The sequence below is a fragment of the Solihabitans fulvus genome, assembly GCF_008386585.1.
Taxonomy (GTDB): Bacteria; Actinomycetota; Actinomycetes; order Mycobacteriales; family Pseudonocardiaceae; genus Solihabitans; species Solihabitans fulvus.
On sequence record NZ_VUOB01000003.1, the window covers coordinates 1 to 112,791 of the forward strand.

A 112,791-nucleotide genomic window follows, 5' to 3' on the forward strand; every position below is an offset into this window, starting at 1 on the left:
CTCGGGTGTTTGTGGATGGGTTCGCGCATTCGGATGGGTTGGCGCGGTTGGTCGCGGTGGATCACCGGGGCCCGGTCGAGTCTCCGGACGCAGAGTTTCCGTTGTATGCCACGACGGGTCGGGTATTGGCGCACTACCAGTCGGGTGCGCAGACGCGGTTGGTCGGTGAACTGATGGCGGCGGCTCCGGAGGCGTATGTGGAGATTCATCCGGACACTGCGGCGCGGGCCAGTCTGGTCGATGGTGGGTTGGCGTGGGTGGTGTCGCGGCGTGGGCGGGTGCGGGCGCGGGTGCGGTGTGTTGGTTCGATGCGGCTGGATGTGGTGTTCGTGCCGTTTCACTTTCCTGGTGAGGGGCGGGCGAATCTGTTGACCAATCCGGCGTTGGATCCGACGAGTCGGATGCCGGAGTTCAAGGTGTGCGCGGTGCGGGTCGAGCCAGATCAGTCGGGTGAGCCGAGCGCGGGGAGGACGTCGTGACGCCGAGGCGGGTGGTGGTCGTCGGGTATGGCATGGCCGGTGCGCGGCTGGCCGACGAGGTTCGTCGCCGCGACCCTGATGGCGCGCGGGTGGCGTTGACGGTGGTGGGTGCGGAGCCGCATGCTGCGTACAACCGGGTGCTGCTGTCCAGCATGGTCGCAGGCAGCCTCACCGCCGACGCGGTGCGGCTGCACGGCCCCGGCTGGGCCGACCGGAACCGGGTCGACCTGAGCCTCGGCGTCACCGTGGTCGGCATCGACCGCGAGACGCGCAAGGCCCTGCTGTCCGACAGGTCCACTGTGGACTATGACGTGCTGGTGCTGGCCACCGGCGCGGAAGCGTGGCTGCCGCCGATCGAGGGACTGACCGACGGGAACGGCGATCTCGCTCGCGGCGTCGTGGCGTTCCGGAGCCTGGACGACTGCCGGCAGATCCTCGCGCTCGCTCGCCCTGGTGCGCCTGCGGCGATCCTCGGTGGCGGCCTGCTCGGCCTCGAGACGGCCAGGGGCCTGGCCGGTCGTGGTTGCCGGGTCACGGTCGTGCACCCGGCCGGCCACCTGATGGAGCGCCAGCTCGACCCCGGCGCCGGCCGAGTGCTGGCCGCATCCCTTGCCGCACACGGCATCGAGTTCCGGCTCGGCGTCCTGGCCACCGGCTACCGCGCAGGCGACGGGCTGGTGCTCGACGACGGCAGCCGCGTGCCGGCCGACCTGGTCGTCGTCTCGGCCGGGGTCCGCGCCGACACCGGGCTGGCCACGGTCGCCGGGCTGCGCGTCGACCACGGCATCCTCGTCGACGACTCGTTGCGCACCAACGATCCGCGCATCCACGCGATCGGCGACTGCGCCCAGCACACCGGCACGACCGCCGGCCTCGTCCAGCCCGCCTGGGAGCAGGCCGCCGTGCTCGCCGACCTGCTCACCGGGGCCGACCTCGGCTCCCGCTACCTCGGCACGCCAGCTGTCACCAAGCTGAAGATCCGCGATATCGAGCTGGCCGCGCTCGGCGAGGTGCACGCCGAGCTGGACAGCCCCGGCGCCGAGGTGCTGCGGCTGGAGGACCCGACACGAGGGCACTACGCCAAGCTCGTGCTGCGGGACGACCGGGTGGTCGGCGCGATCCTGCTCGGCGCGCCCGACGCGGCCGCGACCATCACCCAGCTCTACGACCGTGGCATCCCCGCCCCGACCGACCGGCTGGCCCTGTTGCTCGGCAGGGCGATGCCCTCGGGCACGCCGTCGAGCACACCGGCCGAACTGCCGGCCTCGGCCGTCGTGTGCCGCTGCAACACCGTCAGCAAGCGCCAACTGGTGGACGCCTGGCAGACAGGCGCGCAGAGCGTGCCTGAGCTGGTCAGCGACACCAGGGCGACCACGGGTTGCGGCAGCTGCCACGAGGTCGTCTGCGACCTGGCCGAGTGGCTCGCCGACCAGGACACCGCGACGGAACCGATCGCGTCGAAACCCGCCGCGTTCAGCACGACACCCAGGAGTTGATCAGATGAGCGACAGTTCCCGTCAACCCGACGACACGGCGGTGTCCGAGGGCGGGCAGGCACGCGGTGGTCGGCGCTGGATCCAGCGCTGGGAGCCGGAGAACCCGGAGTTCTGGGCCGGCACGGGTCGACGCATCGCCACCAGGAACCTGGTCTTCTCGATTCTGGCCGAGCACATCGGGTTCTCGATCTGGAGCCTGTGGTCGGTGATGGTGTTGTTCATGGGCCCCAAGTACGGCCTGTCCGCAGCGGACAAGTTCCTGCTGGTGTCCACCCCGACGCTGTTCGGCGCGCTCGCCCGCCTGCCCTACACCCTCGCGGTGACCAGGTTCGGCGGCCGCAACTGGACCATCATCAGCGCCGCACTGCTCCTAGTGCCCACCGCGCTCGCCGCGCTCGTCATGCACCCCGGCACCTCGCTGAACACCTTCCTCGTCGTCGCGGCGGTGGCCGGCGTCGGCGGCGGGAACTTCGCGTCCTCCATGACCAACATCAACTCCTTCTACCCCGAACACCGCAAGGGCTGGGCGCTGGGCCTCAACGCGGGCGGCGGCAACCTCGGCGTGGCCGTCGTACAACTGGTCGGACTGCTGGTACTCGGCACCGCCGGCGCCACCGAACCCCGCGTGGTCCTGTGGATCTACCTGCCGCTGATCGTGCTGGCCACGCTCGGCGCCGCGCTGTTCATGGACAACCTCGCCCCCGTCCGTGGCGACACCAGGGCCATGCGCGAGGTCGTCAAGGACGCCCAGACCTGGGTGATGTCGTTCCTGTACGTCGGCACGTTCGGGTCATTCATCGGCTACGGCTTCGCGTTCGGGCTCGTGCTCCAGAACCAGTTCGGCCGCACCCCCTTGCAGGCCGCCGCCCTCACCTTCCTCGGACCGCTGCTCGGCTCGCTGAGCCGACCGCTGGGCGGCAGGCTCTCCGACCGGATCGGCGGCGCGAAGGTCACCTTCGCCACCTTCGCGCTGATGGCCCTCGGCACGATCGCGACCATCATCGCCTCCAACCTCAAGTCCCTGCCGATGTTCGTCACGGCCTTCATCGCCCTGTTCGTGTTCTCCGGCATAGGCAACGGCTCCACCTACAAGATGATCCCCGCGATCTTCCGCGCCAAGGCCCGCGTCGCCATCGCCGAGGGCGAGCCTGAGGACACCGCGTACGCCCGCGCCCGACGCCTTTCCGGCGCCCTGATCGGCATCGCTGGGGCCGTCGGCGCGCTCGGCGGGCTGTTCATCAACCTCACGTTCCGCGCCTCCTTCGCCAACGCGCACAGCGGCGTCCCCGCATTCGCCGGCTTCCTCGCCTTCTACGCCGTCTGCTTCGTCGTCACCTGGGTCGTCTACCTGCGGCCAGGCTTCGCCACGACCCCGGTGTCCGCGCCGGCCACGGCCGACATCTAGAACACATCGCGTGGTGGTCCCATAACGCCGATCTCGGCCACGGCACTATTGGGACCACCACACGAACCCAGGGAGAGCCGTGATCACGATCGACGACGTTCGGGCCGCAGCCGACAGGTTGGCCGGCGTTGCGCACCGCACCCCGGTAGTCACCTCGCGGACCCTCGACGAACGGGTCGGCGCGCAGGTCTTCCTCAAGTGCGAGAACTTCCAACGCGTCGGCGCGTTCAAGTTCCGCGGCGCCTACAACGCCATCTCGCAGCTCCCGCAGGAGCAGTTGGCGCGCGGGGTCGTCGCCTATTCCTCCGGCAACCACGCGCAAGCGGTTGCGCACGCCGCCGCGCTGCTCGGCACCACTTCGGTGATCGTCATGCCGGAGGACGCCCCCGCGTCGAAGATCGCCGCCACCAAGGAGTACGGCGCCGAGGTCGTCACCTACGACCGCTACACCGGCGACCGCGTCGCCATCGGCGAATCCCTTGCCGAGGAACGGAGTCTCGCGCTCATCCCGCCCTTCGAGCACCCGCACGTGATGGCGGGCCAGGGCACCGCGGCGCTGGAACTCATCGAGGAGACCGGGCCGCTCGACGCGCTGGTGGTGCCGATCAGCGGCGGCGGCCTCATCGCGGGCAGCTCCGTCGCGGCGACCGCGCTGAGCCCCGGCATCCGCATCGTCGGGGTGGAGCCGGAGTCCGGCGACGACACCGCGCGGTCGCTCGCGGCCGGACACCGAGTGAGCGTCGACGTGCCGCACACGGTGGCGGACGGGCTCGCCGTCGACACACCCGGCGAGCTGACCTTCGAGGTCAACCGCCGCCTGGTGAACGAGATTCCGGTGGTGGCGGACGAGGACATCATCGCCGCGATGGCGTTCCTGTTCGAGCGGCTGAAGCTCGTGGTCGAGCCGAGCGGTGCGATCGGCGTCGCCGCGTTGCTGACCGGCCGCGTTCGCCTGCCTGGGCAACGCGTCGGCGTCATCCTGTCCGGCGGCAACATCAGCGTCGAGCGGTTCGCCGAACTGGTCACACGCCAGGAACGCTGAGGTGTCAGCGGGGACTCGGGTCAGCCCGGAAGTAGCTTGGCGGCTGCTGGCGCAGGGTAGTGGCCGCCCTGGCCAGGTCGCGTTCCGGGATTGCCGCTGACCCCGTGCTGATCTGGATGAGCCGGTCGCCTCTGCGGACGAGGTAGAGCGGCGCCCGCCCGTTGGGGGGTTTGTCGACCCGCCAGACGTCGGGGGCGACCGTGACGCACGGCAAGGCGGCCCCGCCGTTGCTCAAGTCTGGGGTCGCGCAGTCGGCCGGGGGGTTGAACCGCGCGGGCGCGGGCGTCTGGAACACCCCGATGTTCAGCGACTCGTCGGCCTGCTGGCGCGCCGACTTGGGCCGAAGCCAGAAGGCGAAGGAAGACCCGCTGTCGGCGTTGTACTCGATGATCGTGTAATCGGGCAGGTCCGGGGCGAACAGCGGATACTGGAAGGCCGCCAGTTGGGCGGCTTGCCGTGCGGCCTCGCGGGTGGCCTGGTCGGCCTCGCGGGCGGTCTGCTGCATCGGGCCCACCACCATCTGCGCCGGGATCAGCGCCACCACCCCCACCGCCACGATGATCCGCCAGCGCGGCCGGGCGCCGGGCCCGCCGACGAACGCGGCCGCCGCGTAGCCGCCGGCCGCCACCACGGTCACCGCGATCACCGTGGCCGCCTGCTGCCACTGGTCAAGGACTGAGGTATAGGGGGCGAGCATGGACATCCCCTGCGCCAGTGCCACCAGCGCCACTGGGGCCAGCAGGGCTGTCAGCCAGGGCTGCCTCACCCGCGCCACCAGCAGCAGCGGCCAGGACAGTGCCCAGGCTGCCAGCACAGCGACCGCTACCTCGCCCAGCGCCCCCAGCTCCTCGTTGCCGGGGATGGTGCTGGCGAACACGGTCACCGCCAGGCCGAGCACACCGCCGACAGCCGCGGCCCGAGCGCAATGCCCCGCCAGCCCACGCGCGGGCCGGGCCTGTTCGGCCGAACCGGCCGGTCGCTTGTCCACAGCGGGAATCCTCGCGCTTGCCCTCCGGGCCCAGCATCCGTGCAACTGCTCAATTCCCAGCCACGCCCAGCCCCGCCCGCATGGCCGGGCAACGCGCCGCCGAAGTACCGACAACTCCAGCCGGACGGGACATCAAGCCCTGCGGAGGTTGTCAGCGGCCTTGCGCTCGCACTGCGACCACAGTGGCGGCGGGCGCCCTGGGGAGACACCCGCCGCCTGCTCTGGTCGATCCTCAGTTCCGGCCCTCAGCGTCAGCCCTCAGCCGAGGCACTTCCCCCCGTGCAGCCTCGGCGGGGGCAGCGTGGGATCTTCGTTCGGCGTGCAGGCAGGACCGGTGTGGTGCGGCTGTCCCTCGCCCGGGTCGGGGATGGGAATGGTCGGCGGCGGGTTCTCCAACCCGGTCCCCGGCGCGGCTGGGTCGCTCGGCTGCGTTCCGGGAATCGGGTCCAGGTCGGGGTAGCCGGTGATCGGCGTGCCGGTGCCGGGACTGCCGGTGCCCGGGTTTCCGGTGGCCGGTGGGTTCGACGGGTCGGAGTACCAGGTCGGCGGCGGCTCGTTCGGGCTCGCGCCGCCGCCCCCACCGCCACCCGGGGTGGGCTGGGGCGGGGTCGGCGGCTTGTATACGAGCTTCAGCGACGTCGCGATGGTCTCGGCGTAGTACCTGGACAGCAGCGCGGTGCCGGAGGCGTTGGAGTGGAAGGACTCCTGCAAGGCGTTGGACAGGTTCGGCGCGCCGAACCGCAGTGTCAACCCGTTCACGTACGGGTCCGGGGTGCCGAGTTCGTGCCCCTGGTAGGCGCCCTGGATGTCGAGCAGGTCGGACTGGATACCGTGCGCCTGCATGATCTGCTGCGCCCGTCGCATCGATCCGGCGAGCTGCCCGGCGAGCGGCGCGAGCAGGTCGACCTCGCTGGAGTTGATGAAGGTCCCGGTGATGCCGGTCGGCACCTTGCCAGACACGAGGCCCGACGGGTAGCTGACCATCATGACCCGCGTGCCGTCCCCGGAGAACCGGTGGATATCCCGAACGATCTGGATGTAGCGGGACACCAACGTGCTCGGCACGCCGGGCCCGGTGTTGATGGCGTCCAACCACTCCGTGTCGTCCGACCTCGGCGCCAGCATCGGCGCGTACTGCTGGTCGAGAGCGCGCAACGGCCTCGTGTCGCTCAGCTTCACGGCGAGCTTGAGCCGGTCGGCGAAGCCGATGTCGTTGCCGCCAAGGCCGACAATCACCAGATCGGCGTGGTGGTCGGCACGGTCGGGCAGCAGGACGTCGCCCTGCGCCGGGTTGACTCGCCCCGCGTCGTTCTGCGGCACCCAGTAGTTCTTCGTCTCCGCACCGGACGACGCCTCGAACCGCACGTCGAACACGACGTCGGGGTTCTGCCTGCGCAGCTCCGCGATGGCGAGCAGCGCGGCGGAGTTCGCCGAGCGGTGCCGCCAGTCCTCGTCGTAGTCGCTCAGCTGGTAACCGGGCGCCGGCACCATCATCAGGGCTCCGCCGGGACCAACCTGGTACGACGGCGGCGGTGGCAGCACGCCGTGCGCGTTGTAGTAGGCGCCAGCGCCCTCGCCGGACATGTAGGAGTCGCCGATGATGACGATCCGGACGACGCGCTGGCCCGGTGTCGGTTGGGCGACACCGGTACCGAGCGCGGGACCGACACCGGGCCAGGTCGGCTGCGTCTGTGGCACCCCCGCGTTCACCAGGGTGCTGAGCGTGTCCTGGTCGCTCGGGATCACCGGTGGTGGCAACGGTTGCGGCCTCGGCGGCTGTGTGGGCGGCGGGTCGTCCCTGCCGGCGGGGGCCGTTGGGCACTTCCTGTCGACGGTGCACTGGGTCGGCGCCGGTGTGGCCAGTGCCGGCTGCGCCAGGGTCAGCGTCGCGCCGATGGCCAGCGCCGCGGCCAGCAGGCTCGGCGCTCGTCGTCTCCGTCTGTGCTCGTGCTGCATTTCCGCGTCTCCTGTGACCGATCGGGTCGCGTCGACGTGCCTTGTGGTCCCTGTGGGTGGCGTGCGCCGACGCCCGTCCGGACAATGATCTGGAGCGGGGATTGCGGGCGGATTGGGGTCGAATAGGAAGACCCTCGGGGGGACAGGTCGCATGGCTGGGTCCATGTCGTGGGCGGTGCTTGGGCCGATCGAGGTGCGGATCGACGACGACGTGCTCGATCTCGGCGGCGCGAAGCAGCGCGCGGTGCTGGCCGCGCTGCTGATCGGGGCGGGCGCCTCGGTCTCGGTGCACCGGCTCGTCGCGGACGTGTGGGGCGAGCGTCCGCCTGCCACGGCGGTCGGCACGCTGCGCGCCTACGTAGCGAACCTGCGGCGCGCGTTGGAACCTGACCGTCCCGCCCGCGCGCCCGGCACGATCCTGGTCAGCTCGCCGGCCGGATACCGCCTTTGCCTGCGACCGAACCAACTGGACGCGGCGCGGTTCGGCGCGCTCGTCGAGTCGGGCAGGACCGCGCTGGCCGACGGCCGCGCCGTCGACGCGCTCGGCGACCTGGACCGCGCGCTCGGCCTGTGGCGTGGGGCGGCCTACGCCGAGTTCGCCGGCGAGCCGTTCGCCGCCCCGGAGGCCGCTCGGCTCGAGGAGATTCGCCTTGCGGCACAGGAGGAACGGGCCGAGGCCGAGCTGTCCGCCGGCCGGGTCGAGGCGGCCGCGGCCGGGCTGCGGCTGTTGGTCGCCGGCGATCCCCTGCGCGAGCGACGCTGGGAGCTGCTCGCCCTCGCGCTGTACCGGGGCGGCCGGCAGGCTGAAGCGTTGGCCGCGCTGCGCGAGGCCCGCCGCGTCTTCGACGAGGAAATCGGCGTCGCCCCGGGTCCCCGGCTCGACCGGCTGGCGCACTCGATCCTGAACCAGGATCCGGAACTGCACGGCGCGCAGCGCCAACGGCCGTCGATTGTGACGACCGACGGCCTGGCCGGGCGTGCCGAGGTGACCGAGGGGATCGCCGAGGCGTTGGCGCGCGCGGCGGACGGCAGGGGCGGCCTGCTGCTGGTGACCGGAGAACCGGGCATCGGCAAGACCCGGGTCGCCGAGGCGGCGACCCGGCAGGCCGACGCGCTCGGCTTTGCCGTCGCCGTCGGACGCTGCCCCGACGACGAGGGCACACCGGCCCTGTGGCCGTGGATCTCGGTGCTGCGCAAGGTGATCGAGACCGGCGGCGCGCCGCTTGCCGAGCAGTCCGAGCGGTCCGGTGCGGCCGTCCTGCTCGGCACGGGCCAGCCGGCCAGGGCGGACGGGCGCGAACACGCCGCTGGCGCGAGGTCCCGGCTGCACGCGGCGGTCGTCGAGGTGCTGGCCGAGGCGGCCCGCCGCCGCCCCCTGCTGGTCGTGCTGGACGACCTGCACTGGGCCGACCAGGACTCGCTGCACGTGTTGCGGGTGTTGACCACGGTGCTGCCCGAGCTGCCGCTGCTGGTGCTGGTCACGTGCCGGGACGGCGCGGACCTGACCGGCCCCGCCGCCGAGCTGGTCGCCGCGTGCACCGGTCCGTCGACGAGCAGGTGGCCGCTGCGCCGGCTCACCGAACGGGACGTGGAACTGGTGCTGCGGCAGCGTTTCGGCGCCGACGTCGATCCGAGGGCCGCGCGGGTTATCCACCAACGCTGCGGCGGCAACCCGTTTCACGTGGTCGAGCTGGCGCGCCTGTTACCGACCGAGGACCTCGAGTCCCTGGCAGACGCGCTGCCACAGGGCACCAACGACTTGATCCGGCACCGGCTGCGGCGCCTGCCGCAGGGCGCCGAGCGGCTGCTGGCGACCGCGGCCGTGCTCGGCGAGGAGTTCGACTTCGCGGTGCTGGCGGAGGCCGGCGACCTGGATCCCGAGGCGCTGCTGGAAATCCTCGACACCTGCGTGTCCTGGGGGCTGGTCGTCGAGGTCGCCTCGGTCGGCCGCTACCGGTTCAGCCACGCCCTGGTGCGCGACACGCTGCGGCAGTCGATGCCGGGGCTGCGGCTGGCCCGCCTGCACGCGCGGGTCGCCGCTGCGCTGGCGCGCCGCGTGCCGCACGCCGCCCGCGAGTCCGGGGAACTGCTCGACGCGGTCGCGTTCCACTGGCTGGCCGCCGCGCCCGTCGGGCACGCCGAGGAGGCGATCGCGGCCGCGACAGCGGCGGTCGAACGGGCCGAACTCGTGCACGCCTACCAACACGCGGCCGGCCTGCTCGCCTCGGCCGTCGCGGTGATCGACCGGCACGCCGTCCCCCGCGACCCCGTCGGCACGCGACGGCTGTTCGAGCTGCTGGTGTGGCTGGGCCGGGTGTGCTGCCGGGGCGCGATGCAGCGGGAGGCGAAGAGCGCGCTGCACCGCGCGATCGGCCTGGCCAGGGACCTGGACGACCCGACGGCCCTCGCGGTGGCCGCGACCACGCACAGCGCCGAGTCGTTCGGATCCACCAGGGAGTACCGGTCCTGCGACCCGACGGTCGTCGCGGCGCTGCGCGACGCGCTGAGGCTGTTGCCGCCCAACGACTCCAGGCTGCGGTGCCTGTCCATGGCGGCCCTCGCGGTCGAACGCTACTTCGATGTGCGCCCCGACCTTCGCGAGCAGTCCGGTCACGCGGCCAAGGCCGTCGACATGGCGCGGCGGCTCGGCGACGACGACCTCCTGCTGCGCGCGCTTCACTTGCACGCCAACGCGATTCGCCATCCGGACACGCTCGCCAGGCGGCAGCGGATCGCCACGGAACTGGTGGCGCTGGCGACCGGGCCAGGAGTCGGCGGCGACTGGGTCCCCTCGGTGTTGCTGCGCCGCGCGCTGGTCACCATGGAGGCCGGCGACATGACCTCGGCGCAGGCCGACATCGACGCGTGCGCCGAGGCGAACCGGCGGGTCAGGCTGCCCGAGGTCGAGGTGCACCTGCGCTGGTGGGCGGCGCTGCGGGCCGGTCTCGCCGGGCGTGCCGAGGAGGCGGAAAGCCTGTCGCGGCAGGCATACGAGCTGCATCGGCACACGGTGTGGGGCGCGGGCCCCGCGTTGACCGCGCAGCTGGTGTCCTGGCGGTTGGACCAGGGTCGCTATGCGGAGGTCGCGGAGGCGCTGGTGGCGCACGAGGGTTCCGGCGACCCGATCACGAACGAACACCTCGGGCTGGCGCTGGCGCTACAGGGCAGGCTGGCGGAGGCGCGCCGGCACTGCCCGCCCGCCGCGCGGGCGCCGGAACCGCCGCACGACTGGCTGTGGCTGCTTCAGATGGTGGTCCGCGCCTACACGTGGGCGCTGTGCGGGGACGTCGCGTCGAGTCGGTGGGCGCTCGCGCGGCTGCTGCCCTACTCGGGCCGGACGGTCACCTGCGGGTCGGGGACGATCTGCTGGGGTTCCATCGACCACGTGCTCGGCGAACTCGCCGCGACGGCGGGCGACACCGCGCTGGCCACCAGGCTGCTGCGGCGGTCGGTGCGGCACAACGACGAACTAGGCTGCGTTCGCTGGCAGGAGCGATCCGTGGCGAGGTTGGCCGAACTGACCGCGGAGCCGCTGGGCGCTTAGACGGGTTTTTGGTCGCGTAACGTAGCTGCGCCATGCCGCGATCAGCAGAGGGTCGGGCCCCAGCCGGCATGGAGGCAGCAACATGCGCACGCCATCGACCGCCAGCAACCTTCGTCGCTTATGTGGCGCTTTTCTCCTTGCCTGCCTGGCACTTTCGGGCTGCAACGACGGCACTCCCGCGTCGACACCGACACCGAGCGCGGTCAACGGCGCGGCCGTCACCACGTCGACGTCGACGACCACTCCGATCTCGCCGGCGTCCACGCCGCAACAGAGCGCGACCACCACCACCGCCGCTCCCCCGCCGACCACCCAGGCACCGACCGCGGCGGCCAACCCACCGCCGACGACGCACGCCGCCCCGCCCGCTCCGACGACCAACGTCGGCGTCGGCGAGTGCGCGGCGAACGAATACCGCAACAGCAGCGGAAACTGCGTGCCCCGTCCGGTGCAGGCACCCGGCCCGCCTGCCGGCGCGACCGCCAGGTGCAGGGACGGCGAGTACAGCTTCAGCCAGCACCGTTCCGGCACCTGCTCGGGACACGGCGGCGTCGCGCAGTGGCTGTAGTCCCAACAGTCCCGGTAAGTCCTGATAGTCCTGACGAGACCGGAACCGGTGTCGGGGCGGGGCGAACTCGTTGCCCCGCCCCGACACCGCGCCCCGGTCATCAGGGTGCGACGAGCTGAATCTCCTGGTGCAGGCCACTCCAGTCGACGCTCGGGTAGAGGCTGACCTCGCCGTCGACCCAGCGGATGAGGATGTCGTTCGGCCTGCCGTTGCTGGCGAACGCGCCGGCCGCCACGACCGTGGCGTTGTTCCAGGACGTGTTCGGCGCGGCCACCGAGTACTCGCCATTGAACCCGGCGGTGTTCACGTCGGGGAACACCGAGAACGTCCCGTTGCCCCACCGCACCGCGAGATCCGCGGTGTTGTTGCCGGTGAACTCACCAGCCGTGAGCTGCACCGCGCCCTTCCACCGGTCATTCGGCGCGGCGAGCTGGGTCTCCGCGCCGAGGCCGTTCGCCCCGATGTTGCCGTACAACGACACCTCGCCGTCGCTCCACACGACGACCAGGTCGCCGCGCTGCGTGCTCGAGGTGTACTTGCCCGCGGTGAGCAGCTTCGAGTGGTTCTTCCAGAGGTCGTTCGGCGCGGCCAGCTGGACCTCGTCGTGGAAGCCGTTCTGGTCGACGTGCTTGTAGAGGGTCAGTTCACCGTCGGACCACCGCACCACGAGTCCGTCGCCGCCGTCGGCGAAGTGGCCGCCGGTCATCAGGATCGCGTGCGTCCACAGGCCGCCCGGCGCGGACAGCTGCATCTCGGACTCGAAGGGGTGCCGGCCGTCGTTGCTGGTGGAACCCCGGTAGAGGGTGACCTCGCCGTCGCTCCACCGGACGATCATGTCCATGTGCCGGCTGCCGCCCGCGGAGCCGCCGGTGTAGTAGCCCGAGGTGATCAGGTCCGCGTGCTTCCAGGTCGCGCCGGTGCCCATCGAGTACGGCGGCGGCGGGCCGTTGGTGGCCGCGACCGCCCTGTCGTACGCGACCTGCACGCCGTTGCCGAAGTTGATGCTGTAGTTGTTCGGGTCGCTGTCGGGCAGGCTCTGCCCGTAGCCGCCGATCACGCCGATGACGTCCATGGTGCCGCGCACGATCCAGGGGCCGCCGCTGAAGCCGCCCGGGATCTTGAGGCACTGGAGGGTGATCCACGACTGCTTGTAGGCGCTCGCGGTGGCGTCACACTTGTACGGCTTCTTCTGGTAGTCCGTGTGCGTGGCGCCGGGATAGCCGACCACGGTCACCGGCTGCGGCAGCGTCGTGTTGACCCGCAGGTGCAGCGCGGAACCCGCGGTCTGCTGCACGCTCTGGCCGGCGTGCGACTCGACCATGGCGAACGCGACGTCGTAGGGCGAACCGCCGCCACTGGGGTCGCCGCCCGGCCAGCCGTCCGGCACGAACGACGTGCCGATCGTCTTCCACACCCCGTATGGCGCGACGCCGTCGTGATAGCCGGGCGCGAAGGTCATGCCGGACTTGCCGGCCATGCAGTGCGCGGCACCCATGATCAGGTTGCCGTGCGGGCTGTCCACGATGCTCGCGGAGCAGTTGTGGTCGGAGATCGGGCCGCCGCCGGTGGTCAGCGCGCCCACTGCTGGCATGCCGCCGAACGGGCTGGTCGTCGGCGTTCCCGCGGCCTCGGCCGCGCCGCTCGCCGAGACCAGGCCCACCACCATCAGCAACGCGGCGCCCCAGCGCGCAGCGGTGATTCGAGACATCGGCAAGGTCCTCCAATCATTGATCAACTGGAATTTGACCCTACAAGCGCCTCATCCTCCGCACCCCTGGTTCCGGTAAATATCCAACCAGGGCAAGCAGTTCGAACATCCGTCACGACTGCCGCTTTCGCGAGATTAGTCCGATCAGTGCTGTCCTCGGGCGTCACCCGGCAACCGGGAGGTCAGTCCCGCGAACCGCCAAGAAACGCCAGGGCGTCCCGCCACGCCTCGGCGGCCTCGCCCGGCGCGTGCCGAGGGTCGGTGGCGTCGAGGGCGAACCCGTGTTCGAGGCCGTCGAACACGACGACCTTCCCGCGTTCGTGCCCGCCATCGAGCGCGTCGCGCAGCCGCCGGAGGGCGTCGGGCGGGGTGAGCGAGTCACTCGCGCCGTAGAAGCCGAGCCACGGCACGGACAATCGCCGCGCCAGCACGACCCCGGCCGGCATGTCGGGCCAGTACGGGTCGACCAGGCCGCCGCCGTAGAAGGTGACGGCCGCGTCGATGTCGAGGGTCGCGGCGGCCCACAGGGCGATCGCCCCGCCCATCGAGTACCCGAGCACGCCGACCCCGGGGACGCCCTCGGCACGCAGCCAACCGATCGCGTCGTCGAGCACCCGCCGAATGCCGGCGATGTCGAGACCGTCGCGCCACCGGCTCGCCCGCGCGTAGTCGGCGGTCGGCGATCCGTCCCTCACGGCGTAGAAGTCAGGCACCGCAACGAGAAACCCCGCCGAGGCGAGCCGCCGAGCGGCGACGAGCAGCGGTTCGGTGACGCCCCAGATCTCGTGGCAGACCACCACGCCACCGACGACCCGACCGGCCGGCCGGAACGTGACACACCCGACGCCGGCAGGATCCCCCGACGGCATCGACCTATCCGTCGACATCGTCCGCCGCGAGGTAGACCCAGGCCTCGATGCCGGAGTCGAGCCGGACGAGCACCCGGCGGTAGTCGTCCACCTCGTAGTCGTCCGCGGCGGCGAGTTCCGTTGCCGTGATCACGAAAACCGTGCCGGCGACGAGATCACCGATGTCGCCGGTCGACACGACGATGGGGTGCCGGTCGGAGCCGCTCGCGGCGATGACGTCGGGGTCGGTGATGGTGACCCAGTCCGTGCGATACCCCGGAAGCGCGTCGGGGCCGCCGTTGAGAAGCCTGCCGAAGTTCGACAGCTGCACCTCAGGCTGTTGCAGGGTGCCGTAGGAGAACAGCCGTATCGCCCCGGACGGATCGTCCTCGATCAACTCGGTCACCGCAGAAACGCTATCAGGGCACGATTCCGGCAGCGGATGCCCCGAATTCACCGCAACCCTGAACACTCTGCACACAAAATACCCCCAAAGCACACAATATGCATAGCTACACACACTGTGCACGTACTCCGCGAACCAGACAATCAGACCGGTCATGAATCGAGAAGCGAGGTCCCCGGGCCGCAGCTAGCGTGACAGCCACGGACATCGCCAGTCACGCGGACTTCGTCTCGCGCGATGACCAGGACCCACGACCCGAGGAGTGATCATGACCGACTCGTCCACCCAGGGAATCAAGACCGTGCTGCACCCCGTGTCCGACCTGGCGAAGGCCACGCCGGTGTACGCCGCACTGCTCGGCGTGCCGCCGCTGAACGAGGGGTCCTACTACGTCGGCTTCGAGGCGGCGGGCCAGCACATCGGGCTGGTGCCGAACGGTGGCCCGCAGGGCATGACCGGTCCGGTGACCTACTGGCACGTGCCGGACATCGAGGCGAGACTGGCCGAGGTGATCGCCGCGGGCGCCACCGTGAAGGAGCCCGCGCACGACGTCGGCGGCGGCCGCCTGGTGGCCACCGTCACCGACCCCGACGGCAACGTCCTCGGGCTGCTTCAGGACAGCTAGCCTCCGCCGCACGGACCGACGCCGACGAGAACCAGACTCACCGCTCGAGACCGATCAGATCGGGCCAGGCGACGCCGACGAAGACAGCGCAAGGCGGTCAGCCCAACAAGCAGGCAGCCCAACAAGATGGAGACACAATGAGCACGGCCACCAGGAAGAACACGAAGAACACGCAGTCGCCTGCGCTGCACGGTGCCGACAGCCACGATCTGATCCGCGTGCACGGCGCGCGCGTGAACAACCTCAAGGACGTCAGCGTCGAGATCCCGAAGCGCAGGCTGACGGTGTTCACCGGCGTCTCCGGCTCCGGCAAGAGTTCTCTGGTGTTCGGCACGATCGCCGCGGAGTCGCAGCGGCTGATCAACGAGACCTACAGCGCGTTCGTGCAGGGCTTCATGCCGACGCTGGCGCGGCCCGAGGTCGACGTGCTGGAGGGGCTGACGACCGCGATCATCGTGGACCAGCAGCGGATGGGTGTCGACACTCGCTCCACGGTCGGCACCGCCACCGACGCCAACGCGATGCTGCGCATCCTGTTCAGCCGGCTCGGGCGGCCGCACATCGGCTCGCCCAAGGCGTTCTCCTTCAACGTCGCCTCGATCAGCGGGGCCGGCGCGGTCACGCTCGAACGCGGCGGGAAGACCGTGAAGGAGCGGCGCACCTTCAGCATCACCGGCGGCATGTGTCCGCGCTGCGAGGGCAGGGGCTCGATCACCGACTTCGACCTGTCCCAGCTCTACGACGACAGCAAGTCGATCAACGAGGGCGCGCTCACGATCCCCGGCTACAGCGTCGACGGCTGGTTCGGTCGCATCTTCGGCGGCTCCGGCTTCATCGACCCGGACAAGCCGATCCGCAAGTACACCAAGGCCGAACTGCACAACCTGCTGCACAAGGAACCGACCAAGATCAAGGTCGACAACATCAACCTGACCTACGAAGGTCTCATCCCGAAGATCCAGAAGTCGTTCCTGTCCAAGGACGTCGACGCGCTCCAGCCGCACATCCGCGCCTTCGTCGAGCGGGCGATCACGTTCACGGTCTGCCCTGACTGCGAGGGCACCAGGCTCAGCGACGCGGCCCGATCGTCGAAGATCAACGGGGTCAGCATCGCCGACGTCTGCGCGATGCAGATCAGCGACCTCGCCGAGTGGGTGCGGGAGCTGGACGAACCGTCGGTCGCGCCGTTGTTGGCGACGCTGCAACACACCCTCGACTCGTTCGTCAACATCGGGCTCGGCTACCTCGGCCTCGACCGCTCGTCCGGCACGCTCTCGGGCGGCGAGGCGCAGCGCACCAAGATGATCCGCCACCTCGGGTCCTCGCTCACCGACGTCACCTACGTCTTCGACGAGCCGACGATCGGGCTGCACCCGCACGACATCCAGCGGATGAACGAGCTGCTGCTTCAGTTGCGGGACAAGGGCAACACCGTGCTGGTCGTCGAGCACAAGCCGGAGGCGATCGCGATCGCCGACCACGTCGTCGATCTCGGTCCCGGCGCGGGATCGGCCGGCGGCACGGTGGTGTTCGAGGGCACCGTCGAGGGGCTGCGGGCCGGCGGCACGCTGACCGGCCGACACCTGGACGACCGGGCCGGCCTGAAGCCGTCGGTGCGGACGCCGTCCGGCGCGCTGGAGGTGCGCGGCGCCAACACCCACAACCTCAGGGACGTCGACGTCGACATCCCGCTCGGCGTGCTGACGGTGGTGACCGGCGTGGCCGGCTCCGGCAAGAGCTCCCTGATCCGCGGCTCGGTTTCGAGCCGGGACGGGGTGGTGTCGGTCGACCAGGCGGCGATCAAGGGCTCGCGGCGCAGCAACCCGGCCACCTACACGGGCCTGCTCGACCCGATCCGCAAGGCCTTCGCGAAGGCCAACGGCGTGAAGCCGGCGCTGTTCAGCGCGAACTCCGAGGGCGCCTGCCCGAACTGCAACGGCGCCGGCGTCATCTACACGGACCTGGCGATGATGGCCGGCGTCGCCACCATCTGCGAGGAGTGCGAGGGGAAGCGGTTCCAGGCTGCGGTGCTGGACTACCACCTCGGCGGCCGCGACATCAGCGAGGTGCTCGCGATGTCGGTGTCCGACGCCGAGGAGTTCTTCGGCGAAGGAGAGGCGCGCACGCCGGCCGCGCACGCCATCCTCGGCAGGCTCGCCGACGTCGGGCTCGGCTACCTCGTCCTCGGCCAGCCGCTCACCACGCTGTCCGGCGGCGAGCGGCAGCGGCTCAAGCTGGCCACGCGCATGGCCGAGAAGGGCGGCGTCTACGTCCTCGACGAGCCGACCACCGGCCTCCACCTCGCCGACGTCGAGCAGCTGCTCGCCCTGCTCGACCGGCTCGTCGATGCCGGCAAGTCGGTCATCGTCATCGAGCACCACCAGGCGGTGATGGCGCACGCCGACTGGATCATCGACCTCGGTCCCGGCGCAGGTCACGACGGCGGCCGGATCGTCTTCGAGGGCACCCCGGCGGACCTCGTCGCCACCCGCTCCACCCTCACCGGCGAACACCTCGCGGCGTACGTCGGCGGCTGACCGAGGCGCTGGCGCACACCGCGTGACGGTCGGCCAACGCGTGCCGGGCCAACCTCCCCATGGCCCGGCACGCGTTGGCCGCCCTCGCCCACCCGACGCCGTTCGGTTCCGGCGGCGGCACCGTGTTCGCGTCCGCCGATGTCCCGAAAGGCAGACTGGCGGAGTGATCACCACGGGGTTTCGGCAGCAGGTCCGGCTGGCCCGTCGAGCGACCGGCACGTTGCTCGCCGGGCTGCTGGTCGGGCTGTTCGCTCTGCTTCTGTTGGTGGCCTGGGTGTTGGCGGCCGCGTTGAGCGTGCTTGGCGTCGGGCTGCCCCTGCTGCTCGCGGTGTCCACCGCGACCAGGCGGCTCACCGGGTGGGAACGGCGGCGGCTGGGGCGGGTGCTCGATCGGTTGGTGCCGCAGCGGTATCGCGAGTCTCCTGACGCGACCGTGCTGGCCCGCGTGCGGACGCGGCTCGGTGACTCGGCGACCTGGCGGGACGTCGGTTGGCTGCTGGTCGCCGCGACCGTGGGACTCCTCCTCGGGGCGGCCGTGGCCTATCTCGCGCTCAGCGCGGTGAATGCGATCTCCACGCCGCTGTGGTGGTGGCTGCTGGCGCCGGGGGATCCGGTCACGCCGTTGCCCGGGGTGGCCGTGACGAGTTGGCCGCGTGCGGTGGCGACGCCGGCGATCGGGTTGGCGTACCTGGCAATACTGCTGTTCAGCCCCCGGGTCGGCGAGTTGTACGCGGCGTGGGGCGCGCGGGTGTTGGCTCCGGCGCGGTCGGCGTCGTTGGCGGAACGGGTGGACTACCTGTCGCGCACCCGCGCCGAGGTGCTCGAGGCGCACGGCACGGAGTTGCGCAGGATCGAACGCGATCTGCACGACGGGCTTCAGGCCAAGCTGGTCAACGTGAGTGTCTACTTGGGACTGTTGGACCAGGCGTTGGAAGCAGAGCATCCGGTGCGGAAGTTCGCCGAACCCGCGAGGAACCAGATCCAGGCCGCGCTCGTCGAGCTTCGGGCCGTGGTCCGCAGCATCTACCCACCGATCCTGTCCGACCGGGGGCTGGTCGGGGCGTTGCGGTCGCTGGCAGACGACTGCGCGGTGCCGTGCGAACTGGTCGCCGACGACGTCGGTGACCTGCCGGCGGCGGTGGAGTCCTCGGCCTACTTCGGCGCCAGCGAAGCAGTGACCAACGCGGTACGACACGCGCGTCCGACACTGGTCCGGATCATCGTGCGGCGGTCACCGGACACGCTGGTGATTCGCGTGGTGGACAACGGTTCCGGCGGGTTGACGGACGTGCTGCGGGACGGCGCGACGGGCACCGGGATCGCGGGCATCCGGACCAGGATGCGCGCGTTCGACGGTACATTCACCGTCGTCAGTCCGGTCGGCGGTCCGACCGAGGTGCGGATGGAGTTGCCATGCGGGTGGTGATCGCCGAGGACGAGCCGCTGTTCCGGGAGGGCGTGTCCATGGTGTTGGGCGGCCACGGCTTCGACGTGGTCGCGGCCGTCGCGGACGCCGAGGCGCTCACCACGGTCCTCGCGGTGGACCGGCCGGACGTGGTGATCACCGATGTTCGGCTGCCCCCGGGGTACCGCGACGAGGGCCTGCGGGCGGCGATCGCGGCACGCAGGCGGCATCCCGGGCTCCCCGTGTTGGTGCTGTCGTCCTATGTGGAGAAGGAGTACGCCCGCGAACTGCTCTCCGACGGCCACGGCGGGGTCGGGTACCTGTTGAAGGACCGGGTCGCCGACGTCGCGGGGTTCGCCAGGTCGGTGCGGCGGGTGGCCGAGGGCGGCACGGCGATCGACGCTGAGGTGGTGGCCCAGCTCGTGACGAGGACCCTGCCGGACCCCATGGCCGCGCTCACCGCGAGGGAACGCGAGGTGCTCGCGTTGATGGCGGAGGGGCTGGACAACGCGGACATCGCCGAACGGCTCGTGGTGACCGAGCGGGCGGTGCTCAAGCACGTGGGGAACGTCTTCGCCAAGCTGGATCTCGCGCCGGCCGGCGCGGGGCACCGACGGGTCCGGGCGGTGCTCGCCTACCTCCGCCAACGCGACTGACCGGTGCCTCGTGGTGTCGTCCGCTACACCATGAACCGGCGTGCGCGCACCGCTGTGTCGCGCGGTCACCGTTCGTAGTGTCGGTACCGATCTCGTGGTCACGGGATCGGTACCGACACGGAGGACGACGGTGAGCGACCAGAGCGACAGGAACGGATCGTCCAGCCCATCCGGCTGGACACCGCCGAAGGAACGCCCGGTGTGGCCGTGGGTGCTGCTGACGGTGGTCGTGATCGGGATCGTGATCAACGTGGCACTGACGGTATGACCGGCGGCTCGACGGCGCTGCGGCTCAGCGGAGTGTCCAAACAGCACGGTCGTGGTCCCCAGGCGGTCCGCGCGCTCGACGGGATCGACTTCCAGGTGGCACAAGGAAGTTTCGTCGCGGTGATGGGCCCGTCCGGTTCGGGCAAGAGCACGCTGTTGCAGTGCGCAGCCGGCCTGGACCGGGTCAGCACCGGGACCGTGCGGATCGGCGAGGTCGCCGTCTCCGAGCTGGACGAGAGCCAGCGGGCCATGCTGCGCCGGGATCGCGTGGGATTCGTGTTCCAGCACTACAACCTGTTGCCGGGACTGACCGCGGCACAGAACATCGAGGTGCCGGCCAGGCTCGCCGGCCGCAGGGCCAACCCGGCGGTGATCGACGATCTCGCGGCCAGGGTCGGGATCGTCGACCTGTTGAGGCGGCGGCCGGCCCAGCTGTCCGGTGGCCAACAGCAGCGCGTCGCCATCGCCAGGGCGCTGGTGACCGGCCCCGAGATCGTGTTCGGCGACGAGCCGACCGGCGCCCTCGACACCGCCGCAGCCCGCCAGGTGCTGACGCTCATGCGGGATCTCGTGCACCGCGAACGGCAGACCATCGTGATGGTGACCCACGACCCGGTCGCCGCCGCACACGCGGACCGGGTCGTGTTCCTCGCCGACGGGCGCATCGTGGACGAGGACGAGAACCCCTCCGTCGACGGGGTGCTGCGCCGGATGTCCCGGCTGGAGAAGCCCCGATGCTGACCCTCGTGCTCGCGCTACGCCGGCTCGGCGGCAACGGCGCAACGCTGCTCGCGCTGGTGGCGACGAGCGTCCTGCTCGCGGTGTCCGGATCGCTGCTGGCCACCGGTGTCACCGAACAGACCCCCGCGCAGCGGTACGCCGGGGCGGCCGTCGTGGTCGGCGGCGGCAGTTCGGCGGTCGTGCACCGGTCCGGCAAGGACAAGGAGGTCGACCTGCCGGGCCCCCGGCCCGTGTCCCCCGAGGTCGTTGACGCGGTTCGCCGCCAGGTCCCCGGTGTGCCGGTGGCGACCGACGTGTCCGCCAGGGTGGCGGTCGGCTCGGCGGGGAACTGGACCGCGGTGACGGCACACGGCTGGTCCGCGACGCGGTTGGGTCCGATCCGGCTCGTCGCGGGCGCCGAACCCGTTGGCGCGGACCAGATCGCGGTGGACGACTCGTTCGGCTGGGCGCCGGGCACGGTCGTGCAGGTGCTCACCGACACCGGTCCACGCGACACCACGGTGGTCGGCAGGGTCGCGCTGGCGAACGGGACGAGCCCGCGCGAGCAGGCGATCTACCTCGCCGACGACGCGGCTGCGGCGCTGACCCGACGCGAGTCGATCACGGCCGTCGGAATCATCCCCGACCGAAACGACTTCGACGCCGACGCGACCGCCGAAGCCCTGCGCGGCACCCTCGCCAACGCGAACGTGGTGGTCGAGACCGCGGACCAGCGCGGCAGCGTCGAGTTCGCGGACCTGTCCCACGCGCGCGGCGAACTGCGCACGCTGTCCGGGTCGCTGGTGGCGATCGTGGTCCTGGTGACCCTGGTCGTCGTCGGCAGCACCTACGCGCTCGTCCTGTCCCGCCGCCGCAGAGACATCGCCACGCTCCGCGCGATCGGTGCCACGCCAAGGCAGATCCGCCACCTCGCGGTGGCCGAACTCGGGGTCGTCGGGCTCATCGCGGGCGTGCTCGGCCTGCTTCCGGCGGGGCTGGTGACCGCCGCGCTCGACGGGCTGTTGCGGGCGGTCGGGCTGCTTCCCGCCGACCTGCGGCTCGTGTCGGGACCCGTGCCGTCAGCGGTAGCGGTCGTCCTCACCACGGTCATCGCCGTGCTGACCGGGTGGGCCGCGGGCGGTCGAGCTGCCGCAGTCCCGGCAGCGGCCGGGATGGCCGCCGCCGGGAGCGAGGACCGGCGACCGCGCCGTTGGCTGTTGGTGTCGGGAGGTTTGCTCATCGCGCTTGGCGCCGCCGCTTCCCTGTTGCCGCTGCTGGTCGACGGCATCGTCGGGATGGCCGTGGCCGGTGGCGGCGGGCTGCTGCTCGTGGCCGGCGCCACGTTGGTGGCCAGACCGTTGGCGGGCCTGCTGTTCCGGTTCATGTCGAACCGCCTGCTGTCGTCCAGGACGCCGCATCGCTGGCTGGCCGGCGCGGGCATGTCCGGCCAGTCGGCCAGGCTCGCCGCCACGGTCGCACCGATCCTGCTGATGATCGGGATCTCGTTGGTACAGGTGCTGATTCCGTCCTCGCTGACCAGTGCGGCCCAGCAACAGGCCGCCGAGGGGCTTGGCGCGGACCGCGCCGTGGTCGGGTCGGGCTACGGCCTGCCCGCGACCGGCCACGGCCTCGGATCCAAGGCCCTGCCCGTCGCCCGACAACAGGTGGTCGGCGTCACCACGGTCCTTGGTGGACCTGAGGTCTTCAAGTACACCGCGACCGGGTTGCGCGGGGCCGCGACACCGACCCTGGACCTGGCGCTGCGGCCCGGCGGCACCTGGGATCCCGCGACACTGCTCGGCCCCGACCGCGTGGTGCTTGGCGGGATGACCGCGGCGACTCTCGGTGCCGAGGTCGGTGGTCGGGCCGAGTTCGTGCTCGCCGACGGCACCACGGTGACCCCGACTGTGGCAGGCGTGTTCGATCGCGGCCTCGGCCTGGGAGACGTGCTGCTCGACTACGCCACGCTCACCGCACACCGGCCAACCACCGGCCCGGCTGGCGATGCCGCCGACCTGGTGCTGTTGCCGCAGCGACCAGACCGATTGCCCTTCGGCCGGGAGGTGGCGGCGCCCGAGGCTTTCGACGCCGGCCAGAACGCGATGGTCAACGGCATCGCGGCGAGCACCATCCCGCTGCTGGCATTGTTCGGCTATATCGCGATATCCGTGGCCAACAGCCTCACGCTCTCGGTGACCAGCAAGGCCGACATGGTCACCATGCTGCGCAGGATCGGCGCCGACCGCGACCAACTGGCCCGATCCCTGACCATAGAGGGAATCGCCGTCGTGATCGCGGCCGTCACCCTCGGCACCGCGTCCGCCCTGCTCCCCATGACCACGGTCGCCGCCGCACTCACCGCGACGCCGTGGCCCACGGTTCCCCTGTGGTTCTACCTGACCGTGGTCACCGCGACGTCGGCGCTCGCCATGGCCTTCGTGGTCATCCCCGGACGCCTCATGCTGAACCAACACTTCCAGCGTGCTCGGCGGCCAGCTTGGCGACGACCTCGTCGGCATGCTCGACACCAGCCTCGATCAAACCACTCACGATCTCCGACGACGGCACCAGACAGTGCAGATCGAGAGCGGCCAGAATGACCGTCACCTGAAGCCTGTGCGCCGCATCGGCAGGCAGGACCCTGCTGGCAGCCACCGACATCTCAACCGAATCCCTGGACATAGCTGGAGACTAACCACGCCGCAAGCGAAACAAGCGTCCCCAACGAGTGAGAATCGTGTGACAGCAACAGAATCGCGCCATCCGAACTGAATCAACCGAGGCGCACCCCACCTTGCCGCCATGGACAACGCCCTACGGAACGGATTCCGGTGACGCCTCGACCAAGGTCCGCAGCGTCAGCGGCCGGGCCAGAATCCGGTCCAGGACCCGCTGCGCGTGACGCAGGTGCGGGGTGGTGAGGTGCTCGTCGAAGGCCTGCCGGTTCTCCCACCGCTCCACGACCACCATGCTGGCCGGGTCGTTGGGGTCGGCATAGGCCCGAAACGAGAGGCAGCCGGGTTCGTCCAGCGTTGGCTCGATCAGTGCCTCCAGCGCCGTGCGGAGCCGATCATGCTGGCCCGGTGCGGCGAGGAACTCGGCGATGACGAAGAAGGTCATGACCCGGCCCCCTTCACGCGTGGCGGGCGGGGCCGCTGCCCGCGCCCGAGACCGTGATCGCGGTGGCGATCTCCTCGATGTCGGCAGGGGTCAGCTCCAGCGAGCCAGCGCCGATCCAGCCGTCCACCTGGGCGGCCTTGCGGGCGCCCACGATCGCCCCGGTGATGCCGGGCCAGGCGAGCGCCCAGGCGATGGCCACCTCGGCCACGGTGCGCCCGTGGCGTTCAGCGATCGGCCGCAGCGCCTTGGCCAGCTCGAGGTTGGCGGTCAGGCCGGTCGTGAAGTCGTGGTGGGCGGTCCGCCAGTCCTCGGCGGGCAGGCCGGCCACCCGCTCGGCGGAGAAGGCGCCGGTGAGCAGGCCGGACTGTAGCGGCGAGTAGACGATGACGCCGGTCTCGTGTGCGCGTGCCCAGGCGATCTCAGCGGCGGAGGACCGGTTGATCGCCGAGAACGGCGGCTGGATGACGTCGACATGAGCGACCCGCTCGGCGGCCTCGAGCAAATCGGGCGTGTGGTTGGACAATCCGATGGCCCGGACCTTGCCTTCGGCCTTCAGGTCGGCCATCACCTGCCAGTACTCCTCAAGCGGGGTGGCGTTGGGCGAGACGGCGCCGAAGCCGCCGCCGGCGTACTCCAGCGACTCGCCGGTGTCGGGGTAGTGCACCTGGTACAGGTCGATGTGGTCGACCCCCAGTCGCCGCAGGGAGTCCTCGACCTCGCGGCGCACGCTGGCGGGCTTCATGATCCGCCGAGGCGCGGCCGACGGGTTCTCCGGATCCCAGACCAGGCCGACCTTGGTGAAGATGTACGGGCGATCGGCCTGCGGCAGGTCGGCGATGGCCTTGCCGACCAGTTCCTCCGAATGGCCGAGGCCGTAGACTGCGGCGGTGTCGATCCAGTTGACGCCCGCGTCGATCGCGTGGCGGATCGCGGCGACCGACTCGGCGTCGTCCGTGGCGCCCCAACTGAAGGTCCAGCCCGAGCCCGACACGGCCCACGAACCGAAGCCCAGTCGGGTGATCTCCATGCCGGTGCGGCCAAGTGTGACAGTCATGAGTGATGCGCTCCCGTGAATCGGAAACCCGGAACCGTTCCGGTGGAGACAACTTTCGGCGACTCACGCCAGGCCAGGCAGTACCAGGCTCTGCCTAGGCACACCATGACCAGGCAGCCACCTAGATCAGGAAAAATGGGGCACATGACCTTCGACCGACGAGCCGAACTTGGCGAGTTCCTCCGATCGCGTCGCGCCCGGCTCCGACCAGAGGAGTTCGGCCTGACCTCCTACGGGCGGCAGCGCCGGGTTCCCGGGCTGCGCCGCGAGGAACTGGCGCAGCTGGCCGGGGTCAGCGTCGATCACTATGTGCGGCTGGAACAGGGACGCAGCCTCCAGTTCTCCTCGGAGGTCCTGGACGCGGTGGCCAAGGCCCTGCGCCTGGATCCGGCGGAACGTGAGCACCTGCACCGGCTGGCCCGTCCCGCTGCCTCGTCCGAAGAGCCGGCGGACAGCCCGCCGCTGCGCCCCGGCATCCGCAGCCTGCTCTCCGCGATCAGCGGTGCCCCCGCCTACGTGGTTGACCGCACGACCGAAGTGCGGGCATGGAACCGGCTGGCCGCGGCGTTCATCACCGACTTCGGCGAGCTGCCCGCAGCGGAGCGCAACATGGCCAGACTGGTGTTCCTCGACGACGGCGTGCGCGACCTGTACGTCGACTGGTGGGCACGGGCCCGCGACGTGGTCGCCTTCCTCCGGTTGGACGTGGCGCGCCCGCCCGCTCCTCCTGCCGCCCAGGCCCTGATCGAGGAACTGTCGGCCGCCAGCCCCGAGTTCCGCCAGATCTGGGCCGAGCACGACATCAAGGCCCCGGAGCACGGCAGCCACCGATACAGGCATCCGCTGGTCGGCGAGCTCGAGTTGACCTACGAGACGCTCCGGTTGCCCGGCCACCCCGACCTCGCCCTGGTTGTTCACACCGCGGAGGAGGGCTCCCCCGCCCAGGACGCACTCCGCATCCTGCTGCTCGACGGCGACCGGAGCGACACCTCAGGGGAAAACCATCGCTCAAGGGCCTGAGTGACTTCACCAACGTCGGGTTCGCCATCACAGGCCCAAGCCACAACGCCATCAGGCCGGACAAGAACCGCGTTCAGCCCCAGCCCGTCCTTCGCCTCGCTCTCTGAATACTTGAGCTCGCCCCCCAGGTGATCACCGATCGACCGGAGCGCTGCGTGACAACTAAAATTGAGGAGGACACCAACCCCATCCCTCAGCAGAACGCCGAGCCTCGTCCCGTCGGCCAGCTCAAAGTCGGGGGCGCTGCGACCGATCAGCGGATGGCTGCCGCCGAGATCGTAGCGGAGAGAAACACCCCAGACGAGTTCAGCAAAGTATGACGCGCCGTCTCGCGTGCCGATGAGATCACGGACAATGGCTTCCAGCGCACGCGAACTCCGACTTGGCCGCATGAGCGCGACCTGAGCGCGCGACCGGTCGAGGACCTCCGCTCCCACCGGATGCCGTTCACGTGAATAGCTGTCGAGCAGACCTGCCGGCGCGTCGCCACGAATGGTCGCGGCAAGCTTCCAGCCAAGGTTCATCGCGTCGCCGAGCCCGAGGTTGAGTCCCTGGCCACCCAACGGAGAATGGATATGTGCGGCGTCGCCCGCGACCAAGACCCGCCCGTTGCGGTAAGTCGTCGCCTGATAGGCGCGATCCGTCCAGGTCGTGGCAAGCCGGAGAGCCGTCACGGTGACGTCGGTGCCCGAAATATGACGCAACACCGCCTGCACGTGATCGAGCGTGATCGGCTCAGTTCGATGGAAGGCACCTCCATCGAATGCGACCATCGCGATGGCCCCAGGCTGCGACTGAAAGTACATGCCCGTCGGCGTGTAGTTGCGGCCAAGGCTGAGCTTGTCCGGATCGGCCATCTCGACCTGCACGGAATAGCCGGTGAACTCGGGATCGGTGCCGGCGAACTCGAAGCCACCCGCCTTTCGCACGACGCTGCGGCCGCCATCACAACCGACGAGCCAGCGTCCACGGAAAGTCTCACCACCAGCGCGAATAGTCACGTCATCGTCCGACTGGTCGAGCTCTTCGACGGCGAGGCCGCGCCTGATCTCGACCCCCATCGAGTTCGCGCGAGCGGCCAAGGCGGTTTCGATGTGCTCCATGTCGGCCGCCATGATGGTGTCGGCCGGACCTGGCAGGCGATACTGCCACATCGAGGTGTCAATATTGGCGTAGTCGAACGGAATACCGGCGAAGTGGCCGGCCTGGCGACGCGGCTTGTCCGCCTCGTGCCCACCAGTCGCGGCATTGCGGCCGCCCTCTTTCGCATGCCCCAAGCCCACGATGTCGTTCAGCAACCCGCGACGATCGAAGGATTCAATGGTGGGCACAGAAAGGCCGCGCATCCCGAAAGGGAGCCGCTTCAGGGGTGAGTGCGGATCGTCGGCGCGCTCCAGAACCAACACCGAAAGACGGGCGAGACGCAGTTCACAGGCGAGGAACAATCCGACCGGCCCGGCACCGGCGATCACGACATCATAGATCACGAAATTACCCTCAATCACTTCGGCCACCACCGACCGAGGATCGGTATCCGGCAATGCACTGACACCCAGCGACGTAACCGGGCAGGCCGCACGTCCTCGCGGCCCGACCGCCCCAAGGACTGTAACGCTTGATCAACGATCACTCCAATGGTATGCATGCAGCATGTCGATGCACCAAATCGATCTGACGCGGGTGGACCTGAATCTCCTCGTCGTATTCGAAGCACTGATGCGCGAGCGGCACGTCGGGCGCGCCGCGACTCGGCTGTCGCTGTCCCAATCTGCGACCAGCCATGCATTGAGGCGACTCCGCACCTTGCTCGACGACCCTCTGTTCGTTCGAAATCCGCGCGGAATCGAGCCAACGCCGCGCGGGCGCGATCTGGCGCAACCCGTTTCGGATGCCCTGTCGCAGCTACGGCAGCTCTTGAGCCCACAGCCCGCGTTCGACCCGGCCACGCTTCGCCGGACGTTCACGATTGCCGCGCACGACTACGCCATCGCCGCCCTGATGCCATCACTGATGGCCGATTTGCGGGTGCAGGCACCTGGGGTCGACCTGCGCTGCGTCAGCATCCATCCGTCCGACGTGATCGCCGGTCTGGATCGAGGCGAGTTGGATTTCGCCTTGGGTGGCTTCATCGACATCAAGGCTGAGCGGGTCACGCGGACAGTGCTGTTTTCCGATCGGTTCGTCGGCGTTGCCCGTCGAGGCCATCCGCAACTGAAGGCCGGCCGCATGTCGCTCGAAGATTTTGTGAACCTGCCGCACGTGCTGATGTCGCCGAACGGCCAGTCTCGCGGTGACGTGGATCAGGCCCTGTCGTCACTAGGAGTCGAGCGGCGCGTCGCGATAACCGTGCCCAACTTTCTCGCGATACCTTACGTGATCGAGAATGCCGACATCATCGGTGTTCTCCCCGAACGCCTGGCGTTGCGCACCGCCGCGACCTCCTCTCTCGCCCTGTTCGATCTGCCGATGGAAGTCGATTGCGTCACGTGCAGCATGCTCGTTCTCACACCGCTTATCGAGCAGGCCGAAATCAAGTGGCTCACCACCCTCCTGAAAAGCGCCGCCAAGGCGATCGCTTAATGTGGTCGGGCGGGCTGGCGGACCTGGTCGTGGGTGGCGGCGTCGTTCAGTACTAAGTGAGCCTTCTGTCAGCGACCCGATGTCGCCACAACTCGTCGTCGGAATCCGACGGCCCCGTCCCGGGTTCAATTTCGAGTCGCGCCGTGGTGCCGTCGGCGAGCTGCGGCCGCTGGGTGATGGCCTGGCCGAGCTGCTTGGCCAACACCGGGATGGTGGTTGACATCAGATAAGTCTCCGCACCGGCCTCCAGCATGCGCCGGACCGGACCACGGTAGCTGACCCCGAACTCGCGGTCCTCGATCTCGGCGATGACGACACGGGCCTTCGGGTACAGCGACCGGAGACCGCCGATCAACTGCGGGCTGGCCGGTGGCACCAGCAGCACATCCGCCGTTGTCGGCGCCGCGTGCATGTCGAGCACGATGTAGTCCGGGCCGAGTTCGGCGGACAAGGACGCTCGGGCCGATGCGGACAGCTTCATCGCCGTGGCGACGACCGTCACGTCGCCGTAGTCCATGGGCGGTTGCCCGAAGGTCTCGCCCGCGGCGGGACCGGGCACGGCACCATCATCGACCGCGCCACCCGTGCTTGAGATCGTCGCGATCGCGTCGCCGTTCCGAGTGATGACCAGGTCTTCCCCGGGCCCGAGGCGGTCGATCAGCACCACGAGATCCTCGGGAAGGCGCGTCACGTCGATCCACGCGGCATGGTCGTCGGTCATCGGGCCCGCTGCGCACGGCGGTTGGCTTCCCTTGGCGGTTTCCTCATCGCAACGTCATTTTTCCACAGTCATGACTGGGCTGCGGCTGATCGAACGGACGATGCTCCAGGTTCCTAACTCCATGCCTCCTGACCAGCCACGCCCACTTCCCTCGGGCCCGGCACACCACCCGCACCTTGGTCGGCAGGCGCGGTCACGACTCAGGCGGCCGGAACCTTGTCGAGGAACCCGTAGACCTTGGTGAAGCGGTCGTTCTCGATCACGGCGACATCGAACCCGATCACCAGGGGCTCCTCGCCGGGAACGCCCAGGTGCCACGAGAAACGCGCCGTGTTGTGGTGCGCGTCGACCGAACCACCCGAGCTGAACACCAGGCCGCCGAACTGAGCCTGAGCGCCCGCGATGACCTGGTCGATGACGTCGCGACCCTCGGCGTCCACCAGCGGGTCGGTGTAGCAGGCGTCCTCAGTGAACACCTCGGCCAACACCGCGGCACGCTCCACAGAGTCGGTGGTGTTCCAGGCCTGGAGGTAACGGGCGACAAGGTTCTCGGTGCTGCTCATGGGTTTCGCTCCCTGCTCGGTGCTGATCTCCTGTTGTGCACCAAGCTTCACCCAGCAGAGGTCATCGCGTCGATTACCTCAGAAGTAAGGGCGAGAGTGATCGCTGCCACGGTTCGAGCGCACCCGGCCCCGCAACCAATGGTCACGATCAGCCGTCGACGCCCCCGCGGCGTGAGGACGCCAGCGCGAACCACGTCACGCCGCGCACCACCAGGAACGCCATGCCGGCCAGGACGACGACGGTGAAGTCCGGCAGCGTCTGGAACGCCACGTCCAGTGGCAGCCAGCCGCCGTAGCTGAGCATGCCGACCCCGACGAACACCGCCGCGTACAGTGCTGCGGCCGCCACCACGTGGCCCACCAGCGGCCGCACCGCGACGCGGCCGAAACCCTTGTCGCGCAGGAGATCCGGCAGCCGCCGTGCGCGACGAACCTGCCGGCGGGTGGCGAGCGCCATCGCGACGAGAACCAGCAGCGCGACCCCGTCGATGATGCCGTAGGTCACCAGGAAGCCGTTGCCGATCTCGGGAGCCGGCGCGCCCGCGAGGACCTCGAGGGTGTGGTGGAAGGGCGCGCCATTGTCCAACAGCACCGGGTTGCGCGAGGTGAGCACCACCAGACCCACGCGACTGTCGGGCAGGTAGCCCATGTTGGTGTGGTAGCGGGTCAGGTCGCCGTCGTGCTGCACGACCGGCTGGCCGTTGAGGGTCCCCGTGCCCCAACCGAACCCGTAGTGGTCGATGCCGTCGATCGCCTTGTCCGAGCCGACCGAGACGGTCGGGCTGTGCATCAGCCGCAGGCTCTCCTGGGACAGCGGCCTGGCGCCCCGGTAGTCGCCGGTCATCTGGAACGTCAGGTAGTGGCCCAGGTCCTCGGCCGTGGAGACCAAGTAGCCGTCGGGCAGCGCGCCACGGAACTCCGGCGTCTCCATCGGCACGTTCAGCCCGAACAGCACCGAGGAACCCTCGACCAGGCCGGCGCGGCGCGCGTCGACGAGGCTGGTGAAGCTCCTGGTCATCCCGAGCGGGGCGAACACGTGCTCCCTGACGTAGTCGGCGTAACCCTGACCGGAGACCCGCTCGACCATCAACCCCAGCGTCGCGTAGTTCTTGTTGCAGTAGTGGAAAGTCTCGCCGGGACGCGACACCGGGACCACGTCGGCCAGCGCACGGACGCGCTGCTCCAGTGCGGTCTCCGGCTGGTAGAGGTCCACGGTGCCCGCCTCGGTCGGCAGGCCACTGGTCTGGTTCAGCAACTGCCGCACCGTGATCGGACTGTTGGATCCTGAGGTGTGGAACCACGGGATGTAGGTGGTGATCGGCATGTCCAGGCCGACCTTGCCCGCGTCGACGAGCTGCATCACCGCCATCGCGGTGAACGACTTGCTCAGTGAGCCCAGCAGGAACGGCGACTGCGGCGTCACGTCGGAGCCGACCGCGCCGGTCGTCACGGTGCCGTCCCCGGACACCACGGCGTAGGAGGCCGACGGCAGGTGGGCGGCCTCCAACTCGCCTCGCAGGTGGGCCACCGCGGTGTCGGCCGACCCGGGCTTCGGCTGCGCCGAGGCCGGGGCGGCGAACACCGCGAGAGCCACTGTCATGGCCGCGATCGCCTTCGCTGCCAACCGAATCCGCCGAGTCATCCTGCACTCCTCCGTGCGTTGAGTTGATCAACACAGAGCCTCGCGGAGCGGCCGGCCTCGCACCATGACGTTGACCGGTGGACGGAGGTAGGGCTAGCCCCAGGACCGCGCGGTCACGGGTGTGACATCTGGTCAGCCGGAACAGGACGACCCATCGTGCCGACTTGATCAGTTGACGGGGTGGTCGGTCCGCGCACTGGGGAGGCACTGCAACCGGCAGCACGTCCGGACCACCATTCGGGCCGGCGCCAGCGGTTACCTGCTCAAGAACGACGACGGCGAGAAGCTCGCCGACGCGATCCGGGCCGTGCACGCCGGCCGCCGCGCGGTCACCACCGAACTCATGACGCTGATCAACGACGAGCCGCCGGAACTGTCACCGCAGGAACTCCAGGTCCTCTACCTGTACGGCACGGGCAGCACGCTCGCCGCCACCGTCCGGCGACTGAGCATCGCGATCCCCACGGTCCGCTCGTACCTGGACCGCATCCGCGCCAAATGGGCCGCGGCCGACGAGCCCGTACAGGACGTCCGCACCCTGATCCACGAGTACGACACACCGGCCGACAGGTGGCCTCCGGACAGCGGCCATCCCCAGTAGCGGCCGGAGAACGTCCACCCCGCGCTGCGCCCCTGGCTCGCGGACTTGCTCTGATCCGCAAGCGATCCCGGTCGCCGACGGCCTGCGCAGGCCGTCGGCGACCGGGACCGGTCCTCAGCGTCAGGCCACGTACCGGTGCAGCTTGATGCCCCCGGCCACGTCACCGGCCGACAGCCAGATCAGCTGCCGGCTCGCGCTGGCCGGGTCGGCGATCGCGAACTCGCCGCCGCCGGCCCGGTAGCCGACGATCGTGGCGTAGTGGCCACCGGGGAAGTGCGCCGAGCCGATGCGCACCACGTTGATCACCACGGCGTGTCCTCGGTCCACGTTGTACTGGACGTCGGCGGTGAGCTTCTGGCGCAGCTCGGCGTCGCTGCCCCACTGCTTGACTTGGTAGTAGCGGCTGCCCGTGTAGTGGTTGAGCGCGTCGGCGAGGTTGTTGATGTTGGGCAGCCCGTTGCCGTCCACATGCATGTACCGCGCCAGCTCGCCCTGGCTGACCGACTTGCCCCGGACGCTCAGCGCGATATGGGCGGCCGCCGCCGAGCACCAGTAACCGGTCTGCTGGACCTGATAGTCGTGCGGCAGCACCTTCTCACCGGCGTACTGGACGGCCGAGGCGTCAACACCGGGCTCCGTGACGGCGTTGGCGGTTCCCGCCGCGCCCATCAGCGTCCCCATGGTCAGCGCGGTTCCCACCAGCAGTCCCAATGCCTTCGTCGTGCGTCGCATGTTCGCTCCTTGTCAGTTGTCGCGGCCGAGCAACAGACCGCGCCATTGCAGTTCGCAACTGGGCTGATCCCCCCTGCGCTGGGACACCGCCCGACCGAAGGATGACCCGACGCGCTGAACCCATGGTGAGAACGCGCTGAATTCCCTTACTCCGCAGCATTTCCCCCGTCTCGACCGGCCGATTCTCCAGCCCCAACACCACAAACAGGCGGTTGATCTGCGATTTCATCGTCCTCTCAACGGTTTCTCAGCACCTCGGATTATTCTGCTTCCGGCGAGCGGGTCCCTCGGTCGAGCAGTCCCTCGGCCGGGTCATGCGCGCACCCTCGGTGGCGGTGGCTGGACTGATCGGGTGAACCACCGTCCCAGGTGGACCGGCAGCAGAGGGACATCGCTTGGAACCCGCCGCCGGACAGGCTTGACTGTCCACATGGGGCCGACCGGCCACCGGCCAGCATCAGCTACCGCACCGCCGTCACCGCGCGCGTCCGACGACCAGGTGGAGTTCACGCTCCTTGGCGGCGTGCACGCCAGGCACGGCCAACACACGGTGACCGTCGCCGGCGCGCAACTGCGCGCGGTCCTCGCGATGTTCCTGCTCGAACCCAACCAGGTCGTGCCGCTGGAACGCCTGCAACGCGCGGTCTGGGACGAGACCCCGCCCGCCCGCGCCCGCAACGCGATACAGGGACTGATCAAACGCCTGCGGCAGTGGCTGCCCGACCCCACCGCGCGTCTGGAGACCGCCGGTGCGGGATACCTCCTGCGGATCGACCCCAACCGCATCGACCTGTACCGGTTCCGGGAGCTGACCCGCTCCGGACGCGAACACGCCACGCGCGACGACGACGCAGCCGCCGCGCTCTTCGGGCAGGCTCTCGCGCTGTGGCGCGGCCCGGCGCTCGCCGACACCGGTTCGCCGTGGCTGCTGGAGTCCGTCGCGCCGGGACTCGACGCCGAACGGCTGGCAACCCTGCACGACCGCATCGCGGCCGATCTGCGACTGAACCGCCACCGCGAACTCGTCGCGGAGCTGACCCGGCTCATCGGCGAGCACCCCACCTACGAACCGTTCGTCAGCCAACTGATGATCGCGCACTACCGCAGTGGCGACCCGGCACACGCCCTGGAGGTCTACCGCCGCGCCGCCCACCACCTGGCCGAGGACACCGGGCTGGACCCAAGTCCGGACCTGCGCGCCCTACAACAGACCATTCTGCGCCACGACCCCGTCGAGCACCTGGCCCCGACCATCCCAGCCCCAACGACCGCCACCCCAGCGCGGCCCGTCGCCGGCTTCGTCCCGCAACCGCGCCCACCGGCCGCGATACCTCCGGACGAACGGGCTGCGGTCTCGGGCGCACCGCAGCAGTTGCCGCCAGCGCCGGCCTGTTTCGTCGGCCGCGCCGACCAACTCGCCGTCGTCACCGCCGCCCTCGACACCGCGGGCGAGGCCGCCGGCGTGCCGATCTGCGTGCTGTACGGCACCGGAGGCATCGGCAAGACCTGGTTGGCGCTGCACTGGGCCCACCAGCACACCGACGACTACCCCGACGGCCAGCTCTTCGTTGACCTGCAAGGCTTCGCGCCCGCCACCGCGCCCATGCCCCAGGAGACGGCGCTGCGCGGGTTCCTCGACGCGCTTGGCGTGGACTCCCGGCAGGTTCCGCCGGATCTCGACGCCCGCGCCGGCCGGTTCCGCAGCCTGGTCGCCGGCCGGCGCATGCTCATCGTGCTGGACAACGCCCGCGACGCCGCGCAGGTCGAGCGCCTGTTGCCCGGCAGCCCGAGCTGCGCAGTCATCGTCACCAGCCGCGACCGCCTCACCGGCCTGATCACCACGCGGGGCGCCCGCCCGCTGCCCGTCGCGGCCCTGGATCCGCCCGAGTCCCGCGCCCTGCTGTCCATCCGGCTGGGCCGGCGGCGGCTGGCCGCCGAACCCGAGGCCGTCAGCGACCTGGTGGCCTGCTGCGGCGGATTTCCCCTGGCGTTGAGCATCGTGGCGGGGCGCGCCCAAGCCCACCAGGACTTCCCACTCACGAGCCTGGTCGGGGACCTGCGCGACCGCGAGGCTCTGATGGGTGTGCTCGACGACGACGAGCCCGCCGGCAGCCTGCCCGCCGTCCTGTCCTGGTCCGTGACGGCACTGGCCGAGGACCACGTGCGCCTGTTCGACCTGCTCGGATCGGCACCGGGGCCCGACATCGGCCTGGAGGCCGCCGCCGCACTGTCCGGGCTGCCATTGAACGAGGCCGCCAAGGCGTTGCGCTCGCTGGAGCGCGTGTCCCTGCTCGACCGCGGATCCGCCGGCCGGTACCACTTGCAGGACCTCGTTCGCCTGTACGCGGCCGGCCACGCCGCGAACGCCGTGCCAGAGCACCAACTCCAGGCCGGGCTCCGGCGGCTGGCCGACTTCTACACGCACACCGCCCTCGCCGGCGACCGGCTCCTGTCGCCAACACGCCCCACGATCCCAACAAGCGCGCCCACGCCCGGCCTGCTGCTGCCGACGCTGGCCGACAAGGACGCGGCCAACTCGTGGTTCCGCGCCGAACACCGGTGCCTACTGGCCACCCAGCAACTGGCCGCCAAACTCGGCTGGGCCACCACGGCTTGGGAGCTGACCTGGGCCCTGAACACCTTCCACTTCCTCGGTGGGCACCTGCACGACGACCTGGTCGCCTGCGAGACCGGGCTGGCGGCCGCCGACCAAGGCACCGACCCGAGCGTGCGGGCGCTCGCGCGATGCCTGCTCGGCAACGCGCACGCCCGCCTCGGCCGCTACCCGGAGGCGAAGGACTACTTCACGCAGGCCCTCGCGGTGGCCGAGGCGGCAGGAGATCGGTCCAGCCAGGCCTACACCCACCACCTGATCTCGTGGATGTATGGCCAGCAGGACCGCGACCGCGATGCGTTGGACCACGCCACGAGCGCGATGCGACTGTTCGACGACCTCGGCGAGGAGGCCGGGTTGGCGACCGCCCTCAACCAGGTCGGCTGGTACCTGGCCAAGCTCGGCAACTATGGCCTCGCGCGCGAGCGCTGCGAGCGGGCGCTGGCCCTGCACCGCCACCACCGCAACCCTGGCGGTATCGGGGTCACGTTGGACAGCCTGGGATTCATCGCCCACCACACCAGCGACCTCACCACCGCGCAGGCCCGCTACCGCGAGGCCCTCGACCAGTACGAGGGGCTTGGCCACAGCTACTACCAGGCCGACACGCTCGACCGCCTCGGCAGGACATGCCTGGCCGCCGGCCGGACCGCCGAGGCACACTCAGCGTGGGAGCAGGCCCTGCGGCTGTACCGCAGCCAGGGGCGCGTCGCCGACGCGGAGCGGGTGAGCCGACAGATCGCGGACCAGCGCTGAGTCGCTGCTCCGGCGGGTATGCCAATCGGGTTGATCAGTTCGTTGGGCGAGCCCCTTTGACCGTCACCGAGCCGCGGGCTGATGAGCCGCGGACTCGACGCCTCCGAACCGTTCGACCCATCGCAACACGGGGGTCACGCGCCGTTCGGGCCGGATCTTGGCGGGAGATCCCTCGTCACCACACCTACTGAGCCACCCGACGCGACAGCTTGTCCAGGTCGCGCACGCAGAAACCGTGATGTGCCCATTCCTCGTTGAGCACAGTGCCGAGGCATTGCCGCACGCGCCGGCCCTTGGCATACGGGGGCCAATTATCGTCGTCCGGCACCGGCGCGGGCTTTGCGAGCTCCTCGGGTGTGACCTCGGCCAGCCAAGCCTCAATCTCCGACGCCTGCCGATCGCGCACGGTCAGCACTTCGTCGAGACTCGGCCGGGCGGACCTGTCCAGCCCCAGTCCCTCCTGACCCGGCACGAACGGAGATGCCAGTCCCATCGCCGTGAACGGCTCGGTCAGCCCGAGTACGCAGCGCCGAAACCACGAGTCGTGCACGAAGACGAGATGACGCAGAGTCTCGACCATCGACCACTCGCCGTCGACGCCGAGATGCTCGCTGCCCTCGGCCATCGACCCGGCCCGCTCGGTAGTCGTCGCCCACGCCTTCCGCAGCTGTCGCCAGGCCTCGCGCAGGTCGGCCGGTTCATCGGAACGGATCAGCAGCCGCACCGGGTGCCGGCGGTCGAGCTCCGCCTCGACGTACGACATCACCTCCACGCCGTTGACCACCAGGTTGGTGACCAAACCGTCGATCTCAACGTCCTGCATGACCACACCGACCAGCCGCGCCCTACTCAGGTCGCACTCGCGGAACTCCGCGCCCGTGAGGTCTTCGTCGTTGAAGCGTCGCATGCGGACAGACTAAGCCGCACCGCACGCACACACAGACGAACTGGAAGACCCGCGCCCTCGTCGACTGAGCCACGGGACCCCCCTTCACCTGGGTCGACGACGAGATCACCGACGCCGACTACACCGCCCTGGCCGAGTGGCTGCGGTGGGCATAGGAGACACCGCGACGAGGCTTGGACTGCTGCCCGAAGGGCCAGGCCGGCGACACGCCGAGGAGCAGAAAAAGAGCCTTTCCCTTAGTCACCTCAGTTTTGGCACTGGCGGTGAACGCCTATGCCGACGAGGAGTTGCGGGATGCCTACCAGAGATGATCGGCGGAGACCGGGTTCGACGAAATGGCTGCTCATCGATGGATCAGCCTGGAAAGCTCGGCTGATGGGCCAGACAGGGACTCCGAGAAACAACACGACACATGACTGGGCAAGCCAGGTGGACGTCGACCACATCGAGCGCATCCGCCAAGCCCCAGCGCTGTTCGCCCCGGGCGGGGTGGGACATCTGATCCTCGAGGTCGTCGCTTACGCCGAAGAGGAGGCCGCGGCCAACAACGGCGGACGGTGTCGGATCACGCTGCACGCCGACGGGTCGGTAACGGTGTCGGACGGCGGGAGGGGGACCGCCACCGTGGTCGACCGACAGGGACGGGTCGTCAAGAAGCCGGTCATGGTGTCGAGGGATCTCCGATTCTTCGACGCGCCCGACGCGCCGTGTCTGCCGGACGGCCACCCGCGCCGCGGCATGTCGGTGGTGACCGCGCTGAGCGAGTGGTTGGTGCACACCAACAGGCGAGACAACGGTTCCTGGACCCAGCGCTACGAGCACGCACTACCGGTGACCGATCTCGTCGCGATCACTGCGGACGGATCTACGGGAACGGCTGTCCATTTCCGTCCGGCTGAGGCTGTTCGCGTGATGGGTGCCGTGAAGGTCGACGAGGTGCAGCGCTGGACAGCGTCGTCGCCACATTTGTCTGTCGAGGTCAACGACCTGCGCTGAGGCCGACCGCAGTGGCATAGCAGACTTCAGAAGCAGCGTTGTCGCCGTGATCAGAAGGCACTGACATGCCGCCGACAGCGCGTTCTCGGCATACCCGACATCCGGTCCACCGTTGGATGGTCGAGCACTGGCTGATCATTTCAGCGGTGTGTTGGAGCTTGGAGGTTCGGTGCCGCTGAGGTGTTTGTTTCGGCCCATGGCAGGCTCGGGCTCATGATCGATGATTTCGCAAAAGAGTACCTGCACAGTGACCTGCGAGAGATCCGCGAGGTGCTGGCCTGGAAGCTCGACGGGCTCGGCGAGCACGACATCCGCCGTCCTCTCACCTCGACCGGAACCAACCTTCTCGGCCTGGTCAAGCACCTGACGATTTCGGAGTCCCGGTACTTCGGCGAGGTCTTCGACCGACCGTTCCCTGAGCCCCTGCCCCGATGGGACGACGCCGAGGCGCGCGGCACCGATATGTGGGCGACCGAACACGAGACGCGGCAGGAGATCATCAGCCGCTACCGGCGCGTCTGGGAACACTCCGACGTGACGATCGACGCCCTCGCCATCGACTCGCCCGGCCACGTGCCCTGGTGGCCACGTCCCCACGCGATGCTGTTCAACGTTCTGGTCCACGTGCTCACCGAAACCAGCCGGCACGCCGGACACGCCGACATCCTGCGCGAACAGTTGGACGGCTCGACAGGCACGGCCGCCGGCTACCCGAACCAGCAGCGCGACGCGGCCTTCTGGGAAACCCGGCGCGCCACGATCGAGCGGGCCGCCACCGCAGCCGTCGCCAAGCCCGATCACGACCTCCGGCCATAGACGACGGAAGCGTTCATCATCTTCGGCATGGCGCGGCGACGTCGGCGTTGATCGCGGGAGCCGACATGAAAGTGGTCCAGGAGATGTTGGGACACCACCTACGCCTTCACCGCCGACACGTACACGAGCGTGCCGCCGCAGCTGGCGATGGAGGCCGCCGAGAACACCGTGCTGGCCGTTCCGCGATCTTCCTCCAGAACTCTCGGGCACACCTCGGGCACACCGGAGATCAACAAAGAGGCTCTGGGTGCCACTGATGACGAGAAACCGCAGGTGGAGAGTGGGCCGGGTGGGGTTCGAACCCACGACCTGACGGATTATGAGTCCGCTGCTCTGACCAGCTGAGCTACCGGCCCGTGCGTAGGTGTCTCCGTGTGGTGCTTCGGAGGCAGTGACGCGGTCGGAGATTACCGAGGGGACGAGTGCGGCCGGGCACAGGCCCCCGGACTGCGGGCGGGGCCTAGTTTCTTGCCCTGAGCCACTTGTCCTCCAGGTCGGTGCTCGGCGCGGGCGCGCCGAGATCACCTGGACGGTACCCGTCCGGGTAACCGGGGTAGGTCCGATTGCGTGAATCCCTTGCCAGTCGGGACCATCGACGCGGCGGGAGCTGGCGCACCACGGCGGCTCGGCCGCGTAGGGCCGCCCGTTCTGCCTGCTTGAGCCACGTCGGCGCCTCGGCGAAGCCGAACGCGTTCAGCATCCGCTCGTCAAGGAGGCCGCGGGCCGCGCTGGCCACCAGGGGACGCAGGACCGCCGGGTACCAGGAGCAGAAGAGAGCCATGGTGTAGCCGCCTATGCGCTGGTTGGTCGGCGAGTAGCGGAACGTGGTCCGCTCGTACTCCCGCTTCAGCTCGGCGAACTCCGCGTACCCCAGCGGGATGCCCTTGATGCCCATCCTGTTGCCGACCTCGCGGTAGAAGTGCAGCGCCGCCACCTTTTCGTGCTCCGACAGCCGACGCCAACCGAACTGATCAATCCACTCGATCGGGTCGAACACGAACGTCGACAGCACGTACCGCATGTCCTCGTTGCTGATCGCGTACCGCCCGTGCATCCGGTTGACCACGCGCAGCGCCTCCCTGCCCCGCGCCGAGTCGTAGCCGTGCGCGGCGAGTTCGGCCATCAGCAGCGCCGTGTCGTCGTACCGCTTCTGCGCCCGCCGCTCGAACTCGCCCGTCGCGGCCAGCAGCGCGGAGATCGTCGGCACGCAGTAGGTGCGGAACAGCGCGAACTCCAGGGACCGCTGGTAGTCCCAGGGAAACTCGAAGCCTGCCGAGATGCGGTAGATCTCCTGGTGGTCTCGGATGGGGTCGAGGCTTTCTATGCGCCTCAGGTTCGCGTGCCGGCTGCCGCTACCGCCGAACGCACGGAGGCCCTGCCGCAGCTCGGATGTGATGGTCATCACTGCCTGCCTTCCGGCCCCGGGACGGAACACCTACCTCAGGGTAGGGATGGCCGGACCGGTGGAGAAGGCCCAGCTCACGAACCGGGAGGGGGAGGGAAGGAGGGGGGAAGCGCGAGGGGTGCGGAGGGAGGCGTGTGGGGAGGAGGGCGGGGGTGCGGAGGGGGCAATGTGTTGCGTTGGTGATGGTTGGAGGGTGTGGGTCTGGGTAGACAAAAACCCCAGGTCGTGTGACCTGGGGTTTGGCTCCTCCTGCTGGACTCGAACCAGCAACCCTTCGATTAACAGTCGAATGCTCTGCCAATTGAGCTAAGGAGGATCGTTTTCGGTTGTCCGCCGGGGCTCAACCCGACGGGAAGTAACTCTAGCGCATCCGGAGGAGTGCTCGTGACACACCCCCCGGCACACCGGCACGCTCTGCGGGAGGATGGCGGTGAGCATGGGCGACACGAGGGGAGATCGACATATGAAGGGCATCCTGGCCGGGGCCGCGATCGGGTACGTGCTCGGCGCGCGCGCCGGTCGACGACGGTATGACCAGATCGTTCGCGCCTACCGCAGGATCGCCGACCACCCCGCCGTGCAGGCCGCGGCGGGCTTCGTCCGTGCCAAGGCGAGCGACGCCGTCGGGCTCGGTGACCGGCGCCGGCGCCGTTCGGGCACCCCCAGGGTCTAGCCGCGCTCAGACCAGGGCTACCTGGTCCCCTACGGACACCAGGCCGGGCCGCAGGACCCGGGCGTAGACGCCGAAGGTGAGCGCCATTCCGGCCAGCGACTTGAGCAGGCCGGGAACGGCGGGCAGCGCTCCCTGACCGTGGCCGATCATCACGCATCGCTCGGTCGTCTCGTCGACCTCGAGGACGGCGTCGCCGACGGCCAGCATCCGGCCGACCCAGCGGTCCTCCAGTCGGTCCTCGCCGGGCAGGTCCACGACGAAGTTGGGCCGACATCGCCGCCAGGACACCGGTTCGCCGACGACCTCCGACCACCACCGCAGCGACGCCGTGGTGACCAGGTGCACCGCCCCGCCGTCCATGTGCCAGACGTCGCTCTCCCGCGCGACCGCCACGGGTTGGCCGACGACCTCGGACAGCGGCGGGCTCAGCTCCGGGTCGGCCACGTCGAACTCCCGGCCGTCCGGCAGCCGCAGCACCGCACCGCCGTTGGACAGCCTGGACGACATCTCCAGCAGCTTCGGCAGGCGCACGAACCGCCGGGTGCTCTTGCCCGAGCCGAACCGCCCCTCCGGCGTGCGCAGCGCCCACCACCGGTCGGCGACGACGCCCCGCTGGTCCACCTCGACCCGGTCCACCTCCTCACCGAGCAGCGACTTCACCGGATATCTGACGCACGTCCGCACCGTGCCCTGGTCCATCAGGCCGTCCTCGCCACCGCGAACACCCGCCGGAACGGGAACCACGTCGTGCCGTCCTGGCGCGCCGGGTAGGCCTCCCGCAGCCTCGGCGCGAGCTCCCCGGCGAACTCGGCCCACGCCTCGTCGTCGAGGGCGGCTCTGATCGGCCGCAGCGCCGTCCCGGAGATCCACTCCAGCACGGGGTCCTGCCCCTCAAGGCGCTGGAGGTAGGTGGTCTCCCATGCGTCCACGGCGCAGCCGGCGTCGGCGAACACCGCCGCGTACCCGGCCGCGGTGAGCACCGCGTCGGGGTCGCGGGGCGCGGCGCCGCCGAGCCGGTCCCGCCAGCGCGACAGCCCGGTCAGTTCGCGGACGAGTGCGTGCGACGGCTGATCGAAGTTGCCCGGCACCTGCATGGCCAGCCACGCGCCCGACGGCATCGCCTCGACCCACTGCCGGAGCAGTGCGGCGTGGTCGGGCACCCACTGGAGCACGGCGTTGGTGACCAGGACGTCGGTGTCCCCGGCGGGCGTCCAGTCCCGCACGTCGGCTACGACGGCGTCGAGCCCGCGTTCCCTGGCTGCGGCGACCATGTCCGGCGAGGAGTCGAGCGCATCGAGCGCCGCGTCCGGCCAGCGCTTGGCCAACAGGACGGTCAGGTTGCCCGGCCCGCAGCCGAGGTCGACCACGCGGCGGGGCACGGTCGCGTCGATCCTGGCGACCAGCTCATGGAAGGGCCTGTCCCGATGGTCGGCGAAGGCCAGGTACTTGGTGGGGTCCCACATCGCGCACCTCCAAACAGTACAAGCGTACTGCATGGCGCAAGCGGTGACTCAGGGCTGTTTGGGTCTGGCGACGCTGATCCGCTCGGCGACCTCGGCGGCCACCCTGCGCACGGCCTCCAGGTCCGTCCCCCGGTCCGCGCGCACCTGGAGGACCACCCAGTCCCTGCCGACGATCTTGCGCTGCACGAACCACGCGCCGCCGCCGGGAAAATCCCTGCGGTGACTGGACTTGATCGAGCCGGTCACCCGCGCGTGCACGACCTGCGGCACCTTGCCGGGCTCGTCCAGCACGAACCGCCTGGTCGGCTGGTCGGTCAGCAGCACGGCCTCCCCCGCCGTCCCGGTCTGCTCCGCCTCGACCACCGCGAGCGCGCCGCTGCCCCAGGTCGCCTTGCTGACCAGGTGCCACCCGACGTGCCTGGTCGTCGAACCCTCCGGCAGCCACAGCCCGTGCGAGGTGGCGACGAGGTGCCCGCCGCCGCGCACCGCCGCGACGGCCAGCACGTTCTCCTCGGCGGCCAGCTTCCCCGCGAAGCCCTCCGGCAGTCCGCCGCTGGCCAACCTGGTGATCAACCCGCGCAGCCGACCCGCCATCACATCGCCCCCGAAGCCTGTTCGCCCAACGCCTTGCGGTACTGCTCCAGCGCGACCAGGTCGCCGAACTGGGCGTGGTACTCCTCGGTGTCGTTGATCGGCGAAAGCCGTTGCAGCCTGGACTTCACGTCCGCGATCTGCCGCGCGACGAGCTCGGCCTGCACCGCAGCCAGCACCGCGGACACGTACCGGGAGTCGGCCTCTCCCTTGGCGCGCAACCGTTCCACCGCCAACTCGCTGACCAGCGAGCGGGTTGTCTGATGTGGACAGTGCTGCACGACGGCCTCGACCAGCGCTGGCCCGGACAGCCCGGAACTCGTGCCGCCTGCCGCGAGCACGGCCTGGTGCACCGCCGCGTAGGCGGGGTCGGTGAACGCCTCCGCGGACAGCGAGTCGTACATCGGGCCGGCCAGCGCGGGCTCCTGGAGCGCGGCCTTGAGCAGCTCGCGCTGGCTGAGCAGCCGGGGATCGCGTCGGTCCGGCCTGGCCGGGCCGCTCGTGTCCACCTCGAGCGCCGCCTGGTTCGGGTCGGCGCGGCGGGCGCGGCGCTCCGGCGCAGCGGCCGGGGCGCCGACCTGCTCGCGGACCCGCCGGACCACGGCGCCGGTGTCCTCCCAGCCGACCCAGCCGGCGAGCTGCCGCGCGTACTCGTCGCGCAGCGAGGTGTCCTTGATCCTGGCCACCAGCGGCACGGTGCGTTGCAGCGCGCCGACGCGGCCCTCCGCGGTGTCCAGGTCGTGCTCGGCCAACAACGCCTTGATGGCGAAGGTGAACAGCGGCTGCCGCCTGGCGACCAGGTCCCGCACCGCGACGTCGCCCTTGGCCTGGCGCAGCTCGCACGGGTCCATGCCGTCGGGGGCCACCGCGATGAACGTCTGCGCGGCGAACCGCTGCTCGTCGTCGAACGCCTTGAGCGCGGCCTTCTGCCCGGCCTGGTCCCCGTCGAAGGTGAAGATCACCTCGCCGCGGAAGGTGTCGTCGTCCATCAACAGCCTGCGCAGCACCGAGATGTGCTCGCTGCCGAACGCCGTGCCGCAGGAGGCGACCGCGGTGGTCACGCCCGCCAAGTGCATCGCCATCACGTCGGTGTAGCCCTCGACGACGACGACCTGGTGCCGGCGGGAGATCTCCCGCTTGGCCAGGTCGAGGCCGAACAGCACCTGAGACTTCTTGTAGATCGGGCTCTCGCTCGTGTTCAGGTACTTCGCCTGGATCTGGTCGTCCTCGAAGATCCGGCGCGCGCCGAAGCCCACGACGTCGCTGCCAAGGTCCCTGATCGGCCACAGCAGCCTGCGGTGGAACCGGTCGATCGGCCCCTGCCGACCCTCTTTGGCCAGCTGCGCCTTGTACAGCTCCTCAAGCTCGAACCCCCGGCCGAGGAGGTGCTTGGTGAGCTTGTCCCAGCCCGCCGGGGCGAACCCGCAGCCGAACGCGCTCGCGGCGGCCTCGTCGAAGCCGCGCTCGGCGAGGAACTCCCGCGCCTTGAGGGCGTCCGAGGTGCGCAGCTGCTCGGTGTAGAACTCGGCGGCCGCGCGGTGCGCCTCCAGCAGCCGCGACCTGGTGCCCCGGTCGCGCTGGACGCTCGCGCCGCCGCCCTCGTAGGTCAGGTGGATGCCGACCCGGTCGGCCAGCCGCTCGACGGACTCGACGAAGCTCAGGTGGTCGATCTTCATCACGAAGGCGATCACGTCGCCGCCCTCGCCGCAGCCGAAGCAGTGGAAGGTGCCGTGCGATGGCCGCACGTTGAACGACGGCGACTTCTCGTCGTGGAAGGGGCACAGCGCCTTCATCGCGCCCCCGCCGGCCCTGCGCAGCGCGACGTACTCGCCGACAACGTCGTCGATCCGGTTGCGCTCCCGCACCTCGGCAATATCGCTGTCCCGGATACGTCCTGCCACGTCGAGCGAGTGTAGACACCTTTGCCGGACTGCCGAGACCGGACACCGAGCCCGGGTAACCCTGGGGCAGACTGCATTCGTGACAGTCGGGGACGAGGAACTGGCGAGGATCTTCACGCGGGAGCGCGCGCACCTGCTCGGCGTCGGCTACCGGCTCACCAGCAGCCGCGCCGACGCCGAGGACGCCGTGCAGGAGGCGTGGCTGCGGTTGACGAACCTCACCGCGCACTCCAGGGCGGAGATCCGCGACCTGCGCGGCTGGCTGACGACCGTGGTCGGCCGGATCTGCCTCGACCGGCTGCGTTCGGCCACCGCCCGGCGGGAGCGGTACGTCGGCCCGTGGCTGCCGGAGCCCGTGGTGACGTCCCTCTCCGGCTCCCCGGCCGAGGACCCGCTCGACGTCGTGGTGCGCGAGGACGGCGTGCGCCTCGCCGCGCTGACCGTGCTCGACCGGCTCACCCCGGAACAGCGGGTGGCCTTCGTGCTGCACGACGCGCTCGCCATGCCGTTCGCCGAGATCGCGGACGCGCTCGGCTGCTCAGTGGAGACCGCGCGGCAGCACGCCTCGCGGGGCCGCAAGGCCGCCGCGCAGGCCGACCCGCCGCCGAGGGTCGCCCTCGACGAGCAGCGCGAGGTGCTGGAGAAGTTCCTCGCGGCGCTGGCCATGGGCGACGTCGACGGCGTGCTGAGCCTGCTGCACCCCGACGTCGTGCTGGTCGGGGACAGCGACGGCAAGGCGAAGACCGCGGCGCGGATCATCACCGGGGCGGACAAGGTCGCCAGGTTCATGCTCGGCCTGCTGCGCCGGTACGGCGCCGATGCGGCGACGGCCGGCCGGCCCGCCCTGGTCAACGGCGACCTCGGCGTGCTGCTCTACGCGACGGCCGGCGACGAGGAGCACCCGCCGATGTCCCGCAGGGTCGCCGCGTTCGCGATCAGGGACGGCCGGATCGTCGCCCTCTACGACATCGTCAACCCGGACAAGCTCACGCGCGTCCAGTTCTGACCTCGGCGTCGGGGGGCACCGGGACGCGGCAGGCGTCGCCCGAGGTGAAGCCCTGATCGGTGATTCCCAGGGCGTGGTTCATCCTGGCGCGCATGTTCTCCAGGGCGATCAGGTAGGTGAGTTCGAGGACGCCCCGGTGACCGAGGCGGCGGTCCAGCTCGGCGAACTGCTCGTCGGTGACCGAGGTCGGCGTGTCGGTCATCGCGTCGGCGTAGGCGAGGGCGAGCCGCTCCAGCTCGGTGTAGCTGGGCGAGGTGGCGTAGTCGTGGATCTCCTTGAGCCGCTCGATGTCCAGCCCCTGGTGCTTCTGGAGCATGGTGCCGAAGTCAATGCACCACGAGCAGCCGAGCCGGACGGCCGTCCGGTAGACGACGAGGTCGCCGAGGCCGGTCGGCAGCACGGTGGTCGCCTTCTCGACGGCGAGTTCGTGGCGGGCGCTGGCCATCATCAGCTTCGGGTGGTGCGCGACGATGGTGACCGGCTCGGGCACCGCGCCGAAGCGGCGGCGGGCGAACCAGTAGGCGATCCTGGTCAACCAGGTCGCGTCGGCGGTCGGTACGCCTGCGATACGCGGCATGACACTCTCCCCTGCCTGGGCAGACCCGCCTCGCGCGGGCCGTTCACCGGACAGACGAGGGCGGGCTGGAAAGCGTGACAGCCCAGGGGGAAACTCGCGATCAGGGCTGGGTGATCCTGGTCAGGAAGTAGATCGCGCCGGTGGCCGCGTGCCGGACCAGCAGCAGGAACGGGCGGTCCACCCGGACCACCGGCGGGTCGGGGCGCGGGCCCATCATCGCCAGCGTCCGCATCAGCACGGCGGTGGCCGCCGCGCCCTCAAGGCCCTCCTCGTCGATCCGCAGCACCGACCGGTGCAGCACGTCCGAGACGCACAGGCGCGGGTCGGGGCTCAGCGCGGTGAGGTCGGCCGCCCCCGTGAACAGCCGCTCGACGCCGAACTGCCGCAGCGGTCCGGTCAGCGCCACGCCGACCTCCACGTCCACCTTCGGCAGGAACAGCTCGATCCTGGTGGACGTCGGCGCGGCCAGCAGCGCGGCGAGCCGGTCCGCGTCCAGGGCGGCCTCCGCCTCGGCCAGGTCGCCGTCGGGCAGCAGCACCACCGCGTCGACGCCGCCGGCCGCCGGCACCGTGACGACCTGCCAGCCCGAGGCCGCCGCGTAGCCGGCCAGGCCGGTGCGGCACATCGTCGCGACCGGCCGGGTGCCGGCGGGCCCGTGGAACGGCCGGGACTCGGTCCGCGCCTTGGCGAACGTCTCCCGCCAGGCCGCGCGCAGGTAGAGCGCGTTGACCAGGGACGCGACCGTGTCCTCGTCGACGGCGCCCGACGGGATCAGCTCGGGGATCAGGCCCATGGTGGTGTCGGCGACGTCGGCGTTGATCATCCGGCGCGCGCCGTCGGGGTCGGCCCGGAACGGCGCGGTGCGGACCCTGCCGCCCGGCCAGCCGGCCAGGTCGACCACGAAGTCCTCGTTGATCGGCAGCTCGGACCACGCCCACAGCGTGTTGGCGACCGACAGGGTCGGTGACTCCCCGTACGGCACCTCGTCGAGCTGCGCTGCGGCGACCAGCAGTTCGGCCTGCTTGCGCACGTCGCCTGCCGGGTCGCCGACCAGCAGGGCGAGCAGTTCCGCCTTCGTCTCGCCGCGCGCGGCCTGGGCGGCCATGCCGAGCGCGCTGGCCACCGAGTACGGCGACCAGCACGCGTTGCGCTCCGCGTCGGGGGCGACGAGGCGGTGCAGGGCGAGCGCGAACGCCAGGTGTGTTCGATCGGTCACCACTGCACTCTCCTCGGTGCGGACCGCACGCGCACTCCCGGCGGGCGGGCGGACTGCCGGCTACTGGCGCGCCGGCTACTGGCGCGCGTCGGGCAGTTGGACGACGAGGTCGGGTTCGGGCGGTGGGCGCTCCCCCGCGTCGGTCATCGGCCCGGACGGCTTGGGGTGTCTCGGCTCGCGGACGCCGGCGGAGCCGTCGTCCCCGTCGTCGGGGTCGTCCCGGAACAGACCGCTCGGGTCGGCTGGCACTGGTTCACGACTCGGTCGACGCCACGGCCACGCTCGGCCCGGTGGACGCCGTAACTCATCCTCGGCCATGTACTCGAGTGTGCCACCGCTCACAGCCGGGCCGCCGTCGTTCGCTCTGGGCACAACTCCGCCGTCAACTCCGGGCCTACCCGCGACTACCGCGCGGGGTTCACCCCGACCGGCCGGAGTGGGCTTTCCGCGGTACCGAAGGACGCAACCACGGCGCGATTCCATCGGGCCGGGAAGTACGTAGGTTTCCCGCGACAGGCCGCCGGCGCGGAACGGCCGCGCCGCGCATTCAAGGAGCCGAACCAATGCGAAATCGAATCCGCAGGTCCTGGCTGGCCCCGCTGGCCGTGGTCGGCGCGGTGCTCGCCCTCGCCTGCTCCGCGCCGGCCGCCGGCGCGGCGACGCAGTCCTCGCCAGCGCAGTCCTCGCCCGCGCAGTCCTCGCCAGCCACCCCCGGCCACGGCACGGCCGCGAGCCCGCACCGGGCGGCGTCCGTGTCCCCCACGTTCGGGCCCTACGACTCCGAGTTCTACTTCTACGTGCACGGAAACGCCCGGTGCATCGACGACCCCGGCTGGTCCAAGAGCCAGGGCACCGCGATCGACCTGTGGGACTGCACCTTTCCGTGGCAGGCCAACGAGGTGTGGTATCCCGAGGGCCCGTACGAACGCTACGGCCGCACCGTGTTCACCTTCCGCAGCCGCAACAGCGGACTGTGCCTGAACGTGCCCGGGTACTCGAAGACCTGGGGCACCCAGCTCATTCAGTGGCCCTGCGACAGCTACGCCCAGAACGAACTGTGGCTCCAGGACAATCTGGACGGCAGCACGGCGTTCGTGATGCAGAACCTGTACAGCGGACTGTGCCTCAACGTCAACGGCGACTCCGCCGCCAACGGCGCGGCCCTCATCCAGTGGCAGTGCGACAAGAAGGCGGAGAACGAGGTCATCTATCACTGAGAACTTCGTGCGGTGACCCGAATCCCGGCCGTCCCGCGGGCTCAGCAGCCCGTGGGACGGCCGGTGGGCTCAGCCGGCGACGAGCGCGCCGTGCCAGGCGACCGCCTGCGCGTCGGTCAGCGAGGCGACCTGGTCCACCACGACCCGCAGTCGCCCGGTGTCGTGCTTGGCAGCCAGCCAGGCCGGCCGGAACTCGGGGGCCAGCGCCGAGGGCGCGCGGTCACACAGCGCGGCGAACAGTTCCGCGAGCAGCTCCCGCTGCCGCCGCTGCATGGCCAGCCGGTCAGGGTCGCTCATCACGTACCGCACCGCCATCGCCTTGAGCAGCGCGACTTCCGCAGCGACCAGCGGCGGCACCACGAGGTCAGCCGCGTACCTGCGCAGCCGCCCGTCGCCGTGCACCCGCCGCGTGCCGGTGATCGCGGCCGAGGCGAACCGGCCGACCAGCTCGCTGGTCAGCTGCTTCAGCGCGACCTGCGCGCCGAGCGACCCGTCGTACTCCGCGCCGGCCAGCGCGGCGATCACCGGCAGCGTCAACAGCTCCTTCGCCGCCTCCTCGAGCGCCGAGGTCGGTTCGGCGGAGAAGTGCTTCGCGGCGAGTTCGGCGATCGCGGCCCGCTCGCCGGGATCGTGCAGCGCGGCCAGCGAGATCCGGTGCGCGAGCACCGCGTCCTCCACGTCGTGCACCGAGTACGCGACGTCGTCGGCCCAGTCCATCACCTGGGCCTCCAGGCACCGTTTCCGGTTCGGCGCGCCGAGCCGGACCCAGTCGAACACGTCGAGGTCGTCCTCGTAGGCGCCGAACTTCACCACACCCGGCGTGCGCGGCCACGGGTACTTGGTGGCCGCGTCCAGGCACGCCCTGGTCAGGTTCAGCCCGTATCCACGGCCGTCGCCCGGCACGCCGAGCACCTTGGGTTCCAGCCGGCTCAGGATGCGCAGCGTCTGCGCGTTGCCCTCGAACCCGCCGCACGGCTGCGCCACCTCGTCCAGCGCCCGCTCGCCGTTGTGGCCGAAGGGCGGATGGCCGATGTCGTGCGCGAGGCCCGCGGTGTCCACCAGGTCGGGGTCGCAGCCGAGTTCCTCGCCGATGCCCCTGCCGATCTGGGCGACCTCGAGGGAGTGCGTGAGCCGGGTCCTGGGCACGCCGCTGACCTCGGCGCCCTCGCCGGGCCCGACCACCTGGGTCTTGCCGGCCAGCCTGCGCAGCGCGGCCGAGTGCAGCACCCTGGCGCGGTCCCTGGCGAACGGCGTGCGCCGCTCTCCCTTGGTGCCGGGCAGCGCGCCGAGCTTGGGCGGTTCGGCCAGCAGCCGCTCTGTGTCGTATTCGGAGTACTCGGAGCGCTCGGAGTACTCGGCGGGGTTCGGGTCGTCGCGCACCTCGCCCAACTCAACCGACCTCGGTGCCGAAGTCGTCCGCGGGCGCGTGGAACAGCCGGTAGTACAGCAGCGCGCCGGTCTCGCGCAAGATGTAGCGGCTCTGGGTGTCCCTGGTCTGCACGATCGGCCCGCTGTGCGTCGGCGAGGTCCACGCCCTGAGGCCGGCGTCCTGCGCCATCGTGCGCGCCCGCAACGAGTGCCACGGGTCGCTGACGATCATCGCGGTGGACAGGCCGCGCTCCTTGGCGACCGTCGCGACGGCCTGCATGCTGCCGAGGGTGTCGCGCCCCTCCCCGACCACGACGATCCGGTCCTCCGGCACGCCGTGCGCGGCCAACCACATCTGGCCGGCCTGCCCCTCGGTGTACTTGTCGCCGGGCTGCCGGCCGCCGGTGGTCAGCAGGTACCGCACCACGCCCTCGTCGAACAGGCTCTTGGCGTGTTCGAGCCGGGCCTGAAGCACCGGCGACGGGCGCCCGTTGTACTGGGCCGCGCCGAGCACCACCGCGATGTCGGCCGGGCTGCGGTCGTCGACTCTCGCGACCTGCCACACCCGGAACGCCGTGCCGCCGACCACCAGCCCACCGATCAAGCAGGCGCCGAGCACCACCCGCAGCACCAACCGGCGGACTCCTGAGTGTGGGGACACGCCACGCATCGTTCCAGAATTCGCCCGGCCGTGCCGCGAGCCCCGCTCCGGCTCACCTGCGCCTCACAGCCAGCCGCGCTCCTCGGCGAGCCGGATGGCCTCCGCCCTGGTGCGCGCGCCGGTCTTGCCGATCGCCGAGGACAGGTGGTTGCGGACCGTTCCCTCGGACAGGTGCAGCGCCTTGGCCACGTCCGACACCGTGCCGCCGTCGCGCGCGGCGAGCAGCACGTCCCGCTCCCGGTCGGTCAGCGGGCTGCTGCCGCTGGCCAACGACTCCGCCGCCAGCACCGGGTCGACCACGCGCAGCCCGGAGTGCACCCGGCGGACCGCGTCGACCAGCTGCTCCGGCGGCGCGTCCTTGACCACGAACCCGGCCGCGCCCGCCGACATGGCGCGGGCGAGGTAGCCGGGCCTGCCGAACGTGGTGCAGATGACCACCCGGCAGCTCGGCAGCGCGTCGCGCAGCTCGGCGGCGGCGGTCAGGCCGTCCTTGCCGGGCATCTGCACGTCCAACAACGCCACGTCGGGGTTGGTCTCCCGCGCGGCCGCGACCACCTGGTCGCCGGAACTGACCTGGGCGACCACCTCGATGTCCGCCTCGAGGCCGAGCATGGAGGCCAGCGCGCCGCGCACGAGGGCCTGGTCGTCGGCCAACAGCACACGGATCACGCGAGCCCCACCGAGGGCCGCACCTGGCTGGTCCTGCGCTGCACCACTGAGTCCGTCCTGTCTTCCGGTTGGTCCCCTGTCGCGATCTCCCCGACGCGGACGCGCAGGGAGAAACCACCCTCGGGCAGCGGACCGGCCTCGATCGTGCCGCCGACCTCGGCCACCCGGTCGGCGAGACCGGACAGGCCGTTGCCGCCGCCGCTGTCCCGTGAACTCGTCACCTTGGCACAGCTGGACCGGCCGTTGTCGCGCACCTCCAGCCAGTTCTCGCCGAGCCGCACCTCGCAGCGGGTCGCCTGGCTGTGCCGGAGCACGTTCGTCACGCCCTCGCGCAGCACGTAGCCGAAGGCCTGTTGCAGCTCGGGCCGGACGTTGTCGACCGCGTGCGGCAGGTCGGCGGCGACCTCGGCCGCCCGCAGCGCGGCGCGCGCCCCGACCAGCTCCCCGGACAGCGACACCTCGCGGTAGCCGGACACGGTGGCCCGCACGTCGCCGAGGGCCTGCCTGGACAGCTCCTCGACCTCGCGGATCTCGCCCATCGCGCGATCCCGGTCGTCGGAGGTCTCCAGCACGCGCCTGGCCAGGCCCGCCTTGAGGGTGATCGTGGTGAGGCTGTGCCCGAGGATGTCGTGCAGGTCGCGGGCGAGCCGTGCGCGCTCCCCCGACACCGCCAGCGCGGCGATCTCGGCCTGGGCCTCCTGCAACCGCCGGTTCACGTGGAGCATCCGCCCCATCGCGGACAGGCACCCCGTGATCGAGATCAGGGTGACCCACGAGCTCCACGGGCCGTGCACCGGACTGGTCACCAGGATGATCACCGCGAAGCCCGCCAGCGTGCCGCCGTTGATCATCAGCATCGGCCGCGTCGGCAGCGCGAAGCTGGCCATGGCCAGCGCGTAGATGAGCAGGGGCATCGAGTCGAGCCCGAGGCCGATCACCAGCGCGATCCCGACCCCAAGGTGGGCGAAGATCGCGAACAGCCGGTTCCGGACCGGCCGGCCCCACAACAGGAACGGCAGGACGAGGTAGCCGACGGCGTAGAGGGTGAGCAGGGCCAGCAGTGTCCACATGCGCCAGGTGGGCAGGTCGCTGTGCACCACACCCCAGCCGATGGCCGGCATCCAGGCCAGCACGAAGAACAGGCCCATCACCGGCCAGCCCTTGCCGACCTTCGGCCCGAACGGACCCTGCGACTCCTTCGACATCTCCACGTCGCTCACGCTACGGCCCCCGTCCTCGTCCTGTCGCCCGGCCAGATTCCCCGGTCAGACCCTGCGGTCAGACCCTCTGCTCAGACCCTGGCGGTGTCGGCCCGGAACCGGCGGGCGGCCAGGGCAGCCAGCCCGACCGTCCACGCGCCGAGCACCAGCACCGTGGTCCCCACGTTCAGGTCGTGGAAGACCACGCCGCGGCCGATGCCGCCGTACCAGAAGCTGGGCACCACGTGCGCGATGTTGGCCAGCCAGGACGGCATGGCGGCCGGCGGGAACCACAGCCCGCCGAACATGCTCAGCAGCAGGAACACGCCGCTGCCGATGGCCTGCACGCTGTCCGGCGTGGCCAGCTGGCCGACCAGCACGCCGAGGATGGCCAGCGGCAGCAGGCCGATCCAGGTGCCCGCGGTGACCTGGAGCCACTCCGCCGCGGTCAGGTGCACCCCGGTGAGGCCGCCGATCAGGCAGACCAACAGCAGCGGGCCGAGCCCGACGATCATGCCGACCAGCGCCTTGGTGACCAGGTAGGCGCCGCCGGACATCGGAGTGAGCCGCAGCTGGCGTTGCCAGCCTGCGCCCCGCTCGACGGCGATCCTGGTGCCGCTGGAGACCGCCGCGGTCAGGCCGCCGAAGGCCGCCATGCCGACCATGACGACCACGCGCACGCGGTCGGCGTCGTTGCCCTGGGCATTGATCGAGGAGAACAGGAAGTAGAAGACCACCGGGAGGCCGACGGTGAAGATCAGAAAGCGCGGGTTGCGGACGACGCGCTTGATCTCCAGTGCGAGGTACTTGACGTTCACGACTGTGCTCCTTCGGAGGTCAGCGCGAGGAAGGCGTCTTCCAGGCCGACGGCGTTGATCTCGATGTCACGGGCCTGCGGGAAGGTGTGCAGCAGGGCTCGCACGGCCAGGTCGGAGTCGTCGCAGGTGAGCACGGCCTGCTCGCCGCGCAGCTCGACGGCGCGCACGCCGGCCAGGTTCGCCAGCGTCCCCTCGGTCGCGCCGGACACGATCGCGCGCAGCGTGCGCCCGGACACCATCGCGCGGACCTCGGCGACGGAGCCGTCCGCGACGATCCGGCCGGAGCGCATCAGCACGACGCGGTCGGCGAACTCCTGGGCCTCCTCCAGGTAGTGCGTGGCGAACAGGACCGTGCGGCCGGAGTCGGTGAAGTGCCGCATCGAGCGCCAGAACTGGCGGCGGGTCTCCACGTCCATCGCGACGGTCGGCTCGTCGAGCACCATCAGGTCGGGGTCGCTGACCAGGGCGAGCGCGAAGCGCACCCGCTGCTTCTGGCCGCCGGAGAGCTTGGTGGAGCGGCGGTCGGCCAGGTCGGCGATGCCGGCCCGCTCCAGCGCCTCGGCCAGCGGCAGCGGCCGGTGGTGCAGCGCGGCGAACAGGCCGACCGTCTCGGCGACGGTCGCGTCCTCCAGCAGCGCGCCGGTCTGGAGCATCGCGCCGATCGACCCCGCGCTCACCGCCTGCCTCGGCGTCTGGCCGAACACGGTGATGTCGCCCGCGTCCGGCTTGCTCAGCCCGAGCAGCATGTCCACGGTCGTCGACTTGCCGGCGCCGTTGGGGCCGAGCAGCGCGACCACCTCGCCCGGGGCGATCACCAGGTTGACGCCGTCGACCGCGCGCACCTCGCCGTAGTGCTTGCGCAGCCCGGCGATGCTCACCGCGGCCCCGTTCCGCACTGCCTGGCGGGAAGTTGTGTCCGTCATGCCATCAGCGTGCTGCGCGACGGAGTTTCCCGCAGAGGCCGCGCGTCACGTCCTGACCATGACAACTGTCATGAAGGACGGACCGCGTCGAGGTGGTGGGTCAGCAGCCGATCAGGCGGGCGGCCAGGTAGGACTCGATCTGGTCGAGCGACACGCGTTCCTGCGCCATGGTGTCGCGCTCCCGGACCGTCACCGCGTTGTCGGTGAGCGTGTCGAAGTCGACCGTCACGCAGAACGGCGTGCCGATCTCGTCCTGCCGCCGGTAGCGCCGACCGATCGCGCCAGCGTCGTCGAAGTCGACGTTCCAGTTGCGCCGCAACGCGGTCGCGAGATCCCGGGCCTTCGGGGACAGCTCGGGGTTGCGGGACAACGGAAGCACCGCGGCCTTGATGGGCGCGAGCCGCCGGTCCAGCTTCAGCACGACGCGCTTGTCCACGCCCCCCTTGGCGTTGGGCGCCTCGTCCTCGGTGTAGGCCTCCAGCAGGAAGGCCATCAGCGGGCGCCCGACGCCGGCGGCCGGCTCGATCACGAACGGCCGGTAACGGGAGTTCGTGGCCTGGTCGAAGTAGGACAGGTCGACACCGGAGTGGTTGGAGTGCGTGTTGAGGTCGAAGTCGCCCCGGTTGGCGATGCCCTCCAGCTCGCCCCACTCCTGGCCGCCGAACTGGAAGCGGTACTCGAGGTCAACGGTCCGCTTCGAGTAGTGCGAGAGCTTGTCCTTGGGGTGCTCGTACTGGCGCAGATTGTCCTTGGAGATACCCAGATCGGTGTACCAGCGGGTGCGCTCGTCGATCCAGTACTGGTGCCATTCCTCGTCGGTGCCCGGCTCGACGAAGAACTCCATCTCCATCTGCTCGAACTCGCGGGTACGGAAGATGAAGTTGCCCGGCGTGATCTCGTTGCGGAACGACTTGCCGATCTGGCCGATGCCGAACGGCGGCTTCTTGCGCGAGGTCGTCTGCACGTTGAGGAAGTTGACGAAGATGCCCTGCGCGGTCTCCGGGCGCAGGTAGTGCACGCCCTCCTCGGACTCCACCGGGCCAAGGTGCGTCTTGAGCATCATGTTGAACTCGCGCGGCTCGGTGTACTGGCCGCGGGTGCCGCAGTTGGGGCACGGCACGTCGGAGATGTCGTCCTCGGTGGTCGCCTTGCCGGTGCGCTCGGCGTACTCCTCGGCCAGCTGGTCGGCGCGGAAGCGCTTGTGGCAGGAGGTGCACTCCACCAACGGGTCGTGGAACGCGCCGACGTGCCCGGAGGCCACCCAGACGTCCTTGGGCAGGATCACCGAGGAGTCGAGGCCGACGACGTCCTCGCGGCCCTGCACCATGAACTTCCACCAGGCGCGCTTGATGTTGTTCTTCAGCTCGACGCCGAGCGGGCCGTAGTCCCACGCCGACCTCGTGCCGCCGTAGATCTCGCCGCACGGGTAGACGAACCCGCGGCGCTTGCAGAGGCTGACGACGGTCTCGATGCGATCGGCGGGCACGGACACTCCAGGAAGTAGTACGCGATGCGGCGGGCTACCAGCGTAGCCAATCGCGCGACGTGTCAGACGGGCGGAGTCCCAGCTCACGACCCTTCCACGATCGGGTGAGGGTAGGAACTCTCAGTCGAACACCGTCGTGCCGGGGCCCTAACGAGGAGGGGCTCTAACGAGGAGTGGTCGGTCCGGCGGCCTCGCCGAGCCGAACGGTGCCAGCGTCGGCGGCGAGCAGGCTCGTGTGAGTGCGCACCGAGCCGTCCGCGCCGTCCAGCAGAACCTCGAACGCGGCGGGCTCGTCGGCCAGCGCCTCGGACAGCAGCGGCACGACGTGCTCGCGGACCTCGAACGGTGACATCGCCCTGCGGTAGGCCACCACCGACTCGAACTCGACGGTCAGCACCCAGCGGTCCGGCTCGTCGGTGGCCCTGCCGAGCACCCCGCGAAGGCAGCGCGGCTGCGCGGTGAGCAGCTCGAGCGCGCGCCGGGCCCGCACGACGAAGGCGGGCGCGTCGGCCTCGGCGACGGCGAACCTACAGACCAGCAGCACGACAACCGCCCTCCGGTGGATCCACCCCGAGAAAAAGCACCGACGGCCGGCATCGACCGGGATGGCACGATGCAGCACCATAGGCCCGTCCACCCTCAGTAGAAGGGACGGCCCCAGTGGCATCCAACCGCTCATCGCGCACCCTGTTGCCGGGCAACGGCATGCTCTCCCGCGTGCCACCGGTGGCGGCCTTCCTCGTCGTCGCGGCGCTGTTCGGCGTCGGCGTGTGGCAGCGCGGGCCCCTTGGCGCCGCCCTGCTCGGCGTGCTGGCCCTGCTGGTCCTGATGCTGCTCACCGCGACCTGGAAGGTGCTCGGCACACTCGACCGGGTGTTCCGGGTGGTCGTGTTCGCCGTCCTGGTGCTGATCGCCCTGTCGCTGCTGCGCTGACCTGGCCCTGGGCAGGTCGCGGCGAACAGCGCCTACGATGTGATGGCAGTGAAAATCCATTCCAGCTAGCTCGAGCCCCCGGAGAGGACGGTAGGTCCCGTGGGAACTGCCCCGGTCCGGTTGCCGGCCGAGCACGCGCACTCTTCGGAACGATCCGGCGCTCACCCAGCGCCGCCGCGCCCGACCAGAACCCTTGCCGCGGCCGGCGACCTGCTGCGCGCGCTGGCGGCGCCGGTGCGCATCGCGATCGTGCTCCAACTGCGCGAGGCGGACCGGTGCGTGCACGAGCTGGTCGAGGCGCTCGGTGTGGCGCAGCCGTTGATCAGCCAGCACCTGCGGGTGCTCAAGTCCGCGGGCGTGGTGGACGGCGAACGGCACGGCAGAGAGGTCGTCTACCGGTTGGTCGACGAGCACCTGTCGCACATCGTGGTGGACGCCGTCGTCCACGTCGAGGAAAGCGCCGCACACCGGACGGAGGAACCGTGACCACCAGCGAACGCCCCTCGGCCACCGTGCCCGGCCTGCGCTCGACCAGGCAGCGAGCCGCGGTGTCCAAGCTGCTCGACCAGCTGGACGACTTCCGGTCCGCGCAGGAGCTGCACGAGGAGCTGCGCCGGCGCGGCGAGGGCATCGGCCTGACCACGGTGTACCGGACGCTCCAGTCGCTGGCCGACGCAGGCGAGGTGGACGTCCTGCGCACCGACTCCGGCGAGGCGATCTACCGACGGTGCTCCAGCCACCATCACCACCACCTGGTGTGCCGCAGCTGCGGCCGCACCGTCGAGGTGGAAGGCCCCGCCGTGGAGAAGTGGGCCGACCGCATCGCCGAGGAGAACGGCTTCTCCTCGGTCAGCCACACCGTGGAGATCTTCGGCACCTGCGCGGAGTGCACCGCCAAGTAGTCGAGAATCGGCGGCGGCGCGCACGCAGGAGCGCCGAGGGGCGGCCGCAGCGAGGGGTCGGTGGGATCGCGACTCCCTAGGCAGCGCGATCTTGATCACTGGGGCGATCTCCGGAAACTGTAACGTTCGCCGGGTTGGTCCTGTTTTCCCATTTCACTCGGCCTGCGTCGATTTGATTGATTGCGCAATCAATCTATTCTACGCGCACCTCCCATTCGGCGTCGGCCAGATCACCGCGCGAATTCGTTGACCTACTCGCGCGTCGCCATTGTGATCAATTGTGCGAGGCAACTCCCCGACCGGACACAAACCGGCCGTCGGGATGGTTTCGCGCGCCATTGGGCAGATCCCCAAGCCGAAGGACAGGAAATGCAGGACAGACCACGACGCAGAGAAGTGCTGAAACTCGGACTCGCCGGCGCCGCGGTGGCCGGCGTCGTCGGCACCGGAATCCTGGTGGCCGGAAACCAGTTCGGCGAGGCGGCCGAGGAGATCAACGAGGTCTACCGGGGCCGCCGGATCCGGATCACCGCCGCACGCAACGTCTACATCGACGGACTGCCGCTGCACGTCATGCAGAACGCGGACAGCAGCTACTCCAGCATCATCGACCACTACCGCACCTTCGCCTCGCCGCACGACACCGCGCGCGCCGCGGTCGAGTCGCTGCGCGGCGCGAACCTCGTCCTGGTCAGCCACCGGGGCCACCACCAGTAAGCGGAAGGGCGTTGCCATGGGCGTTCGAAAGAATCAGGCGACACTCACTGCCGCCGAAAAGAACAGTTTCGTTCAGGCCGTTCTACAGTTGAAGAAACAGGGCACCTACGACGGTTTCGTCGCGACCCACAACACCTTCATCATGAATGACCGGGACACCAGCCCGAGGGCCGGGCACCGTGCCCCGTCATTCCTGCCGTGGCATCGCCAGTTCCTGCTCGAATTCGAACGGGCGTTACAGAAGGTCGACGCTTCGGTGTCGCTGCCGTACTGGGACTGGACGGCGGACAACAGCACCTCGGCGTCCCTGTGGGCGGACGACTTCCTCGGCGGCGACGGCCAGCCCGGTGACGGCCAGGTCACCACGGGTCCGTTCGCCGGCAGCACGGGCAACTGGCCGATCAGGGAGGGCGCCTCCGACGCGCCCTTCCTGACCAGGAGCCTCGGCACCGGCGTCGGCGCGCTGCCGACCAGGACCGACCTCGACGCGGTGCTCGCCATCGGCGTCTACGACGTCGCGCCGTGGAACAGCACCTCCGGCGACGGCTTCCGCAACGGCCTCGAGGGATGGGCCAGGACGGGTCCGGAACTGCACAACCGGGTGCACGTCTGGATCGGCGGGGCGATGGGCACCGGCTACTCGCCCAACGACCCGGTGTTCTGGCTGCACCACTGCTTCATCGACCGACTGTGGGCCGACTGGCAGAGCCTGCACCCGGCGGCCAGTTACCTGCCGACCTCGGCGACCACCGACGTGGTCTCCCTCAACCAGCCGATCCGCCCGTGGAACACGGTGACCCCGGCCGACCTTCTCGACCACACCCGCTTCTACACCTACGCCTGACCGTGTCGTGGGCTCGTCGCGCCGAAGGCCGGACGGCACGATGGCGCGGCGCGATGAGCCCGCGCAACACGAAGGCCCGGCTCAGAACTCGTACGGGTCGGCCGGGGCCGCGGTCGGCTGGATCGAGGACACGGTCAGCGTCGGCACGTAGTGGGTCGCCTTGGTGGCGGAGCCGACCTCCACCTTTCCGGTCACCTGGATCCACTGGTCGTTGGCGAGCGTGTCGAGGCCCGCGCCGGCCAGCTTCACCTTCACCGGCGAGGCGTCCGCCGCGCAGCAGGTGATCATCAGCCGGGCCACGTACACGCCGGCCTTGGCCGGATCGGTGTCGCGCACCACGAACCCGGTGAGCCGCACCGCCCTGTCGTTCACCGAACCCGAGTCGTCCCAGGCGGTCCGCTGCACGAAGTCGATGAGCTTCAACGGAATCACGTCGCCGGAAGGCAGCGCGGCGAAGTCCGAGGACTTCTGGTTCGAGTTGGGCTGGGCGGCCGAGCGGTCACCAGACCGGTTCACGGTGTCCGCGCCGAGGGCTGGCGGGCTGATCAGGAAGATCGCCAACACCGGCAGCAGCAACAGCCACGGGCTCTTCGGCTGACGGTGCCCGTGCTCGTGCCCGTGCGCATCCAGGACCGGAGCGTCCGAGGCGACGGCGCTCTCCCCGTCCGGCTCCGGCTCGGGCCGCCGCGCGACGATCATGTCCCGGCCGATCGACACCAGCGCCAGCAGCACCATGATCGCGCCGGTGGCGATGATGAACGGCTGCAACGCCGGCTTCACGTACCGCAGGAAGGTGCCGGTCAGGGCGATCTTCAGCAGCGCGCCGCCGAGCAGCACCAACAGGATGTTCTGCGTCTCGCGCCTCATCGGAAACCCCCAAGGACCAACACGCCGGACAGCACGGCACAGCACACCGCGACCACGAACGTGGCCGGGGCGAACCGCGCCGCGAAGGAACGGCCGAAGGTGCCGGCCTGGAGCGCGATCAGCTTGACGTCCACCGCGGGACCGACCACCAGGAACACCAGCCGAGGCAGCAGCGGCAGCGAACTCAGCGACGCGGCCACGAACGCGTCGGCCTCGCTGCACAGCGCCAGGATCACCGCGAGCAGCGCCATCACCGCGATGCCGAGCGCCACCTGGCCGCCGATGGACTCCAGCCACGACGACGGCACCAGCACGTTCAGCGCGGCGGCCGTCAGCCCGCCGATCACCAGGAAACCGCCCGCCTCGGCCAGGTCGTGCCGCGCGGTCTCGGCGAAGACCACCCACCGGGACGTGCCCTCGCGCACCGGCAGCTTGCGCAGCGCCCGCTCCGCGATCCACTCGGCGCGGCCGAGCCTGGTCCACAGCCAGCCCATCACCACGGCCGTGAGCATCGAGCCGACGAACCTGGCCAGCATCATCTTCGGCTCGCCGGGGAACGCCACCGCCGTCGCGACCAGCACGATCGGGTTCACCGCAGGCGCGGCCAGCAGGAACGACAGCGCGACGGCCGGCGGCACGCCCTGCTGCATCAGCCGCCGCGCGACGGGCACCGACGCGCACTCGCACCCCGGCAGCGCCACCCCGGCCAGCCCGGCGACGGGCACCGCGAGGGCCGTGCTGCGCGGCAGGACCTTCCGCAGCATGCTGGCCGGCACGAACGCGGCGATCGCCCCGCTGATCAGCACGCCGAGCACCAGGAACGGCATCGCCTGCACGCACACCGCGACGAACACCGTTGCGCCCGTGCGCAGCCCCGGCACGTCCAGGACCTGGTTCAGCCAGTTCTGTAGGACCAGCGCGAGGACCAGCAGCACGCACAGCACCTCGAGCGAGGTGACCTTGATGCGATTGGCCCGGGGGCGCCGGGGCCCGGACCGCGGCCCCCGGATCTCTCCGGTGATAGTCACGCCGGCCATGGTGCCAGGTCCGCCAGGCGGCGCGCACCGGCCACCCGTCTGCTCGGACTACCTGGTTTCGGCCTCTTCGAGGAGCTCACCACGCAATTGGGACGCGGTGGACACGACAAGCATCAGCAGCGTGCTCAGCGGCTCCGGCTCGAGCCGGTCGGCCGGGAACGCGTACCTCAGCATGACGTCCATGCCCCGGTCGGTGTGCACGACGCCGAGCGTGCCGAACAGGCCCTGACCTGCGCGCTCGGCGGCCGACGCGGCGAGCGCGGGCTCGTCGGGCAGGTCCCAGGCGACCACGCACGTCAGGCTCAGCACGGTCAGGCCCTCGGACAGCTGCATGGCCTGCACCGCGCACGGCACTTCGCCGTGCCGGAAGGTCAGCGCGCCGTCGTCGTCGACGTGCACGTCGTGGAACTTCTCCAGGGCCTCGCGGGCCGAGGTGAGCAGGGCTGCGGTGTTCGCGGCCTCGTTGGTCATCAGAGTCCTTCCGGTGCCGGGAGTTCGCCCGGCCCAAGGATGGTCGGCCCAGAGTTGGTCGGCGCAGAGTTGGTCAGCGCCTGGCCGTTCGGCTCGCTACTCGGCTCGGTGCTCGGCTTGTCGATCGCGCCGCCGAACCGCCGGTCGCGGCGCGCGTAGTCCTCGCACGCCCGCCACAGGTCGCGGCGGTCGAAGTCCGGCCACAGGATGTCCTGGAAGACCAGCTCGGCGTAGGCGGCCTGCCACAGCATGAAGTTGGACGTGCGCTGCTCCCCGGACGGCCGCAGGAACAGGTCGACGTCCGGCATGTCCGGCTGGTACAGGTGCCTGGCGATGGTCCGCTCGTCCACCTTGTCCGGATTGATCTTGCCGGCCGCGGCGAGCCTGGCGATCTCCCGCGCGGCGTCGCCGACCTCGGCGCGGCCGCCGTAGTTGATGCACATGGCGAGGTTGAGGACGTCGTTGTCCTTCGTCCGCTCCTCGGCGTCCTGGAGGGTGTTGATCACGCTGCGCCAGAGCTTCGGCTTGCGGCCAGCCCAGCGGACCCGCACACCGAGTTCGTCCAGCTCGTCGGTGCGACGGTGGATCACGTCCCGGCTGAACCCCATCAGGAAGCGCACCTCCTCGGGGCTGCGCCGCCAGTTCTCGGTGGAGAACGCGTACAGCGAGATCCACTTGATGCCCAGCTCGATGGCGCCCTTGGCGACCTCGACCACGACCGCCTCGCCGCGCTTGTGGCCCTCGATGCGCGGTAATCCCTGCTGGTTGGCCCAGCGGCCGTTGCCGTCCATCACGATCGCCACGTGCCGAGGCAGGAACTCGGCCGGGATCGCCGGCGGGCGCGCGCCGGACGGGTGTGGCTCGGGTGCCCGCACGGCCCGGTCGTCACGTCCCTGCCGCCGTCGTCGCAGCATGTGTCGGCTTCTCCCTCCCGAGGGCCGCCGAATGCGTCCCTTGGTCGGTCGTCGATGCTACGTCTAGTGGTGCGTGCGCCCTTCGCCCGCTCCCGCCTAATCCTGCGTGATCCTGCGCGTACCGAGCGCCCACTCCTCGAACACCGCGTCCCACTGCGGCGCCGCGCCCGCCCTGCCCAGCACCTGGCCGACGCAGGTGCCGAGGGCGCGCCGGCCGATGTCGACCTCCCTGGTGGTCCTCGACCGCTTCGCCACCTCCGCGACGGCCTCGCGCAGCACGGGGAGCCCCTCGGCCACCCGCCGCCACGGCCCGCCTGTCTCGTAGCCCGCGCACATGGCGGCCAGGAACAGCCGGTAGAAACCGAGCGTGTCCGGCCCGATCTCGGTGTCCTCCAACGGATAGACGCCCCTGATCACCCTGGTCGAGAACCGTTCCGCCACACCGAGCAGCGCCTCGACGACGGCGCCGTTCATCGGCACGACCGCGTCAGGGGCCTCGGCGACCGCGGCGAGCATGCCGGGCAGGTGCTCGTCCTGTTCGCCGGTCAGGAAGAACGCGGTCAGCCGGTGCACGAGCGGGCCGGGCACCTCGACCCGTGTCTGCGCGTTGGTGGTGAACCGCTGGGACACCAGGGCACGCGCGCCCATCAGCGTCACGTAGAGGTCCAGCGAGAGGAACTCGTTGCGGTACATCTCGTTCACGACGTCCGGATCGGACTGCACGACCTCCCGCAGTCCCTCCTGGACCAACCGGAACATCGTGCCGCTCAGCGAGGTCATGGCGGGCCGGTCTGGCCGGTCCAGCACGATGAGCACGATCGTGGCTGCGGCCCGGACGGCCCTGCCGTGTCCCTCCAGCGGGGACGCCTCGCCCCGCACCCGCCGGCACGTCGCCCTGATCAGGTCGTGCGTGTCCGCGGGCGCGCCGAGCAGCTTGTCCAGCAGCGAGAGGTCCCAGGTCTCGGCGAACGCGTGCAGCGTCGCGGTGTACAGCCTGGTGAGGGTGCGCGGGGCAGGCCGCATGAAGCGCAGCGAGCGCAGCGCGAACTCGAGGCTGACCCGACCCTGCCCCTCCGCGTGGCTGGTGCGGTCGAACACCAACAGGTCGAGGCAGTCGTCGATCGCGGACGCCAGCCGGGTGTCGAGCTGCTGGATGGCGATCTGCGGGACGACCTCGCTGCCGCCGGACTCGATCATCGGCCTGACCATGTTGACCAGTTCCTGCGGTCGGGCGCAGTGCCGGACGATGTAGCAGGCCGCGAAGTACTCCATGAAGGTCCGGTGGGTGAAGCCGAACAGCCGCTCGCCGCGCTCGGAGACACCGGTCTGCGTCAACAACCACGCCCGTCCCGCGCAGTAGTCCAGGAAGTCCTGGGCATGTTCCCGCGCTGCCGTGGCACCCCCGACGATGGAACGCTCGAAGTAGTCGCTGACCAGCGCCCGCAGCTTCTTCTCCGTCTCGCCGCCCTGGCTGTCCAACCGGTAGAAGAAGTAGTAGGCGAGTTCCTGCACCAGGTACCGCGTCTGGGTGTTGGCCCGGAACGACAGCGGCACCCGCCGCACCCGGTCCCAGCGCTCGAACAGCAGCTCCGCGCAGTCCTCGTAGACCTGCGGGCGGTTCTCCGGGATGTAGCCCTCGTACTCGTAGAGCATGCACAGCAGGGACAGCATCAGCGGATTGGTGCGCAGGTCGCCGACGTGCACGCTGTCCGCCAGAAAGGTGTCCCGCCGCTCCCCCGGCTCGAACATCCTCGGCCCGGAGACCAGCTCGAACCAGCGCCGCACGTAGGTCTCGACCTGCTCATCGGTGAAGTCCGGAATCCGGTAGACCGGGAACAGCTGAGGGTCGAGGCGCGCGCTGACGTACCCCTCCTCGCGCGAGGTGACCACCACGCGCACCAACGGAAACCGCCGGCAGAACGCCTCGATCGCGTCAATCGTGGAGCGCCGCTGGTCCAGGTCGCTGATCTCGTCGAGCCCGTCGAACACGACCGTCGCGAGGCCGAGCAGCAGCACGTCCCGCACGGTCTCGACGTCCAGTTCGGCCTGGGTCACCACGCGCAGCCGGTCCGCGAGGACCGAGGTGTAGGAGTGGTCGGGGGCCTGGTGGTCCTTGAGCTCGATCACCATGGGCGCCTGCTGGCCGTGTTCCTCGCCCTGCCGGCCCAGCTCGTACAGCAGGTGTCTGATGAAGGTGCTCTTGCCGGCGCCGGGGTTGCCGACGACGACGAACCTCCGGTCGGCCAGGTCGGCCTCGGGCACCGGCGTGTCGTCGAGCCTGCGCGGCTCGCCCCGCTCCGACGCGCCCAGCCTGCGGTCGAAGTCCCTCGGCGCCAGCGTGCGCGTCACGTAGATCTGCTCGATCGGCACCCGGTAGTCCTCGCGGGAGTGCGGCATCACCAGCTTGGCGTAGCGCTCCCGCATCGCCTCCCTGATCACGCGCACCGCGGTGTGCGCGGCGCGCACGCGGTCCACGCTGACCGAGGCCGTGGACCGCTCCACAACCGACTTCACCAGCTGCGGCCCGTCGGCGGTCTCGGTGGGCCTGCGCACCAGCCGGGCGGCGTAGACGAGGTCCTCGTCGGCGAAGGCGCCCGCCTCCCGCAGTTCGCGCACGGACAGCCGGACGCAGTCGTGCAGTTCCGCCCACACCGCGTCGCCTATGGCGGCGGCGCGGTCCTCCGGCAGATCCAGCCGGCTCACCAGCTCGCGCCGGAAGGTGGCGGCGAGCTGGTCCTTCTCCTCGTCCCGCCGCGCGGTTCGCTCGGCCAGTTCGAGGAACGCCAGCAGCTCCAACAGCCCGGTGCACAACCGTCCGCCGAGGTACCCGGCGATCGCGTCGTGGTGCTTGGCGGCCAGCTTCAGTTCCGACCAGCTCGCCGACCGACGGACCTCGGCCGGCGCCGGCAGCAGCTTCCCCGCCGCCGACCGCCACGCCGGGGCGGACGCCCGGACGGCCATGCCGCCGACCGCCTTGGCGGCGGACTGGGCGGCGAGAGCGGCGAGTCCGGTCGCGGTCGGGTCGAGCACGCCAGCACCTCCGGGAGTTCGCGAGTCCGGCCAAGGTACTGCTGCCGCGCGGGCCCGTGCGGCGAGTCGGGGGATCGCTCCCGCGATCGGACGGCTCGTTCCCGAATTTGTGCGAACTAAGTCAGTTGGCGGACGGCAGTCGTCGGCCGAAGGTGATTCCGCCGTCGCTCCTGGCCAACTCGGCGAACCCGAGCGAGGCGTAGAAGGCATGCGCGTTCGGGTTGTGCTCGCTGACCTGGAGGTGCACGCCGGCCGCGCCGCGCGCGTCGAGGGCGGCGAACAGGGTGGTCAGCAGCGTGCGGCCGTGGCCACGGCGGCGCGCCCTGGCGAGCAGGTCGACGTGCAGGTGCGCGGGATAGTCCGCGACATCGGTCGGCAGCATCCGCTCGGGGGCGGCCAGCAGGCCGATCAGCCGCGCGTCCGGCGTGTCCGGATCGGCGCCGGCAGCCACAGTGGCATCGGCGAAGCGGGGCGACCAGTCGCGCCGCCACCTGCGGTAGAAGTCCACCGAGTCGGCCGCGCCAAGCACGTACCCGGCCACCCCCTCCTCGTCGGCTAGCACGAAGGCGAGGCCGGGCTCCAGCGCGAGGTACGGGCCGGCGAACACGTGCCCGATCAGGTCGGGATCGGCCGGCTCGGGACCGTTCGGGTTGCTGTCCACGGCGGTTGCCAGGCACACCGCGTGCACCTGCGCCGCATCGGCTGGCCGGTACGGGCGCACGATCACGAGGTCTCCTCCACCGCGGCCGCCGTCGGCCGCGCCCGGCGTTCCACCAGCGGCAGCGAGCGCAACTGCCGTTCCAGGTGCCATTGCAGCAGCGCGGCGACCAGCCCGCTGGTCTCCCGGCGGGCACCCGACTCGACGGCCTCGGCGATCGCCCAGTCGCCGTGCAGCAGCGCACCGAGCAGCGTCAGCGTGTCCGCCGCCGGGCTCGCCGAACCGGCCGGCCGGCACCGCACGCAGACCGAGCCGCCCGCCTGCACGCTGAACGCCCGGTGCGGGCCGGGATCGCCGCAGCGAGCGCACTCGACGACGGCAGGCGCCCAGCCTGCAAAGGCCATCGCGCGCAGCAGGAAGGCGTCCAGCACCAGCGACGGGTCCCGCTCGCCGTCCGCGAGCGCCCGCAGCGCGCCGGCCACCAACAGGTACAGCCGCAGGACCGGCTCGCCCTCCTCGGCGGTCAGCCGGTCGGCCGTCTCCAGCACCGCGCAGGCCGCCGTGTAGCGCTGGTAGTCGCCGACGAGGCCGACGCCGAACGCGTCCAGGGTCTCCACCTGGGTGACGATGTCGAGCGTGCGGCCGGTGTAGAACTGCACGTCGACATGGCCGAAGGGCTCAAGGCGGGCGCCGAAGCGGGAGGTCGTGCGCCGCACACCCTTGGCGACGGCACGGACCTTGCCGTGCTGCCTGGTGAGCAGGGTGATGATTCGGTCGGCCTCGCCGAGCTTCTGCACCCGCAGCACTACGCCGGTGTCGCGGTACAGGCTCACCCGCACATCGTCCCACTCACGGGTGACACTGAAACGAATCGGGCCCGCGACACCGCTGTCGCGCGGTGTCGCGGGCCCGAAACGGTCGTTCGAACTACTTGACGGCGATCACGTAGGTCTTGGCCGCCTTGTCGTGGAAGCCCTGCCGAGCCCGCTCGTCGAACAGCGGCGAGAGCGCGCAGACCAGCGACCAGAGGCCGCCGAGGAACGGCACGATGAGCCCGCCGTACAGCACGCCGAACCGGGTGAACGCCGGACCGGCGCCGAGGCCGCCGCTGGGGTCGGGGGTCGCCGAGATGACCTTGATGCCCATCGCCGACTTGCCGACCGTGGCGCCCTTCGACGACAGCATCAGGCCGTCGTACAGGCCGTAGACCACCACGATCAGCAGGAACGGCAGGATGAAGATGCCGAAGAAGCCGGCACCGCCGACGAACTGACCGGTCGAGACGTCGTACCTGACGGCGCTGAACATCGCGGCGGAGAGGATGGCGTTGATGATGCCGACCGGGACGCCGACGATCAGGCCGTCGATCAACCTGGCCAGGAACCGCTGGCCCATGGTGGCGAGCTTGAAGACGCCCACACCGGGGATCTCCACCTGCTCACCGCCCGCGCTGTACGGGGCTCCTGGCGGCATGCCGCCGTAGCCGGGCTGCTGCCCGTAACCGGGCTGCGCGCCGTAGCCGGGCTGCTGCTGTTGCCCGTAGCCGGGCTGCCCGTACGCCGGCTGCTGGCCGTAGCCGGGCTGGGCCGGCTGGCCGTAGGGCGGGGAGGCCGGCGGCTGCTGGCCGTACCCCGGCTGCTGCCCGTAACCGGGCTGCGGCTGATCCTGCGGGTAGCCGGGCTGGGCAGGCTGCCCGTAGGGCGGCGCGGCCGGCGGCTGCTGACCGTAGCCCGGTTGCTGGGGCTGCTGGCCGTAGCCGGGCTGCTGGCCGGGCTGGCCAGGCTGACCCGGCTGGCCGGGCGTCCCGTAGGGATTGGTCACGAAAGGTCCCCCTTTGCGTGGTCGTCACATCCTGCGTGAACACCCACGGCAGGAAAGGAGTGTGCGGGTTGTCGCCGGCAAACTGCCCCGGGCAGTCATCGCACCCGGGTTTCCGGTGGCGCGAAGGCTACCCGGTCCGGCGGTACCCCGGCAGCGATTGTGGGCGTCTCGTGACCATTCGGGCGGCGGCCAGTGCGTCAAAAGCCGAGCCGGCGGAGCTGTTTGGGATCCCGTTGCCAGTCTTTCGCGATCTTGACATGGAGATCGAGATAGATGCGCGTGCCCAACAACGCCTCGATGTGTTTACGCGCACTTGTGCCGACCTGCTTGAGCCGTTCGCCCCGGTGGCCGAGGATGATCGCCTTCTGGCTGGACCGCTCCACGAACAGCTCGGCGTGCACGTCGATGAGGTCGTCGCGGCCCTCTCGGGGCTTCATCTCCTCCACGACCACCGCGATGGAGTGCGGCAGCTCGTCGCGGACGCCCTCCAGCGCCGCCTCCCTGATCAGCTCGGCGACCAGCGTCGCCTCCGGCTCGTCGGTCAGCTCGCCGTCCGGGTACAGCGGCGGGCCGAACGGCAGCTTGCCGACCAGCAGCTCGGCCAGCGCGCCGACCTGGAAGCCGTCCACCGCGGAGACCGGGATGAGGTCGGCGAAGTCCATCACGTCCTGGAGCGCGAGGAGCTGCTCGGCCACCTGCTGCTGGGGGACGAGATCGGTCTTCGTGATGATGCCGATGACCGGGGTGCGGCGCGGCAGCTTGGCCAGCTCGGCGGCGATGAACTTGTCGCCAGGGCCGACCTTCTGGTCGGCCGGGACGCACAGGCCGACGACGTCGACCTCCGACCAGGTCTCCCTGACCAGGTCGTTGAGCCGCTGGCCGAGCAGCGTGCGGGGCCGGTGCAGGCCGGGCGTGTCGACCAGAATCAACTGGCCGTCCGCGCGGTGCACGATGCCGCGGATGGTGTGCCTGGTGGTCTGGGGCTTGCTCGAGGTGATGGCCACCTTGGTGCCGACGAGCGCGTTGGTGAGCGTCGACTTGCCGGCGTTGGGGCGGCCGACGAAGCAGGCGAACCCAGAGCGAAAGCCGCCGTCGGGGCCGTGGTCAGTGGTGGTCACCGCCCCATTCTCGCAGGCAGTGTCACGAAGGACGCTTTGAGGACACCCAGCGTCACGAAGGCGTCCTTCATGACACGACGTTGCCGGCCGGGTCGGCGCGGAGGACGAGGGCGGCCTCGGTCAGGTCGCGGACGGCCGCCAGGGACGCGGCGTCCACCTCGGCGGCCTCGGTGACCACGGCCGCGGCCTCCAGGCCCGGCGCGCCGCTGGACACGGCCGCGGCGACCGCCGCCTGCAACGCCGTGAGCGACAGCGAGGGCAGCGACACCGTGCAGGCCGCGTAGGTGCGGCCGTCGGTGTCGCGCACCGCTGCCCCCTCGGCCGCCCCGGTGCGTGCCCGCGCGGACCGCGCCAGCGTGACGATCTTCCGGTCCTCGGGATCCAACTCAGCCACGCTCGCCGTTCCTCTCCCGTTGCTGTTGGTCACGCTCGTCGGCCTGCGGCTCGCGGGTGCGGCGGACCAGCACCGTGGTGATCCGCACCCGGCCACGATCGTCCTTGCCGCCCTCGGCGCGCAGCCGCAGCCCGGCGATCTCCGCCTCGGTGCCCGGCAGCGGGACGCGGCCGAGCCGCTGCGCGAGCAGGCCGCCGACCGTCTCCACGTCGTGCTGGTCCAGGTCGGTGCCGAACAGGTCGTCGAGGTCGTCGACGGGCAGCCGGGCGCTGACCCGCACCGAGCCGTCCGCGAGGTGCTCGACCGGGGGCCGGTCGTCGGTGTCGGACTCGTCGGTGATCTCGCCGACGATCTCCTCCAGGATGTCCTCGATGGTGAGCAGGCCCGCTGTGCCGCCGTACTCGTCCACCACGATCGCCAGGTGGTTGCGGCTCAGCTGCATCTCCTTGAGCAGCTCGTCGAGCCGCTTGGAGTCCGGCACGAAGCTCGCCGGCCGCATCAGCTCGGCGACGGTCGGCTGTCGGGCTGCGGGCCCGCTGCCCTGCCGGGCGCCGGCCGCGTCCTCCTGCTCGCGCTCCATCGCGCCGCGCACCAGGTCCTTGAGGTTGACCACGCCGACGATGTCGTCGACGCTCTCCCCGATCACCGGCACCCTGGTGTAGCCGGTGCGCAGCGACAGCGCCAACGCCTGGCGCAGCGACTTGCTCTCCTCGATCCAGACGATCTCCGTCCTCGGCACCATCACCTCGCGGGCGATGGTGTCGCCGAGCTCGAACACCGAGTGGATCATCTCGCGTTCGCCCGCGTCGACGACGCCGCGCTCCTGGGCCATGTCGACCAGCTCGCGCAGCTCGACCTCGGAGGAGAACGGTCCCTCGCGGAAGCCTCGGCCAGGGGTGATCGCGTTGCCGACCACGATCAGCAGCCGGCTCAACGGCCCGAGCACCCTGCCGAGCACCCGCACCGGTGCCGCCGTAACCAGGCTCACCCGGTAGGGATGCTGCCGTCCGATGGTCCTCGGCCCGACGCCGACCAGCACGTAGGACACCACCAGCATGCTGACGACGGCGACCACGGCGGCCAGCCACTCCGGCGACAGCCAGCGCAGGAAGACCATCGTGACCAGCACCGTCGCGGCCAGCTCGCAGCCGAGCCGCAGCAACAACAGCAGGTTGACGTGCCTCGGCCGGTCGGCCAGCACCAGGATGAGCTGGCGCGCGCCGACCCTGCCCTGCCGCTGGAGTTCCTCGACCCTGGCCCTGGACACCGCGCCGAGCGCGGCGTCCGCGCAGGCGAACACCCCGGCGGCGAGCACGAGGGCCACTGCCAACACCAGCAGGCCGCTGGAGTTCGTGGTCACCGGGGCCTGCCTCAGCCGGTGTGGTCGGTGGAACCGCCGGGCGTGCCGTCGTCCTTCGCTTGCGCCGCGCTCGGTTGCGTTCCGTCGGCTTGTGTTCCGTCGGGTTGCGTTGCGTCCGGTTGCGTTCCGTCCGCCGGGCTCTCGTCGCCCTCGGCGACGGTCGCGGACTGCGCGGCCGGGCCGTCGAGGCCGACCGCGCCGAGCACCTTGGAGTCGGCGCTGCGCTGCGCGGCCAGCCGCTCGGCCTCCACGGTCGCCGTGCGGAAGTCGCCGAGGATGCGGTTCTGGAGCGTGAACATCTCCCGTTCCTCGGCCGGCTCGGCGTGGTCGTAGCCGAGCAGGTGCAGCACTCCGTGCACGGTCAGCAGGTGCAGCTCGTCCAGCAGCGAGTGGCCGGCCTTGCGCGCCTGGTCCTTGGCGAACGCGGGACACAGCACGATGTCGCCGAGCAGCGCAGGACCGACCCCGGCAGCGTCGGGGCGGCGCGCGGAGTCCAGCTCGTCCATCGGGAAGGCCATCACGTCCGTCGGCCCCGGCAGGTCCATCCACCGTTCGTGCAGGTCAGCCATCACGTCAAGCTCCACGAGCAGGACCGAGAGCTCGGCGAGCTGGCTGACCCCCATCCGGTCGAGGGCGAAGCGGGCGGCCGAGACGATGGACGCCTCCTCGACGACCACTCCGGACTCATTGGCAATCTCGATACTCACGGGGCCTATCGTCCCCGTCGCTGGTTACCCCGCCGCGCACCGGGTCCACCATTGCTCGCGTGGTCGTCCGCGTCCTGCTCGACCTGCCACCGCTCGTAGGCGTCCACGATGTCGCCGACCAGCCGATGACGCACCACGTCGTGGCTGGTGAGCGTCGAGAAGTGCACGTCGTCGACGCCCTCCAGGATGCCCTGCACGATCTTCAGGCCGCTGCGCTGGCCGCCGGGCAGGTCGATCTGGGTGACGTCGCCGGTGACCACGATCTTGGAGCCGAAGCCGAGTCGCGTCAGGAACATCTTCATCTGTTCCGGCGTGGTGTTCTGCGCCTCGTCCAGGACGATGAACGCGTCGTTGAGCGTGTTGTGCGTGACCAGGAAGTCGTCGGTGACGTAGAGCGAGTCGGCCGCCGCGACCTGAATGCACAAGGTGTCCTGCTGGCCGACGTGCTCGATGCGGTCGATGAACCGCATCGGCCGCCCGCCACCAGTCCGGTCGTAAGCAGCCCTCTTTCGCGACAGACGGAACGGGGGCAGGCCTTCGGGCAACCGGATATCGATCACGTGGGCGTCGTTGCGATACTCGACGTCCCGTCCGTTGACCCGTCCGGGCCGCCGTCCCTCAGCCCCGCGGGTCCGCGAGTAGGCCACTCCGCCGAGCGAGCGGACGAGGAACAGGACGTCGTCGCGTAGCCGGGGCGACGTGGTCGTGTACTGCACGCGACAGGTACGGCCACTCTGCGTGACCGGTCCGCCATCGGTGTCCAGCAAGCCCTGCAACACGCTCAGTCGCACCGCAGCAGAGTTGTGCAGGTAGCTGTCGGGCACGAACTTTGACGACGAGCGCGTACCGGCAAGACCGAGATCACGCAGTGTGACCGTGACCGGGTTGGCGACCCGCAGGCCGCCGCGCCCGCCGTTGACGTGCCGCAGCACGTAGTCGTTGGGCGCCTTGTGCCGCAACTCGATCCCGTCGAGCACCGTTTCGAGAGCCTCAGCGAGCTCTGGATCGGTGGTCGTGAAGCTCGGTGTGGTGGCCGTGGTGATGCACCCGTCACCCAGCAGCAGGCCCAGCGCATACGGGTCGAGCGACACGTCCTGGGGTACGAACTCGACCTGATCGACGACGGGCAGTTCGTAGCGGCGAATCCCGCCGCGGCGGAGGTTGCCGATCATCTCCCGGGTCTCGATCGTCCGGGACTTCCCGGCGCGCTTGTCCTCGGGCGTACGGACCGTCCACAGGTGTTCGCCGCAGCAGATGGTGGAGGCGCCGTCCTGGGTGGTGACGCGGTAGACATCACGCACCCCTCGCGGGTAGACGCCGAGCACTGGTGTTGGCAGCCCGTTCGAGCCGACGACCAGGTCGCCCACCTGGAGCGAGCCGATCGCGCGGTATCCGTCCGGGGTCAGCACCTGCGCGTCATGCGGCTGCGCGCGACCGCGCATGTAGGCGAGCGGGGCCACCTCGATCGTGCCGGCCTGGGTGAGCCGGGGGATCGACTCCGGGTCGACCATGTCGTGCAGCGCGTCGTAGAGCGGACGCAGGTAGGGGTCGATCTTCTCGTAGAGCGTGCCTGGCAGGTAGCCGAGCCGCTCCCCCGCCTCGACCGCGGGCCGGGTCAGGATGATGCGGCTGACCTGCTTGGCCTGGAGCGCCTGCACGGCCTTGGCCATCGCCAGGTAGGTCTTGCCGGTGCCGGCGGGGCCGATGCCGAAGACGATGGTGTTCGCGTCGATCGCGTCCACGTACCGCTTCTGGTTCAGCGTCTTGGGCCGGATCGTGCGCCCGCGCCGGGACAGGATGTCGAGGCTGAGCACCTCGGCGGGCGATTCGGCCACGTCGGCGGACAGCATGGCCACGGTGCGGCGGACCGCGTCGGGACCCAGCTGCTGCCCACGGCCTGCCAGCGTCGCCAGCTCGGTGAACACGCGTTCAGCGAAGGCCACGTCGGCCGGTTCACCGGACAGGGTGATCTCGTTGCCCCGCACGTGCACATCGGCGGCGAGCAGGTCCTCGGCGACCCGCAGGTTCTCGTCACGCGAGCCGAGTAGGGCGAGGACGGCGCCATCCGGGACTGCGAGCCTGGACTGTGCGTCTGCCGTGGCCTGGCCGGCCTTCGGCTTGTTCCGGTCCCCGTTGGGGGTAGGTGCTGCGGTCGTCGACCGTGCATCCTGGGGTCGGGCGGCTCCACCCGCTGCGGTACCCACCACGTGCCCTCGGGCCTGCTTCCTGCGCGTTCGCGCCGAACTCGGTGAACTTGTTGGTACACACCGATGCTAGCTGGCCCCACTGACAACGCGCTGCGTTTAATTCGACGGGACCAGGGTTGGGGATGCCTACGCGGGCGGCAGGGCGCCGCCTACCAGGCCGCCGAGCCATTCCCCGCCGAGCAGGTGCAGGTGGGCGTGGAAGACGGTCTGGCCGGCGTCGGCGCCGGTGTTGAACAGCAGCCGGTACCCGCCCTCGGCGATCCCCTCAGCCTCGGCGACCTCGCCGGCCACGGCGAACACCTCGGCCAGCGCCTCGGGCTCGGCCTTCGCCAACGCCACCACGTCCGGATGGTGCGACTTGGGCACCACCAGCACGTGCGTCGACGCCTGCGGGTTGATGTCCCGGAACGCCAACGCGGTCGGGGTCTCACGCACGACGGTCGCGGGGATCTCCCCCGCGACAATGCGGCAGAACAGGCAGTCGCTCGCAGTCATGCGGCAAGGCTAGTGGGGCGTCCGGGATGAAACCCAGAGGAAAGAAGCAGAGAGTCGCGTCGCGGTGGGGCCTGGGGGTCGCCCCACCGCGACGCGACCGCCGCCGGACCGAGGGGGGAGGTGTCCGGCGGGCCTCAAGGTGCCTGCCACAGGTCGATCCCCGTAAGCGGCACCAGAAATCTCGCTACGACCTGTGAGGAGTTGAGCGTAGCTCGTGCAACGTGTCCTGCGCTACAAAACGGCCAACCCCAATATTGGCTGATATTGCCTGCTCAGCAGCCGACCTAGTCGATTCCGACGAATGCCCGATCAGGGGAGGCGAGCGGTCGGGTCGGTCGGCGAGGCTGCGGTCTAGTTGGCCGTCGGGTCGGTTGTCGGGGCGTCCGTCGGGTCGGGCGTCGGGGCGTCGAGAACGGGCAGGTCTAGGTCCTGTAGGCGCGCCGGGTCTGCCAGCACCTCGATCGAGACGACCTGCCCGTCCGTGACGGTGAACGCCATGATCGACAACGGCCGATCCTTCGCGATCACAACGACCCCGGCGACCCCGTTGATCAACGCCGGCCGCGCGAACGGCGCGAGGCGGCTGAACGTGAGCGCCTGGCTGGCCACGACCTGCGCGCCACGCAGCGTGACCGTGTGGCGGGTGCGGGCGACGCCGCCGTCGGACCGGAGCACGACCTCGGGGTGGAGCACGTTGACCAGCGCGTCGAAATCGCCCTTGCGGGCGGCGGCGAAGAACGCGTCGACGGCCTTGCGCTGGCGGGCCAGATCGGGATCGGGCGCTGGCGCCTGGTCCTGCATCCTGCGGCGCGCGCGGCTGGCGAGCTGCCTCGTCGCGGCAGGCGACTTCTCGATCATCGGGGCGATCTCCTCGAACGGCACGGCGAACATGTCGTGCAGCACGAACGCGAGACGCTCCGCCGGGGACAGCGTCTCCAGCACCATCAGCATCGCCAGCCCGACCGAGTCGGCCAGCAACGCCTCGTGCTCCGGGTCGACCCCGTCCTCGCGGCTGATGATCGGCTCGGGCATGTGCACGTCGAGCGGATCCTCGCGCCGCTGCTCGCGCGAACGCAGCACGTTCAGGCACACGCGGCCGACCACCGTCGTCAGCCATCCAGCGAGGTTCACCACCTCGCTGGTGTCGGCCCGGCTGGCCCGCAACCAGGCGTCCTGCACGGCGTCCTCGGCCTCGCTGAGCGAGCCGAGCATCCGGTAGGCCACCGCTCGCAGGTGGGTCCGATGTTCCTCAAAACGCGTCGACAGCCGGTCGGGCTCGTCCACCGTGTCACATTCCCTTCGCGCGGCGTGTCATAGCGGTGGACCTACCAAAACAGCTTGGAGACGCCATGACCTCGTCCATTCTCATCACAGGCGGTACGGGCACACTCGGCCGCCACACCCTGCCGTTGGTGCAGGATGCCGGCTTTAGCGTGCGGGTACTTAGTCGGCAGGCCGCGAGTGTGCGCAACGGCACGGAGTACGTGACCGGGGACCTGTTCAAGGGCGAGGGCATCGAGCCTGCGCTGGCCGGGATCGACACCGTCCTGCACCTCGCGGGCGGCGCCAAGGGCGACGACGTGGCGACCAGGAACCTGGCGGAGGCCGCGGCGCGGGCCGGCGTGCGGCACCTCGTGCACATCTCTGTCATCGGGGTCGACCGGGTCCCGTTGGCCTGGTTCAAGATGAAGCAGGATGCCGAGCGGGCCGTGACCGAGTCCGGCGTGCCGTGGACGATGCTGCGGGCCGCGCAGTTCCACGATCTGGCGCTGACGGTCGTGCGGGCCATGACGAAGTTCCCCGTGGTGCCCGTCCCCGGTGGCCTTCGGTGGCAGCCCGTCGACGCGCGCGATGTGGCGGCGCGGTTGGCGGAACTGACGCTCGGGGAGCCTGCCGAGCTGGTGCCCGACCTGGCCGGCCCGGACGTGTTCGAGATGGGCGAGTTGATTCGGAGCTATTTGGGTGCGGTTGCGGCTGCGCGTGGCGGGAAGCGTGCACGCAAGGTGTTCCTGCCGGTTCGGATGCCAGGGAAGGTTGGGCGGGCGTATCGGGCCGGGGACAACTTGGCTTTGGGTGGGGCTTCGGAAGGAGTTACGGAAGGAGCGCGGACGTGGGAGGAGTTTTTGGCGGAGCGGGTGGGTGAGCAAGCGGTGCAGGCCGTTTGATGGGTGGGGGCGGTTTGGGCCGTTTGATGGGTGGGGGCGACGCTCTGGCCGGCGACTCGCTTCGCTCGCTGCCCGGNNGCCCCTTCAGCTTCTCGGGCCGACTCCGCTTCGCTCCGTCAACCCTCCTGCGCCTCCAGGGACCGACGGCGAACTCGCACACCCCGCACCGCCACAAAGTGAAAAAGCGCGTGTGGTGCGGGGCGCGGGGGCGTGGCGGTGGGGTTCTTTGGTTAGGACCAGCGGTTTGTTAGGGCGCCTAGGGCGCCTAGGGCTACTGCGGCGGCTGTTGAGGCGCGTAGGACTGTTGGGCCTAGGCGGACCGGGTGGGCGCCGGCTTGGGTTAGGGCCGCTAGTTCTTCTTCGGTGATGCCGCCTTCGGGGCCTACCACCAGGAGCACGTCGCCGGTTGGGGGTAGGTCGGTCGAGCTCAGGCGGCGGGTCGCCGACTCGTGCAGGACCAGGGTCAGGGCCGCCTCGGTTGCGCGGGCGGCCAGGGCCTTCGTGTGCAGCGGTTCGTGGACCGGCGGGACCCACGCTCGGCGGGCCTGTTTGGCCGCCTCCCGTGCGGTGGCGCGCCACTTGGCCAGGGCCTTGTCGCCGCGGGGGCCGTCCTCCCACTTGGCCACGCAGCGGGACGCGCGCCACGGCACGATCTCGTCCGCGCCCGCCTCGGTGGCCAGCTCGACCGCCAGCTCGCCTCGGTCGCCCTTGATCAACGCCTGGGCGACCACCACGCGGGGCGTGGGGGGCGGGTCGGTCCAGCGACGGGTCACGGTCAGCAGCAGCGAGTCCTTGGCGGCCTCGCGGACGGTGCAGGCGGCCAGGCCGCCGACACCGTCCGCGAGCACCAGTTCCTCGCCGGCTCGCAACCTGCGCACGGCCGCCGCGTGCCGGCCCTCGGGACCATCGAGCAGGGCCTCCTGGCCGGGCGGCAGCGCGTCGACCAGGAAGACCGGGGGTGTCGTCGGCACTGCTTACCTGTGTCCGCGTGAGGCGCGCAGCCTGGCGAACAGGCCGCCGCCGTTCTTGCCGTTGTGCGCCAGCGTCGGCTCCTGCTCGCCCCGCTCGGCGGCCAGCTCGCGCAGCAGCTCGGTCTGGCGCGCGTCCAGCTTGGTCGGCACCACGACCTCCAGGTGCACGTGCAGGTTGCCCCGCCCGTCCACCCGGCCGGTCGACCGCAGCCTCGGCATGCCCTTGCCGGTGAGCACCAGCTCGGTCGCGGGCTGGGTGCCCGGCTCGACGTTGAGTTCCTCTTCGCCGTCGATCAGCGTCTGGAACGGCAGCACGGCACCGAGCGCGGCTGCGGTCATCGGGATGCGCACCGAGCAGTGCAGGTCGGAGCCGTCGCGCTCGAAGATCTCGTGCGGCTGCTCCTCGACCTCGACATACAGGTCGCCTGCCGGGCCACCGCCTGGGCCGACCTCGCCCTGCCCGGCCAGGCGGACGCGCATGCCGTCCGCGACGCCGGGCGGGATCTGCACGTTGATGGTCCGCCGCGACCGCACCCGCCCGTCGCCGCCGCACTGCTGGCACGGGTCGGGGATGACCTCGCCGAAGCCCCGGCACACCGGGCACGGCCGCGCCGTGACGACCTGCCCGAGGAAGGACCGCTGCACCGACTGCACCTCGCCGCGCCCGCCACAGGTGTCGCACGTCACCGGCGCGCTGCCCTCGCGGCTGCCGCCGCCGTGACAGCGGTCGCACAGGACGGCGGTGTCCACGGTCAGCTCGCGGCTCGCGCCGGTGGCGCACTCCTCGAGCGACATCTCCAGCCGGATCAGCGCGTCCGACCCCGGCTGCACCCGGCTGCGCGGCCCCCTGCCGGCGCCTGGGGACGCGCCGAAGAAGGCGTCCATGATGTCGCCGAGCCCGAACCCGGAGAACGGGTCGCGCATGCCGCCGCCACCCCCGGAGCCCGATTCGAGCGGGTCGCCGCCGAGGTCGACGATCTGTCGCTTCTTCGGGTCGGACAGCACCTCGTAGGCCGCGGTCACGTCCTTGAACTGCGACTCGGCCTCCGGGTTCACGTCAGGGTGGAGCTGCCTGGCGAGCTTTCGGTAGGCGCGCTTGATCTCCTCGGGTGTCGCGTCCTGCTTCACCCCGAGGGTGCCGTAGTAATCCCTGGCCACGTCTCCAGTCCTCCTGCCGCGACCCGCGCCCCTTCACGGCGCGCCCGCGGCCTGCTCTGCCAGCGTCGAAAATCGAACGTCATTCGGGTCGGTCCGGTCCCTGGGGGCCGGTTACCGCCCGGTCAAGACCTCTCCTACGTAGGCGGCGACCGCGCGCACCGCCGCCATGGTGCCCGGGTAGTCCATCCTCGTCGGCCCGACCACTCCCATGCCCCCGAGCAGAGTGCCACGACTGCCGTACCCGATGGACACGACCGAGGTGCTTCGCATCTCCTCGGCCTCGTTCTCCTCGCCGATCCGCACCGTCAGCGTGCCCTCGTCCTTCGCGACGGCGAGCAGCTTGAGGACGACCACCTGCTCCTCCAGCGCCTCAAGCACCTGGCGGAGCGAGCCGGGGAAGTCGGCGATGCTGCGGGTCAGGTTCGCGGTGCCGCCGAGCACCAGGCGCTCCTCGGGGTGCTCGACCAGCGACTCGATCAGGACCGTGCAGACCCTGGTCATCGTGCCGCGCAGCTCGGCGGGCGCCTGTTCGGGCAGCTCGGCGACGGCGGCGGACGCCTCGGTGAGCCGCTTGCCGACCAGTGCCGCGTTCAGCACGGTGCGCAAGCGGGCGACGTCGGCCTCAGTGATCACGTCGCCGAGGTCGACCGCGCGCTGGTCCACCCGGCCGGTGTCGGTGATCAGCACCAGCATCAGCCTGGCCGGGGTGATGCCCAACACCTCAAGGTGCCGAACGGTGGACCTGGTCAGCGTCGGGTACTGCACAACGGCGACCTGCCTGGTCAGCTGGGCGAGCAGCCGGACGCTGCGCCGGAGCACGTCGTCCAGGTCGAACGCGCCCTCCAGGAAGTTGTGGATGGCTCGCCGCTCGGCCGAGGACAGCGGCTTGACCTCGCTGAGCCGGTCCACGAACAGCCGGTAGCCCTTGTCGGTCGGCACGCGACCGGCGCTGGTGTGCGGCTGGGTGATGTACCCGTCCTCCTCCAGCGTGGCCATGTCGTTGCGGACGGTCGCGCTGGACACGCCGAGGTTGTGCCGCTCGACGAGCGCCTTGGAACCGACCGGCTCCTGGTTGGACACGTAGTCGGCGACGATCGCGCGCAACACCTCGAAACGTCGCTCATCGGCGTTCACCGCGCGTCACCTCCAGGTAGTTGCGTCTCCGCACGGCAAGTTTACGGATTTCCGGCCACTTGTGAGTGGCCCGGTCGCCAACCGGGGCGCGACTCAGGTGAGGCGGCGGACCACGGCGTCGGCCAGCAGCCTGCCCCGCGCGGTGAGCACGCAGCGCCCCTCGGCGAGGGCGATGCGGTCGAGCAGCCCGTCGGCGACGGCGTCGCTCGCGTTGGCGCGGCCGGTGTCATCGAGCGTGTCCAGGGGCAGTCCCTCGGCGAGCCGCAGCTCCAGCAGCACCCGCTCGATCCTGCGGTCGTCGTCGGTGAGCGTCTCCCGGCCCGCCGCCGGGGACGCGCCGTCGGCGAGCAGCGTCGCGTAGCGGGCGGGGTGCTTCACGTTCCACCAGCGCACGCCGCCGACGTGGCTGTGCGCGCCGGGACCGGCGCCCCACCAGTCGCCGCCGAGCCAGTAGCCAAGGTTGTGCCGGCACCGCGCGTCGGCGGAGGACGCCCAGTTCGACACCTCGTACCAGTCGAGGCCGTGCGCGGACAGCACGGAGTCCACCAGCTCGTAGGACTCGGCGAGCCGGTCGTCGTCGGGGGCTGGCAGGTCGCCGCGCCGCACCCGGCGGGCCAGCGCGGTGCCCTCCTCCACGATCAGCGCGTACGCCGACACGTGGTCGACGCCGGCCGCGAGCACGGCGTCCAGGGAGGCACGCAGGTCCTCGACGCGCTCCCCCGGCGTGCCGTAGATGAGGTCGAGGTTGACGTGCGCGAAGCCTGCGTCGGCGGCCTCCCGCGCGGCGGCGACCGCCCGGCCCGGCGTGTGCGTGCGGTCGAGCACGGCCAGCACGTGCCGTGCGGCGGACTGCATGCCGAGCGACACCCTGGTGTAGCCGGCGGCGCGGATGCCGGCGAAGAACTCGGCCGAGGTGGACTCGGGGTTGGACTCGGTGGTCACCTCGGCGTCGGCGGCCAGGCCGAAGGAGTCGCGCACGGCGTCCAGGACGTCGGTGAGGCCGTCGACGCCGAGCAGCGAGGGCGTGCCGCCGCCGACGAAGACCGTCTCGGCTGGCGGCGCGGACCCGAGCACCCCGGCGGCGAGGTCCAGTTCGCGGCGCAGGCCCTCGAGCCAGGACTCCGGCGACGCCGTCGTGCCGAGTTCGCCCGGTGTGTAGGTGTTGAAGTCGCAGTAGCCGCAGCGGGTGGCGCAGAACGGGACGTGCACGTACACCCCGAACGGTCGCTCGCCGAGCCCGCGCAGCGCCGAGGACGGCAGCGCGCCGTCGGCCGGGGCCGGGTCGCCGTCAGGGAGGGTGGATGGCACGGCCCCAGTGTGCGGCATCGCCGCATCGGCACCCAAAACGCCGATCTTGGATCCCTTGGGAGGCGCGCGATCGCCTGCGCCGATAGCCCCTCGATGGGCCGTCGGGCAAACCGCAGGTGACAACTGTCCCAGCATCCGGTTGGCGGTGGACCACTGTCTGGGCACGTGGCACCCTTACGAACATGTCTGCGACCGAAGTACACCTCGTGGCTCGACGCCACGTGGACTTCCGTCGTGTCTCCAGCGCAACCTGTCGGCGCTCGGTCTAGTCCGCGCCGCGTTGTTCACATCCCCAGTCGGCGCCGGGCGCGCTGGCTGACGTCTCCCATCACCTGCTCCGGGATCCGTGCCGCACGCACCAGCGCCTCGAATCTCCGGAGGATTCACGATGGTTCCCCCGACGAACACAGCCACGAAGCGCGCACACGCGCGTCGTGGTGAGGGGCAGTGGGCACTCGGCTACCGCGAGCCGCTGAACCCCAACGAGCGGAGCAAGAAGGACGACAACCCGCTCAACGTCCGGGACCGGATCGAGAACATCTACGCGCACGGCGGCTTCGACTCCATCGATCCCGGCGACCTGCGCGGCCGGTTCCGTTGGTACGGCCTGTACACGCAGCGCAAGCCGGGCATCGACGGCGGCAGGACCGCGACGCTGGAACCGGAGGAGCTCGACGACGAGTTCTTCATGCTCCGCGTTCGGGTGGACGGCGGGGCGCTGACCACCGAGCAGCTGACCGTCATCGGCGAGATCTCGCAGACCTACGCCAGGGACACCGCCGACATCACCGACCGGCAGAACATCCAGTACCACTGGATCCGCATCGAGGACGTGCCGACGGTCTGGCAGAAGCTGGAGGCCGTCGGCCTCACCACGATGGAGGCGTGCGGCGACAGCCCGCGGGTGATCCTCGGGTCGCCGGTGGCCGGCATCTCGGTTGACGAGGTCATCGACGGCAGCCCGGCGATCGAGGAGATCAAGCGGCGCTACGTCGGGGACAGGGCGTTCTCGAACCTGCCGCGCAAGTTCAAGACGGCCATCTCGGGCCTGCCCGACGTGGCGCACGAGATCCACGACATCGCGTTCGTCGGCGTGCAGCATCCCGAGCACGGCCCCGGCTTCGACCTGTGGGTCGGCGGCGGGCTGTCCACCAACCCGATGATCGGCAAGCGGCTCGGCGCGTGGGTTCCGCTGGACGAGGTGCCCGACGTGTGGGCGGGCGTGATCAGCGTGTTCCGCGACTACGGCTACCGCAGGCTGCGGCACCGGGCGCGGATCAAGTTCCTGGTCAGCGACTGGGGCGCCGAGAAGTTCCGGGAGGTGCTCGAAACCGAGTACCTGAAGCGGAAGCTGATCGACGGTCCTGGGCCCGAGGTGCCCGACGCGCCGCGCGACCACATCGGCGTGCACCGCCAGCAGGACGGGAAGTTCTACGTCGGCGCGGCCCCGATCGCGGGCCGGGTGTCCGGCTCGACCCTGGTGGCGGCGGCCAAGGCGGCCGAGCGCACCGGCTCGAACCGGGTGCGGCTGACGCCCCAGCAGAAGCTCGTGGTGCTGGACGTGCCGGAGGCGGAGGTCGCCGGCCTCCAGACGGAACTGGCCAGGCTCGGCCTGCACAGCGCGCCGTCGCCGTGGCGGCGGGGCGTGATGGCCTGCACCGGCATCGAGTTCTGCAAGCTCGCGATCGTGGAGACCAAGGCGCGCGCCGCCGAGCTGGTCACCGAACTGGAGCGGCGGCTGGCCGACATCGTCGACGACGTCGAGCAGCCGGTGAGCGTGCACATCAACGGCTGCCCCAACTCCTGCGCGCGCATCCAGACGGCGGACATCGGGCTCAAGGGCCAGATCGTCACCGATGACAACGGAAACCAGGTCGAGGGCTTCCAGGTGCACCTCGGCGGCGGGCTCGGCCTCGACGCCGGGTTCGGCAGGAAGCTGCGCGGCCACAAGGTGACCGCGACGGAACTGTCGGACTACGTGGTGCGCGTGGTGCGGCACTACGTCGAACAGCGCACCGAGGGCGAGCGTTTCGCCCAGTGGGTCGGGCGCGCCGACGAGAGTGACCTGAAGTGAGCGGTGAGCGCGCCACTCCCTTCTACTGCCCCTACTGCGGGGACGAGGATCTTCGTCCCGAGGAGGAGCCGCACGGCGCCTGGCTGTGCGGCTCCTGCCGGCGGGTGTTCTCCGTGAAGTTCGTTGGTTTGGCGTTACCGGAGGTAGCCAAGTGACCACCACCAGGACCGAACAGCTGAGGGTCATCGCGGAGCAGGCCTCGGTCGAGCTGGCCGAGGCCAGCGCCGAGGAGGCGCTCGCCTGGACGGCGCGGACCTTCGGCGACAGCTGGATCGTCGCCTCCAACATGCAGGACGCCGTGCTGATCGACCTCGCGGTCAAGGCGAAGCCCGACGTCGACGTCCTGTTCCTGGAGACCGGCTACCACTTCGCCGAGACCATCGGCACCAGGGACGCCGTCGCCACCGTGTATCCCGAGCTGACGATCGTGAACGCCCTGCCGGACACCACGGTCGCCGAGCAGGACGCGGCCGAGGGACCCCGGCTTTACGAGCGCGATCCCGACCGGTGTTGCGCGCTGCGCAAGGTGATTCCGCTGCAACGGACGCTGGCGAAGTACGACGCCTGGGTCACCGGAGTACGCCGAGTGGACGCGCCCACTCGGGCGAACACACCGATCGTGACGTGGGACGAGCGCAACGGCCTGGTGAAGGTCAACCCGATCGCCGCGTGGAGCGACGAGGAGTTCAACGGCTACATCGCCGACCACGGCGTGTTGGAGAACCCGTTGGTGTCGGAAGGTTATCTGTCGATCGGGTGCGCGCCGTGCACCGCGAAGGCTCTGCCGGGCACAGACGCCCGCAGCGGCCGGTGGGCCGGCAGGTCCAAGACCGAGTGCGGACTGCACGGCTAGGAAGGGCTTGCACATGACACTGTCCCTGACCGAAACAGCGAACCTGGACGCGTTGGAGTCCGAGGCCATCCACATCTTCCGCGAGGTGGCCGGCGAGTTCGACCGGCCGGTGATCCTGTTCTCCGGCGGCAAGGACTCCACCCTGCTGGTGCACCTGGCGCTCAAGGCGTTCTGGCCGGCCGCCGTCCCGTTCGCGCTGCTGCACGTGGACACCGGCCACAACTTTCCCGAGGTCATCGAGTTCCGCGACGACATCGTGGCGCGGCACGGGCTGCGCCTTGAGGTCGCGCACGTGCAGGACTGGATCGACGACGGCAGGCTGACCGAGCGTCCCGACGGCACCCGCAACCCGTTGCAGACCGTACCGTTGCTGGACTCCATCGCAAGTCACCGCTTCGACGCGGTGTTCGGCGGCGGGCGGCGCGACGAGGAACGCGCCCGCGCCAAGGAGCGCATTTTCAGCCTGCGCAACGCGTTCGGCCAGTGGGAACCGCGGCGGCAGCGTCCCGAATTGTGGAACCTCTACAACGGCAGGCACAAGCCGGGGGAACATGTACGCGTGTTCCCGCTGTCGAACTGGACGGAGCTGGATGTCTGGAACTACATCGCCAGGGAGAACATCGAGCTGCCCTCGATCTACTACGCGCACGACCGGGACGTGTACCTGCGTGACGGCATGTGGCTGACCCACGGTCCATGGGGCGGTCCCGCCGCGCACGAAACGGTGCTGCGCCGCACCATCCGCTACCGCACCGTTGGCGACGGCTCGTGCACGGGCGCGGTCGACTCCACCGCCAGCACCGTCGAGGAGGTCATCGCCGAGGTCGCCGCGAGCCGGCTGACCGAGCGCGGCGCCACCCGCGCCGACGACCGTCTCACCGAAGCCGCGATGGAAGACCGCAAGAAAGAGGGCTACTTCTGATGACCCAGCTTCTGCGTCTGGCCACCGCCGGCAGCGTCGATGACGGCAAGTCCACCCTGGTCGGCAGGCTGCTCTACGACACGAAGTCCGTGCTGGCCGACCAGCTCGACGCCGTGGAGCGCGCCAGCGCCAACCGGGGGTCGGCAGGTCCCGATCTGTCGCTGCTGGTGGACGGCCTGCGGTCGGAGCGCGAGCAGGGCATCACCATCGACGTCGCCTACCGCTACTTCGCCACGCCCCAACGGTCGTTCGTGCTGGCCGACACGCCGGGCCACGTCCAGTACACCCGCAACACCGTCACCGGCGCGTCGACCGCGCAGCTGGCGATCCTGCTGGTGGACGCCCGCAAGGGGGTCGTCGAGCAGACCCGCCGGCACGCGGCCGTGCTGGCGCTGCTCGGCGTGCCGAGGCTCGTCCTCGCGGTCAACAAGATCGACCTGATCGGCTACGACGAGTCGGTGTTCGCGTTGATCGCCAAGGAGTTCACCGCGCACGCGACGGCGTTGGGCTACCGCGAGGACGCGATCGTCACGGTCCCGGTGTCGGCGCTGGTCGGCGACAACGTGGTGGACCGCTCGGCGCACACCCCGTGGTACACCGGGCCGACCCTGTTGGCGCACCTGGAGACCGTGCCGGTCGACGTCGATCCGCACGACGCGCCGTTCCGGTTCCCTGTGCAGTACGTGATCCGGCCGCGCACCGAGGAGCACCCGGACTACCGGGGCTACGCGGGCCAGGTCGCGGCCGGCACGGTCGCCGAGGGCGACCAGGTCGTCGTGCTGCCGTCGGGCCTGCGCAGCACGGTGACCCGCATCGACACCGCCGACGGCGAGCTGACCGAGGCGGTCGCCGGCCGCTCGGTCACCCTGGTGCTGGCGGACGACCTGGACATCACCAGGGGCGACCTCATCTCGTCCGTGCTCGACGCGCCGGTGCCGACCGACGAGATCGACGCAACGCTCTGTTGGCTGTCGGAGAAGCCGCTCAACCCCGGCGCGCGGCTGCTGGTCAAGCACGGCACCAGGACCGTGCAGGCCATCGTCACGGAGCTGGTGTCCGTTCTCGACGAACAGAAACTGTCCAGTGTGGACGGCCCGGACCAGCTGCGACTCAACGAGATCGGCCGCGTCCGGCTGCACACGGCCGAGCCGCTGCCCATCGACCTCTACACCGCCAGCCGCCGCACCGGCGCGTTCCTGGTGATCGACCCGACCGACGGCGGCACGCTGGCCGCCGGCATGGTCGGCGCACCGCTGCCGGTGCTCCATCTGGATGGCGAGACCGCGAATGATCGCGCGCTCGTCTCTCCCGGCCCATAGCGTCAGCACTTCCCCGCGAGAAAGGCCAGCCGTGCGCACCACCCGAAGAGTTCGCTCCGTGGTCACCGCTCTAGCCGCAGTGTCGTTGATCGGCGCGGTCGCCGGCTGTTCCAGGGCCAGCGGCACCGACAACGCCCCCGCTGCGGCGGACAAGGGCGCGGCGGCGGAGCTGCGGCTCGGCTTCTTCCCGAACGTCACCCACGCACCCGCGTTGATCGGCAAGGCCAAGGGGTTGTTCGACAAGGAGCTCGGCTCGTCGACCAAACTGACCACGCAGAGCTTCAACGCCGGCCCCGACGAGGTCAACGCGCTGCTCGGCGACTCCCTCGACATCGCCTACATCGGCTCGGGGCCGGCGATCAACGCCTACACCAAGTCCAACGGCGCCGCGGTGCGGCTGATCAGCGGCGCGGTCTCCGGCGGCGCCCAGCTGGTGGTCAAGTCCGGCATCACCACGCCGGAGCAGCTCAAGGGCAAGACGATCGCGACCCCGCAGCTGGGCAACACCCAGGACGTCTCGCTGAAGAAGTGGTTGGCGAGCAACCATCTCACCATCGGCGACGGGCCGGACCAGGTGAAGGTGACCAACCTGGAGAACCCCAAGACGCTCGACGCGTTCCGCAACGGCCAGGTCGACGGCGGTTGGCTGCCCGAGCCGTGGGCGTCCCGGCTGGTGCTCGACGCCGGCGCGTCCGTGCTGGTCGACGAGAAGTCCCTGTGGCCGGACGGCAAGTTCCCCAGCACGGTGGTGATCGTGCGGACCAAGTTCCTCGAGGAGCACCCGCAGACCGTGCAGGCGTTCCTGCGCGGCAACCTCGCCGCGATCGACTGGGCGACGAAGAACCAGGCCGAGGCCAAGACAGCGGTCAACGATCAGTTGAAGCAGCTGGCCGGCAGCACGCTGAGCCCCGCGGTGCTCGACCGCGCGTTCCAGGGCATCACGCTCACCGCCGACCCCGTCGCCGCGCAGTTCCCCCAGCTGGCCAAGGACTCCGTGACCGCCGGTGTGGTCAAGTCCGAGGCGAACCTGAAGGGCTTCGCGGACCTCGGTCCCGTCAACGACGCGCTGAAGGCGGCCGGCAGGCCGACCGTCGACGCAGCCGGCCTGGACAAGAAGTAGCCAGTCGCAGCAGGGGAGACAGGCAGATGACGACCGTGCTCGAAGTTGCCACCGCCGACCTGGACGCGGACGCCGCGGTGCGGCTGGCCGGCGTGCGCAAGACGTTCGGCCGTGGCCGGGATATCGTCACCGCGCTCGACGGCGTCGATCTCGCCGTCGCGCCAGGCGAGTTCGTCTGCCTGCTCGGGGCGTCCGGCTGCGGCAAGAGCACACTGCTGAACCTGGTCGCCGGCCTGGATGAACCGAGCGCGGGCTCGATCACGCTGCGCACCTCCCGGCCCGCGGTGATGTTCCAGGAGGCCGCGCTGATGCCGTGGCTGACGGCCGCGCGCAACGTGGAGCTGCCGCTGCGGCTGGCCGGGCTCGGCAGGGTCGCGCGCCGCGAGCGCGCGGCCGAACTGCTCGACCTTGTACGGCTTTCCGGTGTCGGCAGGAAACGCCCGCACGAGCTGTCCGGCGGGATGCGGCAGCGGGTCGCGCTGGCCAGGGCGCTGGCCAGCGCGCACGATCCGGCCGAGTCCCAGGAGGGCAGGGATCCCGCGCTGCTGCTGATGGACGAGCCGTTCGCCGCGCTGGACGCGATCACCAGGGATGTGTTGCAGGGCGAGCTGTTGCGGGTGTGGCGGGCCATCGACGCGGCCGTGCTGTTCGTGACGCACGACGTGCGGGAGGCGGTGCGGCTCGGGCAGCGCGTTGTGCTGCTGTCCTCCCGGCCCGGCCGGGTCGTGCAGCAGTGGAACACCACCGACGAGTCGGACGCGGCCGAGACGACCGAGGAGATCACCGCGCGGCTGCGGGAGGTGATCAGCAGCCATGCAGCAGCCTGAGCCCGGGCTCGACCCGGCAAGCAGGTCTTCGGTGTCCAAACTCGACCCTGCAAGCAGGTCTTCGGGAGACACTGACGTGCTGCCAACGCAGCCGTCTCCGGACTTCGCCGCGCTGGAGGCCGGCCTCGACGCGCTGGACGCGCCGCAGGACGCGCGGCGGCCCGGCTGGCGGCGGTTTCTGCGCGCCGTGCTGCCGCCCGTGGTCGCGCTGCTGCTGATTCTCCTGGTGTGGCAGGCGTTGTGGGCCGCGGCGTTCTGGCCGGAGTACAAGCTGCCGGCGCCACTGGCGGTGTGGGGCGCGTTCTGGGATCGGGTGCGCGACGGTGAGGCGCTCAGCATCCTGTGGACGTCGATCCACCGCGCGGTGCTCGGTTTCCTCGCCGGCATGGTGATCGCGACGCCGCTCGGCCTGCTGGTGGCCAAGGTGCGGCTGGTCCGCTCGGCGATCGGGCCGCTGCTGACCGGGTTGCAGAGCCTGCCGTCGGTGGCGTGGGTGCCGGCCGCGATCCTGTGGTTCGGGCTGAACGACGCGGCCATCTACTTCGTGGTGCTGCTGGGTTCGGTGCCCTCGATCGCCAACGGGCTGGTCGCGGGTGTCGACCAGATCCCGCCGATCCTGCCGAGGGTCGGCAGGGCTCTTGGCGCCGGCAGGCTGGCGACGGCGACGCACATCCTGATGCCGGCCGCGCTGCCCGGTTATCTGGCCGGGCTCAAGCAGGGCTGGGCGTTCTCCTGGCGGTCGCTGATGGCCGCCGAGCTGATCGCCACCTCCCCCAAGCTGGGCATCGGCCTCGGCACGTACCTCAACCAGGGTCAGGCGTTCAACGACATGCCGACCGTGATCGCCGCGATCCTGCTGATCCTGCTCGTCGGCGTCGGCATCGAGCTGGTGGTGTTCCGGCCGATGGAGCGGTCCGTGCTGCGGACCAGGGGCCTGACGGGCGCGCTGTCGTGACGCCGCCGCTGGTGGCCGTGGCGCACGGCAGCCGGGACCCGCGCTCGGCCGCGATGGTGAGCAGGCTGCTGGACGTGGTTCGGGCGCTGCGGCCGGGACTCGACGTCAGGGCGGCGTTCCTTGACCTGTCCGCGCCCCGGCTCGCCGACGTGCTGACCGCGGTGCACGGCGACGGTCACCGCGAGGCCGTGGTGGTGCCGTTGTTGCTGGGCAACGCCTTTCACGCCAGGGTCGACGTGCCCGGCGCGGTCGCCGAGGTACGGACCCGTTGCCCGCGACTGGAAGTACGCGTCGCCGACGTGCTCGGCCCGGATCCCCGGCTGGAGTCCGCCGCGCTGCGCCGGCTCGTCGAGGCCGGGGTCGATCTCCGCGACCGCGACCTCGGCGTGGTGCTGGCCGGGGCGGGTTCCTCGCACGCGCCCGCGAACGCGGCGGTCGCGGCCGTCGGCCGGCGCTGGGCGGCCGGGGCAGGCTGGGCCGGCGTGCGAGCGGCGTTCGCGGCCGCGGCCGACCCGGACGTGCCGACCGCGATCGCCGGGCTGCGCGCGGCCGGCGCGCGCCGGATCGCGGTGGCCTCCTGGTTCCTCGCCCCCGGCCTGCTGCCGGATCGCATTGCCGCGCAGGCGTTGGCCGCCGCCCCCGGCGCGGTGCTCGCAGCTCCGCTCGGCGACGACCCCGAGGTCGCGGAGCTGGTGCTGCACCGGCACGCCGAAACGCTCGTGAGCTGTCCCCAGCCCCAGTACGCCTAGGGCTCTTCCACCACCACACGTCCGGTGGCGCGGCCCGATGGCCGCGCCACCGGTGTCTTTCGCACCCCTTTTCACCTCACGGAGGTCGGCGATGAGCGCACCAGAATCCCAACGAAGAGCGAAGTTCCGCATCAGCACGGACTGGGCCGCGGTGATCGTGGCCGGTGTGTTCGTGCTGGCCGCCGTCTTCGGCGTGCTGCCGAAGATCCCGTGGTGAGGGGCGGACGATGACGACCGTGGACACCGCCCCGCCAAGGGGAGTCGCCGCGCTGCCGGTGCTGCGCTTCGTGCCAGGCCTGGTGCTGCTCACCGTGATCGGGCTGATCGGCAAGTGGGCGCAGGGCAAGCTCAAGGACATCGGCACCGCGACGCACACCGCGCTGCCGGACATCGAGTACGTGCTGTGGGCCATCGTGCTCGGCCTGGTCATCAGCAACACCGTTGGCGTGCCGAGGATCTTCCGCGCCGGAGTGAACAGCTACGAGTTCTGGCTGAAGATCGGCATCGTGCTGCTCGGCGCGCGGTTTCTGCTCGGGGACCTGACCAAGCTCGGCGGCGTCAGCCTGGTGTTGGTGTTCATCGACATCGCGGTCGCCACGAGCATCGTGTTGTTACTGGGCAAGCTGTTCCGGCTCGGCGGCAAGCTGACCTCGTTGCTGGCCTTGGGAACCGCGATCTGCGGGGTGTCCGCGATCATTGCCGGCAAGGGCGCGATCGAGGCCGACGACGAGGACTCCGGCTACGCGATCGCGGCGATCCTGACGCTGGGCGCGGTGGCGCTGTTCACCTTCCCGCTGATCGGGCACTCACTGCACCTGTCCGACCACGAGTACGGGATCTGGGCCGGACTCGCGGTGGACAACACGGCCGAGACCACCGCGGCTGGCAAGCTGTACTCCGATCAGGCTGGCGACATCGCGGTGCTGGTGAAGAGCACCCGCAACGCGCTGATCGGCTTCGCGGTGCTGGCGTACGCCCTGTACTGGTCGGCCAAGGGCCAGGCCAAGGCGGTGGCGAGCGGCTTCCTCGGGCGGGCCGGGTTCGTGTGGGAGAAGTTCCCGAAGTTCGTGCTCGGCTTCCTGGCCGTCTCAGCGCTGGCCACCGAGCACGCGTTCACGAAGGCCGACATCGCGAGCCTCGGCAACCTGTCCAAGTGGGCGTTCCTGCTGTGTTTCGCCGGGGTCGGGCTGAACATCAACTTCCGGCAGTTGTCCCGCAGCGGGTTCCGGCCGTTCGTGGTCGGCGCGCTCGCGCTGGTGGTGGTCGCCGGAACGGCCCTGGTCGAGGTGCTGGTCGCCTCGCGGGTGGTCGGTTTGTAACAGCCGCGCGTAGTCAACGGTCAACGCTAGACGTGAAACATACTCACAAGTAGAAACGAGAATGCGCCGCGGCCTTCTGGACCCACCCTGCACCTCGCTCAGAGGAGAGGACCATGAAGCCAACCACCCGCTTCCTGTCCGCAGCAGCATTCGTCCTGGTTCCCCTGTTGGCCATCGGCACGACCGCGTCGGCGGCCGTGCAGACGATCACCTTCCAGCTGCGGGCCAGCGCGGTTGGACAGACCTCGACCTTCACCTTCACCCAGGACGTCGACGCGTCCGCCCCCGCCACGGTCACCGCAGGCGGCGCGCTCACCGTCACCCTCACCCCGGGCCCCAACACCGTGCCTACCTCGGCGGGCGGCTACACCGTCAACAACATCAGGGGCCTGAGCCTGTCCCTGCCGGTGCCGGCCAACTCGACCTACGTCTCGGCGAGCCTGAGCGGCGGGTCGGGGCTCGGCAGCGCCGCGCCGAGCGTTTCCCTACAGAGCGGCAACATCGTGCTCAAGGTGCCCGGCCCGATCGCCGGCGGCGCGCACTTCCAGCTGCCCGCCGTCAGCATCCACCTGACCGCGGGGACCTCCGGCACCATCGCCACCAAGCTCGGCGGCACCAGCTACGACAACCCGGGGCTCAGCTTCACGGCCAACGTGCACGTGTTGTTCTTCAACGTGGACGCGCCCTCGGCCGGCTACCCCAGCCCCAACCCCGTCCTGACCACCACGACCATCGGCTGACCCACGCGAGTGTGCTTGGGGCCACGGCCCCGTGGCCCCAGGCACCGCCGCGCTCGTAGAGTGCCCGGCATGGCAGACGAGCTGGTCCACTACGAGGTACGACGGGGTATCGCGGCGATCACGCTGAACTCCCCACACAACCGCAACGCCCTGTCCGCGCAGCTGCGCGCGGAGCTGACGCAGCACCTGGCGACGGCCGACGCGGACGACGAGGTGCGGGTGATCGCGCTGGGGCACACCGGCCCCGTGTTCTGCTCCGGCATGGACCTCAAGGAAGCCGGCGGCGCCAGCGCCAACCAGCAGGGCGTCAACGAGTTCCCGGCGATCCTGGAACAGATCTGGACCAGCCCCAAGCCCGTGGTCGCCAAGCTCGCCGGGCCCGCGCGGGCGGGCGGCGTCGGCATCGTGGCCGCCTGCGACATCGCCGTCGCGGTCGAGGGCGCGACGTTCGCGTTCAGCGAGGTGCGGATCGGCGTGGTGCCGGCCGTCATCTCGGTGACGGTGCTCCCCCGGCTGCTGCCGCGCGCCGCGCACGAGCTGTTCCTCACCGGCGAGACCTTCGACGCCACGCGGGCCGTGGCCATCGGCCTGCTCAACTCGGCGGTGCCGGCGGAGGATCTCGACGCGGAGGTCCGGCGCTTCACCGACATGCTCGCGCTCGGCGGCCCGAACGCGTTGGCCGCGACCAAGCAGATGCTGCGGCAGCCGAGGCCGGCCAACCTCGGCGAGACCTTCGCCGACATGCTCGAACTGTCCGCCCACCACTTCGGCGGGCAGGAGGGACAGGAGGGCATCACCGCGTTCGTGCAGAAGCGCAAGCCTTCCTGGGTCCCCCAGGACTAGTTCCGGTCTAGCCGAAGATCGTCCGAAACGGCCGGTCGCCGTCCGCCGTGGCCAGCTCGGCGTCGGCGAGCACGGAGCTGATCGCGGCGAACGCGGCCGGATCGCTGCGGCGCAGCGCGTCCGCGCCCGACCAGGTCAGCACGTGCTCGCCGGCCGGCAGCCAGGACAGGTCCGTCAGGCTGTCGTGCAACGCGTCCAGGTTGTGCCCGAACCAGTCCGGAAAGGACAGTGCGGTGGCGATCGCCGCCAACGCGGCCCGCTTGGTCGTCACCGCGCTGCCGTCCAGCGCGTGCCGGTGCGTCAGGTCGCTCACTTCGTCACGTCCACATTGGCGAACGTCGAGTAGTGGTCGCCGGTGTAGAAGACCTCGTGCTGCGACCCGGTGATGAACCGCCGCGCGCCCCGGTCCGGGCTGTTCGGGGTCGGCACGGTGTACTCGTGGTAGTACTCGCCCGGCTTGACCGGCAGCCGCTTCTCCCGGTTGTCGAACACCACGCCGTCGTTGCGCGGGTACGGGAACGGCCCGTTCTTCTCGATCAGCTTCCACGTGGCCGCGGCCTCGGGGGGCAGCGAGGACAGCGACTGCGTCGGCCACTTGTTGCTGCCTGCCGACGCACCCGAGCTGGCCACCGCGCTCGCGCCGGCCGTCGGCGCGGGCTTCGACGAGTGTCCGCTCGCCAGGTCCTTGGCGATCCAGCCGACCACAACCAGCGCGATCAGCCCGACCAGGGCCCCGGTGACACGCTTTCGGGAGTTCACCCGGCCAGCCTACGAAGTGCCGCCCGGCTCCACCGGGTCGGGTTCGGCCACGTCCCTGACGCCGGTCAGCCGCGCGGAGACCCGGTCGACCACTCGGTCGATCAGCCGGGCCAGGCCGAGGCACAGCGGCAGCAACACGACCATGACCAGGGCGAACTCGATCGCGAACGGCTGTTGCGCGAGCCAGAGCTCGACGCCGTCCCACCAGTCCGCCAGCCATGTGAACACGCGGGAAGCCTACGCCGAACGCCCACGGTGACGGGCGTCACCGGACGAGCCGAGCGGCCGCTCGGTAAGTTGCCTGCATGTTCGCCGTCTACGCCGCTGAGCCGAGCCCGCAGGACCCGTTGGCCGCCCTCCGCATCGGGGAGCGGCCCGAACCGGTGGCACCCGAGGGTTGGGTCCGCGTGTCGGTGCGCGCGGCGAGCCTGAACATGCACGACCTGTGGACGCTGCGCGGGGTCGGCATCAAGCCGGACCAGTTCCCGATGACGCTGGGTTGCGACGGCGCCGGGGTGCTCGAGGACGGCACCGAGGTGGTGCTGCACTCGGTGATCGGCGACCCGTCGTGGTCCGGCGAGGAGACCCTCGACCCGAAGCGGACGCTACTCACCGAGAAGCACCAGGGCTCCTTCGCCGACACGATCGTGGTGCCGGCGCGCAACGCGTTGCCCAAGCCGGCGGCGCTGTCGTTCGCCGAGGGCGCGTGCATGGGCACGGCGTGGCTGACGGCGTACCGGATGCTGTTCGTGAAGTCGGGCCTGCGCCCCGGCCAGACGATGCTGGTGCAGGGGGCGTCCGGCGGCGTGTCCACGGCGCTGATCCAGCTCGGTCGTGCGGCGGGCTACCGGGTGTGGGTGACCGGCCGGAGCGAGGAGAAGCGCGCGCTGGCCGAGGAGCTGGGCGCGCACGCGACGTTCGAGTCGGGCGCGCGGCTGCCCGAGCGCGTCGACGCGGTGTTCGAGACGGTCGGCAAGGCGACCTGGTCGCACTCGATGAAGGCGCTCAAGCCGGGCGGCATCATCGTGATCTCCGGCTCGACCAGCGGACCGGACGCCGACGCCGAGCTGAACCGGCTGTTCTTCCTCCAGCTGCGGGTGGTCGGCTCGACCATGGGCACCCGCGAGGAGCTGGCCGACCTGCTGCGCTTCTGCGAGATCAGCGGCGTGCGGCCGAAGATCGGTGCCGAGCTGCCGCTCGAGCGGGCCGAGGAAGGCTTCCGCGCGATGCTCGACGGCGAGACCGCAGGGAAGATCGTCTTCACGCGCTAGCCCCTAACGAACGCCGGCGGCGGCCGGACCTCCTGGCCGCCACCCCGACCGGCCCGCCACGTCGGTTGGTGCGCGACCTCGGTTGGCGCGTCCCGCCGACTCGCGCGTCACGTCACGTCGACCGGTTCGCGAACGCGTCGGTGAGCGCGATGCTGGCGCGGCGAGCGGCCGCGATCACGTCGCGCGGATCGGTGTCGGTCTCCTGGGTCGCGAGCAGCGCCGCGGCGATGGTGTCGAAGGTCATCCGCAACAGGATGCGGTCCTGCGCGCTGGCGTCCTCGTCCGCGAGCAGGTCGATGACGCGGCCGAAGGCGGCGCGGACGTCGTCGCCGTCCGCGAGCCGCCGCATCAGCGGCCGGTTGGCCTGCGCGAGGCGCATGGCCTGGAGGTGCTGCGGGGTCGTGCCGTCCATCCACCGCGCCACCGCGCGCCGCGCGAGATCCGGCGTCCTGGGCTGAGCGGTGATCCACTCGATCAGGCCGTCGAGATCGTGCCGGCGGTCGGCCATCAGGCACGCGACGATCTCCTCCTTGTTGCGGAAGTGGTAGTACAGCGACGACTTGGTCAGGCCGAGCGCGTCGGCGAGGTCCTTGGTCGAGGTGGCCTCGTAGCCCTTCTCGCTGAACAGCCGCAGCGCGACGCGGAGGATTTCCGCGCGCGTCTCGGCCCCGTTGCGCCGCTCGTGTCCCGTGCTCGTCGTCATCGTCGTTCCTCTCGTCGACACCATCCTACTTGCCTACCGAACGTTCGTTCAGCTAGTGTCACTTACCGAACGTTCGTTCAGCTGAGGAGGACACCATGACACCCACCAATCCACGCATCGCCGTCGTCGGCGCCGGCCCGGCCGGCCTGGTCTGCGCCCGCGTCCTGCAACGGCACGGCGTCGAGGTCGCCGTGTACGACGCCGACGCCTCCGTCGACGCTCGCGACGCGGGCGGCACCCTCGACCTGCACGCCGACTCCGGGCAGATCGCGTTGGAGGACGCGGACCTGCTGCCGGCCTTCATGGCGCTCGCCAGGCCGGAGGGCCAGGACAAAAGCTCGCTCGACCAGCACGGCACCGTGCTCGCGTCCTTCGTCGCCGACGACGGCGACACCGCAGCCCCCGAGATCGATCGCGGTCAGCTGCGCACCATGCTCGCGGCCAACGTCGCGCCGGACACCGTGCGCTGGGGCCACAAGCTGGTCGCCGCGACCCCGTTGGGCGAGGGCACGCACCGGCTCGAGTTCGCCAACGGAACCCACGCCGAGGCGGACCTGGTGATCGGCGCGGACGGCGCCTGGTCCCGCGTGCGCCCGCTGCTCAGCGACGCCACCCCGCGCTATAGCGGCGTCACGTTCATCGACGTCAACTTCGAGGATGTCGACCACCGCCACCCGCAGATCGCGCGGCTCGTCCGGCACGGCCACATGTTCGCGAACGACGGGGACGGCCGGGCCATCATCGGCCAGCGCAACAGCAACGGCCAAGTCCGCGGCTACCTCGGCCTGCGCACCGACCTCGACTGGCACGTGCGTGCCGGCGTCGACCTCGACGACCCCGCCGCCGTACAACGCTTCCTGCGCAAGGAGTTCAGCGGCTGGGCAGACCAGTTCCTGCCCTTCCTGACCGACAGCGACGGCGGCTACCGCAACCGCCCGCTGCACGCCCTGCCCGCGCCGCTCACCTGGCCGCACACCCCCGGCGTCACGCTGCTCGGCGACGCCGCGCACCTGATGTCACCCTTCGGCGGCCACGGCGCGAACCTCGCCATGCTCGACGGCGCGGAACTGGCCGCCGCGATCGCCGAGGAGGCCACCATCGACGCGGCCATCACCCGGTACGAGTCGGTGCTGCTGCCCCGCTCCGGCCCGCTCGCCGTCGGTGCGAACGAGGCCCTCGACGACTTCTTCGCCACCAAGGCGTTCGACCCGGCCGACGTGCCCGACCACGGGGCCGAACACCAGCGCTACCAGGAGAATGCCGCCGCGTACCGCCGTCGGCAGGTCAGCCGGTGAGCGTGGCCAGGTCGATGCGAACCGGCTCGGGGAGAGCGGTGACCAGCTGGGCGCGATGCACCCCTGTCGACACGTACGCGCCGGACGCCGTGTCCAGCGCGAACGTGTATCGCTCGACTTCGTGAATCAGCCGGCCCGCAGCAGCTCAAGCAGCACGTCCGGCTCCTGGGCGCCCGACACGCCCTTTCTGCCGACCACGAAGGTGGGGACCGAGCGCACGCCGATGGCGAGGCCCTCGGCCAGCTCGGCCCGCACCCGCTCCGCGAGGACCTCGTCCGTCAGCGCCGAGGCGACGTCGTCCATCCCGGCTTCGCCGGCGAGGCGCGCGAGCACCTCGGGGTCGCCGATGTGCTCGGCCTCGCAGAAGTGCGCGCGGAACAGCCGTTCCTGCACCGCCCCCTGCAACTCCGCGCCGCCCTGCTCGTAGGCGCGCGCGATGACGCGGTGCGCGTCGAAGGTGTTGGCCTGCACAGCATCGGCCAGCCGGTACTCGAGGCCCTCGCCGGCCGCGACGCCGCTGACCTGGGTCATCGCCTGCTCCGCCGCGCGCATGCCGCCGAACTTCGCGGCCAGCGCGTCGGGCATCGGGGCGCCGTCGTTCGGGGTGTTCGGGTCGAGCTGGAACGGCCGCCACACGATCTCGACGTCCGCGCCGCCCTCGGCCCGCCAGGTGGTCAGCGCGCGCTCGAACCGACGCTTGCCCACGTAGCACCAGGGACACACCACATCGGACCAGACCTCGACGCGCACGACACACCTCCGACGACACAGGACGACACCACGACCGCGAGACAGTTGTTCAGATTTCAACTATCCCACACCAGGCTACTCGGCCGCGTCCAGCCAGCCCCGCCACTCGGGCGACAGGTCGTCCCACGCCGCCCGCAGCACGCTGGTCAGGTCGCGCCGCCCGCCCGCCCGAAAGGCGAACTGCTGGCTCACCCTGACCCCGTGCTCCGGCCGGTCCAGCAGCTCGACCGGGTCCCCCGCCTGCACCGGACCCGGCTCCTCGACCGCGAGGTACGCCCCGTGCCTCGCGACCTCCGAGAACCGCTTCACCAGCCTTGGCACGCCCCAGTACCCGGCCAGCACCCGGCACGGCGTGCGGGGCCCGGTCACCCGCAGCACCGCGTTGCCGACCCGCCAGCGCTCGCCGATCACCGCGTGGTTGCAGTCCACCCCGAACAGGGTGAGATTCTCACCCGCGTTGCCTGGCATCAGGTCCCTGCCCAGCTCCGCCGACCAGAACTCCAGGTCCTCGCGGCTGTAGGCGTACACGGCGCGGAACGGGCCGCCGTGCATCTCCAGATCGACGATGGTGTCGCCCTGGACGCCCTGCTCACCCAACATGATCTCGCCGACGACCGGGTGCTTGTCGATCCCGCTGCGCCCCATCCGCCCGGTCCACGCGTCGTTCCTGACCACAGCGACGTTCACCGATTCGACCTTCGACATGGACCCAACCTAGGCCAGACAAGATCAGCACGTCCTGTTCAGTCACCCGACAATGGTGAACACGAACAAGATCGAGCCGCTTGCGTGGTGAGAATGGACAACACTGATCAGTAGTTCACCCGCGTACGGTTCGCCGAACACCGTCGGTAGCAAAGAGGAGAGCGAGCTATGACCTCAGTGCAGGACGGCCTCGGGCGGGGCTCGGGAGTATTCCGCCGCAAGCCAATCGGCGCGGCGCCGGCAGAGGGTGAGGGCGGCCTCAAACGCACCCTCGGCCTGTGGCAGCTCACCGCCATCGGCGTCGGCGGCATCATCGGCGCCGGCATCTTCTCGCTGGCCGGCAGCGTCGCGCACGGCGACTCCGAGCACGGCATCGCCGGTGTCGGCCCTGCCGTGCTGATCTCGTTCCTGATCGCCGGCATCGCCAGCGCGGCGGCGGCGTTCTCCTACGCCGAGTTCGCCGGCCTCATCCCGACCGCGGGCTCCGCCTACACCTACGGCTACGCGGTGCTCGGCGAGATCGTCGGCTGGTTCATCGGCTGGGACCTGCTGCTGGAGTACACCGCGATCGTGGCGGTCGTCGCGATCGGCATCTCCGGCTACTTCGGCTTCCTGCTCGACCAGATCGGCCTGCACCTGCCGGCCTGGATGCTCGGCGCGCCGGGCACCGGCAGCGGGCACAAGGTCGACCTGTTCGCGGCGATCCTCTGCCTGCTCATCGCCGGCCTGCTCAACCTCGGCATCAAGAGCGCGGCCCGGTTCGAGACCATCGTCGTCGGCCTGAAGGTCCTCGTCGTCCTGGTGGTCATCCTGGTCGGCTTCTTCTACGTGAAGACCGGCAACTACACGCCGTTCGCCCCCTCGGGCTTCGGCGGCGCGATGACGGGCGCCGCTACCGTGTTCTTCGCGGTGTTCGGCTACGACGCGATGAGCACCGCCGCCGAGGAGTCCAAGGACGCCCAGCGGCACATGCCCAAGGCAATCATCTACTCGCTGGCCATCTCGATGGTGCTCTACGTGTTGGCCTGTCTCGTGCTCACCGGCATGCAGAGCTTCACCGACATCAACCCCAAGAGCGGCTTCTCCTCGGCGTTCGCCTCGGTCGGGCTCAACGGGCTGGCCAGCGTGATCGCGGTCGGCGCGATCATCGGCATCCTGACGGTGATGTTCACCTTCATGCTGGGCGTCACCCGCGTCTGGTACTCGATGAGCCGCGACGGCCTGCTGCCCAAGTGGTTCGCGAAGACGCACCCGGTCCGCAACGTGCCGACGCGGGTCACCTGGATCGCCGGTGTCGCCTCGGCGGTCATCGCGGGCGTGCTGCCGATCGGCAAGGCCGCCGAGCTGACCAACATCGGCATCCTGTTGGCCTTCGTGGTGGTCTGCGTCGCGGTGATCGTGCTGCGCTACCAGAAGCCCGACCTGCCAAGGACGTTCAAGGTCCCCGGCATGCCGGTGGTGCCGCTGATCGGCGTCGGCTTCTCCATCTGGCTGATCACCTACCTCTCGCCGGACACCTGGATCCGGTTCGCCGTCTGGTTCGTGATCGGCGTCGTCATCTACTTCGCCTACAGCCGCAGGAACTCGCTGCTGGCCACGCCGTCCGGCGAGGTCAGTCCGCCAGCAGGAAGCTGAACCGCCGGCCGGCCCGGGACATCGCGTCCCGGGCCTGCCGCGCGATCCGCTCGACCACCTCGGCGGCCGGCGCGTCGTCGGCCAGCGCGTAGGTCTGCCCGGCGTACAGCGACATCGCCTCAGGGTCCGCCGCCCTGCTCGCGGCGGCGCGCACCGGCTTGGTGAGGCTGTTGACGTTGGGATAGGCGGCCGGCGCGTGCCCGCCGTTCTCCTGGAGGAAGCGGTTCACCATGGCCCGCGCGGGCCGGCCGCTGAACGCCCTGGTCAGGGCCGTTCGCCTGGTGCCGTCCGCGAGCGCGGCGCGATGCGTCGGCTGGGTGCCGGCCTCGGGGCTGCGCAGGAACGCCGTGCCGAGCTGCGCGGCGACCGCCCCGGCCACCAGCACGGCAGCCACGTCCGCGCCATGCACCAGGCCGCCCGCCGCGATCAGCGGCACGTCGACCTCGGCGGCCACCAGCCGCAGCGCGGCGAGCACCCCGTACAGCTCGCCGCCACCCGGCGACACGCCGTCGTCGGCGAGGGTGCCCCGGTGCGCGCCGGCCTCCGCGCCCTGCACGCACAGGGTGTCCGCGCCGATCCGGACGGCCTGCCGCGCCTCGGCCGGGGTGGTGACGGTGGCCACGACCAGCGAGCCCGCCGCGTGCAGCCGCTCGACGTCCCCGGGCTGTGGTAGGCCGAAGGTGCACGACACCACCGGAATCCGCAGGCCCAGCACCAGTTCCAGCTTCGCCGGGTACGCGTCGTCGTCCCACTCCGGTTCGCCGGGCTCGGCACCGAGCCTGGCGGCCTCGGCGGCGACCCGGTCGCGGTAGCCGGTCAGGTCGGCGGTCGGCTTGGTGCCCGGCACGAACAGGTTGACGCCGAAGGGCCGGTCGGTGAGCGCTCTCGTCGCGGCGATCTGGTCGGCAAGCGCTTGCGGGGTCAGGTATCCGGCCGCGAGGAAGCCGAAACCGCCTGCGTCACACACCCGCGCGACCAGCTCGGGTGTCGAGGCGCCGCCGGCCATCGGCGCGACGATCACGGGCACGGCGAGATCCGACAGATCCGACAGCATGTCGCCGACCCTACGCGTCGCGCCCGCGCCGTTCCGCGCGCCCGCCGCACGCGACCGTCACGCCCGCAGCGAACTCCAGACGCGGGCCTTGTAGATCTTCGAGCCCGCGACCACCCTGCTGTCGGCCGGGTTCAGGAAGGTGACGGTGTCCGTCGCCCAGCTCGGGTCGAAGCCCGGCTTGGGGATCGTGCGCACGACGCGGCCGTTCGGCATCGTCGTCTGGCTCTTGACGTTCGCGTCGGCGGTCTCGGCGACGGCCCTGTTCTGCGACTTGCTGAACTCGAAGACCTTGTGCGCCGTGGTGATCCACAGCCGGTCCGGGCTGCCGAGCTTCGGGTTGAGGTCGTGGCCGTCGTTGTCGGGCAGTGCCCAGCTGCCGGCCTCGGTCAGCGTCGGCTTCGTGGCCGTGCCGCCGACCGTGAGCCGCACCAGCTTGCTGTAACCCAGTGCCCACAACACGTTCCTGGTCGGGTCCCAGTACACGCCGTGCGCCTGGTCGAGGGTGTACTCGGCGAAGTAGCTCGCGTTCGCGCCCTGCGAGGCCGCGTAGAGGCGGACGTACCTGCCGGTGCTCGACGCGGTCGCCACGTTGCCGTCGGGCAGCAGCTCGACGCTGTGGGTGTTGCCGCCCGGCCGCGCGGCCCACAGCCGCTTCCCGGACGGGAAGGCGACCAGCGCGGCGAGGCCGCCGGACGCCGAGGTGACCATCACGTAGTCGCCGTGCCGGTCGCGGCGCAGCTTGGCGTCGCTCGGGTTGCTCCAGGCCGCGGTCTCGGCTGCGCTGAAACCGTTGGCGGCGCTGGGTTTCCACGACCACTTCTGGGTGCTCGCGTCCCAGGTTCGCGAGGCGGGGTCGAAGACCCTGATCGAGCCGCCGTTGGCCTGGTCGGTGACGGCCACCTCGCGGCAGCCGGTGGCGGCGTCGGCCGTGGTCGGCACGGCGAGGACGAGCCCCGCCAGCACCACGGCGACACCGAGCCGGGTGATCGTCCGAACCCGCACGAGCGCTCCCCTGGTCAGATGACGTCCTGGCGATCTCCGGCCAACAGTAGTTCCGGCACCTGGCCGAAAACCCAAGATCCGGACGACTGTTTGGTGAACACCCACACCACGTCGAACCGGTCGTCCGGCCACTGCGTCGGCGGGGCGGGCTGCGCGCCGAAGTGCTGCGCCAGGGCCGGGATCTCCTCGTGCTGCCAGGACACCAGCGTCGCGCCGCGCAGCGCGGTCAGCTCGGCGACCAGCGCGGCCTCGTCCCCCTTGCCGTGGCTGGTGTTCAGCTGCACGCCGAGGCGCGCGGCCAGCGGGGTCACCGTCTGGGACGGCCGCTGGCTGGCGTCGCCGTCGGGCTTGGCCGCGTACACGGCGGTCGGCCGCACCAGGCCCGCCCGGACCGGCTGGTCGGCGGCCGGGGCAAACAGCTCGACCAGCGCGCCCGCGCGGGTCCAGCCCTGCACGGTCAGCGAGCCGTCGCTGCGCTCGCCGTCCGAGGTGATGCCGTAGGGAGCCTTGCTGCCCTTGGGTTTCTCGGCGTGCCGGACGACCATCACGACGTCGGCGCCCGGCGGCACCGGGGTTCCGGTGGCCGGCGTACCCGGCGCGGCCGACATGCTTGCGCCGGCCTTGGTGGTCGATCCGCAGGCGGCGAGCACCGGCGCGGCGGCCAACAGGCATAGCACCTTACGACGTGATGGTGAACTCATCGGCCGACCATAGCGTTGCCCCTGGTGACGCGGCACGTCGAGACCCGGCGCTCGTGCTGGCCGGGTCTCGACGTGGTGCGCGGCAAGGATGTGCCGCGCGATTAGGAGTGCCGCGCAGTAAGGATGTGCCGCGCAGTAAGGCGGTAAGAAGGTCAGCCCATGCCGTGCACGTGGCCGCCGACGCCGTTGGCGAAGGAGTAGCCGTTGGACGCGTCCCAGTTGATCGACCAGGTCATCGCGCCCCGGATGGTCGGGTAGGTCGTGCCCGGCTTGAAGCTCGCGCAGTTGCTGCCGTTCGCCAGGCAGTCCAACGCGTTGTTCACGGTGGACGGCGACACGTAGCCGCCGCCGGCCGCCGAACCGGACGCCGGCAGGCCGAGCCCGACCTGGTCGGCGCGCAACCCGCCGCGCAGCTGGATGCAGGCGAGGGCGGTCAGGAAGTCCTCGGTGCCCTGCGAGTAGACGTTGGTGTCGCAGCCGTTCATGGAGCCCGAGTTGTAGTACTGCATGTTGACGACCGTCAGCACGTCCTTGACGTTCAGCGCCAGCTTGAAGTACTCCATGCCGGTCGACTGCATGTCGATCGTCTGCGGAGCCATCGTGATCACCGAGCCGCCGTTGGCCGCGATGGTGTGCAGCGCCGAGCCCATGTAGGTGGCGTTGACGCCGTTCTCCAGGTCGATGTCGACGCCGTCGAAGCCGTACGCGCGGATCAGCGAGGTGACGCTGTTGGCAAAGTTGGCCGCCGCGGTGGAGTCACCGACGCTGACCGTGCCGTTCTGGCCGCCGACCGAGATGATCACCTTCTTGCCCCTGCTGTGCAGGGTCTGGATGTCGGCCTTGAACTGCGCGTCGGTGTAGCCGCCAAGCGCCGAGGACAGCCCGGAGTCCAGCGTGAACTTCACCGCGCCGGACGAGCTGGGGTCCGTGTCGGCGAAGGCGACCGCGATGATGTCGTAGCCGCTCGGCACGTCCGCCAGCTTCAACGCCTTGGCGCCGTTGACGAAGTTCTGCCAGTAGCCGGTCAGCACGTGCTTGGGCAGCGACCCGCCGCCGGGTGGCTGCGTGGTCGTGGTGGTCGTCGTCGTGGTGGTCGTGGTGGTCGTGGTGGTGGTCGTTGTCGTCGTCGGCGTGGTGGTGGTCGGGCCGCCGGGACCGGCCAGCACGACGTCGTCGGCGTAGTAGGTCGGCTGCCCGTACCAGCCGTGCACGTAGACGGTGACGCTCCTGGTGGAGGCGCCCGTGGTGAAGCTCGTGGACAGCTGCTGCCAGGAGGAGGCGTTCGGCGTCCAGGTGCTCACGTCGGTGGTGCCGGTGCCGGTCGCGCCGAGGTACACGTAGTTGCCCTGCACCCAGGCCGAGAGCTGGTAGGAGGTGTTCGGCTGGACGCTGACGGTCTGGGTGCAGCCTGCGTAGCTCTGCCCGGCCGGCGCGCCGGCCAGCGCGTGCGTGCCGGTGTGCGCTGGGCTCGACGTCACGCTGGCGCCCGAGTCGCAGGTCCAGCCGCTGGTGTCGCCCGTCTCGAAGCCCGAGTTGGCCAGCAGGCCGTCCGCGCCGGCAGGGTACGCGGCGAGCAGCGCCGCGCCGGCCACCACGACCGCGCCCGCCAGCAGGCCGGCGACCAATCGTCGGATTCTCGTTGTCATGTGCACCTCACACAGGTGTTGCAGGGAACACGCGGGCGCAGGGTTCCCACGTGTTGTTCGGCGGACATGACCCCGCCTGTCGAGACGCGCGTCACACCAAAAAATGGACTAGACCACGCGCACTGTCAAGGGCTGTACCTATTACCGAAGAAAGACGGTTTCACCCACGTGAACACCGGAGGTCGTCCGGCGACCTCACCGAACGACCCGCCGGACGGCGCAGGCGAGCAGCCCGAACGCGACGAACGCACCGGCCGTCAGGCAGGCGCCCGGCCAGCCCCAACGGCCGTACGCGGCGACCCCGAGCGCCGAACCGGCCGCGCCGGACAGGAAGGTGGCCAGCATGTAGGCGGTGTTCAGCCTGGCCCCCTCCGCCGGCCGCACCGCCAGCGCCGCCGACTGGTTGCCGACCTGCCCCACCTGCATGGCCGCCGGCGTCAACAGCACCCCGACCAGCAGCACGGGCAGGCTGTGCCCGCCGAGCAGCAGCACCGGCACCAGCACCGCGAGCGCCGCCAGCCCCACCATGCCGACGGGAGCCCCGCCGAGGCGGTCCGCCAGCCGGCCGCCGAGCGGCGCGGCGACCACCCCGGACAGACCGAGCAGGCCGACCAGTCCAGCGACGCCGGCACCGAGGTGGAACGGCGCGCCGGTCAGCAGCAGCGCCAGCGTCGTCCACACGGCACTGAACGCACCGAACACCGCGGCCTGGCGCAGGCAGGCCCAGCGCAGCTCCGGCTCGGCCGCCAGGAGCCTCGGCAGCGAGCCGAGCAGCGCGCGGTACCGCACGGCGGGCCGATCGCCGTCGGACGCCAGCAGCCGGGCGGCGGCCAGGCCCGCGGTCACGGTGAGCGCGGCCGCGAGCAGGTAGACCGCGCGCCAGCCGAGCCACTGGCCGACCGCGCCGCCGACGGTGCGCGACAGCATGATCCCGGCGACAAGGCCAGCCTGCACCCACGCCATCGCGGCGGCCCGTCCGCCTGCGCCGGCCGTCTGGGCCACCAGCGGGATCAGCACCTGCGGGATCACCGTGGTCATCGCGGCCGCGCCGGCCAACAGCGCGAGCACGGGCAGCCCGGGGGCCGCCGCCGCGCCGAGCAGCAGCACGGTGGTCAGCAGGCTCAACCGACGCACCAGCCGACGCCGGTCGACGACGTCGCCGAGCGGCACCAGCAGCAGGATGCCGAGCGTGTAGCCGAACAGCGCGACCGTCGGCACCCAGCCGGCCACCCCGGCCGGCAGGCCGAGGTCCGTCGCGATGAGGCCGACGATCGGCTGCGCGAGGTAGATGTTCGCCACGGTCACCGCCGCGCAGACCGCCGAGACGGCCAGCAACCGGCGCGACGCGCCCGTCACGACGCCGCCCCGAGCCACCGTGACGGTCACCGTGCCGCCCTCGACCGGGAGTCCCCGTGGCGCACCATCCGGTCGAGCATGCCGATCGACTCCTCGTTCGTTTCGTTCGTTTCGTTCCTTGGCGGGAAAACGATCGACTCCGCCTGGCCCGCTGGTTGTCGGCAAGCCGCCACCCACGCCACCGACTCGACGATCACCGGGCCGACAACTGCGCTGCGACGGTGGCCAGGTCGCCGTACACCCGCGCGTTGGCGATCAGGCCCGCGTCGTCGAGTTCGAAGCCGGTGATGCCCGACCAGACGACCGCGCCGCCGGTCGGGCTGACACCGGCCCCGCGCCAGGACACGGCGACGTGCGGATCGCTGCGGTGCGTCTCCACCGCCTGAAGCCCGTCGAACCGGCCGAACCCGGCGATGGCCCTGACGATCAGGGCCTCGATCGCCTCGCGGCCGCGGACCGGCGGCTGGCCGACCGGGTGGTGGAACGCGCCGTCGGCCGCGAAGGCGGCGGCCCAGGCGCGCGCGTCGCCGGCCCGTGACGCGGCGAAGAACCGCGCCACGGCGGCGGGCATGGCGTGTTCGGACAGTCCTGCTGAGTTCATGCTGTCTCCCATATTTGTAACCAACTGGTTGGTTACAAGTTAGGCAAGATCAGTCGCGCTTGTCAACCATCCGGTTGGTTACCGGGACGCTACGATCGACTTCGTGCCACCCCGCGACGCCAACGCCACCAGGGCCCGCATCTCTGCCGCAGCCGCGGCCGAGTTCGCGGCGTACGGCATCGCGGGCGCGCGCGTCGAGCGGATCGCCCGCCAGGCCGAGGCGAACAAGCAGCTGATCTACGCCTACTTCGGCGACAAGGAACAGCTCTTCGCCAGCGTGCTCGAACAGCAGCTGCAAGTGCTCGCCGAGGCCGTGCCGCTCGACGCCGACGGCCTGGACGACTACGCGGTCCGGCTGTTCGACTACCACCTCGAGCACCCCGAGATCGGCAGGCTGCTGCTGTGGGAGGCGCTGGAGCGCGGCGACGGACCCGTGCCGTCGGAGGCCGAGCGGACCAGGCACTACGTGGACAAGACCAGGGCCGTGGCCGTCGCGCAGGAACGCGGCGCGGCCGACCCCGAGATCCCGCCGGACCTCACGGTGCTGCTGCTGCTCGCGCTGGTCAGCTATCCGCAGCGGATGCCGCAGCTGCGGCGGATGCTGCTCGGCGGCGACTCCGAGGAGACGCAGGCCAGGACAAGGGCCGCCGTCGCGCTCGCCGCGCGCAAACTCATCGCGCCGTAGGGCGATTGGCGGTGTAATCCGCTCCTACGCTGGAAAAACCAGGGCAGCCGCCGGGAAAGGAGCAGGCCATGGGGTTCACCCTCCGCGACGCGGTCGACATCGCGCGACGAGCGCACGACGGTCAGGTCGACAAGGCCGGCGCGCCCTACATCGGCCACCCGCTGCGGGTGATGCAGCGGGTCAGCGGCGAGCACGCCAGGATGGCGGCGGTGCTGCACGACGTCATCGAGGACACCGAGGTGACCGCGGCGGACCTGCTGGCCGCCGGTGCCCCTGCCGAGGTCGTGGCGACCGTGGTGGCGCTGAGCAAGGCGCCGGGCGAGCCGATGCCGGACTACCTGGCCAGGGTGGCGGCGGATCCGGTCGCGGTCGTCGTCAAGCGCGCGGACATCGCCGACAACAGCTCCCCGCCGCGCATCGACCGGCTCGACCCGGCCACCCAGGTCAGGCTGCGGGCGAAGTACCAGACGGCGCTGAGCCTGCTGGCCGAGCTGGAACGCAAGGAATCCTGACAGGAGACGTCAGGAATGCGTGCGATCATCACGCCATGACAAAGCACGCCGCCGGCACGTTCAGCATCGACAGTTGGGACCAGAAGTCCTTCGAAGATCCCCAGTTGGCCAGCGCCGAGGTGACCAAGACGTTCCGAGGGGACATCGAGGGCACCTGCGCCACCAAGCTGCTGTTCGCCGGCAACGAGACCACCGGAGCCGCGGCCTACGTCGGCTTCGAGCGCATCATCGGCAGTGTGCACGGGAAGTCGGGCAGCTTCATCATGCGGCACAACGCGGCGAAGCTCGGCGAGGACGGCACGTTCAGCTGGGCCGTCGTGCCAGGCACCGGCACCGAGGAGCTGGCCGGGCTCCGCGGCGAGGGCACCATCACCCCGGAGCCGGACAAGTCGCACAGCTACACCCTCGACTACGACCTGGACTGACCCAGCCTGCCGAGGAGCCCGGAGTTTGCCCCATCGGGTAAGGCGACAAGGCCGGCAACTGGAAGGGTTGGTACGACACCAACATTCCGCTGGCCGAGCGTCGCTACGACGAACACCTGGCGTCGCTCAATGAGGAGGAGAGTTGAGATGGGCCGTTCGTGGAAGGACGTCAAAGCCGAGAAGGAATCCATCGACCTCGCCAACGGCCGCGACGTCGACGCCGCGCGGGCCGACGCCCGCGACAGAACCGACGCGCACATCCTCGGCTACCGGCTGGCCGAACTTCGCAAGCGCGCGAAGCTGACCCAGCAGGATCTGGCCGCGCGGATTGGCGTACGGCGGCTACCTGGACCGACCGAGCCTGCCTAGGAGTTCCGCCGGCACGATCCGAACCAGAACGGGCGCGTTGCTTCGAAGCCGACACGCTGGTAGAGCCGCGTAGGACGGTCGGTCAGGCCGACGACATCGGCAGGGCGAGCGCGATCGCGAGTGCCGAGTTCAGCTTCATCAGAGTCTGCGGACTCAACGCGCCGACCGGGGTCGCGAGTTCGTCGCGGTAGAGCTGCACGATGTCGTCGGCCAGGATCGAACCGACAAGCGGTTGGTCGGCACTGCTCAGCCGCACGACCGTCGGCAGCACCGGCTTGTCCGTCGTCGTGATCCTCGCAGCCAACACGTCGTCGAGCTGACGGTTCCGCACGTTGTTGCTGACGATGACCCACGGCTTGGGGCCGTGCCCCAAATCGACTCGGTAGACCTGCCCACGGATCGGTGGGGTCACGTTGGCATCCTCCGGTCCGTGCGCTCGACGTAGCGGGCACGCAGCGTGCGGCGCTCGTCTGTCTCCTCGTCGGTCCTGCTGGCGGCAAGCTGGGCGTAACCCTGCTCGAGCACCTGTTCGCGCAGCGCCTCGGCGCCGGCCCGGAGCAGCGCACGAATCACGGCGGCGTCCGAGCTGCCGACCTGCATGCCGTGTTCGGCGGCCCACGCGACCAGCGCGGAGTGCTCGGCGCGCTCAGGGTCAGCGAACGCCGAGACGGCAGCCTCGTCCGACTCTTCTAAGGTGAACGTCGCGCGCCTACTCATGCAGCACATTCTACATCACCAAGTGATGCAGAATGTGCTGCACAGTCACATCCTGGACTGACCCAGCCTGCCGAGAAGTTCCGTCGGCACGATCCGAACCGGGAACGGGCGCGTTGCTTCGAACGCGTCCTGGTCCTTGACCTCGGCGACCAACTCGTACCGGCCGTCCTCGTCCAGCTCGAACACGACCAACGTCGGCTCCTGTGGATCGATGACCCAGTAGCTGGGCACGCCGAGGCGCTGGTAGGCCGCCTTCTTGTAGTTCAGGTCGCTCAGGGCGGAACTCGGCGACAGCACTTCCACGGCGAGCACCGGGGCCACCGGAAGCAGCCTGTCCGTCAGGTCCTCATCCCTGGCGACCAGAACGTCCGGTTGTAGTTCGACGGTGTTCGAGGGACGAACCGCGTATGGCGCGGCCAGGACATGGAGATCGTCCGGGCAGACCTGCTCCAACCGGAAGGCGGTCTGCAACACGACCTTCTGGTGACGAGTTCCCGGGGCGGGGCTCACGAGCAGCATCCCGTCGATGAGCTCGTATCGGTGGCCGTCATCGGGCAACGTCTCCAGGTCGTCCACAGTGAGCGGACGACCAGGCGGAAGCCAGGACGGCGCCGGAGAATCCGGCGGCATCGACGAAGCTGGCGGGGCTTGCATGGCAACCATGGTGCCCTCCTTCGGGGGTCATGGCCACAACACATCAGACGACCCCGACAAAACCGGCCCCGAGCCGACCCCCAGCCGAATCCTTCACACCATCGAGTGGACCCGCGCACCATGGACCCGCCCAGCGTTGTGGGGTCGTGCCACCGTCAACAGACCGGCGGCACGACCCCACAACGTTCGAGCGCTACTTCTTGCCCTTGCCCTTGTCGGACGACTCGTCGGTCGACAGCGCGGCGACGAACGCCTCCTGCGGCACCTCGACGCGGCCGACCATCTTCATCCGCTTCTTGCCTTCCTTCTGCTTCTCCAGCAGCTTGCGCTTACGGGTGATGTCACCGCCGTAGCACTTGGCAAGCACGTCCTTGCGGATGGCGCGGATGGTCTCGCGCGCGATCACCCGAGAGCCGACCGCGGCCTGGATCGGCACCTCGAACTGCTGCCTTGGGATCAGCTCGCGCAGCTTGGTCGCCATCCGCGTCCCGTAGCCGTACGCGGCGTCCTTGTGCACGATCGCGCTGAACGCGTCCACCGGCTCGCCCTGCAACAGGATGTCCACCTTGACCAGCTCGGCGCTCTGCTCGCCGGACTCCTCGTAGTCCAGCGACGCGTAACCCCTGGTGCGGGACTTCAGCGCGTCGAAGAAGTCGAAGATGATCTCGGCCATCGGCATCGTGTACCGCAGCTCGACCCGGTCCTCGGACAGGTAGTCCATGCCGCCGAGCTGACCGCGCTTGGTCTGGCACAGCTCCATGATCGTGCCGATGTAGTCGCTCGGCGCGATGATCGTGCACCTGGTGATCGGCTCGAAGATCTCCCCGACCCGCCCGGTCGGCCAGTCCGACGGGTTGGTGACGATCAGCTCCCCCGTGCCGTCGTCCAGCACGACCCGGTAGACCACGTTGGGCGCGGTGGAGATCAGGTCGAGGCCGAACTCGCGCTCCAGCCGGTCCCTGGTGATCTCCAGGTGCAGCAGCCCGAGGAAGCCGCACCGGAAACCGAACCCAAGCGCCGCGGACGTCTCCGGCTCGTAGGTCAGCGCGGCGTCGTTGAGCTGGAGCTTGTCCAGCGCCTCGCGCAGGTCCGGGTAGTCCGAGCCGTCCACCGGGTACAGCCCCGAGTAGACCATCGGCTTGGGCTCGCGGTAGCCGGCGAGCGGTTCGGTGGCGCCCTTGCGCTCCGAGGTCACGGTGTCGCCGACCTTGGACTGCCGGACGTCCTTCACACCCGTGATCAGGTAGCCGACCTCGCCGACCCCGAGCCCGACGCTCGGCTTGGGCTCTGGCGAGATGATGCCGACCTCGAGCAGCTCGTGCGTGGCGTTGGTGGACATCATCCTGATCCGCTCGCGCGGGGTGATCTTGCCGTCCACCACCCGGATGTAGGTGACCACGCCGCGGTACGTGTCGTACACCGAGTCGAAGATCATCGCCCTGGCCGGCGCGTCCGCGTCGCCCTGCGGCGCCGGGACCTTGAGCACGACCTCGTCGAGCAGCTCCCGGACGCCGAGGCCGCTCTTGGCGGAGACCCGCAGCACCTCCTCGGGCTCGCAGCCGATGATGTGCGCGATCTCCTTGGCGTACTTGTCCGGGTCGGCGGCCGGCAGGTCGATCTTGTTCAGCACCGGGATGATGGCGAGGTCGTTCTCCAGCGCCAGGTACAGGTTGGCCAGCGTCTGCGCCTCGATGCCCTGCGCCGCGTCGACCAGCAGGACCGCGCCCTCACACGCCTCGAGCGCCCGCGACACCTCGTAGGTGAAGTCGACGTGTCCAGGGGTGTCGATCATGTGCAGCACGTGGTTCTGGCCGTCGACCTGCCAGGGCAGCCGGACGTTCTGGGCCTTGATCGTGATCCCGCGCTCGCGTTCGATGTCCATCCGGTCGAGGTACTGCGCGCGCATCGCCCGCTCCTCGACGACGCCGGTGATCTGCAACATCCGATCGGCCAGGGTGGACTTGCCGTGGTCGATGTGGGCGATGATGCAGAAGTTCCGGATGAGTTCCGGCGGCGTGAACGTGGTATCGGCGAATGTGCTCACTCAGTGATTCCTCGGGCAAGCGGGCTGGGACGCCCCTATCGTCCCATGCCGGGCCCCATGCTCCGCACTCATCGCCGGCAAACCCGCTCGACGCCACATCGGAGGCCACCCGCTCGGGCCGCTCCCGGGCCGCCCCGGGGGCGCTCCTTGGGCGCTCCCGGGGCCACACTCGGCGGGCGCCTCGGCTCAGGCGACCGCGATGGCGACGATGCCGGTCAGCACGATCACCGAGCCGATCATCCTGCGCAGCGGGTTCGACTCGCCGAGCACCAGCCAGGCGATCAGGCTGCCGACCACGATGCTGGACTCCCTGGCCGGCGCGACCAGGGACACCGGCGCGATCCGCATGGCGAACAGCACCAGCAGGTAGGCGAGCGGCGACAGCACGCCGACCACGAGCAGGTCGACGCGGTGCTCGCGCCACAGGGCGGCCAGCCTGCCCCGGTTGGCCACGGCGTTCGGGCTGAGGATCGCGGTCTCCATCGCCATGCCGACGACCAGGTAGATCAGCGGCGGCACGCCCATCGCGTTGACCGAGTGCGCGTCCCACAGCGTGTAGACGGCGATGCCGACGCCCGTCACCAGCCCGTAGGCCAGGCTGACCCGCGCCGAGGTGCCCTTCGCGGCCGACGCCCGGCCAGCGCTGATCACCAGCACGCCGAGCACCACGGCGGCCGCGCCGGCCAGCCCGAGCACGCCGGGGTGCTCGCCGAGCAGCAGTACCGCCGCCAGCACGGACAGCAGCGGGCCGGTGCCGCGCGCGACCGGGTAGACCACCGACATGTCGCCGACCGCGTACCCGCGCTGCAACGCCAGGTAGTAGCCGACGTGCAGCACGGCCGAGACCGCGGCCGCGTACAGCCAGGACCAGCTCGGCTGCGCGCCGGACGCCAGCAGCGTGACGACCGCGACCGGCGCGCACACGACCGTGGCGACGGCGCAGTAGCCCCAGACGAACAGCGCGCCCGCCGCCCCTGCCCGCTTGGCGGAGAGGTTCCACACGGCGTGCGTCAGTGCGGCGACGAGGACA

General features: G+C 70.5%; 112 protein-coding genes, 2 tRNA genes and 4 pseudogenes (1 of these 118 only partly in view). 49 read left to right on the forward strand and 69 right to left on the reverse strand.

What is annotated here, in order from left to right; all coding sequences use genetic code 11:
* The 4 genes from F0L68_RS02490 to F0L68_RS02505 all read left to right on the forward strand — a co-directional run.
* The coding region (locus F0L68_RS02490) for a molybdopterin oxidoreductase family protein (RefSeq protein ID WP_276313819.1) at window positions 1-479 on the forward strand (479 nt) is incomplete at its 5' end.
* Window positions 476-1,975 (forward strand): FAD-dependent oxidoreductase, encoded by a 1,500-nt coding sequence (locus F0L68_RS02495; protein WP_149847751.1) that lies wholly within the window; start codon window positions 476-478, stop codon window positions 1,973-1,975. The genes F0L68_RS02490 and F0L68_RS02495, both read left to right, overlap by 4 nt.
* A gap of 4 nt (window positions 1,976-1,979) precedes the next feature.
* A complete protein-coding gene (locus F0L68_RS02500; RefSeq protein ID WP_149847752.1) occupies window positions 1,980-3,380 on the forward strand; it encodes a nitrate/nitrite transporter in 1,401 nt (466 codons plus the stop codon).
* 79 nt (window positions 3,381-3,459) lie between these two features.
* Window positions 3,460-4,422: a threo-3-hydroxy-L-aspartate ammonia-lyase gene (locus F0L68_RS02505; RefSeq protein WP_149847753.1), complete on the forward strand. Its 963-nt coding sequence runs from the start codon at window positions 3,460-3,462 to the stop codon at window positions 4,420-4,422.
* Between the two features lie 4 nt (window positions 4,423-4,426).
* Here the strand turns inward: F0L68_RS02505 and F0L68_RS02510 are convergent, their stop codons facing one another.
* Window positions 4,427-5,410 (reverse strand): hypothetical protein, encoded by a 984-nt coding sequence (locus tag F0L68_RS02510; protein WP_149847754.1) that lies wholly within the window; start codon window positions 5,408-5,410, stop codon window positions 4,427-4,429.
* Window positions 5,411-5,668: 258 nt separating this feature from the next.
* Window positions 5,669-7,366 (reverse strand): SGNH/GDSL hydrolase family protein, encoded by a 1,698-nt coding sequence (locus F0L68_RS02515; protein ID WP_149847755.1) that lies wholly within the window; start codon window positions 7,364-7,366, stop codon window positions 5,669-5,671.
* A 151-nt stretch (window positions 7,367-7,517) separates the two neighbouring features.
* On the opposite strand from F0L68_RS02515, the gene F0L68_RS02520 reads away from it, so the two are divergent.
* Together F0L68_RS02520 and F0L68_RS43250 are read left to right on the forward strand one after the other, a co-directional pair.
* The gene (locus F0L68_RS02520; protein WP_149847756.1) at window positions 7,518-10,910 is read left to right on the forward strand and encodes an ATP-binding protein; all 3,393 of its coding nucleotides are present in this window, start codon (window positions 7,518-7,520) and stop codon (window positions 10,908-10,910) included.
* 82 nt (window positions 10,911-10,992) lie between these two features.
* Complete coding sequence (locus F0L68_RS43250; RefSeq protein WP_223198427.1) at window positions 10,993-11,478, forward strand: DUF3761 domain-containing protein; 486 nt, start codon at window positions 10,993-10,995, stop codon at window positions 11,476-11,478.
* A gap of 100 nt (window positions 11,479-11,578) precedes the next feature.
* On the opposite strand, the gene F0L68_RS02530 is transcribed toward F0L68_RS43250, so the two are convergent.
* From F0L68_RS02530 to F0L68_RS02540, 3 genes are all read right to left on the reverse strand, one after another.
* On the reverse strand, window positions 11,579-13,186 hold the full coding sequence (locus tag F0L68_RS02530; protein ID WP_149847757.1) for a trypsin-like serine peptidase: 1,608 nt from the start codon (window positions 13,184-13,186) through the stop codon (window positions 11,579-11,581).
* A 182-nt stretch (window positions 13,187-13,368) separates the two neighbouring features.
* Entirely contained in the window at window positions 13,369-14,055 is a 687-nt protein-coding gene (locus tag F0L68_RS02535; protein WP_188316352.1) for a dienelactone hydrolase family protein, read from the reverse strand.
* A gap of 4 nt (window positions 14,056-14,059) precedes the next feature.
* A complete protein-coding gene (locus F0L68_RS02540; protein WP_223198428.1) occupies window positions 14,060-14,440 on the reverse strand; it encodes a gamma-glutamylcyclotransferase family protein in 381 nt (126 codons plus the stop codon).
* Window positions 14,441-14,708: 268 nt separating this feature from the next.
* On the opposite strand from F0L68_RS02540, the gene F0L68_RS02545 reads away from it, so the two are divergent.
* The 7 genes from F0L68_RS02545 (at window position 14,709) to F0L68_RS02570 (ending at window position 23,250) form a co-directional block, all read left to right on the forward strand.
* Window positions 14,709-15,065, forward strand: coding sequence for a VOC family protein (locus tag F0L68_RS02545; RefSeq protein WP_149847760.1), 357 nt, complete (start codon window positions 14,709-14,711; stop codon window positions 15,063-15,065).
* A gap of 137 nt (window positions 15,066-15,202) precedes the next feature.
* On the forward strand, window positions 15,203-17,602 hold the full coding sequence (locus F0L68_RS02550; protein ID WP_149847761.1) for an ATP-binding cassette domain-containing protein: 2,400 nt from the start codon (window positions 15,203-15,205) through the stop codon (window positions 17,600-17,602).
* Window positions 17,603-17,765: 163 nt separating this feature from the next.
* On the forward strand, window positions 17,766-19,028 hold the full coding sequence (locus F0L68_RS02555; protein WP_188316353.1) for a sensor histidine kinase: 1,263 nt from the start codon (window positions 17,766-17,768) through the stop codon (window positions 19,026-19,028).
* Window positions 19,016-19,663: a response regulator transcription factor gene (locus F0L68_RS02560; RefSeq protein ID WP_149847763.1), complete on the forward strand. Its 648-nt coding sequence runs from the start codon at window positions 19,016-19,018 to the stop codon at window positions 19,661-19,663. Before F0L68_RS02555 ends, F0L68_RS02560 begins: the two co-directional genes overlap by 13 nt.
* Before the next feature lie 130 nt (window positions 19,664-19,793).
* Window positions 19,794-19,931, forward strand: a complete 138-nt coding sequence (locus F0L68_RS42110) for a hypothetical protein (RefSeq protein WP_188316354.1) — start codon at window positions 19,794-19,796, stop codon at window positions 19,929-19,931.
* On the forward strand, window positions 19,928-20,671 hold the full coding sequence (locus tag F0L68_RS02565; RefSeq protein ID WP_149847764.1) for an ABC transporter ATP-binding protein: 744 nt from the start codon (window positions 19,928-19,930) through the stop codon (window positions 20,669-20,671). Before F0L68_RS42110 ends, F0L68_RS02565 begins: the two co-directional genes overlap by 4 nt.
* On the forward strand, window positions 20,665-23,250 hold the full coding sequence (locus tag F0L68_RS02570) for an ABC transporter permease (RefSeq protein WP_149847765.1): 2,586 nt from the start codon (window positions 20,665-20,667) through the stop codon (window positions 23,248-23,250). The genes F0L68_RS02565 and F0L68_RS02570 overlap by 7 nt, the downstream gene beginning before the upstream one ends.
* A gap of 214 nt (window positions 23,251-23,464) precedes the next feature.
* Here F0L68_RS02570 and F0L68_RS02575 read toward each other — a convergent pair whose 3' ends face one another.
* On the reverse strand, window positions 23,465-23,770 hold the full coding sequence (locus F0L68_RS02575) for a putative quinol monooxygenase (protein ID WP_149847766.1): 306 nt from the start codon (window positions 23,768-23,770) through the stop codon (window positions 23,465-23,467).
* A gap of 13 nt (window positions 23,771-23,783) precedes the next feature.
* A complete protein-coding gene (locus tag F0L68_RS02580; RefSeq protein WP_149847767.1) occupies window positions 23,784-24,824 on the reverse strand; it encodes an aldo/keto reductase in 1,041 nt (346 codons plus the stop codon).
* 144 nt (window positions 24,825-24,968) lie between these two features.
* Here F0L68_RS02580 and F0L68_RS02585 point away from each other — a divergent pair, with 144 nt between their 5' ends.
* On the forward strand, window positions 24,969-25,844 hold the full coding sequence (locus tag F0L68_RS02585) for a helix-turn-helix transcriptional regulator (protein WP_149847768.1): 876 nt from the start codon (window positions 24,969-24,971) through the stop codon (window positions 25,842-25,844).
* Here F0L68_RS02585 and F0L68_RS02590 read toward each other — a convergent pair.
* Entirely contained in the window at window positions 25,739-27,361 is a 1,623-nt protein-coding gene (locus F0L68_RS02590) for an FAD-dependent monooxygenase (protein ID WP_223198429.1), read from the reverse strand. The genes F0L68_RS02585 and F0L68_RS02590 overlap by 106 nt on opposite strands.
* A 133-nt stretch (window positions 27,362-27,494) precedes the next feature.
* On the opposite strand from F0L68_RS02590, the gene F0L68_RS02595 reads away from it, so the two are divergent.
* Window positions 27,495-28,424: a LysR family transcriptional regulator gene (locus F0L68_RS02595; RefSeq protein ID WP_149847769.1), complete on the forward strand. Its 930-nt coding sequence runs from the start codon at window positions 27,495-27,497 to the stop codon at window positions 28,422-28,424.
* Between the two features lie 52 nt (window positions 28,425-28,476).
* On the opposite strand, the gene F0L68_RS02600 is transcribed toward F0L68_RS02595, so the two are convergent.
* From F0L68_RS02600 to F0L68_RS02610, 3 genes are all read right to left on the reverse strand, one after another.
* Window positions 28,477-29,145: a hypothetical protein gene (locus F0L68_RS02600; protein WP_223198430.1), complete on the reverse strand. Its 669-nt coding sequence runs from the start codon at window positions 29,143-29,145 to the stop codon at window positions 28,477-28,479.
* A gap of 200 nt (window positions 29,146-29,345) precedes the next feature.
* Window positions 29,346-29,708, reverse strand: coding sequence for a nuclear transport factor 2 family protein (locus tag F0L68_RS02605; RefSeq protein WP_149847770.1), 363 nt, complete (start codon window positions 29,706-29,708; stop codon window positions 29,346-29,348).
* 148 nt (window positions 29,709-29,856) lie between these two features.
* On the reverse strand, window positions 29,857-31,350 hold the full coding sequence (locus F0L68_RS02610; RefSeq protein WP_149847771.1) for a serine hydrolase domain-containing protein: 1,494 nt from the start codon (window positions 31,348-31,350) through the stop codon (window positions 29,857-29,859).
* Window positions 31,351-31,522: 172 nt separating this feature from the next.
* On the opposite strand from F0L68_RS02610, the gene F0L68_RS02615 reads away from it, so the two are divergent.
* The gene (locus tag F0L68_RS02615) at window positions 31,523-31,951 is read left to right on the forward strand and encodes a response regulator transcription factor (RefSeq protein WP_149847772.1); all 429 of its coding nucleotides are present in this window, start codon (window positions 31,523-31,525) and stop codon (window positions 31,949-31,951) included.
* Between the two features lie 120 nt (window positions 31,952-32,071).
* Here F0L68_RS02615 and F0L68_RS02620 read toward each other — a convergent pair whose 3' ends face one another.
* Window positions 32,072-32,683, reverse strand: a complete 612-nt coding sequence (locus F0L68_RS02620) for a C39 family peptidase (RefSeq protein WP_149847773.1) — start codon at window positions 32,681-32,683, stop codon at window positions 32,072-32,074.
* 499 nt (window positions 32,684-33,182) lie between these two features.
* On the opposite strand from F0L68_RS02620, the gene F0L68_RS02625 reads away from it, so the two are divergent.
* A complete protein-coding gene (locus tag F0L68_RS02625) occupies window positions 33,183-36,053 on the forward strand; it encodes an AfsR/SARP family transcriptional regulator (RefSeq protein WP_188316355.1) in 2,871 nt (956 codons plus the stop codon).
* A gap of 184 nt (window positions 36,054-36,237) precedes the next feature.
* On the opposite strand, the gene F0L68_RS02630 is transcribed toward F0L68_RS02625, so the two are convergent.
* Window positions 36,238-36,876 (reverse strand): DinB family protein, encoded by a 639-nt coding sequence (locus tag F0L68_RS02630; protein ID WP_223198448.1) that lies wholly within the window; start codon window positions 36,874-36,876, stop codon window positions 36,238-36,240.
* A 513-nt stretch (window positions 36,877-37,389) separates the two neighbouring features.
* Here F0L68_RS02630 and F0L68_RS02635 point away from each other — a divergent pair.
* Both F0L68_RS02635 and F0L68_RS02640 read left to right on the forward strand, forming a co-directional pair.
* The gene (locus tag F0L68_RS02635) at window positions 37,390-37,956 is read left to right on the forward strand and encodes an ATP-binding protein (RefSeq protein ID WP_223198431.1); all 567 of its coding nucleotides are present in this window, start codon (window positions 37,390-37,392) and stop codon (window positions 37,954-37,956) included.
* Window positions 37,957-38,169: 213 nt separating this feature from the next.
* Entirely contained in the window at window positions 38,170-38,772 is a 603-nt protein-coding gene (locus tag F0L68_RS02640) for a DinB family protein (protein ID WP_149847776.1), read from the forward strand.
* A 281-nt stretch (window positions 38,773-39,053) separates the two neighbouring features.
* On the opposite strand, the gene F0L68_RS02650 is transcribed toward F0L68_RS02640, so the two are convergent.
* From F0L68_RS02650 to F0L68_RS02660, 3 genes are all read right to left on the reverse strand, one after another.
* A tRNA-Ile gene (locus tag F0L68_RS02650) sits at window positions 39,054-39,128 on the reverse strand.
* Window positions 39,129-39,232: 104 nt separating this feature from the next.
* The gene (locus F0L68_RS02655; protein WP_149847777.1) at window positions 39,233-40,174 is read right to left on the reverse strand and encodes an oxygenase MpaB family protein; all 942 of its coding nucleotides are present in this window, start codon (window positions 40,172-40,174) and stop codon (window positions 39,233-39,235) included.
* 243 nt (window positions 40,175-40,417) lie between these two features.
* Window positions 40,418-40,493: transfer RNA gene (locus F0L68_RS02660), tRNA-Asn, on the reverse strand.
* Between the two features lie 147 nt (window positions 40,494-40,640).
* Here F0L68_RS02660 and F0L68_RS02665 point away from each other — a divergent pair.
* Window positions 40,641-40,850, forward strand: a complete 210-nt coding sequence (locus tag F0L68_RS02665) for a hypothetical protein (RefSeq protein WP_149847922.1) — start codon at window positions 40,641-40,643, stop codon at window positions 40,848-40,850.
* Between the two features lie 6 nt (window positions 40,851-40,856).
* Here the strand turns inward: F0L68_RS02665 and F0L68_RS02670 are convergent, their stop codons facing one another.
* The 4 genes from F0L68_RS02670 to dnaG are packed head-to-tail and all read right to left on the reverse strand — an operon-like array spanning window position 40,857 to window position 44,805.
* Entirely contained in the window at window positions 40,857-41,549 is a 693-nt protein-coding gene (locus tag F0L68_RS02670) for an MOSC domain-containing protein (RefSeq protein WP_149847778.1), read from the reverse strand.
* On the reverse strand, window positions 41,549-42,313 hold the full coding sequence (locus F0L68_RS02675; RefSeq protein WP_149847779.1) for a trans-aconitate 2-methyltransferase: 765 nt from the start codon (window positions 42,311-42,313) through the stop codon (window positions 41,549-41,551). Before F0L68_RS02675 ends, F0L68_RS02670 begins: the two co-directional genes overlap by 1 nt.
* Before the next feature lie 48 nt (window positions 42,314-42,361).
* A complete protein-coding gene (locus F0L68_RS02680; protein WP_149847780.1) occupies window positions 42,362-42,907 on the reverse strand; it encodes a hypothetical protein in 546 nt (181 codons plus the stop codon).
* A complete protein-coding gene (gene dnaG / locus F0L68_RS02685; RefSeq protein WP_149847781.1) occupies window positions 42,907-44,805 on the reverse strand; it encodes a DNA primase in 1,899 nt (632 codons plus the stop codon). The genes F0L68_RS02680 and dnaG overlap by 1 nt, the downstream gene beginning before the upstream one ends.
* A gap of 79 nt (window positions 44,806-44,884) precedes the next feature.
* Here dnaG and F0L68_RS02690 point away from each other — a divergent pair, with 79 nt between their 5' ends.
* Window positions 44,885-45,811: a sigma-70 family RNA polymerase sigma factor gene (locus F0L68_RS02690; protein ID WP_149847782.1), complete on the forward strand. Its 927-nt coding sequence runs from the start codon at window positions 44,885-44,887 to the stop codon at window positions 45,809-45,811.
* Here F0L68_RS02690 and F0L68_RS02695 read toward each other — a convergent pair.
* The 3 genes from F0L68_RS02695 to F0L68_RS42115 all read right to left on the reverse strand — a co-directional run bounded on the left by F0L68_RS02695 (window position 45,792) and on the right by F0L68_RS42115 (window position 47,853).
* Window positions 45,792-46,388, reverse strand: coding sequence for a carboxymuconolactone decarboxylase family protein (locus tag F0L68_RS02695; protein ID WP_149847783.1), 597 nt, complete (start codon window positions 46,386-46,388; stop codon window positions 45,792-45,794). The genes F0L68_RS02690 and F0L68_RS02695 overlap by 20 nt on opposite strands.
* Window positions 46,389-46,488: 100 nt before the next feature.
* Window positions 46,489-47,607 carry a serpin family protein gene (locus F0L68_RS02700; RefSeq protein ID WP_149847784.1) on the reverse strand — a complete coding sequence of 373 codons (1,119 nt, stop codon included), beginning with the start codon at window positions 47,605-47,607 and terminating at the stop codon, window positions 46,489-46,491.
* Between the two features lie 72 nt (window positions 47,608-47,679).
* Window positions 47,680-47,853: a hypothetical protein gene (locus F0L68_RS42115; protein WP_188316356.1), complete on the reverse strand. Its 174-nt coding sequence runs from the start codon at window positions 47,851-47,853 to the stop codon at window positions 47,680-47,682.
* Between the two features lie 314 nt (window positions 47,854-48,167).
* Between F0L68_RS42115 and F0L68_RS02705 the strand changes: the two genes are divergently transcribed.
* On the forward strand, window positions 48,168-48,821 hold the full coding sequence (locus F0L68_RS02705; RefSeq protein ID WP_149847785.1) for an RICIN domain-containing protein: 654 nt from the start codon (window positions 48,168-48,170) through the stop codon (window positions 48,819-48,821).
* A gap of 69 nt (window positions 48,822-48,890) precedes the next feature.
* Here the strand turns inward: F0L68_RS02705 and F0L68_RS02710 are convergent, their stop codons facing one another.
* The 8 genes from F0L68_RS02710 to F0L68_RS02745 form a co-directional block, all read right to left on the reverse strand.
* On the reverse strand, window positions 48,891-50,201 hold the full coding sequence (locus F0L68_RS02710; protein WP_149847923.1) for a deoxyguanosinetriphosphate triphosphohydrolase: 1,311 nt from the start codon (window positions 50,199-50,201) through the stop codon (window positions 48,891-48,893).
* Window positions 50,202-50,211: 10 nt separating this feature from the next.
* On the reverse strand, window positions 50,212-50,850 hold the full coding sequence (locus tag F0L68_RS02715; protein WP_223198433.1) for a YdcF family protein: 639 nt from the start codon (window positions 50,848-50,850) through the stop codon (window positions 50,212-50,214).
* A gap of 63 nt (window positions 50,851-50,913) precedes the next feature.
* Window positions 50,914-51,519: a response regulator transcription factor gene (locus F0L68_RS02720; protein WP_149847787.1), complete on the reverse strand. Its 606-nt coding sequence runs from the start codon at window positions 51,517-51,519 to the stop codon at window positions 50,914-50,916.
* Window positions 51,516-52,724 (reverse strand): sensor histidine kinase, encoded by a 1,209-nt coding sequence (locus F0L68_RS02725; RefSeq protein ID WP_223198449.1) that lies wholly within the window; start codon window positions 52,722-52,724, stop codon window positions 51,516-51,518. The genes F0L68_RS02720 and F0L68_RS02725 overlap by 4 nt, the downstream gene beginning before the upstream one ends.
* Window positions 52,725-52,810: 86 nt before the next feature.
* Entirely contained in the window at window positions 52,811-53,536 is a 726-nt protein-coding gene (locus tag F0L68_RS02730) for an ABC transporter permease (protein WP_149847789.1), read from the reverse strand.
* The gene (locus F0L68_RS02735) at window positions 53,533-54,459 is read right to left on the reverse strand and encodes an ABC transporter ATP-binding protein (RefSeq protein WP_149847790.1); all 927 of its coding nucleotides are present in this window, start codon (window positions 54,457-54,459) and stop codon (window positions 53,533-53,535) included. The genes F0L68_RS02730 and F0L68_RS02735 overlap by 4 nt, the downstream gene beginning before the upstream one ends.
* 100 nt (window positions 54,460-54,559) lie before the next feature.
* On the reverse strand, window positions 54,560-55,945 hold the full coding sequence (locus F0L68_RS02740; RefSeq protein ID WP_149847791.1) for a glycine--tRNA ligase: 1,386 nt from the start codon (window positions 55,943-55,945) through the stop codon (window positions 54,560-54,562).
* Window positions 55,946-56,108: 163 nt separating this feature from the next.
* On the reverse strand, window positions 56,109-56,489 hold the full coding sequence (locus F0L68_RS02745; RefSeq protein ID WP_149847792.1) for an antibiotic biosynthesis monooxygenase family protein: 381 nt from the start codon (window positions 56,487-56,489) through the stop codon (window positions 56,109-56,111).
* 116 nt (window positions 56,490-56,605) lie between these two features.
* Here F0L68_RS02745 and F0L68_RS02750 point away from each other — a divergent pair, with 116 nt between their 5' ends.
* From F0L68_RS02750 to melC2, 5 genes are all read left to right on the forward strand, one after another.
* Window positions 56,606-56,878, forward strand: a complete 273-nt coding sequence (locus F0L68_RS02750) for a DUF6703 family protein (protein WP_223198434.1) — start codon at window positions 56,606-56,608, stop codon at window positions 56,876-56,878.
* Between the two features lie 99 nt (window positions 56,879-56,977).
* Window positions 56,978-57,364 carry an ArsR/SmtB family transcription factor gene (locus F0L68_RS02755; protein WP_223198435.1) on the forward strand — a complete coding sequence of 129 codons (387 nt, stop codon included), beginning with the start codon at window positions 56,978-56,980 and terminating at the stop codon, window positions 57,362-57,364.
* Entirely contained in the window at window positions 57,361-57,780 is a 420-nt protein-coding gene (locus F0L68_RS02760; protein WP_149847793.1) for a Fur family transcriptional regulator, read from the forward strand. The genes F0L68_RS02755 and F0L68_RS02760 overlap by 4 nt, the downstream gene beginning before the upstream one ends.
* Before the next feature lie 369 nt (window positions 57,781-58,149).
* Window positions 58,150-58,497 carry a tyrosinase family oxidase copper chaperone gene (locus F0L68_RS02765; RefSeq protein WP_149847794.1) on the forward strand — a complete coding sequence of 116 codons (348 nt, stop codon included), beginning with the start codon at window positions 58,150-58,152 and terminating at the stop codon, window positions 58,495-58,497.
* A gap of 16 nt (window positions 58,498-58,513) precedes the next feature.
* Window positions 58,514-59,341: a tyrosinase MelC2 gene (gene melC2 / locus F0L68_RS02770; RefSeq protein ID WP_149847795.1), complete on the forward strand. Its 828-nt coding sequence runs from the start codon at window positions 58,514-58,516 to the stop codon at window positions 59,339-59,341.
* A gap of 81 nt (window positions 59,342-59,422) precedes the next feature.
* On the opposite strand, the gene F0L68_RS02775 is transcribed toward melC2, so the two are convergent.
* From F0L68_RS02775 to sigJ, 17 genes and pseudogenes are all read right to left on the reverse strand, one after another.
* On the reverse strand, window positions 59,423-60,208 hold the full coding sequence (locus F0L68_RS02775) for a TIGR03943 family putative permease subunit (RefSeq protein WP_149847796.1): 786 nt from the start codon (window positions 60,206-60,208) through the stop codon (window positions 59,423-59,425).
* Entirely contained in the window at window positions 60,205-61,245 is a 1,041-nt protein-coding gene (locus F0L68_RS02780) for a permease (protein WP_149847797.1), read from the reverse strand. The genes F0L68_RS02775 and F0L68_RS02780 overlap by 4 nt, the downstream gene beginning before the upstream one ends.
* A gap of 48 nt (window positions 61,246-61,293) precedes the next feature.
* Window positions 61,294-61,716, reverse strand: a complete 423-nt coding sequence (locus tag F0L68_RS02785; protein WP_149847798.1) for a hypothetical protein — start codon at window positions 61,714-61,716, stop codon at window positions 61,294-61,296.
* A complete protein-coding gene (locus tag F0L68_RS02790; RefSeq protein ID WP_149847799.1) occupies window positions 61,716-62,630 on the reverse strand; it encodes an isoprenyl transferase in 915 nt (304 codons plus the stop codon). The genes F0L68_RS02785 and F0L68_RS02790 overlap by 1 nt, the downstream gene beginning before the upstream one ends.
* A 96-nt stretch (window positions 62,631-62,726) precedes the next feature.
* Window positions 62,727-65,660 carry an NACHT domain-containing protein gene (locus tag F0L68_RS02795; RefSeq protein WP_188316357.1) on the reverse strand — a complete coding sequence of 978 codons (2,934 nt, stop codon included), beginning with the start codon at window positions 65,658-65,660 and terminating at the stop codon, window positions 62,727-62,729.
* Window positions 65,661-65,781: 121 nt separating this feature from the next.
* Window positions 65,782-66,387: a GNAT family N-acetyltransferase gene (locus F0L68_RS02800; RefSeq protein ID WP_188316358.1), complete on the reverse strand. Its 606-nt coding sequence runs from the start codon at window positions 66,385-66,387 to the stop codon at window positions 65,782-65,784.
* Window positions 66,384-67,151: a DNA repair protein RecO gene (gene recO / locus F0L68_RS02805; protein WP_149847802.1), complete on the reverse strand. Its 768-nt coding sequence runs from the start codon at window positions 67,149-67,151 to the stop codon at window positions 66,384-66,386. Before recO ends, F0L68_RS02800 begins: the two co-directional genes overlap by 4 nt.
* Window positions 67,152-67,245: 94 nt before the next feature.
* Window positions 67,246-68,139: an RDD family protein gene (locus F0L68_RS02810; RefSeq protein WP_149847803.1), complete on the reverse strand. Its 894-nt coding sequence runs from the start codon at window positions 68,137-68,139 to the stop codon at window positions 67,246-67,248.
* Window positions 68,140-68,336: 197 nt separating this feature from the next.
* Window positions 68,337-69,257 carry a GTPase Era gene (gene era / locus F0L68_RS02815; protein WP_149847804.1) on the reverse strand — a complete coding sequence of 307 codons (921 nt, stop codon included), beginning with the start codon at window positions 69,255-69,257 and terminating at the stop codon, window positions 68,337-68,339.
* 67 nt (window positions 69,258-69,324) lie between these two features.
* Complete coding sequence (locus F0L68_RS02820; protein ID WP_149847805.1) at window positions 69,325-69,651, reverse strand: cytidine deaminase-like protein; 327 nt, start codon at window positions 69,649-69,651, stop codon at window positions 69,325-69,327.
* Window positions 69,644-71,011: a hemolysin family protein gene (locus tag F0L68_RS02825; RefSeq protein ID WP_149847806.1), complete on the reverse strand. Its 1,368-nt coding sequence runs from the start codon at window positions 71,009-71,011 to the stop codon at window positions 69,644-69,646. The genes F0L68_RS02820 and F0L68_RS02825 overlap by 8 nt, the downstream gene beginning before the upstream one ends.
* A gap of 167 nt (window positions 71,012-71,178) precedes the next feature.
* Window positions 71,179-71,718, reverse strand: a pseudogene (gene ybeY, locus F0L68_RS02830) (rRNA maturation RNase YbeY); the annotation flags it as partial.
* A gap of 5 nt (window positions 71,719-71,723) precedes the next feature.
* Window positions 71,724-72,077: pseudogene (locus tag F0L68_RS43255) on the reverse strand (PhoH family protein); the annotation flags it as partial.
* 321 nt (window positions 72,078-72,398) lie between these two features.
* Window positions 72,399-73,160: pseudogene (locus F0L68_RS44755) on the reverse strand (PhoH family protein); the annotation flags it as partial.
* Window positions 73,149-73,925, reverse strand: a pseudogene (locus F0L68_RS43265) (PhoH family protein); the annotation flags it as partial. The pseudogenes F0L68_RS43265 and F0L68_RS44755, both read right to left, overlap by 12 nt.
* Before the next feature lie 126 nt (window positions 73,926-74,051).
* A complete protein-coding gene (locus F0L68_RS02840; RefSeq protein WP_149847808.1) occupies window positions 74,052-74,420 on the reverse strand; it encodes a histidine triad nucleotide-binding protein in 369 nt (122 codons plus the stop codon).
* 351 nt (window positions 74,421-74,771) lie between these two features.
* On the reverse strand, window positions 74,772-75,704 hold the full coding sequence (gene sigJ, locus F0L68_RS02845; protein WP_149847809.1) for an RNA polymerase sigma factor SigJ: 933 nt from the start codon (window positions 75,702-75,704) through the stop codon (window positions 74,772-74,774).
* 65 nt (window positions 75,705-75,769) lie between these two features.
* Between sigJ and F0L68_RS02850 the strand changes: the two genes are divergently transcribed.
* Window positions 75,770-76,585, forward strand: coding sequence for an SDR family oxidoreductase (locus F0L68_RS02850; RefSeq protein ID WP_149847810.1), 816 nt, complete (start codon window positions 75,770-75,772; stop codon window positions 76,583-76,585).
* 230 nt (window positions 76,586-76,815) lie between these two features.
* Here F0L68_RS02850 and F0L68_RS02855 read toward each other — a convergent pair whose 3' ends face one another.
* The 4 genes from F0L68_RS02855 to hemW form a co-directional block, all read right to left on the reverse strand.
* Complete coding sequence (locus F0L68_RS02855; protein WP_149847811.1) at window positions 76,816-77,556, reverse strand: 16S rRNA (uracil(1498)-N(3))-methyltransferase; 741 nt, start codon at window positions 77,554-77,556, stop codon at window positions 76,816-76,818.
* Window positions 77,557-77,559: 3 nt separating this feature from the next.
* Entirely contained in the window at window positions 77,560-78,714 is a 1,155-nt protein-coding gene (gene dnaJ / locus F0L68_RS02860; RefSeq protein WP_149847812.1) for a molecular chaperone DnaJ, read from the reverse strand.
* A gap of 111 nt (window positions 78,715-78,825) precedes the next feature.
* Window positions 78,826-79,848 carry a heat-inducible transcriptional repressor HrcA gene (hrcA, locus tag F0L68_RS02865; RefSeq protein ID WP_149847813.1) on the reverse strand — a complete coding sequence of 341 codons (1,023 nt, stop codon included), beginning with the start codon at window positions 79,846-79,848 and terminating at the stop codon, window positions 78,826-78,828.
* A gap of 93 nt (window positions 79,849-79,941) precedes the next feature.
* Window positions 79,942-81,156: a radical SAM family heme chaperone HemW gene (gene hemW / locus F0L68_RS02870; RefSeq protein ID WP_223198437.1), complete on the reverse strand. Its 1,215-nt coding sequence runs from the start codon at window positions 81,154-81,156 to the stop codon at window positions 79,942-79,944.
* A 182-nt stretch (window positions 81,157-81,338) separates the two neighbouring features.
* Here hemW and F0L68_RS44840 point away from each other — a divergent pair, with 182 nt between their 5' ends.
* The 14 genes from F0L68_RS44840 (at window position 81,339) to F0L68_RS02935 (ending at window position 92,877) form a co-directional block, all read left to right on the forward strand.
* On the forward strand, window positions 81,339-81,425 hold the full coding sequence (locus F0L68_RS44840; protein WP_368732275.1) for a putative leader peptide: 87 nt from the start codon (window positions 81,339-81,341) through the stop codon (window positions 81,423-81,425).
* 119 nt (window positions 81,426-81,544) lie between these two features.
* Complete coding sequence (locus tag F0L68_RS02875; RefSeq protein WP_149847815.1) at window positions 81,545-83,230, forward strand: nitrite/sulfite reductase; 1,686 nt, start codon at window positions 81,545-81,547, stop codon at window positions 83,228-83,230.
* Window positions 83,227-83,385, forward strand: coding sequence for an Insertion element protein (locus F0L68_RS02880; protein ID WP_149847816.1), 159 nt, complete (start codon window positions 83,227-83,229; stop codon window positions 83,383-83,385). The genes F0L68_RS02875 and F0L68_RS02880 overlap by 4 nt, the downstream gene beginning before the upstream one ends.
* On the forward strand, window positions 83,382-84,083 hold the full coding sequence (locus tag F0L68_RS02885; RefSeq protein ID WP_149847817.1) for a phosphoadenylyl-sulfate reductase: 702 nt from the start codon (window positions 83,382-83,384) through the stop codon (window positions 84,081-84,083). Before F0L68_RS02880 ends, F0L68_RS02885 begins: the two co-directional genes overlap by 4 nt.
* Before the next feature lie 13 nt (window positions 84,084-84,096).
* Window positions 84,097-85,005, forward strand: a complete 909-nt coding sequence (gene cysD / locus F0L68_RS02890) for a sulfate adenylyltransferase subunit CysD (protein WP_149847818.1) — start codon at window positions 84,097-84,099, stop codon at window positions 85,003-85,005.
* Window positions 85,005-86,324 carry a sulfate adenylyltransferase subunit 1 gene (locus tag F0L68_RS02895; RefSeq protein WP_149847819.1) on the forward strand — a complete coding sequence of 440 codons (1,320 nt, stop codon included), beginning with the start codon at window positions 85,005-85,007 and terminating at the stop codon, window positions 86,322-86,324. The genes cysD and F0L68_RS02895 overlap by 1 nt, the downstream gene beginning before the upstream one ends.
* A gap of 31 nt (window positions 86,325-86,355) precedes the next feature.
* On the forward strand, window positions 86,356-87,444 hold the full coding sequence (locus F0L68_RS02900; RefSeq protein WP_149847820.1) for an ABC transporter substrate-binding protein: 1,089 nt from the start codon (window positions 86,356-86,358) through the stop codon (window positions 87,442-87,444).
* Between the two features lie 26 nt (window positions 87,445-87,470).
* Window positions 87,471-88,271 carry an ABC transporter ATP-binding protein gene (locus F0L68_RS02905; protein WP_149847821.1) on the forward strand — a complete coding sequence of 267 codons (801 nt, stop codon included), beginning with the start codon at window positions 87,471-87,473 and terminating at the stop codon, window positions 88,269-88,271.
* 79 nt (window positions 88,272-88,350) lie between these two features.
* A complete protein-coding gene (locus F0L68_RS02910; RefSeq protein ID WP_438672240.1) occupies window positions 88,351-89,226 on the forward strand; it encodes an ABC transporter permease in 876 nt (291 codons plus the stop codon).
* Complete coding sequence (locus tag F0L68_RS02915; protein ID WP_149847823.1) at window positions 89,223-89,975, forward strand: sirohydrochlorin chelatase; 753 nt, start codon at window positions 89,223-89,225, stop codon at window positions 89,973-89,975. The genes F0L68_RS02910 and F0L68_RS02915 overlap by 4 nt, the downstream gene beginning before the upstream one ends.
* A 91-nt stretch (window positions 89,976-90,066) precedes the next feature.
* A complete protein-coding gene (locus F0L68_RS44485) occupies window positions 90,067-90,192 on the forward strand; it encodes a hypothetical protein (RefSeq protein ID WP_276313824.1) in 126 nt (41 codons plus the stop codon).
* 10 nt (window positions 90,193-90,202) lie between these two features.
* A complete protein-coding gene (locus tag F0L68_RS02925) occupies window positions 90,203-91,294 on the forward strand; it encodes a YeiH family protein (protein WP_149847825.1) in 1,092 nt (363 codons plus the stop codon).
* A 113-nt stretch (window positions 91,295-91,407) separates the two neighbouring features.
* Window positions 91,408-92,034: a cyclase gene (locus F0L68_RS02930; protein WP_149847826.1), complete on the forward strand. Its 627-nt coding sequence runs from the start codon at window positions 91,408-91,410 to the stop codon at window positions 92,032-92,034.
* 69 nt (window positions 92,035-92,103) lie between these two features.
* Window positions 92,104-92,877 carry an enoyl-CoA hydratase-related protein gene (locus F0L68_RS02935; RefSeq protein ID WP_149847827.1) on the forward strand — a complete coding sequence of 258 codons (774 nt, stop codon included), beginning with the start codon at window positions 92,104-92,106 and terminating at the stop codon, window positions 92,875-92,877.
* 7 nt (window positions 92,878-92,884) lie between these two features.
* Here F0L68_RS02935 and F0L68_RS02940 read toward each other — a convergent pair whose 3' ends face one another.
* Genes F0L68_RS02940 through F0L68_RS02950 form a run of 3 tightly spaced genes read right to left on the reverse strand, consistent with a single transcriptional unit; the run spans window position 92,885 to window position 93,864 of the window.
* Window positions 92,885-93,190, reverse strand: a complete 306-nt coding sequence (locus tag F0L68_RS02940) for a barstar family protein (protein WP_149847828.1) — start codon at window positions 93,188-93,190, stop codon at window positions 92,885-92,887.
* Window positions 93,187-93,636, reverse strand: a complete 450-nt coding sequence (locus F0L68_RS02945) for a guanyl-specific ribonuclease (RefSeq protein ID WP_149847829.1) — start codon at window positions 93,634-93,636, stop codon at window positions 93,187-93,189. Before F0L68_RS02945 ends, F0L68_RS02940 begins: the two co-directional genes overlap by 4 nt.
* A gap of 9 nt (window positions 93,637-93,645) precedes the next feature.
* A complete protein-coding gene (locus tag F0L68_RS02950) occupies window positions 93,646-93,864 on the reverse strand; it encodes a hypothetical protein (RefSeq protein WP_149847830.1) in 219 nt (72 codons plus the stop codon).
* Between the two features lie 77 nt (window positions 93,865-93,941).
* Between F0L68_RS02950 and F0L68_RS02955 the strand changes: the two genes are divergently transcribed.
* On the forward strand, window positions 93,942-94,907 hold the full coding sequence (locus F0L68_RS02955; protein ID WP_149847831.1) for a zinc-binding dehydrogenase: 966 nt from the start codon (window positions 93,942-93,944) through the stop codon (window positions 94,905-94,907).
* Between the two features lie 112 nt (window positions 94,908-95,019).
* Here the strand turns inward: F0L68_RS02955 and F0L68_RS02960 are convergent, their stop codons facing one another.
* Window positions 95,020-95,610 (reverse strand): TetR/AcrR family transcriptional regulator, encoded by a 591-nt coding sequence (locus F0L68_RS02960; protein ID WP_149847832.1) that lies wholly within the window; start codon window positions 95,608-95,610, stop codon window positions 95,020-95,022.
* A 95-nt stretch (window positions 95,611-95,705) separates the two neighbouring features.
* Between F0L68_RS02960 and F0L68_RS02965 the strand changes: the two genes are divergently transcribed.
* Window positions 95,706-96,905 (forward strand): FAD-dependent oxidoreductase, encoded by a 1,200-nt coding sequence (locus F0L68_RS02965; RefSeq protein WP_149847833.1) that lies wholly within the window; start codon window positions 95,706-95,708, stop codon window positions 96,903-96,905.
* Between the two features lie 126 nt (window positions 96,906-97,031).
* Here the strand turns inward: F0L68_RS02965 and F0L68_RS02970 are convergent, their stop codons facing one another.
* Both F0L68_RS02970 and F0L68_RS44490 read right to left on the reverse strand, forming a co-directional pair.
* Entirely contained in the window at window positions 97,032-97,655 is a 624-nt protein-coding gene (locus tag F0L68_RS02970) for a DsbA family oxidoreductase (RefSeq protein ID WP_223198439.1), read from the reverse strand.
* Between the two features lie 75 nt (window positions 97,656-97,730).
* Window positions 97,731-98,360 carry an MOSC domain-containing protein gene (locus F0L68_RS44490; protein ID WP_149847834.1) on the reverse strand — a complete coding sequence of 210 codons (630 nt, stop codon included), beginning with the start codon at window positions 98,358-98,360 and terminating at the stop codon, window positions 97,731-97,733.
* Window positions 98,361-98,528: 168 nt separating this feature from the next.
* Here F0L68_RS44490 and F0L68_RS02980 point away from each other — a divergent pair, with 168 nt between their 5' ends.
* Window positions 98,529-99,995 (forward strand): amino acid permease, encoded by a 1,467-nt coding sequence (locus F0L68_RS02980; RefSeq protein WP_149847835.1) that lies wholly within the window; start codon window positions 98,529-98,531, stop codon window positions 99,993-99,995.
* Here the strand turns inward: F0L68_RS02980 and F0L68_RS02985 are convergent.
* From F0L68_RS02985 to F0L68_RS03010, 6 genes are all read right to left on the reverse strand, one after another.
* Window positions 99,973-101,049 (reverse strand): NAD(P)H-dependent flavin oxidoreductase, encoded by a 1,077-nt coding sequence (locus F0L68_RS02985; protein WP_149847836.1) that lies wholly within the window; start codon window positions 101,047-101,049, stop codon window positions 99,973-99,975. The genes F0L68_RS02980 and F0L68_RS02985 overlap by 23 nt on opposite strands.
* A 57-nt stretch (window positions 101,050-101,106) precedes the next feature.
* Window positions 101,107-102,051: a DUF6528 family protein gene (locus F0L68_RS02990; protein ID WP_149847837.1), complete on the reverse strand. Its 945-nt coding sequence runs from the start codon at window positions 102,049-102,051 to the stop codon at window positions 101,107-101,109.
* Window positions 102,052-102,065: 14 nt separating this feature from the next.
* Window positions 102,066-102,752 (reverse strand): hypothetical protein, encoded by a 687-nt coding sequence (locus F0L68_RS02995; RefSeq protein WP_149847838.1) that lies wholly within the window; start codon window positions 102,750-102,752, stop codon window positions 102,066-102,068.
* 152 nt (window positions 102,753-102,904) lie between these two features.
* A complete protein-coding gene (locus tag F0L68_RS03000; RefSeq protein WP_149847839.1) occupies window positions 102,905-104,398 on the reverse strand; it encodes a chitinase in 1,494 nt (497 codons plus the stop codon).
* Window positions 104,399-104,593: 195 nt separating this feature from the next.
* Window positions 104,594-105,784, reverse strand: a complete 1,191-nt coding sequence (locus F0L68_RS03005) for an MFS transporter (protein WP_188316359.1) — start codon at window positions 105,782-105,784, stop codon at window positions 104,594-104,596.
* Between the two features lie 163 nt (window positions 105,785-105,947).
* Window positions 105,948-106,355 carry a nuclear transport factor 2 family protein gene (locus F0L68_RS03010; RefSeq protein WP_188316360.1) on the reverse strand — a complete coding sequence of 136 codons (408 nt, stop codon included), beginning with the start codon at window positions 106,353-106,355 and terminating at the stop codon, window positions 105,948-105,950.
* 103 nt (window positions 106,356-106,458) lie between these two features.
* On the opposite strand from F0L68_RS03010, the gene F0L68_RS03015 reads away from it, so the two are divergent.
* From F0L68_RS03015 to F0L68_RS03035, 4 genes are all read left to right on the forward strand, one after another.
* The gene (locus F0L68_RS03015) at window positions 106,459-107,040 is read left to right on the forward strand and encodes a TetR/AcrR family transcriptional regulator (protein WP_149847842.1); all 582 of its coding nucleotides are present in this window, start codon (window positions 106,459-106,461) and stop codon (window positions 107,038-107,040) included.
* A gap of 68 nt (window positions 107,041-107,108) precedes the next feature.
* Complete coding sequence (locus tag F0L68_RS03020) at window positions 107,109-107,552, forward strand: HD domain-containing protein (protein WP_149847843.1); 444 nt, start codon at window positions 107,109-107,111, stop codon at window positions 107,550-107,552.
* 35 nt (window positions 107,553-107,587) lie between these two features.
* Complete coding sequence (locus tag F0L68_RS03025) at window positions 107,588-107,977, forward strand: DUF3224 domain-containing protein (RefSeq protein WP_149847844.1); 390 nt, start codon at window positions 107,588-107,590, stop codon at window positions 107,975-107,977.
* 147 nt (window positions 107,978-108,124) lie between these two features.
* On the forward strand, window positions 108,125-108,346 hold the full coding sequence (locus tag F0L68_RS03035) for a hypothetical protein (RefSeq protein ID WP_149847845.1): 222 nt from the start codon (window positions 108,125-108,127) through the stop codon (window positions 108,344-108,346).
* Between the two features lie 82 nt (window positions 108,347-108,428).
* Here the strand turns inward: F0L68_RS03035 and F0L68_RS03040 are convergent, their stop codons facing one another.
* From F0L68_RS03040 to F0L68_RS03060, 5 genes are all read right to left on the reverse strand, one after another.
* Window positions 108,429-108,758 (reverse strand): type II toxin-antitoxin system PemK/MazF family toxin, encoded by a 330-nt coding sequence (locus tag F0L68_RS03040; protein ID WP_149847846.1) that lies wholly within the window; start codon window positions 108,756-108,758, stop codon window positions 108,429-108,431.
* The gene (locus F0L68_RS03045; RefSeq protein ID WP_149847847.1) at window positions 108,755-109,063 is read right to left on the reverse strand and encodes a hypothetical protein; all 309 of its coding nucleotides are present in this window, start codon (window positions 109,061-109,063) and stop codon (window positions 108,755-108,757) included. Before F0L68_RS03045 ends, F0L68_RS03040 begins: the two co-directional genes overlap by 4 nt.
* Before the next feature lie 45 nt (window positions 109,064-109,108).
* Entirely contained in the window at window positions 109,109-109,693 is a 585-nt protein-coding gene (locus F0L68_RS03050) for a Uma2 family endonuclease (RefSeq protein ID WP_149847927.1), read from the reverse strand.
* 217 nt (window positions 109,694-109,910) lie between these two features.
* Window positions 109,911-111,761 carry a translation elongation factor 4 gene (gene lepA / locus F0L68_RS03055; RefSeq protein WP_149847848.1) on the reverse strand — a complete coding sequence of 617 codons (1,851 nt, stop codon included), beginning with the start codon at window positions 111,759-111,761 and terminating at the stop codon, window positions 109,911-109,913.
* Window positions 111,762-111,947: 186 nt separating this feature from the next.
* Window positions 111,948-112,791 carry the 3' portion of an EamA family transporter gene (locus F0L68_RS03060; RefSeq protein WP_149847849.1) on the reverse strand. The gene runs 23 nt beyond the window's last position, so 844 of the gene's 867 nt are visible here — the last part of the coding sequence; its start codon lies beyond the right edge, outside the window; it ends in the stop codon at window positions 111,948-111,950.

What these genes read in the sequence shown, in the direction of transcription:
- F0L68_RS02500 (WP_149847752.1), top strand. Translation starts at nt 1,980, where the DNA reads ATGAGCGACAGTTCCCGTCAACCCGACGACACGGCGGTGTCCGAGGGC.
- F0L68_RS02515 (WP_149847755.1), bottom strand. Translation starts at nt 7,366, where the DNA reads ATGCAGCACGAGCACAGACGGAGACGACGAGCGCCGAGCCTGCTGGCC.
- F0L68_RS02520 (WP_149847756.1), top strand. Translation starts at nt 7,518, where the DNA reads ATGGCTGGGTCCATGTCGTGGGCGGTGCTTGGGCCGATCGAGGTGCGG.
- F0L68_RS43250 (WP_223198427.1), top strand. Translation starts at nt 10,993, where the DNA reads ATGCGCACGCCATCGACCGCCAGCAACCTTCGTCGCTTATGTGGCGCT.
- F0L68_RS02530 (WP_149847757.1), bottom strand. Translation starts at nt 13,186, where the DNA reads ATGTCTCGAATCACCGCTGCGCGCTGGGGCGCCGCGTTGCTGATGGTG.
- F0L68_RS02535 (WP_188316352.1), bottom strand. Translation starts at nt 14,055, where the DNA reads ATGCCGTCGGGGGATCCTGCCGGCGTCGGGTGTGTCACGTTCCGGCCG.
- F0L68_RS02545 (WP_149847760.1), top strand. Translation starts at nt 14,709, where the DNA reads ATGACCGACTCGTCCACCCAGGGAATCAAGACCGTGCTGCACCCCGTG.
- F0L68_RS02550 (WP_149847761.1), top strand. Translation starts at nt 15,203, where the DNA reads ATGAGCACGGCCACCAGGAAGAACACGAAGAACACGCAGTCGCCTGCG.
- F0L68_RS02560 (WP_149847763.1), top strand. Translation starts at nt 19,016, where the DNA reads ATGCGGGTGGTGATCGCCGAGGACGAGCCGCTGTTCCGGGAGGGCGTG.
- F0L68_RS02565 (WP_149847764.1), top strand. Translation starts at nt 19,928, where the DNA reads ATGACCGGCGGCTCGACGGCGCTGCGGCTCAGCGGAGTGTCCAAACAG.
- F0L68_RS02570 (WP_149847765.1), top strand. Translation starts at nt 20,665, where the DNA reads ATGCTGACCCTCGTGCTCGCGCTACGCCGGCTCGGCGGCAACGGCGCA.
- F0L68_RS02575 (WP_149847766.1), bottom strand. Translation starts at nt 23,770, where the DNA reads ATGACCTTCTTCGTCATCGCCGAGTTCCTCGCCGCACCGGGCCAGCAT.
- F0L68_RS02580 (WP_149847767.1), bottom strand. Translation starts at nt 24,824, where the DNA reads ATGACTGTCACACTTGGCCGCACCGGCATGGAGATCACCCGACTGGGC.
- F0L68_RS02585 (WP_149847768.1), top strand. Translation starts at nt 24,969, where the DNA reads ATGACCTTCGACCGACGAGCCGAACTTGGCGAGTTCCTCCGATCGCGT.
- F0L68_RS02595 (WP_149847769.1), top strand. Translation starts at nt 27,495, where the DNA reads ATGTCGATGCACCAAATCGATCTGACGCGGGTGGACCTGAATCTCCTC.
- F0L68_RS02600 (WP_223198430.1), bottom strand. Translation starts at nt 29,145, where the DNA reads ATGACCGACGACCATGCCGCGTGGATCGACGTGACGCGCCTTCCCGAG.
- F0L68_RS02605 (WP_149847770.1), bottom strand. Translation starts at nt 29,708, where the DNA reads ATGAGCAGCACCGAGAACCTTGTCGCCCGTTACCTCCAGGCCTGGAAC.
- F0L68_RS02610 (WP_149847771.1), bottom strand. Translation starts at nt 31,350, where the DNA reads ATGACTCGGCGGATTCGGTTGGCAGCGAAGGCGATCGCGGCCATGACA.
- F0L68_RS02620 (WP_149847773.1), bottom strand. Translation starts at nt 32,683, where the DNA reads ATGCGACGCACGACGAAGGCATTGGGACTGCTGGTGGGAACCGCGCTG.
- F0L68_RS02630 (WP_223198448.1), bottom strand. Translation starts at nt 36,876, where the DNA reads ATGCAGGACGTTGAGATCGACGGTTTGGTCACCAACCTGGTGGTCAAC.
- F0L68_RS02640 (WP_149847776.1), top strand. Translation starts at nt 38,170, where the DNA reads ATGATCGATGATTTCGCAAAAGAGTACCTGCACAGTGACCTGCGAGAG.
- F0L68_RS02655 (WP_149847777.1), bottom strand. Translation starts at nt 40,174, where the DNA reads ATGACCATCACATCCGAGCTGCGGCAGGGCCTCCGTGCGTTCGGCGGT.
- F0L68_RS02665 (WP_149847922.1), top strand. Translation starts at nt 40,641, where the DNA reads ATGAAGGGCATCCTGGCCGGGGCCGCGATCGGGTACGTGCTCGGCGCG.
- F0L68_RS02670 (WP_149847778.1), bottom strand. Translation starts at nt 41,549, where the DNA reads ATGGACCAGGGCACGGTGCGGACGTGCGTCAGATATCCGGTGAAGTCG.
- F0L68_RS02675 (WP_149847779.1), bottom strand. Translation starts at nt 42,313, where the DNA reads ATGTGGGACCCCACCAAGTACCTGGCCTTCGCCGACCATCGGGACAGG.
- F0L68_RS02680 (WP_149847780.1), bottom strand. Translation starts at nt 42,907, where the DNA reads ATGGCGGGTCGGCTGCGCGGGTTGATCACCAGGTTGGCCAGCGGCGGA.
- F0L68_RS02695 (WP_149847783.1), bottom strand. Translation starts at nt 46,388, where the DNA reads ATGCCGCGTATCGCAGGCGTACCGACCGCCGACGCGACCTGGTTGACC.
- F0L68_RS02705 (WP_149847785.1), top strand. Translation starts at nt 48,168, where the DNA reads ATGCGAAATCGAATCCGCAGGTCCTGGCTGGCCCCGCTGGCCGTGGTC.
- F0L68_RS02725 (WP_223198449.1), bottom strand. Translation starts at nt 52,724, where the DNA reads ATGTCGAAGGAGTCGCAGGGTCCGTTCGGGCCGAAGGTCGGCAAGGGC.
- F0L68_RS02735 (WP_149847790.1), bottom strand. Translation starts at nt 54,459, where the DNA reads ATGACGGACACAACTTCCCGCCAGGCAGTGCGGAACGGGGCCGCGGTG.
- F0L68_RS02765 (WP_149847794.1), top strand. Translation starts at nt 58,150, where the DNA reads ATGCAGGACAGACCACGACGCAGAGAAGTGCTGAAACTCGGACTCGCC.
- melC2 (WP_149847795.1), top strand. Translation starts at nt 58,514, where the DNA reads ATGGGCGTTCGAAAGAATCAGGCGACACTCACTGCCGCCGAAAAGAAC.
- F0L68_RS02775 (WP_149847796.1), bottom strand. Translation starts at nt 60,208, where the DNA reads ATGAGGCGCGAGACGCAGAACATCCTGTTGGTGCTGCTCGGCGGCGCG.
- F0L68_RS02780 (WP_149847797.1), bottom strand. Translation starts at nt 61,245, where the DNA reads ATGGCCGGCGTGACTATCACCGGAGAGATCCGGGGGCCGCGGTCCGGG.
- F0L68_RS02785 (WP_149847798.1), bottom strand. Translation starts at nt 61,716, where the DNA reads ATGACCAACGAGGCCGCGAACACCGCAGCCCTGCTCACCTCGGCCCGC.
- F0L68_RS02790 (WP_149847799.1), bottom strand. Translation starts at nt 62,630, where the DNA reads ATGCTGCGACGACGGCGGCAGGGACGTGACGACCGGGCCGTGCGGGCA.
- F0L68_RS02840 (WP_149847808.1), bottom strand. Translation starts at nt 74,420, where the DNA reads ATGACTGCGAGCGACTGCCTGTTCTGCCGCATTGTCGCGGGGGAGATC.
- F0L68_RS02850 (WP_149847810.1), top strand. Translation starts at nt 75,770, where the DNA reads ATGACCTCGTCCATTCTCATCACAGGCGGTACGGGCACACTCGGCCGC.
- F0L68_RS44840 (WP_368732275.1), top strand. Translation starts at nt 81,339, where the DNA reads ATGTCTGCGACCGAAGTACACCTCGTGGCTCGACGCCACGTGGACTTC.
- F0L68_RS02875 (WP_149847815.1), top strand. Translation starts at nt 81,545, where the DNA reads ATGGTTCCCCCGACGAACACAGCCACGAAGCGCGCACACGCGCGTCGT.
- cysD (WP_149847818.1), top strand. Translation starts at nt 84,097, where the DNA reads ATGACACTGTCCCTGACCGAAACAGCGAACCTGGACGCGTTGGAGTCC.
- F0L68_RS02895 (WP_149847819.1), top strand. Translation starts at nt 85,005, where the DNA reads ATGACCCAGCTTCTGCGTCTGGCCACCGCCGGCAGCGTCGATGACGGC.
- F0L68_RS02905 (WP_149847821.1), top strand. Translation starts at nt 87,471, where the DNA reads ATGACGACCGTGCTCGAAGTTGCCACCGCCGACCTGGACGCGGACGCC.
- F0L68_RS44485 (WP_276313824.1), top strand. Translation starts at nt 90,067, where the DNA reads ATGAGCGCACCAGAATCCCAACGAAGAGCGAAGTTCCGCATCAGCACG.
- F0L68_RS02925 (WP_149847825.1), top strand. Translation starts at nt 90,203, where the DNA reads ATGACGACCGTGGACACCGCCCCGCCAAGGGGAGTCGCCGCGCTGCCG.
- F0L68_RS02930 (WP_149847826.1), top strand. Translation starts at nt 91,408, where the DNA reads ATGAAGCCAACCACCCGCTTCCTGTCCGCAGCAGCATTCGTCCTGGTT.
- F0L68_RS02935 (WP_149847827.1), top strand. Translation starts at nt 92,104, where the DNA reads ATGGCAGACGAGCTGGTCCACTACGAGGTACGACGGGGTATCGCGGCG.
- F0L68_RS02955 (WP_149847831.1), top strand. Translation starts at nt 93,942, where the DNA reads ATGTTCGCCGTCTACGCCGCTGAGCCGAGCCCGCAGGACCCGTTGGCC.
- F0L68_RS02960 (WP_149847832.1), bottom strand. Translation starts at nt 95,610, where the DNA reads ATGACGACGAGCACGGGACACGAGCGGCGCAACGGGGCCGAGACGCGC.
- F0L68_RS02965 (WP_149847833.1), top strand. Translation starts at nt 95,706, where the DNA reads ATGACACCCACCAATCCACGCATCGCCGTCGTCGGCGCCGGCCCGGCC.
- F0L68_RS44490 (WP_149847834.1), bottom strand. Translation starts at nt 98,360, where the DNA reads ATGTCGAAGGTCGAATCGGTGAACGTCGCTGTGGTCAGGAACGACGCG.
- F0L68_RS02980 (WP_149847835.1), top strand. Translation starts at nt 98,529, where the DNA reads ATGACCTCAGTGCAGGACGGCCTCGGGCGGGGCTCGGGAGTATTCCGC.
- F0L68_RS02985 (WP_149847836.1), bottom strand. Translation starts at nt 101,049, where the DNA reads ATGCTGTCGGATCTGTCGGATCTCGCCGTGCCCGTGATCGTCGCGCCG.
- F0L68_RS02995 (WP_149847838.1), bottom strand. Translation starts at nt 102,752, where the DNA reads ATGAGTTCACCATCACGTCGTAAGGTGCTATGCCTGTTGGCCGCCGCG.
- F0L68_RS03000 (WP_149847839.1), bottom strand. Translation starts at nt 104,398, where the DNA reads ATGACAACGAGAATCCGACGATTGGTCGCCGGCCTGCTGGCGGGCGCG.
- F0L68_RS03010 (WP_188316360.1), bottom strand. Translation starts at nt 106,355, where the DNA reads ATGAACTCAGCAGGACTGTCCGAACACGCCATGCCCGCCGCCGTGGCG.
- F0L68_RS03020 (WP_149847843.1), top strand. Translation starts at nt 107,109, where the DNA reads ATGGGGTTCACCCTCCGCGACGCGGTCGACATCGCGCGACGAGCGCAC.
- F0L68_RS03025 (WP_149847844.1), top strand. Translation starts at nt 107,588, where the DNA reads ATGACAAAGCACGCCGCCGGCACGTTCAGCATCGACAGTTGGGACCAG.
- F0L68_RS03035 (WP_149847845.1), top strand. Translation starts at nt 108,125, where the DNA reads ATGGGCCGTTCGTGGAAGGACGTCAAAGCCGAGAAGGAATCCATCGAC.
- F0L68_RS03045 (WP_149847847.1), bottom strand. Translation starts at nt 109,063, where the DNA reads ATGAGTAGGCGCGCGACGTTCACCTTAGAAGAGTCGGACGAGGCTGCC.
- F0L68_RS03050 (WP_149847927.1), bottom strand. Translation starts at nt 109,693, where the DNA reads ATGCCGCCGGATTCTCCGGCGCCGTCCTGGCTTCCGCCTGGTCGTCCG.